Here is a 111,305-nt window from a genome sequence, read left to right on the forward strand (position 1 = left end):
GCCGCGGCGGCACGCCGGCTCGCACGGCCGGTCGCAGGTCCGCCCGAGGATTCCGGGGAACACGTTGGATTTCCAATTGACCATGTAGGCGTCGGTGTACCGCCCGTGTGCGATAAGCCGGATGTATTCCGGTACCGGGGTATGGGCCGGGCAGGCCCACTGGCAGTCCACGACTTTGTGGAAATAACTCGAGTCGGCGATATCCGTGGCCTTCAAGGCCCAATCCTCCCCACCGTCGGTGGCGCAACGGCCCGTCCGGGGGCGGGCCTTCGCGTGAGGAGTAGGAACCCAGCCGACAAGCCGCGTCAAGACGTTGTCGGACAACTATCGCATCGTTAATACTGGCACGGATTCATTCCACCATGGAACGCGACGGCTCGACGCACCCGGCGCCGCGCCCCCTTGGCTCCAGGGCTTCGAGCGACCATGGTCTAACCATGCCGTCCGAACCGACCTATAGTCCCCGGACAGGCGCCCGAACACGGGCGGGATCCGACCCTGACGACAGGAAGCAGAGCGATGATTCGCAAGACGGACTTCTACATCGACGGCGCCTGGGTGGCGCCGCTCGCCGAGAACGATTTCGAGGTCATCAACCCGGCCGACGAGACCGCCTTCGCGACCATCTCCCTGGGCGCGGGCGGCGACGTGGACCGGGCGGTGGCGGCGGCCCGCGCGGCGTTCCCGGCCTGGAGCCTGACGAGTCGCGAGGAACGGCTGGCGAAGCTGGAGAGGCTGGCCGAGGTCTACAAGGCGCGCTCCGACGAGATGGCCAAGACCATCAGCCAGGAGATGGGCGCCCCGATCACGCTGGCGACCCGGGCCCAGGCGGCTGCCGGCTACGGCCACATCAAGGCGTTCATCCGGGTCCTCAAGGAGTTCGAGTTCGAGCACCCGCTGCGCGACGACGCCCGCAACGAGCACATCGTGTACGAGCCCATCGGGGTGTGCGGCCTGATCACGCCGTGGAACTGGCCGATGAACCAGGTGACCCTGAAGGTGGTGCCGGCGCTGGCGGCCGGCTGCACGGTGATCCTGAAGCCCTCGGAGATCGCGCCGCTGTCGTCCATGCTGTTCGCCGAGATCATGCACGAGGCCGGGTTCCCGAAGGGCGTCTTCAACCTGGTCAACGGCGACGGCCCGACGGTCGGCGAGGCGATGTCCCGGCACCCGGGCATCGACATGATGTCGTTCACCGGCTCGACCCGGGCCGGCATCGCCGTCACCAAGGCCGCTGCCGACACCGTCAAGCGGGTGTCCCTGGAGCTCGGCGGCAAGTCGCCGAACATCGTGTTCGCGGACGCCGACCTGCCGAAGCAGGTGGCGGCCGGTGCCGCGCACTGCTTCAACAACACCGGCCAGTCGTGCAACGCCCCGACCCGCATGCTGGCCGAGCGCTCGGTGTACGACGAGGTGGTGAAGATCGCCGCCGCGACCGCCGAGGCGACCAAGGTCGGCGACCCGGCGCAGGAAGGCCCGCACATCGGCCCGCTGGTGTCGGAGACCCAGTTCAACAAGGTCCAGGGCCTGATCGAGAAGGCGATCGCCGAGGGCGCGCGCCTGGTGGCCGGCGGCCCGGGTCGGCCGGAAGGCTTCAACCGCGGCTACTTCGTGCGGCCGACGGTGTTCGCCGACGTCACCAACGACATGACCATCGCCCGCGAGGAGGTGTTCGGCCCGGTGCTGTCGATCATCCCGTTCGAGGGCGAGGAGGAGGCGATCCGGATCGCCAACGACACCGCCTACGGTCTGTCCTCCTATGTCCAGACCGGCGACCCCGAGCGGGCCAGGCGGGTGGCCCGCCGGCTGCGCTCCGGCATGGTCCAGCTGAACGGCTCGGGCCGCGCGTCCGGCAGCCCGTTCGGCGGCTACAAGCAGTCCGGAAACGGCCGCGAGGGCGGCAAGTGGGGCCTGGAGGACTTCCTCGAGGTCAAGGCGGTCAGCGGCTGGCCGCTGAGCGACTGAGGGTGCAATAGCCGCTGGGTCCCGGCTCTGCGTGGCTTCGCCACGCCGGCCGGGATGAGGGCGTCGGGTTGCTCGCTCACCCCTCATCCCGGCCGCAGCGAAGCGGAGAGCCGGGACCCACGATGCGGCGGACCTGTCAGTAGTCGGTGCGGCTGGCGCTGACTGGGGCCAGCCCGAGCGCGGTCGCGGCCAGGTAGCAGAACTCCAGCACCACGGTCGCGGCCAGCCAGGCGGTCATGCCCTGCACGTCGTAGGTCGGGGTGGTGGTGTTGACGTCGAAGCCGACGATGTTGAGCCCCTCCAGGCCGCGAATCAGTCGCAGCCCCTCGCGCGCCGAGAGCCCGCCCCAGGCCGGGGTGAACACCCCCGGCGCGACCGACGGGTCGAACACGTCCATGTCGAAGCACACGAACACCGGGCGATCGCCGATGATCGCCCGGAACCGCTCGAGGATCGCCACCGGCCCCTGGTCTTCGAGATCCTCGATCGGCATGACGTGGTAGCCGAGGCCGCGGGTGTAGTCGAAGACGCCGGGCACGTAGGCGGTGCCGCGCAGGCCGAAATGCACCGAGACGCTCGGGTCGACATAGCCCTTCTCGGCGGCGAAAGAGAACGTGGTCGCCGGGTTGAGGTCGATGGCGTTGCCGCCCTCGGGATAGGCGTCAGTGTGGGAGTCGAAGTGCAGCACCGCGAGGCCGGGATGGGCGCGGCCGAGCGCCTGCATCATCGGTACGCTGACCACCCCGTCGCCGCCGAGGCCGATCGGCATCGCCCCTGCCGCGACCACTGCCGACAGGGCCGCCTCCATGCGTTCGACCGACTCCTCGATCACGCCCGAGGTCACCGCAACGTCGCCGAGGTCGACCAGCCGCAGTCCGCGGATCGGGTCGAAGTCTGCTGCGGCGCCCGGCCGGTAGTGGCGGACCATGTCGGTCGACATCATGCGGATCGCCGCCGGGCCGAGCCGGGCGCCGACCCGTTTGGGGTGCCGGCCGGAGTCGAACGGTAGTCCGACGATCGCGGCCCGCGCTCCGGCAGCCGCCGGATCCAGGGTCTGCGGCACCCCGAGATAGCTGCCGACGGGGCGGAACAGGCCGGTCGCGGCTGGGGTCACGCCCGTCCCCCGAACGCGTCGAGCCCGCGCGCGTAGGTCGGCTGGGTCTGGTCCGGGTTGCGGTTCACCAGCGGCCGGGCGAACAGCGGGTGGGTCAGGCTGCGCACCTCGTGCTCGACGGTGAACAGGGTCTGGCCGCTCTTCAGGTCGACGATGTCCTCGAAGCGCCACTCGTACCGGTTGGTCTCGATCGTGACCAGGTTGCGCTCCACCAGCTTGCGGTAGGGCGACGAGAAGTCGCTGATGTAGATCGCCACGTGGTGGCCGTCGTAGTCGGGCTGCGGCGTCTCGGTTTCGCGGAACCGCAGGGTCTGGTGGGCGCCGGCGTGCACCAGGGCGCACGGCACCCCGTCCGGCTCCTCGACCCGCGAGGGGGCGCCCAGGATCGCCTCGTAGAACGCCGCGATGCGGTCGGCGGTGCCGACCGGCACGTCGAACTCGACATACGGCATGCCCAGGTCGACCGGGCCGAACGCCGGGTCGGGGGCGTGGCAGCGGAACCGGTTGCCCCACGGGCAGGTGGCTTCCAGGACGCCGTGGTTGCGCAGGAACCTGAACGCGGTGCCCTTGAGAGCGTCGCGCACGCCGGCCAGCGAGGCCTCGGCGCGGTCGAGGTCGGGCAGAACCAGGCCGATCGTGCCGCGCACCCGCTGGGTCGGCTGACGCGACGGCAGGTGCATCTGGCTGCGGCCGATGTTCACCCACATGTTGTTGGTGCCCACCATCAGGTACGGATCGCGGGTCAGGCCGAGGCCGACGACATAGAACAACGTCGCCAGGCTCTGGTCGGGGATCAGGACGTTGACGTGCTCGAGGTGAACGATGTTGCCGACATCCTCGCGGGCGCGGTCGTACGGGGCGTCCATGGCAGGTCCTCCCGGGTTTTCCGCGCAGTCTAGTCCGCCGCCGGAGCCGGCGCACGGGCTCGTGCACGCAGGCTATCGGGCGCGGGCGGAAACGATCGCCAGCACGAAGCAGACGGCACCGAAACCGACCAGCGACAGCACCGTCAGCCGCACCAGGTCGTAGCCGCCGACCGTCCAGATCGCCGCCGCCAGGGTCGGTGCGGCGGCGGTCGCGCCCATGAACGGCAGGGCCAGCGCCCCGGAGATCGCGCCGAAGCCGGTGCGCCCCAGCAGGTTGGCGGTGACCACCGGCCGGGTGATGCTGGTGACCCCGTAGCCGGAGCCCTGCAGCAGCACGAAGGCGAACAGCAGCAGCGGGATCGCGCCGGCGCCGATCAGCGCGGTCGAGGCCGCCAGCATGAACGCGAAGGACAGGCCGCAGATCGCGTTCATCGAGACCCGCTTCTCGACCGCCATCATCGCCAGCCGCCCGGCCACCTGCATCGGCCCGATGCCTGACGCGACCGCCACCGCGACCGTGGTCGACACGCCGCGCTCGTCCAGCATCGGCAGCAGGTGGGTGATCAGGATGCCTTGGGTCAGCGCGATCATCGCGAACGCCACGGCCAGCAGCCAGAACGTCGGCCGCCGCAGCGCCGCCTGCAGGCCGGCGCCGTCCTTGCCGCCGCTGCCGGCGATCGCCGCCGGCTCGGCCTCCGGCACCGGCCGGGTGCCGTAGACGAACAACGGGACGCAGATCAGCAGGATGGCGGCCGCGAACCCGCCGGTCGCCGCCCGCCAGCCGTACAGCTCGGCCAGCAGGTTGGCGACCGGGAACGAGACCGTGCCGGCCAGCCCGGCGATCAGGGTGATTCGGGTGATCGCCTTGCGGGCGTCGCTGCCGCGGGTACGGGTCAGGAACGCGAAGCACGGTTCGTACAGGCAGGTCGCCATGCAGGCGCCGAGCGCGACCCACAGGGCGTAGAACTGCCAGGCTTCGCGCACCAGGCTGACCGCGCCGATCAGCAGGCCGGCACAGATCGAGCCGCCGATCAGCAGCCGCCGGCCGTGCCCGGCGTCGATCAGGCGGCCGGTCAGGGGCGCGCACAGGGCGGAAGTGACCAGGGCGGCGGTGAAGGCGCCCGACAGGGTGGTCTTCTCCCAGCCGAGGTCGCCCTCCCAGTGCGCCAGCAGGGCCGGGAAGATGTAGAACACCCCTGCCCACACGATGGTCTCGGCGAAGGCCAGGGCGAGGACGGTACGACCCGGCGACGCAAATGTGGTCGATGCGGGCGGGGCAGGGGGCTGAGCGGCGGTCAAGGAGGCGGACTCCGGAAGGCGGACGAGGCATCCTTCCACGGCGCCGGCCCCGACGTCCATTCGAGCCGGCGTCCATTCGAGGATCGTCCGGGCGTTAGATCATATTCCGAAATTCTTGGGAATACCGTTGATCGATTCCCGGCGGCGCCCTATATTGCCGCCATGGACATCAAGACCACAGCGACGCGCCTGGAGGCGCTGGGTAACGAGACCCGTCTGCAGGTGTTCCGGATCCTGGTCCGGGCCGGCCGCGGCGGGCTGCCGGTCGGCGAGCTGCAACGCCGCACCGAAACCGCGCGTTCGACCCTGTCGCACCACCTGCACAAACTGATCGCCGTGGGCCTGGTGTACCAGGAGCGGGACGGCACCACCCTGTTCTGCCACGCCAACTACGCGGCGATGGACGAGACCCTCGGGTTCCTGGCCCGCGAATGCTGCGCCGACGCCGGGGCGGAGCGCTGTGGCGCGGCGGGGGCGGCGGCGTGATCCTCAATTCGTCCTCATCCTGGCTCTCCGCGACTTCGTCGCTGCGGCCGGGATGAGGGAATGGGGAAACGTTTCCCTTTTTTTGCCCAACTATGTCGAATATTCTGGGAATAGCGGAGAAACCAAGATGACCGAGATTGCCCTCGCCACCAGACGGCTCGCCGGCCGGATCGATCCGGCGGTTCTGGTCGCTCTGCTGGCCCTCGCCTTGCTGACCGTGCTGGCGCCGGCCCAGGCCGCGACGAGCCTGCGGTTCACCGGCGACGCCCTGGTCGGCGTGCTGCCGTTCCTGGCGCTGTCGATCGGCGTCGCGGCCTATGCCAAGGCCAGCGGCGCCGACGCCCTGATCGCCCGGGCGTTTACCGGCAACCTGCCGACCATGATCGTGGCGGCCGCCCTGATGGGCGCGCTGTCGCCGTTCTGCTCCTGCGGGGTGATCCCGCTGATCGCCGCGCTGCTGGCGATGGGCGTGCCGCTGGCGCCGGTCATGGCGTTCTGGCTGGCCTCGCCGCTGATGGACCCGTCGATGTTCCTGCTGACCGCCGGTACCCTGGGGACCACGTTCGCGGTCTACAAGACCGTCGCGGCGGTGGCGATCGGCCTGCTCGGCGGCTTCGGCACGGCGGCGATCGGCCGGGCCGGCCTGTTCGCCGAGCCGCTGCGCGAGGGTGTGGGCAACGGTGGCTGCGGCGGCTCGACCATCCGCAACCCGAAGCAGGTGGTCTGGCGGTTCTGGGGCGAGCAGCCGCGCCGCGAACGGTTCGCCAGGAACGCCCTCGACAACACCCTGTTCCTCGGCAAGTGGCTGGCCATTGCGTTCTTCCTGGAGAGCCTGATGCTGGCCTACGTCCCGGCCGAGCTGATCAGCAGCTCGATCGGCGGCGACGGCTGGCTGACCGTGCTCGGCGCCACCGCCGTCGGGGTGCCGGCCTACCTGAACGGCTATGCGGCGCTGCCGCTGATCGGCGGGCTGATCGAGCAGGGCATGGCGCCCGGCGCCGGCATGGCCTTCATGCTGGCCGGCGGCGTGTCCTCGATCCCGGCGGCGATCGCGGTCTGGGCGCTGGCCCGGCCGCCGGTGTTCGCCGCCTATCTCGGCTTCGCCTTCGCCGGCGCGTTCGCCATGGGCGGGCTGTACGGCCTGGTGGTGTGAGGCCGGTCGAGCCCGTCGCTCTCTGGGTTCCGGCTCGGGTCGCCCCGCTTGCGCAGGTCGCCCCGTCCGGAATGACGACAGAGGGGGACGGGCCGTGCCTTCCTCTTCTTGACGTCATTCCGGACGGACGCGCCGCCTTCGGCGGGGCCGAGCCGGAACCCACCAGGCGACGGGCCGGTCCTTCGGGCCGGCTCAGCGCACCACTGGAAGCGCCCGCTGCACCACGTTCATGAACCAGCGGATCCCGACCGGCACGACCGCGTCGTTGAACACGTAGCGGTCGCCGTGCAGGCCCTGGCCGGGCCCGACCTCGCCGGCGCCGATCCAGGCGTAGGCGCCACGGCCGACGGCGTTCAGCATGAACGCGAAGTCCTCGCAACCCATGCTCGGCGGAAACTCGGTCAGCACCCGCTCGCTTCCGACCGCGTCGAGGCCGGCCGCGACCGCGACGTCGGCCCCGTCCGCCGGGTTGACCACCGGCGGATAGCCGCGCTTGTAGGTGAGCGCCGCCGCCAGCCCGTGCACCGCCGCCACGCCCTCGGCGATCCGGCGGATCTCGGCCTCGCAGTGGTCCGACAGGCCGGCATCGTAGAACCGGCAGGTGCCCTCGACCGTCACCTCGGTCGGCACGAAGTTGTTGAACCGGCCGCCGTGGATCTGGGTGACCGACAGCACCGCCGGCTTCAGCGGGTCGATGCTGCGGCTGACCACGCGCTGCGCCGCCGCGACGAAGTCGGCGGCCGCCAGGATCGGGTCGTCGCCGAGATGCGGCATGGCAGCGTGGCAGCCCCTGCCGCTGAAACGCAGCTCGAAGTCGTCGACCGCCGCCATCTGCGGGCCGGTGCGCACCGCGATGTGGCCCTCGGGCACGCCCGGCCAGTTGTGCAGGGCGAACACCGCGTCGACCGGGAACCGCTCGAACACCCCGTCGCCGACCATCCGGCGGCCGCCACCGACGACTTCCTCGGCCGGCTGGAACACGAACACCACGGTGCCGTCGAAGCCGCCGCCCTCGGCCAGCAGCTTCGCCGCCCCCAGCAGGATCGCGCTGTGCCCGTCATGGCCGCAGGCGTGCATGACGCCCGGGGTGCGCGAGGCGTAGGGGACGCCGGCCGCCTCCTGGATCGGCAGGGCGTCGAGCTCGGCCCGCAGGGCGACGCTGCGGCCCCCGGTGCCGCGCCGCAGGAGTCCGACCACGGCGGTGGCGCTCACGTCGGTGTGGACCTCCAGGCCGAAGCCGCGCAGCCGCCCGGCGACGAACGCCGCGGTGCGGTGCTCCTGGAACCCGAGCTCGGGGTCGGCGTGAATCCGGTGGCGCCAGCCGATGACCTCGTCGGTGATGCCGGCCACCCTGTCGTTCGCGGTCATATCGTGCTCCGGTCGCTCGTTCACCGGCGTTACCCTGCCGCGGGCCGGCGCGGCAGTCTTGAACCGGATTGACCGCCGGGCGGATAGTGGGGCGATGGAAGTTGCTGCGGCATTGCGGGAAACCGCGCGACTGACCGTGCACCCGGCGCTCGACGGTCTCGAGATGCTCGCCGCCACCTATCGCGACCATGCCTACGCCCTGCACACCCATCCGACCTACGTGTTCGGCGTCGTGACCGAGGGCGTCGAGCGCTTCCGGGTCGGCCGCACCGGCAATCTCGCGATGCCGGGCTCGATCCTGGTGGTCAACCCGGAGGAGCCGCACGACGGCGAGAAGGGCTGCGACGCCGGCTGGTCGTACCGGACCTGCTATCCGCCGGTGGCGCTGATGCGCGAGATCGCCGACGACCTCGGCCTGCCGGATGTGCCGCTGTTCCGGTCCGCGGTGCTGCCGGCTCCCGACCTGGCGGCGGCGTTTGCGGCGGCGCACGCGACGGCGGCCCATGGAGACGGCGGGCCCGATGACGCCGAAAGCGCGATGCTGACGGTGCTCGCCGCGATCGTCCGGCGCTTCGGCGACCGGCCGGCGGGCCGGCCTGCGGATCGATCCGGCGCCAGTCGCCGGCTGGCGCTGTACGACGCCGCGATCGCCGACGATCTCGCCGCGTCGTTCCCGTTGTCGCGGTTGGCCGATGTCGGCGGGGTGAACAGGTTTCAGGTGATCCGCGACTTCAAACGCATGGCCGGCATGACTCCCGGCCAGTATGTCCGCGACCGGCGGATCCGGCGGGCGTGCGACCTGATCGGTACCGGGCTGCCGCTGGCGGCGATCGCGTCTGAGGCCGGCTTCGCCGATCAGAGCCATCTGACAAGGGCGTTCAAGACGGTCAAGGGAGTGACACCGGCCGCCTACCGCCGGGCGATCGTCGGGTGAGGCCGAGGGTCACTTCAGCCGGTAGTCCTTGACCTGCGCGTTGAACGCGACAGAGATGCGCTCGCCGCTGCCGCGGAACGGCAGGACGTAGTGCTGCAGCCAACTCGGGAACAGGACGAACTCGCCGGGCGACGGGGTCACCGCGAGCGCGGATGCCGTCCGATAGCCGGGGATCGGCATGTTGATGGACGGGCGGGGATCGAGGAATTCGATCGCGCCGTTCAGTTCGGAGCCCGGGTCCGGGCGGCCGGTATCGACATAGTAGACGCCGGACCAGTGGCTGCCGGCATGGTCGTGGACACGGTTGAAGTCGCCGTCCCGGTTGACATTGGCCCAGCCCGTCAAACCGATCTGGCCCTCTATGCGCGACAGGTCGCCGCCGACGGGCGACGCCATGACGGAGCGGATCAGCGATATCAGATGGCCCCGCAGCGCCACGACGCAGGGCTGTGTGCCGTCCAGGAAGTCGGCCCGTGACTGCCAGCCGCCGACATTGCTGACTCGGGCCTCGTCGCCGCGTGCCTCGCGCGCCAGGATCACCGCCCGCAGGTCGTTGTTCAGCGCATCCGCTTCGGGAAGGCGCCAGCGCATCATCGGCACTGCGAATCCCCACTCGAGCACCGGCTCACAAACGTCCGGCACCGATTGCTGTGACGTGGACATCGGTTCCGCTCGCTCAACGAGGTCGAGAACCAGCACCATAGCCATGACGTCTATCGGTTCGGCTCGACCCGTGCGCAGATTGTACGGCCTACCTTTCAGTTCGGTCGATATCGGATTCGCGGCACGGCGTGCCTTGCCTTCAACCTTGCCGTTCGTCGGGTTGACCGGCGCGGCGCCCGGGTCGATCGTTATTTCGAGGTGCTTCCTGACGCACCGCGTTCGGTCCGGAGTTTCCAGATGAGCATCGCCGTTGCCGCCCCCGGTACAGCCCGGAATGGTCTCTCGACCACCGAGGTACTCACCACCTTCGCAGTCGAGGCGCCGGTCGACGACCGCGCCGTTTCCGCGGCGGTGCCGGTCGTCCTCGACACGCTGGCCGTGACCATGGCCGGCGGCGTCGAACCGCCGGTGCAGGCGCTGGCCGGCACGCTCGAGCCGCAGGCCGGCGGCGTCCCGTCGTTCTGGTCAGACCAGGCCTACCGCCAGGACGACGCCGCACTGCTGATCGGCATGGCCAGCCACGTGCTCGACTACGACGACGTCAGCGTCATCGCCATGTGCCACCCGAGCGTCCCGGTGCTGTCGGCGCTGCTGGCCACCGCCGACCGGCGGAACACCTCGGGGCGCGAGCTGCTCGAGGCGTTCGCGGTCGGCACCGAGGTGCTGATCCGGCTCGGCCAGGCCATGGGGTTCCGGCACTACGGCCTCGGCTTCCACGCGACCGCCACCCTCGGCACCGTCGGGGCGGCGGCGGCGTGCGCCCGGCTGCTGAAGCTCGACCGCCGGCAGACCGGCCACGCGCTGGCGATCGCCGCCAGCATGGCGTCCGGGCTGCGGGCCAATTTCGGCTCGATGGTGAAGTCGCTGCATGTCGGGATCGCCGCCGCCAACGGCCAGAAGGCGGCCCGGCTGGCGGCCGGCGGCATCGAGGGCGCCGCCGACGCGTTCGACGGCGAGGGCTTCCTGAACGCCTTCAGCGGCGGGACGGTCACGTCCTGGCCGGAGGAGGTCGGGCTCGGTACGCCGTTCGCGATCCTGCAGCCGGGCTTCGAACAGAAGCGCTACCCGTGCTGCTACATGCTGCACAAGATCATCGAGGCGACCCTGGCGCTGAAGCGCGAGACCGGACTCGGGCTGGACGACGTCGCCTCGGCGACGGTCGACATGCCGAACGGCGCCACCAAGCCGCTGATCCACCCGTATCCGCGGTCCGGCATGAACGCGCTGTTCAGCGCGCCGCACGCGGTGGTCGCCGGGCTGTCCGACGGCCGCATCGACCTGCGCAGCTTCACCGACGACGCGGTCGCGCGACCGGGGATCCAGGGGCGGCTGAACGACGTCGCCGTGGTCGAGGACACCGCCGCGGCGAAGCAGGGGGCCGAGGTCGGGGCGGCGCCGGTGACGGTCACGCTGCGGCCGAGATCGGGGGCGGCGGTGTCGCGCACCGTGACGGCGCTGCCGGGCTCGCCGCAGGACCCGATCACGCCGGAGCAGGCGCTGGCGAAATGGACCGACTGCCTGCTGCGCGCCAACCCGGATGCCGACCCGCAGGCGGTGGGCCGGCTGTTCGACGAGGGCAGGGACCTGGCGGGGGCACCGGAGATCGCCGGTTGGCTGGGCCGGATGGCGGAGGTCGCCCGGCGCGACTGACCGTGCCTACCTGGCCCGCTGCCCGCGCACCAGCTTGCCCGGCAGCGCACCGGTCGCCTCGCCGTTCCGGTAGGTGACGGTACCCGACACCACGGTCGCGTCGTAGCCCTCGGCCTTCTGCAGCAGGCGCCGGCCGCCGGCCGGCAGGTCGAAGGTCACGTAGGGCCGGCCGAAGCTGACCTTGTCGTAGTCGATCACGTTCAGGTCGGCCTTCTTGCCGACCGCGATCGTCCCGCGGTCGCCGAGGCCGGCGGCGCTCGCCGGATCAGAGGTCAGGCGGCGAACGATCTCCGGAAGCTCCCAGCGCTGCCGCTCGCGGCCCCAGTAGGTCAGCATCCAGGTCGGGAAGCCGGCGTCCAGGATGAAGCCGACATGGGCGCCGCCGTCGCCGAGCCCCATGATGCTGTTGCGGTCCGCCAGCATCGCCTCGGGCGTCGACATGTCGTAGCTGACGTAGTTGACCAGCGGCGTGTAGATGAAGCTGCGGCCCTCGTCCTCGAGCAGGATGTCGTAGGCCACCTCGGGCGCCGTCCGGCCCTCGCGCGCGGCGATCGACTCGATCGAGTCCTCGCGCTTCGGCGAGTAGCAGGGCGGATTGCCGAACCGGAACATGTGCTTGTAGCCGATGCGGTGGATCAGCGGGAACGTGCTGCCGGCCACCGGGTCCTCCGACAGCAGCTGCCGGCGGAACGCCGGGTCGCGCATGATCGCGACGCGTTCGGCCAGCTTCTTGTCCGCGATGCGCTTGTAGGACGGGGTGCCGGAGAACGGATTCTGGCTGCCCTCCAGGCCCAGCAGGATGCCGATCGGCCGCGGCGCCACCACCGGGCGGATCGAGAGGCCGTCGCGGGCGGCACTGCCGGACAGCGCCAGCAGCTCCTTCCAGAACTCGGTGCGGTCGTGGCGCTGGGTCAGCGAGAACACCGCGGTCCGGCCGCTGGCCTCGACCACCCGGCGGACCATGGCGAACTCGGTCGCCGGATCGGGGGTGTTCCAGTCCGAGACGATCTCCAGGAATACGGAGCCGCCGTCCTTCATGCCCATGGCGATGCCCGCCAGTTCGTCCTCGTGGGCCTTCAGGGTCGGGGTGTAGTCGCCCTTCAGGCTCTTGTGGCTGATGGTCCGCGAGGTCGAGAAGCCGAAGGCGCCGGTGCGCACCGCGTCGGCGGTGATCGCCCGCATCTTCGCGATGTCGTCGGCGGTCGCCGCCTCGTGGCGGATCGCCCGCTCGCCCATCACGTAGACCCGGACCGCGGCGTGCGGCAGCAGCGCACCGATGTCGATGTCGCGCGGGTTGCGCTCGAGCGCGTCGAGATATTCGCCGAAGCTCTCCCACTGCCACTTCAGGCCTTCGTGCATGACCGGGGCGGGGATGTCCTCGACGCCCTCCATCAGCTCGACCAGCTTCTCCCGGTCGGCCGGCTTGCACGGCGCGAAGCCGACCCCGCAGTTGCCCATGATGGCGGTGGTGACGCCGTGCCACGCCGACGGGGCCAGGTGCGAGTCCCAGACCGCCTGGCCGTCGTAATGGGTGTGGATGTCGACGAAGCCGGGCGTGACCAGCTTGCCGCGGGCGTCGATCTCCTCGGCGCCGCTGCCGGCGACTTTGCCGATCTCGACGATCCGGCCGCCTGAGACCGCCACGTCGGCTTCGCATGTGGCGGCGCCGGTGCCGTCGACCACCGTGCCGTTGCGGATGACGAGGCTGTGTTCGGCAGCCATGGTGCGACCCTCCCGAGATCGTTGCTTAGGCAAACATTAGACCCGGCGCTGGACGTGGTCAAAGGCGCCGGTCGCACCGTGGGTTCCGGCTCGGTCCCGCCGAGGACGGCGCGACCGTCCGGAATGACGATTGAGAGGGTACCTGATCACGCCATCCCCTTCTTCCGTCATTCCGGACCGGATCGCTAGCGGCGAACCGGAGCCGGACCCGACGGTCAGACGGGCACCACCCCGATTGCATTCGCCGGCGCGGCCGGGTAGCGAGGGAGCGGATGCGAGCGCTGCGGGAGCCGATGCCATGGATACGGGACTGGTCGGGACGAGGGTCGAGCGGGTCGAGGATCGCCGGTTCCTGACCGGGCAGGGCCGGTTCGGCGACGACCTGCGGCTGCCGGGGCAGGCGTTCGCCGTGGTGCTGCGGTCGCCGTACCCGCACGCCCGGATTGCCGGAATCGACGCCGGGGAAGCGCGGCAGGCGCCGGGCGTGCTGCTGGTGCTGACGGCGGCCGAGCTGGCGGAGGACGGGGTCGGCACGATCCCTTCGCTGTCGAACCTTCCGCCTTACGACCTCGGCAAGCTCGACGGCGGTCCCGCCGCCGACGGTTCGCAGCCGGTGCTGGCGACCGACAGGGTCCGCTATCTCGGCGAGCCGGTCGCCTTCGTGGTCGCCGAGACCATCGACCAGGCCAAGGACGCCGCCGCCCTGATCGAGGTCGACTACGAGCCGCTGACCCCGGTCATGACCTACGCCGACGCGGTCCGGCCGGACGCCCCGACCCTGTGGGACGACATGGCGTCGAACCGGTCGTTCGAGTGGGAGGGCGGCGATGCTGCGGCGGTCGAGCGGGCGTTCGCCGAGGCCGCCCACGTCACCCGCCTGGACCTCGTGAACAACCGCGTGGTCGGGGCGTTCATGGAGCCGCGCGGGGCGCTGGCGGAGATCGAGGACGGCAGCGGCCGGCTGGTGCTGCACGTCGGCTGCCAGAGCGCCCACGGCATGCGGGCCGGGCTGTGCGGCATCCTCGGCCTGCCGGGCGACGGCCTGCGGGTGGTGGTGCCCGACATGGGCGGCGGCTTCGGCCCGCGGGCGCCGGTCTATCCGGAGTTCGCGCTGCTGCTGGTGGCCGTGCGCCGGTTGGGCCGGCCGGTCGGCTGGACGGCCGAGCGTAGCGAGAGCTTCCTGACCGACGCCCAGGCCCGCGACCACCTGCTGCGGGGTGAGCTGGCGCTCGACGCCGAGGGCCGCTTCACCGGCCTGCGGCTGGTCGCCGAGTGGCGGCACGGCGCCTATCTGACCGGCCGCAACATCTACGTGATGATCCGGTTCCTGCCGCCGTCGCTCGGCGGCGCCTACCGGGTGCCGTGTGCCCACACCCGGATCCTCGGCGCGTTCTCCAACACCACCCCGCTGGCGTCGTTCCGCGGGGTCGGGCGGGTCGAGACCAACTACCTGATGGAGAGCCTGGTCGACGCCGCGGCGCGCGAGCTCGGCATCGACCCGGTCGAGCTGCGCCGGCGCAACCTGGTGACCGCCGCCGACTTGCCGTGGACCGCCGCCGGCGGCAACCGGATCACCTCCGGCAATTTCGAAAGCCACCTGGACCGCGCCCTCGAACTGCTCGATTGCCGGGGCTTTGCGGACCGGCGGCAGGCGTCCGCGGCGCACGGCCTGCTGCGCGGCTTCGGGGTCGGGGTCTATGTCGAGAACGACGGCGGCGTGCCGAACGAGTTCGCCGGCGTCAGCGTCGAGGGCGCGGGCAGGGATGACGACGGCACCGTCACGGTGCGGGTCGGCACCCAGGATTTCGGCATGGGGCATTCGACCATGTACGCCCAGGTGGCGGCCGACGAGCTCGGCGTGCCGTTCGACCGGGTCCGGGTGGTGTTCGGCGACACCGACCAGGTTGCGCGCGGCGCCGGTTCGCATGGCTCGCGCTCGGCCCGGATCGGCGGCGGTGCGGTGGTGACCGGCGCCCGCGACGTGGTCAAGCGGGCCCGCCAGCTGGCGTCCGAGCTGATGGAGGCGGCCGAGGCCGACATCGAGTTCCGGGCCGGCCGGTTCCGGATCGGCGGCACCGACCGCTCGGTCTCGCTGTTCGAGGTGGCGCGGTTCGCCGAGGAGCGCGGCGAAGCGCTGGCGGCCGACGCCGACTTCGTGACCAGGGACGAGGCCCATCCGAGCGGCTGCCACGTCTGCGAGGTCACGGTCGATCCGGACACCGGGCGGGTGACCATCGAGGGCTACGGGGTGGTGGCCGACGTCGGGCGGATCGTGAACCCGCTGATCGTCGAGGGCCAGATGCACGGCGGAGCGGTCCAGGGCATCGGCCAGGCCCTGCTGGAGCGCGTCGTCTACGACCCGGAGAGCGGCCAGACCCTGACCGGCAGCTTCATGGACTACACGCTGCCGCGGGCCGACGACCTGCCGTCGATCGCCCTGGCGTTCGACGAGGTGGCGGAGCCCGACAACCCGCTCGGGGTGAAGGGGGCGGGCGAGTCCGCGACCTCGGGTGCGCCGGCGGCGGTGATGAACGCGATCCGCGACGCCCTGGCGAGTGCCGGGAGCACCGCGCACATCGACATGCCGGCCACGCCGGAGCAGATCTGGCGGGCCTTGCGGGAAGTGAACTAGGGGTAGGCGGCGGGTGGGTCCCGGATCGCACTTCGTGCGTCCGGGATGAGGTTGAAACGCTAAGCTGCTTGTTCCTCATCCCGGCCGAAGGGGCGGAGCCCCGGAGAGCCGGGACCCACGATGCGACGGGCGTTCGCCGGCGTTACCCCTTCCGGGTGAACGATACGCCCGACCAGTCCTCCCAGAGCTGGGCCAGGGCGGCGTAGTCCAGGTCGCCCATGCCCTTGGCCTCGGCGATCTCGTACGGGGTGTGCGAGGCCAGGGTGGCGAACAGCGGCACCCCGAGCTGCTGCGAGGTCTCGAGCGCCAGCACCGAGTCCTTGCGGGCGTTGCTGACCGACATGCCGGCCTTGTAGTCGCCCTGCTGCATGCGCTCCTGCACCCGGTGGACCAGCGGGCGCAGCAGGCCTTCCTCGCGGTTCAGCACGTCGACCATGGTCTGCACCGGCACGCCGAGCTTGGTCGACATGGCGAAGGCCTCGATCAGCACCACCATGACGGCGTGCATGACGCCGTTGTTGACCACCTTCACCCCCATGCCGGCACCGACCGGGCCGAGGTCGAAGATCCGGTCGGCGAGCAGGTCGAGCACCGGCCGGGCCCTCGCCACGTCCTCCGGCGAGCCGCCGAGGAAGAAGGTGATCTTGGCGGCCGCCATGCTGGCGACGCCGCCGGCGATCGCCGCGTCCACGAAGCCGACGCCGTGCGGCGCGCAGCGGGCATGGCAGTCGATCGCGGTCTTCGGCGTGACGGTGCTGGTCTCGATTACGATCTCCGGGCGGTGGCCGGCCGCCAGGATCTCGTCGACCACGGCCAGCGAGGCCTCCGGCTTCGGCAGCGACAGGATGATCCGCTTGGCCTTGGCGGCGACCTCGGCAGCCGAGCCGACGCAGGTCATCTCGAGGTCGGCGACGGCGTCGCGGCGGGCGGCGCTCAGGTCGAAGCCGACCAGCGGAATCCGGCCGGAAAGCGCCTTGCAGATCGACGAGCCGGCGTTGCCGAGCCCGATGACGCCCACGGTGTCCGACATTCATTCCTCCTTTGGTCTGAGTTGCTTGGCCGGCGCGGCGCCCGACGGTCGACGGGCGATCCGGGCGGAACCGGTGGCCGCGCCGGGATGTTGTTCGGACAGGACCGACGGACGGTGAAAGGAAACCATGATGCTCGGCTGGGCCCTGTTGTTCTTCGTTCTCGCGATGGTGGCCGGGGTATTGGGGTTCGGCGGCGTCGCCACGGCGTCGGCCAATATCGCGCAGATCCTGTTCCTGGTGTTCCTGGTGCTGCTGGTGCTCAGCGCCCTGATCGGCGTCCTGCGCGGGCGCAGTCCACTGTGACCGCGCCCCGACCGCGGCGGACGACGCCCATGGCGCGATGGACGATCGTACCGCGGCGATCGAGCCGGTCGCCCGCGATCCCGGCTTGCCGGATCACCGCGTCGCGGCCACCGCGGCCCCGTCCCGGCGGGCGTCGGCGGCACCGGCGAACGCGCCGGTCTCCGGATCGCGCGAGACCGCGTGCATGCCACCGGCGGACCACGACACCGGCCCGACCACCTCGACGCCGTGGCCGCGCGCCCGCAGCTTCTCGACGACGTCCGCCGGCACCCGGTTCTCCAGCATCACGCGGGTGCCGTCCCACAGCCGGCCGCGCGGCGCGTCGATCGCCGCCTGCAGGTCGAGCCCGTAGCCGAGGAGGTGCACCATCGCCTGGCTCTGGGTCTGCGGGATGCCGTAGCTGCCGGGGGTGCCGAGGCACAGCACCGGCTTGCCGTCGACGGTCGAGACCGACGGCGCCAGGCACATGGCGAAGCGCTCGCCGGGTTTCAGGAAGTTCGGCGATTCCGGGCTGAGATCACCCCAGTTCATGAAGTTGTTCAGGCACAGCCCGGTGCCCGGGATCACCGTGCCGGACCCGAACGGCGAGCCGAGGCTCTGGGTGATGCAGACCGCGTTGCCGTCGGTGTCCATGGCGGAGAACGAGGTGGTGTGCTCCTTCAGGCTCGGGCCGGTGGCGAGCGGGCCGTCGCCGTGCTGCTCGGTGCGGCCCCAGACCGGCGAGCCGTCGGTCAGCCGGGCGCGCAGCGGGGCCAGCGTCGCCTCCGACAGCAGCGCCTCGATGTCCGCGACCGGCGCCTTGTTGCGACGGATGCGCAGCTCGGCGGCGATCCTGATCGCCCGGAACACCCGGTCGAGGTGCTCCTCGCCGAGATGCGGCAGCCCGGAAAAGTCGGTTTCGGCCAGCAGCCGCAGGGTGGTCAGGAACTGGAACGACTCGGCCGGCGGCGGCGGGACGTGCACGCTCAGGCCCCGGAACTCGGCGACGATCGGGTCCTCCCACACCGGCTCGACGGCTTCCAGGTCGTCCATGCCGATGCAGCCGCCCATCTTGGCCAGCTCGTCGACCACGCGCTTGCCGAGCGCGCCACCATACAGCGCGCCCGGGCCGTCGGCGGCGATGGTCGCCAGCGTGTCGGCCAGCTCCGGCTGACGAAGGATCATCCCGACCTTGGGGGCACCGTCGAACGCGAAGATCGGCGCCCAGCCGTCCGACATCTTGCGGTTGGCGCAGACCGCGATGATGTCCAGGTAGAACGGCGAGATCGGGAACCCGTCGCGCGCCAGGGTGATCGCCGGGGCGAAGCACTCGGCCAGCGACTTGCGCCCGTAGGTCTTGTTCAGGGTCGCCCAGCCGGCGAGGTTGCCCGGCGTTCCGCCGGCCAGCGGGCCGTCGACCGTGGCCTCCTTGGCGATGCTGTCGGTCGGGAACCGCCGCGGCACCGGCGGGTGGAAATCGAGAGCCCGGACGCGCCCTTCGGACGCCGGATAGAAGGTCGCGAGGCCCAGGCCGAGCATGCCCGACATGAACGGCTCGGTGACGTTGAGCGCGGCGGCGGTCGCCACGATCGCGTCGAAGGCATTGCCGCCGGAGTCGAGCATGGCGGCGCCGGCGGCGGCGGCCAGCGGGTGGGCGGCGGCGACCATGCCCTTGACCGAACGGACGGACGGGCGGCTCTGGTGAGCGGGCATCTCTGGATCCTCGATTGGTAGGACGGGCGGGCCGAAGCAGGCGGGATGACAGAATGACGCGGACCGGCCGCGCTCGTCACGCCCGTTCTTGCAGCCTGATCCGCGCCACCAGTGTCGCCCCGACCAGCAGCAGGGCGAGGGCGATCGCCGACGGCACGACGGCGGCGTCGATCAGCTCGCGGAACGCGACCCGCCAGGGAATCCCGACCGCCACGCGGTATTGCGGCGTGTACAGGCGCCGCGGCCGGACCTCGTAGATCGCGTCGAAATAGCCCCTGGGCCGCTGCCAGCGTCGCAGTCCGGGCGTTAGCCCGGTCGCCGCGGCGATCCGGTTGCCTTCCAGCAGCGCGACGTAGCCGATGATGCGGTTGGAGGCGCGGTACTCCTGGACCACGTCGTCGAGCCCGGACAGGTCCTCGGGCGAGATGCCGACCGCGACCGCCTCGCCGAGTCGGGCGCCCAGCGACGAGGCGTATGCGCCCGCCGTCTCGGCCGCCTTCTCGGCGGCAAGGCCCGCCAGGGTGGAGGCGGTCAGCGCGAGACCGAGGGCTGCGACCGTCGCGTAGGCGCCCAGCAGGTCGCGGCGCGACGCGAAGAACTCCGGATTGGCGATGGCGAGGCCGTGGACGATCAGGCCGATCGTCAGCAGGGTGGTCGCCGCCAGCCCGGCCAGCGCGGCGTTGCGCGTCAGGTCGCCGACCGGGTCGCGCGCGAAGACCAGTTCCACGGTGCCGACCGGCCCGAACCGGTTGACGACCGGCAGGGCGACCCTGGACAGCTCGCCGATCCGGTCGACCACGACGTCGTCGGCGGAGATCGTGGCGCCGAACGCGGGCGCGGACCCGGCGACGCCGGCGTCGATCGTCGAAAGCACCGGACGGCCACCGAGGTCGCGCACGACGATCGCCCGGACGCCGGGATTGGCATGGAAGACCCGGGCAGAGACCGCCGGAAACCCGATGAAGTCCTTGAGCGGCAGGCCCATCGCCAGCATGCCGGACATGGCGTTGCGCACGGTCTCGGCCTCGGTCCGGATTCGGGCGGTGTCGAACCGGGCGGCGACCTGCAGCCAGATTGCCGCGCCCAGCACCAGGATGGCCAGCAGGGTCAGCGCGAATGCCAGCACGGTCCGCAGCCGAGCAGCGGCGAGGGCCGCGCTGTCGAGACCGCCTTCAAGCTCCGTGGTCGCCAGATCGCTTGCCACGATCGTCCCTTCAGCTATCGGTGGCCGACAGAATAGGCGGTGACCCGTCGGTTGCAATGGCGTGGGACGCCGGGGCCGCGCACCACCGGCCGTTGCCGCGACTCCCGGGACTGTGAAAGAGTGCCCCGCGCGCCACGGACCGCGGCGCAGGATTCCGGCGGGGCAGGGGGAAGGATGCAAGAGGCGAACGCCAGCAGGGCCTCGGCGGCAGCGGAGCGCATGGCGCTGACCCGGCGCTACGGCCTGATCCTGGGGTTGGCCTACGCCGTCCTGGTGGCGGCCGCGGTCGGGTTCTTCCTCTACCAGACCGACGAGCGGGAGAAGGCCGAGTGGCGGGCGGTCGCCGGCCGGGTGAAGGAGCACGCCCTGATCCTGGATGCGCTGGCCGGGGCGGTCGCGGACCGCGTCAGGGAACTGCAGGAGGACGCGCGGACCGGTGCCGCCGGGGTCGTACGGCACGGCCCGGCGGTCGACGATACGGTGGTCGTCGGCGCGCAGGGGCGGCTCGAGTTCCAGGTAGGCGGGGCCGGCAACGTGCCGCCGACCGCGGCGATCGCCGGCCGGATCGGGGGCGAGGCCTTCCGGGACATCCGCGACGAACTCGGGATGGCACTCGGGCTGCTCGAGGAGTTCCGCTATCTCGTGACCCTGCTGCCGATCGTCGACCGGGCCTACTATGTGTCCCGGCGCGAGTTCGCCGTGGCGTTGCCGGCCACAGCGTCGGAAGCGGAGGCGGTGCTGGACGGCCCCCTCGGCCCGGCCCTGCTGCGCGCGGTGTCGCCGGAGGTGGACCGCACGCGCAGCCCGGTCTGGCTGGACGGCAGCGACCTGCCGGGAGGCGGCGACCGGATCGTCCATCTGGCTCCGGTCTATCGCGAGGACCGGTTTCTCGGGGCGGTCGTGCTGGAGGTCTCGACCGCCTACCTCAACCGCGTGAACGGGGACTTCGACTACCCGGTCGGCACGACCATGCTGATCGGGTCGCAGGGGGCGCTGCTGGCCTATCCGCGTTCCAGCCACCTGGCCGTGACCCTGGGCGCCCCGTTCCGGACGCTGCCGGAGGGCGTCGCGGCGGCGGTCGAGAGCGCCCTGACCCTGGCGGACCGGGAGTTCGCCGGCGAGGGCGCGTCGCTGCGCTATGCCGAGCGCCTGGAGGCGGCCCCCTGGACGCTGGTCTATGTCGGCGACCGCTGGGCGGTCCTGCAGGGGCTGGTGCTGGACTACGGGCCGCAGACCCTGGCCCTGGTGGCGGTGCTGACGGTGATGCTGCTGATCGCCGGCGGGCTGACCCGGCGCGAATTCGTCGACCCGGCGAGCCGGCTGGTCGAGCACATCCGGGCGGCCGGCGAGGTCGGGCCGGAGGGGCCGCCGCGGGTGCCGATCGCCTGGCGCCCGTGGTTCCGGACGGTAACCGCGGTGTTCCGCGAGAACGCGGACCTGGTGCGGTTGCGCCAGGAACTGCAGATCGCCCGCGACATGCAGGCCTCGGTGCTGCCGCGGCAGCCGCTGCGTCACCGCGAGCTCAGCATCGTCGGCCGGATGCAGCCGGCGCTCGAGGTCGGCGGCGATTTCTACGACTACTTCCGGATCGACGACGACCGGGTCGGGGTGGTGATCGCCGACGTCTCCGGCAAGGGCGTGCCGGCCAGTCTGTTCATGATGATCACCCGGACCCTTCTGAAGGCGGCCGGCCTGTCCGGCGACGGCCCGGGCGCCTGCCTGGAGCGGGTCAACGACCTGCTGGAGGCGGAGAACGACCAGGCGATGTTCGTCACCGTGTTCTACGGCGTCATCGACCTCTCGAAACGGACCCTGGTGTACGCCAACGGCGGCCACAACCCGCCGATGCTGCTGCAGGCCGACGGCACCGTCCGGTCGGTCGAGCCCCTGGGCGACCCGATCCTGGCGGTGGTTCCGGGTGCCGGCTTCCGCGAGGCGCGCCTCGACCTGCAGCCGGGCGACGCGCTGCTGCTGTACACCGACGGACTGACCGAGGCGTTCAGCGCCGCCGGCGAGGAGTTCGGCGAGCCGCGGCTGACGGCCGCCCTGGCCGGGGCGAAGGGCGGCGAGGCGGCGGCCGTTGCCGATCACTGCATTGCCGCGGTCGAGGCGTTCTCCGTCGGGGCCGCCCAGTCCGACGACATGACCTGCCTGGTCGCCCGCATCTCGCCGGCGGCCTGATCCGTCGCTCGACCGTCCGGAAAGCCCGAGCCGGTCGCCTCGGTCACGACCCGGCGCGAGATCGGACTGACGCTTCGATTGTTTTCCATGTATGGAAACGATGGCGGCCGTACCGGCGCCGATGTCATCCCGGGATCCACATGCCCGTCGAAGCCCTGATGCTGACGCTGGTCGCAGCGGTCATGCACGCGAGTTGGAACGCCATCGTGAAGGTCGTCATGGACCGGGCGGTGGTCCTCGGCCTGATCGCGCTCTCCCACACCGCGGTCGGCGCCGTCATGATCGCGATCGCCGGGATCCCGAACCCGGCGAGCTGGCCGTTCATCCTGGCCTCGACCCTGCTGCACTACGGCTACTACGTCTGCCTGCATCACGCCTATCGGGTCGGCGACCTCAGCCAGGTGTACCCGCTGGCCCGCGGCCTGGCGCCGCTGCTGGTGGCGCTCGGCGCCTGGGCGTTCGCCGGCGAGACGATGTCGCCGGCGGCCTGGGGGGCGGTCCTGCTGGCCTCGGCGGGCATCTCGGCGCTGGCGTTCTCGCGCCGCGGCGGCATGTGGGACCATCCGCCGACGCTGTTCTACACGGTGGCGACCGGGCTGATCATCGCGTCCTACAGCGTGGTCGACGGCATGGGGGTGCGGCTGGCCGGCCAGCCGCTGGCCTACATGGGCTGGCTGTTCGTGTGGGAGTTCCCGGTGTTCGTGACGGTGCTGCTGCGCCGCCGTCGGACCCTGCATGCGATCCCGCTTGCCGGCGTGGTCAAGGGGATCGGCGGCGGCCTGCTGTCGGTCGCGGCCTATTCGCTGGTTATCTACGCCGCCACCCTGGCGCCGCTGGCGGCGATCTCGGCGGTCCGGGAGTCGAGCGTCATCATCGCCGCGCTGATCGGCACGCTGCTGCTCGGCGAGAGCCACTGGCGCCAGCGCTGCGGCGCGGCCGCCGTCGTCGCGGTCGGCATCGCGTTCCTGGCGACCCTGAAGTAGCCCCGATCCCGACCGTTCAGCGGAACAGCGCCACCGGGATCATGCACGAACGGATCATCTCGGTGGTGGTCGAGCCGATGATCAGGCTGCGGATCCGCGAGTGGCCGTAGGCCCCCATTACCAGCAGGTCGATCGCGTCGGTCTCGACCCGTCGGGCGATCGCCGCTTCGGGCTGGCCCGGCTCGATGTCGGCGGTCACGTCGTAGCTGGCGGCGCGCAGCAGGGTGGCGGCGTCGTCCAGGCGCTTGCGGGCCTCCGGGGTGTCGGCCCCGACCGTCAGCAGCCGGCACTCCAGCCCGGCGAACAGGGGGCTGCGGGCGACGTGGTCGACCGCCTTCATGGCGCTGGTGCCGCCGTCGAACGCGATCAGGAACCGCTTGACCGGCCGGAACGCCCGCGACGCCACCAGCACTGGGCGGTGGGTCGAGCGCACCACGCGCTCCAGGTTGGAGCCCAGGTGCAGTTTGGCGAAGTCGGCGGCCTCGCCGCGCTTGCCGACCACGATCAGGTCGGCGGCGGCCCCGAACTCCATGACCGTGTCGACCAGGTCGCCGTGCCGCAGCCGGGTGGTCACGGTCTCGACGCCGTCCTCGTGCAGCCGGGCCTTGGCCTCGTCGAGGATGACCCGGCCGCGCTTCTGGGCCAGCTTGGCGCGCCGAGCGTCCAGTTCGGTCAGTTCCTCGAGCAGGGCGGTGCGGGCGCCGAGCCCGATGCTGCCGCTGAGGTTGACCGGCTCGCTGGCGACGTCCCGCCGCCCGAGGACATGCAGGACTTCGACCGCGGCGCCGGTCCGGCCAGCGGCCCAGGCGGCGTGGTCGCATACGCTCTGCGAATAGATCGACCCGTCGATCAGCGCGATCAGCCCGCTCATCGCGGTTCCTCCTTCAGTGCGCCATCAGGCGATCGAGGGCGCCCGGCTTGTCGTGGATGGCCAGCCGGTCGACGATGGTCTCGCTGGCCTCGTTCATGCCGACCAACTCGACGTCGGCACCCTCGCGCCGGAACTTCAGCACGACGGCGTCGAGCGCGGCCACGCTGGAGATGTCCCAGATGTGCGCGCGGCTGACGTCGATCGTGACGTTCGCGAGCACTTCCTTGAAGTCGAAGGCGGCGGTGAAATCCTCGGCCGAGGCGAAGAACAGCTGGCCCTCGACCACGTAGGTGCGGGCCATCGCGTCGTCCGACAGGGTCGAGGTCACGCGGAACACCTGGGCGATCTTCCAGGCGAAGAGGATGCCCGACAGCAGCACGCCGACCAGCACGCCGATCGCCAGGTTGTGGGTGGCGACGACCGCCACGACGGTGGCCAGCATGACCGCGCTGGAGCTGCGCGGGTGGGTCGCCAGGTTCCTGATCGACGACCAGCTGAACGTCCCGACCGACACCATGATCATGATCGCGACCAGCGCCGCCATCGGGATCCGGCTGACCAGGTCGCCCAGCACCACGATCAGGAACAGCAGGAACACGCCGGCGCAGAAGCAGGACAGCCGGCCGCGGCCGCCCGACTTCACGTTGATCATCGACTGGCCGATCATCGCGCAGCCGGCCATGCCGCCGATGAAGCCGGTGGCGATGTTGGCGAAGCCCTGGCCGACGCATTCCCGGTTGCGGTCACTCGGCGTGTCGGTCAGGTCGTCGACGATCTGCGCGGTCATCAGGGATTCCAGCAGCCCAACCGCGGCGACCCCGGCCGAGTAGGGCAGGATGATCGCCAGGGTTTCCAGGGTCAGCGGCACGTCCGGCAGCAGGAACACCGGCAGGGTCGACGGCAACTCGCCCATGTCGCCGACGGTCCGCACGTCGAAGCCGAAGCCGATCGACACGCCGGTCAGCACGATGATGCAGATCAGCGGCGACGGCACCGCGGTGGTGATCCGGGGGAACAGGTAGATGATCGCCAGCCCGGCCGCGACCATGGCGTAGGTCAGCCACGGCACGCCGATCAGTTCGGGCAGCTGCGCCAGGAAGATCAGGATCGCCAGCGCGTTGACGAAGCCGGTCATGACCGAGCGCGACACGAACCGCATGACGTAGCCGAGGCGCAGGGCGCCGGCGCCGATCTGCAGGACGCCGGCGAGCACCGTGGCCGCCAGCAGGTACTGCAGCCCGTGCTCCTTCACCAGGGTCACCATCAGCACCGCGGTGGCGGCGGTGGCGGCCGAGATCATGCCCGGCCGGCCGCCCATGATCGCGGTGACGACGGCGATCGAGAACGAGGCGTACAGACCGATCTTCGGGTCGACCCCGGCGATGATCGAGAACGCGATCGCCTCGGGAATCAGCGCCAGCGCCACCACCAGGCCGGACAGCAGGTCGCCGCGGACGTTGCCGAGCCACTCGGAACGGAGTCGGTACAGGATATCGGCAGTCAAAGCATCCTCCGCGCAGCGCCTGGGATGGCTGCCGCGTCACATCGGCTCGGGAAGGTCGGGGGGACCGGATCGAACAGTTATGCTGCATCGCAGCATCAATTGTTGATAACCGCTTGGGGCCGTTTCTGCAACCCTTGTACCGCGTTGCGGGAAAGCCTGTGGGTTGAAAGCATCCGGTGGTTCGGGCAGCTTGCGGCCGGCCCGGACGACGGGCACCGAGGTGTTCGGGGGATTCCGGTTGCGCGTACTCTCGATGCTGGCAGGCGCCCCGAGCGGCGGGGCCGAGACCTTCTTCGTGTCGCTGGTCACCGCCTTCGCGGCGGCCGGCGTGGAGCAGCGCGCGGTGATCCGGCGCAACCCGACGCGCGCCGCCCTGCTGCGCGATTCCGGCGTGCCGGTGCGCGAGGTCGCCTACGCCAAATGGCTCGACCTCGGGACCCGGCTGGCGCTGCGCCAGGAGGTGCGGCGCTTCGACCCGGACGTCGCCATCGCGTTCATGAACCGCGCCGCCGACCGAATGCCGGACGGCCGGCACCTGAAGCTCGCCCGGCTCGGCGGGTTCTACGACATCAAGTACTACCGGCGCTGCGATCACCTGATCTGCATCACCCACGGCATCCGACGGCACATGATCGCCCAGGGCTGGCCGGAGGAGCGTGCCCACTACCTCGGGAACTTCGCCGAGGCTGCCGACGTGCCGGCGGCCGACCGAGCGGCCTACGATACGCCGGCCGACGCGCCGCTGCTGTTCACGCCGTGCCGGCTGCACCGGGCCAAGGCGATCGACGTGCTGCTGAAGGCGCTCGCCAGGCTGGACGGCGTGTACCTGTGGATCGCCGGCGACGGGCCGGACCGGGCGGCACTGACCGCGCTGGCCGACGAGCTGGGCGTGTCCTCGCGGGTCCGGTTCCTGGGCTGGCAGGTCGCCACCGGGCCGTTCTTCCGGGCCGCCGACGTGGTCGCCTTCCCGTCGCGCCACGAGCCGTTCGGCACCGTCAGCCTGGAGGCCTGGGCCTACGGCAAGCCGCTGGTGACCACCGACGTCGACGGACCGGCCGAGCTGGTGCGGCCGGAGCAGGACGCGGTGATGGTGCCGCGCGACGACGTCGACGCGCTGGCCGAAGGGGTGCGCCGGGTGGTCGAGGACAAGGCGTTCGCGGCGCGTCTGGTCGAGGCCGGGCGGGCCCGGCATGCGGCCGAGTTCACGCGCGAGATCTGCGTGCGGAACTATCTGGCGCTGTTCGACCGGCTCCGGTGATGCTAGGGGAGGGCACCGCGCCGTTGCCCGCGCCGCTCCGAACACACGACGAGGCCGCCGCACATGACCGACGCCGGTGACATTTCGTCCCGTCCGCCGCTGTCCGTGGTGATCCCGGTGTGCGACGAGGCCGACAGCATCCCGGAGGTGCTGCGCGAGCTGCTGGACAAGGCCGGCGGCGCCTACGACCTGGACGTGGTGGTGGTCGACGACGGCAGCCGCGACCGTTCGGCCGACGTGGTCGAGGCGTTCGCGGCGGGCGAGCCGCGGATCCGGCTGATCCGCCACAAGCGGCGCTGCGGCAAGAGCTCGGCGCTGCGGACCGGCGTCGTGGCGGCGCGCAACCGCTGGGTCGGCATGATCGACGGCGACGGCGAGAATGACCCGGACGACCTCGTGGCGATGGCCAGGCGCATCGACCCGGCGCGGATCGGCGCGGTCGGCCTGGTCGCCGGCAACCGCCGCCGCCGGACCGCCGGGCCGTGGCGGCTGATCGCCTCGCGGATCGCCAACGGCATCCGCCGGCGTGCCCTGCAGGACGACTGCCCGGACACCGCCTGCGGCCTCAAGGTGATCCCGCGGGAGCTGTTCCTGGCGCTGCCGTACTTCGACAGCCTGCACCGCTACATGCCGGCGCTGGTCCGCAAGTACGGCTTCGAGGTGGTGAACATGGCCGTGGACGACCGGCCGCGGATCTCCGGGCAGTCGAAGTACACCAACCTGCGGCGCGCCCTGGTCGGCATCGTCGACCTGCTCGGCGTGTACTGGCTGCTGCGGCGCACCAGCGTCGGCGCGCTGCCGTTCGAACGCGGCGGGGACGGCAAGTGAGCTCGACGGCGTGGATGGCCGGCGGCGGGCCGGCGGGCCTGTCCTGGCGGGCCTGGGTCATGGTGCTGGTTCTGGCGGTCGCGGCCCTGCTGCCCGGGATATCAGCGATCCCGGTGATGGACCGCGACGAGGGCCGCTACGCCCAGGCCACCAAGCAGATGATGGAGACCGGCGACTACGTCGACATCCGCCTGCAGGACGCCACCCGCTACGGCTACCCGATCGGCACCTACTGGGCGAAGGTGGCGAGCGCGCAGCTGTTCGGCGGCGCCGAGGCGCCGATCTGGGCGTACCGGCTGCCGTCGTTCCTGGCCGGGGTGATCGCGGTGCTGGGGACAGCCTGGCTGGCCGCAAGGATCGGCGGGCCGGCGGCCGGGGTCGGGGCCGGGCTGCTGCTGGCGGTCTCAGTGGTGGTGGCGGTGGAGTCCCGGGTCGCGCGGAGCGACGCCCTGCTGCTGGCCTGCGTGGTGGTGGCGCAGGCGGCGCTGTGGCGGCTGTCCCGGTCGAGCGAGGAACGCCCGCGCTTCCGGGGCGCGCCGCTGGTGTTCTGGGCGGCGCATGCGGTCGGCGTGCTGATCAAGGGGCCGATCATCACCCTGGTGGTGGGGCTCACGATCGCCGCCTGGTGCCTGTGGCACCGCGACCGGTCGCTGCTGCGCCGGCTGCACATCCTCAAGGGGCTCGGCGTCACCGCGCTGGTGGTGCTGCCCTGGCTGGCGGCGATCACCCTCGAGACCGGCAACGCCTACCTGGAGGAAGCGATCGGCCGCTCGATGATGGGCAAGGTGGCCAAAGGCGACCGCGCCCACGGCGCGCCGCCGGGCTATCACCTGGTGGCGCTGTTCATCGCGTTCTGGCCGGGCGCGCTGCTGGCCGGGGCCGCGGCGGGGCTGGCCTGGGCGCGCCGGCACGAGCCCGACATCCGGTTCCTGGTCTGCTGGTCCGTGCCGACCTTCCTGGTGTTCGAGGCGGTGGCGACCAAGCTGCCGCACTACACCATGCCGACCTACCCGGCGCTGGCGATCCTGACGGCGCTGGTGCTGGCGACCGGGTTCTCGCCAGAAGGCAGGTGGCGGTGGGTGCACCGCGTGGTGGCCGGGGTGTTCTGCGTGGTGACGGTGGCACTTGCCCTGGTGCCGGTCGCCGGGCCGCTGTTCTTCGAGACCCGGTTCGAGCATCTGTACCAGAGGACCACCCACGAGACTGATTGGGGCTTCCCGGCTGTCGTCGTCGGCCTCGCAATTCTGGGGGCGGGCGTCTGGGTCCTGCGTCGCCGGACGGTCGGGCGCGTGGTCACCCTGTCGGTGCTCGTCGCGGGCTTCTACGCCCTGATGTTCCAGGGCGTGTTTCCGAGGCTTGATCTGCTTTGGCCGTCGCGGACCCTCGCGGAGCGAGTAGCCACGCTGGCCGGCTGCGACCGGCGACAGATCGAGATCACCGGCTATGCCGAGCCGAGCGCGGTGTTCTACCTCGGAACCGACACCGGCCTGGGCGACCCGGACGATGCGGCCGCGTTGCTGAAGCGGAATCCCGGGTGCGGGATCGCGGTGGCCACGGATCGTGACCGGGAAGCCTTCCTGGCGGCGGCATCGGCTCTCTACGTGACAGTCCGGGAGTTCGACAGTTTCGCGGGCTTCAACTACACCCGCGGCAAGCCCGTCACGATGACGATCTATCTCGCCGAGGGCACCGAGCTGCGGCGCCGGTGACCGTTCAGCGCCGTTCCGGTCGTGCGTTTGCGAACAATTTGACAGGTTTCGAACGGAGCGGAATGATCTCCGTATAGAGGCAGGAAGGATGGCGCGGCTGCGGCCGATTGCGGCAGTCACGAGACTGTCACGAAACCGTAGCGAAACCGACTCGGGTGCCGTCGACACTGCCCGCCGCGGCCGGGAGTGCGACCGGGGACGCCGCCGATGGGGCGGCAGTCGCGGTTGCATACGGCTATCACAGGGAAAGGGACACGGACATGAATCTGCGGGGGCTTAAATCCACCGTCGCCGCGAGCGCACTGGCGCTGGCGGCCCTGACGGTGAGCGCGCATGCCGAGACCACGCTGACGGTCTACACCGCGGTCGAGGCCGAGGATCTCAAGCGCTACGCCGAGACCTTCAATGCCGACCATCCGGACATCAAGATCAACTGGGTGCGCGATTCGACCGGCGTGGTCACCGCCAAGCTGCTGGCCGAGAAGAACAACCCGCAGGCCGACGTGGTCTGGGGGCTGGCCGCCACCTCGCTGCTGCTGCTGAAGTCCGAGGGCATGCTGGAGCCGTACGCGCCGAAGGGCGTGGAGAAGCTCGACAAGAAGTTCGTCGACAAGTCCAACCCGCCGACCTGGACCGGCATGGACGCCTGGGTCGCGGCGGTCTGCTTCAACACCGTCGAGGCCGGCAAGCTCGGCCTGCCGGCGCCGACCTCGTGGAAGGACCTGACCAAGCCCGTCTACAAGGGCCACGTGATCATGCCGAACCCGAACTCCTCGGGCACCGGCTTCCTCGATGTGTCGAGCTGGCTGCAGCTGTTCGGCGAGGCCGAGGGCTGGAAGTACATGGACGCGCTGCACGAGAACATCGCGCGCTACACCCACTCCGGCTCCAAGCCGTGCAAGCTGGCCGGCGCCGGCGAGATCCCGATCGGCATCTCCTTCGCCTTCCGCGGCGCCAAGGAGAAGGCCAACGGCGCGCCGATCGAGGTGATCGTGCCGTCCGAGGGCATCGGCTGGGACATGGAGGCGACCGCGATCATCGCCGGCACCTCGAAGCTCGACGCCGCCAAGACCCTGGTCGACTGGACGATCAGCAAGAAGGCCAACGAGATGTACAACACCGGCTATGCCGTGGTGGCGTACCCGGGCGTGGCCAAGCCGGTTCCGAACTTCCCGGACAACATCATCGAGAAGATGATCGACAACGACTTCGAGTTCGCCGCCAACAACCGCAAGGCGATCCTCGAGGAGTGGCAGAAGCGCTACGACTCCAAGTCCGAAGCGAAGTAACGCCAGGTTGAGGATACCGGGGGTGGCGGGCGCCGGCACGACCGGCGGCCCGCCACCGCCTTTTCGATCGGACGGACCGGCATGACCAGCACCAGCACACCGGGCGGCGAGGCGGCGAGGCCGTTTCTGCGCGTCTGCAATCTCGTCAAGGCCTTCGGGCCGTTCCTGGCCCTGAAGGACATCTCGCTCGACGTGATGGAGGGCGAGTTCGTCTGTTTCCTGGGGCCGTCCGGCTGCGGCAAGACCACGCTGCTGCGGGCGATCGCCGGCCTCGACCTGCAGACCTCCGGCGGTATCGAGCAGGCCGGCCGCGACATCTCGCTGCTGCCGCCGTCGCAGCGCGACTTCGGCATCGTGTTCCAGTCCTACGCCCTGTTTCCGAACCTGACAGTCGCGCGCAACGTGGCCTACGGACTCGAGAGCCTCGGGCTGAAGCGCGCCGAGATCGACCGCCGGGTCGCCGACCTGCTGGAGCTGGTCGGCCTGCCGGACCAGGGGGCCAAGTATCCGTCGCAGCTGTCCGGCGGCCAGCAGCAGCGCATCGCGCTGGCCCGGGCCATCGCCATGTCGCCCGGCCTGCTGCTGCTCGACGAGCCGCTGTCGGCGCTGGACGCCAAGGTCCGGGTCCATTTGCGCCACGAGATCAAGTCCCTGCAGCGCCGCATCGGGGTGACCACCATCATGGTCACCCACGACCAGGAGGAGGCGCTGTCGATGGCCGACCGCATCGTGGTGATGAACCACGGGGTGATCGAGCAGGTCGGCACGCCGGCGGAGATCTACCGCGAGCCGGCCACCCTGTTCGTCGCCGACTTCATCGGTGCCATGAACAAGCTGCCGGTGCGGGTCGAGGATGCCGAGCATGCCCGGCTCGGCGAGACGCGCCTGCAGTGCCGGCCGCATGCCCTGGATCCCGGGGCCGAGGCGACCCTGGCGATCCGTCCCGAGGACGTGGTGCCGGTCGAAGGCAACGGCACCGGCTCCGCCAACCGGTTCGCGGTGACGATTTCCGAGATGGAATTCCTGGGCTCGTTCTGGCGGGCCTGGCTGGCTGGCCCGGCGTTCGGCGCGGCCGGTCTCGAAGCCGATTTCTCGGTCAACGCGATCCGGCGCCTCGGGCTCGAGGAGGGCAAGCAGTTGACCGTCGAGCTGCCGGCCGACCGCCTGCACGTGTTCGCCGGCGCCGGGGTCGACGAGGATGGCTAGTCTCGGCCTCGGCTCCAGGGCGGCCAAGCCGAAGCTGGATCGCGACGCCTGGGCGGTCCGCGCGTTCATGCTGGTGATCGCCCTGTACCTGGTGGTGGCGCTCGCCCTGCCGCTCACCGTCATGCTGTCGAAGTCGCTGTCGACCTACCGGTTCGACCTGACGGCCTTCGAGCTGCAGATCGACAAGGGCGAGGGCTGGAGCGTGCCGGTCACGCTGGCTTCGCTGGCCGACGCCTTGCCGGCCGACAAGCGGCCGGAGCTGGCCACCAACCACGACGGCCGGTTCGGCGTCGTCGACCTGCTGCCGGACTTCAGCTTCCGAGCCAAGACCCGCTACCGGCTGCGCAACGCGGCGGACGGGGCGGTGTACCTGTACGGCTCCGAGCGGATCGCCGACCGCGAGTGGCACGAGTACAGCTCGAACGAGTTCCGGCGGGTGGTCGTGCGCCCAGCCGCCAGCCGCGGGCTGGACAACTACCGCACCTACTTCTCGACGCCGTCGCTGGTGCAGTCGATCGAGAACTCGGCGTGGATCGCCAGCGTCAGCACGGTGCTGACGGTCACGCTGGCGTTCGCCTTCGCCTACGCGCTGGCCCGCACCTGCATGCCGCTGAAGGGGCTGTTCCGGCTGGTCGCGCTGATCCCGATCCTGGTGCCGTCGCTGCTGCCGGGCATCGCGCTGGTCTACCTGTTCGGCAACCAGGGCTTCCTGAAGGAGCTGCTGCTCGGCGAGTCGATCTACGGGCCGATCGGCATCGTCATCGGCTCGGTGTTCTTCACCTTCCCGCACGCCTTCATCATCATCGCGACGGCACTGGCGATTTCCGATTCCCGCCTGCACGAGGCGGCGGTGTCGCTGAAGGCCGGCGCCTGGCGGCGGTTCTGGACGGTGACCGTGCCCGGCGCGCGCTACGGCCTGATCTCGGCGGCGTTCGTGGTGTTCACCCTGGTCATCACCGATTTCGGTCTGCCGAAGGTGATTGGCGGCCAGTACGACGTGCTGGCGGTCGACATCTACAAGCAGGTGATCGGCCAGCAGAACTTCGAGATGGGGGCGGTGGTCTCGGTGGTGCTGCTGGTGCCGGCGGTGATCGCGTTCGCGGTCGACCGGGCGATCCAGCGCCGGCAGGTGGCGGCACTGTCGGCCCGTGCCGTGCCGCTCGAGCCGAAGCCGGATCCGGCGGCCGACTGGTCGGGGTTCGCGCTCTGCCTGGTGGTCGCGGTGTTCATCGTCGGCATCCTGGCGGTCTGCCAATTCGCCGCCCTGGTCAAGCTGTGGCCCTACGACCTCAGCCCGAGCCTGCGGAACTACGAGTTCGACCGCATGGACGGCGGCGGCTGGGAGGCCTACGGCAACTCCATCCGCATGGCGCTGTACGCGGCGGCTATCGGTACCGCCGTGGTCTTCGTCGGGGCCTATCTGGTGGAGAAGACCCAGGGCTTCCGCACCGGCCGGACCCTGTTCCAGTTCCTGGCGATGATGCCGATGGCGATCCCCGGCATGGTGCTGGGGCTGGCCTACATCTTCTTCTTCAACGACCCGGCCAACCCGCTGAACTTCCTGTACGGCACCATGGCGATCCTGGTGCTGAGCACGGTGACCCACTTCTACACGGTGTCGCACCTGACGGCGGTGACCGCGCTCAAGCAGATGGACCACGAGTTCGAGAGCGTGTCGGCCTCGCTGAAGCAGCCGGTCTGGCGGCTGTTCGCGCGGGTGACCGTGCCGGTCTGCCTGCCGGCGATCCTCGACATCTCGATCTATCTGTTCGTCAACGCCATGACCACGGTGTCGGCGGTGGTGTTCCTGTATGCCCCGACCACCAAGCTGGCCTCGGTGGCGGTGCTGAACATGGACGACGCCGGCGACATCGCGCCGGCCGCCGCGATGGGCATGATGATCTTCTACACCAACGTCGCGGCGCGCCTGGTGCACCTGGCGCTGACCCGCGGCCTGCTGGCGCGGACCCAGGCCTGGCGTCGGCGGTAGTCCGGCCTCAGCCGTCGCCGTGACCCGGGGCGGGACGCCTGCGGCGCTGGCGGAACCACCACAGCAGCAGGCCCGCCCAGACCGAGGCGGCAGCGGTGCCCAGCGCGATCGACGGCGCCAGGCGTTCGATGAGCGGCGCGTCGGGGGCCGGCTCGGCGCCGGCCGGCGCGGCTCTCGCCGGGTTGCCGAGGAGCCGCTCGAACCCGGTCCGCGCGCCGGTCGTTTCCGGCTCGGCGCTCGTCGCATCCCCGCCCTCGATGGTCGCCACGACGGCGGGTGGGGCGGCCTCGGCGCGGCCGCTGCCCGGCGGCGGAAGCGGGGTGGCGGAAACCTGCGGCACGGGCACGGCGCGCGGCGCCGGGAACGGCACGGCATCCTTGACGGTACGGACCGTCGCCGCCAGCGCCATCCGGGTCTGCCAGTCGAGCTCGCCGGTGACCGGCAGGTCGCGCTTTCTCTGGAATTCGCGGAGCGCGTCGCGGGTGCGGGCGCCCATCACACCGTCGATCGGGCCGGGGTCGAGGCCGAGGGCGTCCAGCCGTTCCTGGGCCTGCTGGACCGGCGCGGACCACGCGGCCGCGTCGGCCGGCCAGCCCGCGAGCCAGAGGACGCACGCCACCGCCGACAGAGTTCTGAGAAAGCCCGCCATCACGGCCATGGAGATGCGGCCGGCGGCCGGTTTCGTCAATCCCGGTGGTGTCGCGGCTGCCCGGCGTCCGGTGCCGCGCCGGCGGCCTGCTTCAGCGCTTCCAGGGATCGCCGCCGGTCTCCGCCAGCACGAACGGCCCGCCCTGGTAGACCTGCGCCGGATCGTCCGGGTCGGGCGGCGAGGCGTCGATCCGGTCGGCGTGATCCATGGCGTCGTCCTGCGGCGCGTAGCCGAGCCGGTAGGCGGTGCTGTTCACCCAGCACGAGCCGGTGTTGCGGGACATGCCGAACACCACCTGGTAGCCGAGCGCGGGGGTCTCGATCCCAATGCGCACCAACTGGGCGAGGTCGCGCGGGCTCAGCCAGGACGTCAGGCGGCGGCGGTCGACCGGGCGCTCGGCCACGTTGCCGATGCGGATCGCCAGCACGTCGAAGCCGTACTTGTCGGCATACAGGGCACCGAGCGCCTCGCCGAACACCTTGCTGACCCCGTAGCGGGAGTCCGGCTTGAAGTAGGCGTCCGCCTCGATGGTCTCGTCGAGCCGGTAGAAGCCGACGGCGTGGCAGGAACTGGCGAACACCACCCGGCTCACGCCCTCCTGGCGGGCCGACTCGAACAGGTTGTAGGCGCCGACGATGTTGCGATCGAGCACGGCGTTCCAGGAACCTTCGACGGACTGCCCGCCGAGATGCACGACGGCGTCGACGCCCGGCAGCAGGGCGCGCAGGGCATCCATGTCGGTCAGGTCGGCGGCGCGGAAGGTCTCGTGCGCTCGAAGCGCGTCCACCGGCCGGACGTCCGACAACACCAGGCGGTAGGCGGTTCCTAGCTCGCGTCGCAGGTACCCGGCGACGCCACCGGCGGCGCCGGTGATGAGGATGGTCTTGGGCACGCGAGTCTCCAATATTGCGCCGGGCGAACTAGTACGGTTATATGATGAATCTGGAGATCGGCGCAACGCACGTCGGTCCGTCCCCGGCCGGCCGCAAGGGCGGGCCGGGGGGAGGTGAACGAACGAAAGGGAGGACAACACCGTGACGATGCTTCCGTTCCGCGGCATGCGCCGCAGCCTTGCCGCGACCCTGGTCGCGGGCGCAGTCCTCGCGGCGCCGGCCGCGCACGCGCTGGAGATCAAGTCCAGCGACGTGCACCCGATGGGCTATCCGACGACCGATGCCATCCAGTACATGGGCGAGCTGCTGAACAGCTGGACCAGCGGCCGCATGGACATCAAGATCTTCCACTCGATGCAGCTCGGCGGCGAGAAGGAGGCGCTCGAGCAGGTCCAGCTCGGCGCGCTCGAGATGACCCGGGTCAGCGTCGGCGTGGTCGGGCCGATCGTCGAGGAGTTCAACGCGTTCAACCTGCCGTACTTCTTCCGCAGCGTCGAGCACATGCACAAGGTGGTCGACGGCGAGATCGGCACCGAGCTGCTGAACAAGCTGGAGAAGGGCGGGCTGATCGGCCTCGGCTACATGGATGCCGGCTCGCGGTCGTTCTACAACAACACGCGGCCGATCACGTCGATCGAGGATCTCAAGGGCCTGAAGATCCGGGTCATGCAGAACCCGATCTTCATCGAGATGGTCAACTCGATGGGCGGCAACGGCCTGCCGATCTCGTTCAGCGAGCTGTATACCTCGCTGCAGACCGGGGTGGTCGACGGCGCCGAGAACAACCCGCCGTCCTACGAGTCCGGCAAGCACTACGAGGTCGCCAAGTACTACACCCTGACCGAGCACCTGATGGTGCCGGAGATCTTCGTGTTTTCGAAGAAGGTGTGGGACAAGCTGTCGCCGCTGGACCAGCAGCTGATCCGCAAGGCGTCGGTGCTGGCGGTCGAGAAGGAGCGCGAGCTGTGGGCGGCGCGCGAGCGCAAGTCGCTCGAGGCCGTGAAGGCGATGGGCTACCAGGTCGTCACCGACATCGACAAGGAGCCGTTCATCAAGGCGACCGAGCCGGTGCGCATGAAGTTCGGCGAGAAGTTCGCCGACCTGATCAAGCGGGCCGCCGCCGTCAAGTAACCGGCACCACGAGAACGGGCGGGGCGGCCGGGAGGCCGCCCCGTTGCTCCGGTTCGATCGACGGGGACGGAACATGCGAGACCGCTACGTCGCGGCCATGGACAAGCTCTACCTGGTCTGCGTCTTCATCTGCTGTGCGTCGGTCGTCGTCATGACGGCCCTGATCGCGATCGGGGTGTTCTCCCGCTACGTGCTGCAGGTCGGCGCCTTCTACTCGGAGCCGATCTCCATCTTCCTGGCCATCCAGCTCACCTTCTACGGCGCGGCGGTGTGCTATCGCGCCGACACCCATCTCAGGCTGGAGATCGTCGACAACGCGCTGCCGCCGTTGCCGGGCCGTCTGCTGCGGGCGCTGATCGACCTGCTGATGGCCGGGATCTCGGTGTTCATGATCGTGTTCGGGGCGAATCTCGTCGATACGACGATGTTCCAGTCTTATCCGGAGTTCGAGTACGTCCGGGTCGGCGTCGTCTACACGGCGATCCCGCTCGGCGGCCTCGTCACGCTGCTGTTCGTCGTCGAGAAGACGCTGTTCGCCCGGCGCTCGCGCGCCGCCGGGCCCGCGGTCGAGGGCGACGTGACGGGGAGGGCGGCCTGATGGGCGGCGACGTCGGACCGATCCTGCTGATCGGCAGCCTGCTGGGCCTGATCGTCATCGGCACCCCGGTGGCGTACGCGCTCGGGATCTCGTCGCTGATCACCGCCATCTACATCGGGCTGCCGCTCGAGGCCGTGCTGCTGAAGGTCTCGGACGGGGTCGACAACTTCGCGCTGCTGGCGATCCCGTTCTTCATCCTGGCCGGCGCGCTGATGGCCGAGGGCGGCATGGCGTGGCGGCTGGTCAACCTCGCCAATGTCTGCGTCGGCTTCATGCGCGGCGGGCTGGCGATGGTGAACATCCTGGCCTCGATGTTCTTCGGCGGCATCTCAGGGTCGTCGGTCGCCGATACCTCGTCGATCGGGTCGATCCTGATCCCGATGATGAAGAAGCACGGCTACGACGACACCTTCGCGGTGAACGTCACCATCACCTCGTCGACCCAGGGCGTGGTGATCCCGCCGAGCCACAATGCGATCATCTACGCGCTGGCCGCCGGCGGCACGGTGTCGATCGCTCAGCTGTTCCTGGCCGGCATCATTCCCGGGATCATGATCGGCGTCGCGCTGATGATCCTGTCCTACGTGATCTCGGTGCGCCGCGGCTATCCGAAGGGCGAGCTGGTGCCGCTGCGCGAGGCGCTGAAGACCGCCTGGGAGGCGGTCGCCGGGCTGCTGACGATCGGGATTATCGTCGGCGGCGTGGTCGGCGGCATCTTCACGCCGACCGAGTCGGCCGCGGTGGCGGTGGTCTGGGCGTTCGTGGTCACCATGTTCGTCTACCGCGACTACACCTGGCGACAGCTTCCGGCCCTGCTGCACAGCGTCATCAGGACGGTCGCGATGGTGATGATCGTGATCGGTTTCGCCGCCGGCTTCGCCTACCTGATGACGCTGATGCAGATCCCGTTGAAGGCCACGCTGTTCCTGCAGTCGCTGACCGACGACAAGGTGACGCTGCTGGTCATGATCAACCTGATGCTGCTGGTTCTCGGCACCTTCATGGACATGGCGCCGTTGATCCTGATCTGCACGCCGATCCTGCTCCCCCTGGTGAAGTCCATGGGAATGAGCGAGGTGCAGTTCGGCATCGTCATGATGCTGAATCTGTCGATCGGCCTCCTGACCCCGCCGGTCGGGACCACGTTGTTCGTCGGCTGCGCCATCGGCAAGGTCTCGATCGAGAAGGTATCGAAGACTCTCTGGCCCTTCTGGCTCGCGATGCTGGTAGTGTTGATGCTGGTGACGTATATCCCGGCCCTTACCTTGTGGATTCCGAGCCTGCAGTACCCGGGGATCCGCTTCTGAACTCTTGAGTGGAAGGTCGATGACACGACGATGACCATGCCGAAGTTTTCTCCCCTGCCGCCGGCCCGGAACCTGACCGAGGAACTGACGGCGACCCTTGCGGAGCGGATACGCAGCGGTGAACTGGCGGCCTCCGAGAAGCTCCCGACCGAGCAGGAGATGATCGCCGCCTTCGGGGTCAGCCGGACGGTCGTGCGCGAGGCGATCGCGGCGCTGCGGGCCGAAGGGCTCGTGGAGTCCCGGCAAGGGGCCGGCGTGTTCGTGGTCGGCGACAAGCGCCGCCGGCCGTTCCGGATCGAATCCGACGGTGCCGAGACCGTCGAGGGCGTGCTGGCGATCATGGAGCTTCGCCGAAGCGTCGAGATCGAGGCGGCCGGGCTCGCCGCCGAGCGCCGGACCGAGGCCGACCTGAAGGCGATCCACGACGCGGTCGAGGCGTTCGACGCGGCGATCCACAACGGCGACGCGGTGGCTGCCGACTTCCAGTTCCACAAGGCGATCTGCGAGGCGACGGCCAATCCGTACTTCGCGTCGTTCCTGGAATTCCTCGGCTACCACATCATTCCCCGGCAAACCGTGCGGGTGCAGGTGTCCTCGTCCGAGGAGATGACGCGGTACCTGCAGAAGGTCGCGCGCGAGCACCATCAGATCGTCACGGCGATCGAGGCGCGCGACGGGGCCGCCGCCCGGCGTGCCATGGGCCGGCACCTGACGCGCGGCCGCGACCGCTACGCCAGCCTGGTCTCTTCGGTCGAGAGCTGAGGGTCGCAGGAACCGGTCGCCCCTCGACGTGCACGCCAAGACATCATATGACATGATGAGATGATTTCGAGATCATGGAGATGAGTCGATGGCGTCGACCCCCGAGGAACTGAAGCGACAGGTCGGATCCGGACTGCTGTCGTTCCCGGTCACCGACTTCGCCCCGGACCTGTCGTTCGACCGCGACGGTTACGCGGCCCGGTTGGACTGGCTCGGCGGATACGGGGCGGCCGCGCTGTTCGCGGCCGGCGGCACCGGCGAGATGTTCTCGATCACGCCGGGCGAGTACCCGGCGATCGTCGAGACCGCGGTGTCGGTCTGCCGCGGCCGGACCCCGATCATCGCCGGCGTCGGTTACGGTACCCGGCTGGCGGTGGAGATGGCCCAGGCCGCCGAGCGCGCCGGCGCCGACGGCCTGCTGGTGCTGCCGCAGTATCTGATCGCCGCCGAGCAGGAGGGCCTGTTCCGGCACATCAAGGCGATCTGCGACGCCGTCGCGATCGGCGTGATCGTCTACAACCGCGACAATTGCCTGTTCGCCGCCGAGACGGTGGCACGGCTGGCCGAGGCCTGCCCGAACCTGATCGGCTACAAGGACGGCGCCGGCGACATCGAGCGGATGGTGCGCGTCCGCCAGCGGCTCGGCGACCGGCTGGTCTATGTCGGCGGGCTGCCGACCGCGGAGGTCTACGCCGAGGCCTACGACGCCATGGGCGTGACGACCTACTCGTCGGCGGTGTTCAACTTCATCCCGGAGACCGCGCTGGCGTTCTACGGCGCGCTGCGCGGGGGCGACACCGCGACCGTCCGCCGGCTGCTCGACGACTTCTTCCTGCCGTACATCGCGATCCGCGACGAGGCGCGCGGCTATGCGGTCAGCATCGTCAAGGCGGGCGCGAAGCTCGTCGGGCGCGATGCCGGTCCGGTTCGACCGCCGCTGATCGACCTGAACGACGACCAGATGCGGCGGCTGGGCGATCTGATCCGGTCGCTGGCGGCCTGAGCGGTCGACGCCGGATCCGGGCAACGGGGAGGAGAGGGACCGTGAACATCTGCATGGTCGGCTACGGTATGATGGGCGTGTGGCACAGCGACGCGCTGATCGGCCGGGATGCCCGCTTCCACACCCTGGTCGGTCGTCGTCCCGAGGCGGCCCGGGAGTTCGCCGAGCGCTACGGCTACGCCCGATGGACGGTCGATCTCGACGAGGCGCTGGCCGATCCCGAAGTCGACGCCGTCATCATCGCCTCGCCGAGCGAGACCCATCCCGAGTTCGCTCTCAAGGCGATCGCCGCCGGCAAGCCCACGCTGCTGGAGATCCCGCTGGCGATGACCCTGGAGGAGTCGGAAGCGGTGGTGGCTGCCGCCGACGCCCGGGGCGTGCCGTTCGGGCTGTGCCATCCGATGCGCCTGCAGCCCGAATACGGCCCGATCCGCGAGGCGGCCCTGTCGGGAGCCGACCCGATCCGGCAGATCGCCGGGCGGTTCTACATCCACCGGCTGTCGAACGTCGGGGCGACCGGCTACCACCGGAGCTGGACCGACAACATCCTGTGGCACCACTTCGCGCACTTCGTCGACCTCGGGCTCTGGCTGCTCGATTTCGAGGGCGAGCTGGCCTACAGCTTCCTCGGCCCGCTGCACCCGCAGACCGGCATCCCGATGGAGTGCATCCTGTCGGTCGAGACCCCGCGGAACCAGACCCTGCTGGTCTCGGGTTCCTACTGCTCGCGCGAGCGGATCTACGACTCGCTCATCGTGACCGACCGGCAGTCCTACCGCCTGGACATCCTGCGCAACCGGCTGGTCACCGGCGACGGGCCGGTCGAGGTGGCGCCGGAGAAGGACAACCTCGCCCTGGTCACGCAGGATTTCGTCGCGGCGGTCCGGGAGGGAAGGCAGCCTGCCGTGCCCGGCCGCTCGGTGCTGCCGGCGATGCGGGTGCTGCACGCGGCGCAGATGCGCTGGGATGCGATACACGGCCGGCAGTCGCTGCCGGGGCGCCGGCTCTCCGACTAGCCGACGGCGGGGTTCCGCAGCCAGCGCGCCACCGTCTCAAGCCGGAACGGCTTGCTGAGCACCGCGTCGAAGCCGGCGGCGAAGCAGGCCGGTTCGACCCGGTCGAGCCGGTGGCCGGTAACGCAGAGCAACGGGGCCGCCCACAGGCCGGCCTGGGCCGAGCGGATCTGGCGGGCCGAACTCAGCCCGTCGCCGTCCGCCATGTCGAAGTCGAGCAGCGTCAGGTCGTAGACCCGGCGGTGCGCGGCGATCGCGCGGCGGACCGCTTCGGCAGCGGCGTTGCCGGACCCGACGGCCGTCACCGCCAGCCCGATCGACCGCAGCAGGTCGGCATGGACCTCGCGGGTCAGCGCGCAGTCGTCAGCGACCAGAGCAGTGCGTGGACCCATGGCGTCACCGGGCTAGGAATGAGGCACCATCGCCCTTGCCGGCGCTCTCCGGCTATTGGGGACTTCCACAAATCGGAACGTGTCAGCCCGGGAATTGAATTCTATAGTTCGAATGCCAGAGACAGAGCGGGACAGTCGCGTGATCGCCGAAGCGAACGGAACCGGAGCAGACCTCCCGAAGGACGGGCCCTGTGCCTATGTGGTCGACGACATCGAGCTGAACCGCGAGATGCTGGTCGGGCTACTGACGACGGAGGGCCTGCAGGCCCGCAGCTACGCTTCGGCCCGCCAGTTCCTCGAAGGCTTCGTTCCGGACCGGCCCGGCTGCATCCTGCTGGATTTCCGGATGCCCGGTATGAACGGGCTCGAGCTGCAGGCGGAACTGAACCAGCGTGGCGTGGTGCTGCCGGTGGTGATGATCACCGCGCATGCCGACGTGCCGATCGCCATCCAGGCGATGCGCGAAGGCGCCTACGAGTTCATCGAGAAGCCGGTCGACAACCAGCATCTGCTGGGCGTCGTGCGGCGCGCCTTCGAGGTCAGTGCCGAGCGCCTGCAGGAGCGGGCCGAGCGCGACAGCGTGCGGGCCCGCTACGACACGCTCAGCGCCCGCGAACTGCAGGTTCTCGACGCGATGATCGCCGGCCGCCTGAACAAGCAGATCGCCTTCGACCTCGGCATCAGCCAGCGGACCGTCGAAGTCCACCGGGCCAACGTGATGGAGAAGATGCAGGCCCGCTCGCTCGCCGAGTTGGTCCGCATGACCATCCGGCTCGGCGAAGTGGTCGGTGGTGGCGGCGGGGGCGAGGATCGCCCCGCCTGAGCGGCCAGCGGCCCGACCGCCCAGCGGGGCGGCCTCAGTGTATGGCGCCGGCCGCCGCCAGGGCGCGGTCGATCAGCGCGTCGTTGGATCCCATATAGCAGGCCGGATCGCGCAGCCGGTCCCAGTCGACCGGTGCACTCGAACGCGCCTGCAGCGCCTCGACGAGGTGACCGCCGCCGGCGATGACCGCGCGGGCCGCTTCCTTGACCAGCGCCTGGGCGTCCGGCCGCGGCATGTGCTCGGCCAGCGCGAAGGTTGCGGCCTCGGCCAGGATCAGGCCGTTCTCCGGCCCGAGATTGCCGCGCATGCGGCCGGCCGACACCGCTAGCCGGTCGAGCAGGGCGGTGGTCTTGGCCAGCGCGGCCCCGGCGGTGACGACCATGGTCGGCAGGGTCGCCCATTCCATCTGCCAGCCGACGCCGCCGCGCTCGTGCTCCTGGATCTGCGCCTGGTGCAGGGTGCCGAGCAGGCCGGCGTTCAGCCGGGCCGCCGCGACCAGGGCCTCGCCGGTCACCGGGTTGGCCTTCTGCGGCATGGTGCTCGAGCCGCCGCGGCCGCCGCCGGCGCTCTCGTCGATCTCGCCGACCTCGGTCTGGGCCAGCAGCACGGCGTCCTGACCGAGCTTGCCGAGGGCGCCGGTGACCAGCGACAGCCACGAGCCGAACTCGGCGACGCTGTCGCGCTGGGCGTGCCAGGGCAGGGGCGGGCAGGTCAGGTCGAGCTCGGCGGCCAGCGCCTCCATCACCGCCACGCCCCGGGTGTCGAGGGCGGCCAGGGTGCCGGCGGCCCCGCCGAACTGGACGGTCAACAGCCGGTTCCGCATGTCCGGCAGCCGCTCGCGGCAACGGACCAGCGGCAGCAGCCAGCCGGCACATTTCAGGCCGAACGAGGTCGGCAGCGCCTGCTGGTAGCGGGTGCGCGCCGCCATCACGGTGCCGCGGTGGGCGTCCGCCAGCCGGGCGAGGCCGGCGATCACCGCGTTCAGCCGGTCGCCGATCAGCGCCAGCCCGCCGCGCAGCTGCAGGACCAGCGCGGTGTCGACGATGTCCTGGCTGGTGGCGCCCCAATGCACCCATTGGGCGGCGTCGCCACCGACATGGGCGCGGAACTGCCGGACGAACTCGATGACCGGGACGCCGGCCTGCTCGGAGCCGGTTCCGAGCGCGTCCAGGTCCGCCGAGAAGTCCTCGACCGCCGCGGCGATCCGGTCGGCGGCATGCATCGGCACGAGGTCGAGCTCGGCCTCGGCGATCGCCAGCGCGGCCTCGACCCGGGCCATCGCGCGGACGCTCGCGGCATCGTCGAACAGGGCGGCGATCTCAGGGTCGCCGAACAGCGGGCCGAGGATCCGGGAGTCGTGGACGCCGACCATAGCGGTCAGGCCGCCGCCGGCAGCGACAGCAGGGACCGGGCCTCGGCGACGGTGGCCGGCCGACGGTCGTATTCCGGGCACAGCTCGACCACCCGGCGGACCAGGGCGGCGTTCGACGGCGCCAGGGTGCTGCGGTCGAGCCGGACGTTGTCCTCGAGCCCGGTACGGCAGTGCCCGCCGAGCTCCAGCGACCAGCGGTTCAGGGTGATCTGGTCCTTGCCGATACCCGCACCGGTCCAGGTGGCGTCGGGCGCCAGCCGCTTCAGGGTCGCGACGTAGAACTCGAAGGTCGGCCGGTCGACCGGCATGGCGTTCTTCACGCCCATCACGAACTGCACGTGCAGGGGGCCTTTGATGCGACCCGCTTCGGCCATCTTTGCGGCCTGAAAAATCATTGATAGATCAAAAGCTTCTATTTCCGGCTTGATGTCGTGCTTGAGCATCTCGTCGGCCAGCCAGTCGACCAGGTCCGGGGCGTTCTCGTAGACCCGGGTCGGGAAGTTGACGGAGCCGGTCGACAGCGACGCCATGTCCGGGCGAAGCGGCAGCATGCCGCCGCGCTCGCGGCCGGCCCCCGAGCGTCCGCCGGTGGAGAGCTGGATGATCATGCCGGGGCAGTGCCTGCGCAGCCCCTCCACCAGCCGCCCGAAGCGCTCGGGGTCGGCGGTCGGGGTGCCGTCGTCGTTGCGGACGTGGCAGTGCGCCAGGGTGGCGCCGGCCTCGAACGCCTCCTGGGTCGACTCGACCTGCTCGGCGACCGTGATCGGCACCGCCGGGTTGTCGGCCTTGGTCGGCAGCGAGCCGGTGATGGCGACGGTGATGATGCAGGGGCTGGCCATGGCGTGGGTCCTTAGCCGGAGTGGTGACGGTCCTGTCGCCGCGAGCGGCGGGTGGGTTCCGGCTCGGCCGCGCCGAGGGCGGCGCGTCCGTCCGGAATGACGAGAGGTGAAGAAGCGTGACGCGCGAGCGCTCACTCTTCCTTGCCGTCATTCCGGACCGACCCGCCTCAGGCGGGGCGGATCCGGAACCTACGGAGCGACGGGCATAGCCTGTCGCGCATCCTCCGCGGTGTCACGCGTCGAAGAACACCGTCTCCGCGTCGCCCTGCATGTGGATGTCGAACCGGTACACCACACCGCCCGGGCCTTCCTGACGCTGGGCGATCAGGGTGTCGCGGCGGTCGGCCGGGACCGACGACAGCACGGGATCCTCGGCGTTGGCCGCGGCCTCGTCGGAGAAGTACAGCCGGGTGAAGGCGTGAACCAGCATGCCGCGCATGAACACGGTGACGTTGATGTGCGGCGCCTGGCCGTCGCCGGACGCGCCCGGCTTCACCGTGTCGAAGATGAAGCGGTTGTCCGGGTCGGTGCCGGTGCCGAACCGCCCGAAGCCGCGGAAGTCGGCGTTCGATCCGCGCGGGTCGGCCGGGTGGGCGTAGCGGCCCTTGGCGTCGGCCTGCCAGATCTCGATCATGGCGTCGGAGATGGCGGCGCCGGCGCCGTCGTAGACCTTGCCCTCGATCCGGATGCGCTGGCCCTCGGCGTCCTCGCTGGCCAGCCGGCCGCTGGCGATCTCCTTCAGCGGATAGCCGTACTGCTCGGGCGTCAGGCCGTAGGCGAAGTACGGGCCGACGGTCTGGGACGGGGTCTGTCCAAAGTTCTCGGCCATCGGTCAGCTCTCCATCGGGGTGGCGGTGGCGCCGCGCAGGACGATGTCGAAGACGTAGCCGAGCGCGAACTCCGGCTCGGTGACATCGATCGAGAACTTCGAGATCAGCCGGTCGCGGGCCTTCTCCGGGGTGCCCAGGAAGATCGGGTCGAGCGCCAGCAGCGGATCGCCCGGGAAGTACATCTGGGTCACCAGCCGGGTCAGGTAGCTCGGCCCGAACAGCGAGAAGTGGATGTGGTTCGGCCGCCAGGCGTTCGGGTGGTTGCCCCACGGATAGGCACCCGGCTTCACGGTGTAGAACCGGTACCGACCCTCGGAGTCGGTGACGCAGCGGCCGCCGCCGAAGAAGTTCGGATCGAGCGGGGCGTCGTGCTGGTCGACCTTGTGGATGTAGCGGCCGGCGGCGTTGGCCTGCCAGACCTCGACCAGGGTGTTCGGCACCGGCCGGCCGCGCTCGTCCATCACCCGGCCGGTGACGATGATGCGCTCGCCCAGCGGCTCGCCGTTCTTGGCGCCGTTCTTGGTCAGGTCGGCGTCGAGCTTGCCGATGGTCTCGTGGCCGTAGACCGGGCCGGTCAGCTCGCTCAGCGTCGCCTTGAGCGGGACCAGCGGCCTGGTCGGGCCGCGCAGTGGCGTCGACTTGTAGTCGGCGTAGATGTACGGGGGATGGCTGCCCCAGTCGCGCGGCGTGTAGCCCGTCGGGTCGGTCATTGCTCGGTTCCTCCCTCTGCGTCCAGTTCCTGATAGACGCCCTTTGCCAGTCCGTAGGCGCGGTTGGCGGCCGGCACGCCGGCATAGACCGCGACGTGGAACAGCGCCTCCTTGATCTCGTCGCGGGTCGCCCCGGTGTTGCGGGCGGCGCGGATGTGCATGACGAACTCCTCCCAGTGCCCGAGGCTCGCCAGGATCACCAGGGTGAGCAGGCTGCGGGTCGGCCGCGACAGGCCGGGCCGGGTCCAAACCGATCCCCACGCGCCCTCGGTGATGAAGCGCTGGAAGTCGGCGTCGAACTCGGTTTTGCGGGCCTCGGCGCGATCGACATGGGCGTCGCCGAGCACCGCGCGCCGGACCTTCATGCCGGCCTTATATCGGTCCTCAGACAAGGCCGTTCTCCCGGAAGAAGCCGAGCATGTGCCCGACCAGCGCGTCCGGCTGCTCGACGCAGGGCAGGTGGCCGGCGTCCGGGATCTCGCGGTAGATCGCGCCCGGGATGCCGGCCGCCAGGGCCCTGACCGTCTCCGGGGTGGTGGCGCCGTCGTCGGCCCCGCACACCGCCAGGGTCGGAACCGCGATGCGGGCGGCGTCGGCGGTCAGGTCGGCGTCGCGGATCGCCGCGCAGGCCCAGGCGTAGCCCTCGGCCGGGGTGCGCACCAGCATGTTGCGCCACAGCGCCAGCTCGTCGGGACGGGTCGCGCGGAACACCGGCGCGAACCAGCGCTCCATCACGGCGTCGGCGAGGCCCTCGAGCCCGCCCTTCGCGATCGCGTCGATACGCGCCTGCCACATCTCCGGCGTCCCGATCTTCGCCGCAGTGTCGCACAGCACCAGGGCGCGGACCCGTGACGGGTTGTCGCGCACCAGCTGCTGGGCGATCAGCCCGCCGATCGACAGGCCGCAGACCAGCGCGGACTCGATCCCGAGATGGTCGAGCAGGGCCTCCAGGTCGGCGCCGAGGCGGGCCATGTCGAACGGCGCCGTGCCGAGGTCGCTGAGACCGTGGCCGCGCTTGTCGTAGCGCACGGTGCGGAACCGCCCGCCGAGCTGTGCCAGCACCCGGTCCCAGATCCGGAAATCGGTGCCGAGCGAGTTCGCGAACACCAGCACGGGCGCGCCTTCCGGCCCGTCCACCGCGTAGTGCATCGGCGTTCCGTCGATGGTCACTGCCTGCATGCCGCCTCGCTCCCTCGCGTGATTTTATCGGTTGGCGGCCATGCTGTGCCGGCCCATAAGTTATGTAAAATGAGATTTCAGCCGCGTTGTTATAACCATTTGTCGCAGACGAACCCTGCGGCGAGCCGATGGAGCTGGACGTGTCAGACCGGCCGGTGAAGTTCCGCCATTTCCGCTGCTTCGCCGAGGTCGCGCGCCTCGGCAGCGTCAACCGGGCGGCGGAGAGCCTGGCGATCACCCAGCCGGCGGCCTCGAAGACCCTGCGCGAGCTCGAGGAGATCCTCGAGGTGCCGCTGTTCGAGCGCACCCGGCGCGGCGTCAAGCTGACCGAGCAGGGCATGGTGTTCCGGCGCCACGCCGACGCCGTGCTGAACGCGCTGCGACGCGGCATGGAGAGCGTCGACGCCCTGCGCGCCGCCGGCGGCGGCTTCGTGACCGTCGGCGTGCTGCCGACCGTGGCGGCGCGGCTGATGCCGGACTCGGTCCGCCGCTTCATTGAGGTGCAGCCGGCCCAGACCGTGCGGGTGATCTCCGGCACCAACCCGGTGCTGATCGAGCGCCTGCGCCAGGGCGAGCTCGACATGGTGGTCGGGCGGCTCAGCAACCCGGAGCTGATGGCCGGGTTGAACTTCGAGTACCTTTACTCCGAGCGCCTGAGCTTCGTGGTCCGGCCCGGTCACCCGTTGCTGGCCAGGCAACGCGCAGGCGGGCCGGATTTCGCCATGGCCGCCCTGCGCGACCACGTGGTGATCCTGCCGACCCCGGAGATGATCATCCGCCCGGCGGTCGAGCGGCTGCTGGCCCAGCACGGGCTGGAGACCCTGCCGCGCTCGGTGGAGAGCGTGTCGAACGCCTTCGGCCGGACCTTCACGCGCTCGACCGACGCGATCTGGATCATCTCGCACGGCGTGGTCGCCACCGACGTGGAGGAAGGCGCGCTCGCCGAACTCGCGGTCGACACCGGCGAGAGCCGCGGCCCGGTCGGGCTGACCACGCGGATCGACACCGTGCCGACCTCGGCCGCGACGATGTTCATGGACACCGTGCGCGCGGTCGCCGAGCGGGTGCGGGGGTAGGGGAGCAGGCGGGCGGCGCGACTACCCGCCCCGTCCGGTCAGCAGTCGCGGCGCGTGATCGACCGCTCGATGGCGATCTTCTCGCCCTTGTAGCGGGCCACGTCGCCCTCGGCATCGCCGGTCAGCGCGCTCACCGGGATCAGCACCAGGAAGACCCCGACGGCATCGGCGGTCTGTGCGCTGTTCTGGCGCGAGGTGGCGTCCGCCAGCTTCAGATCGACCTCCCGCTGCTCGCGCTGCAGTTCCTTGCACGTCAGGTGGTCGTATTCGTTGCTGCTCACGCTCGCCGGTGCGATCGACGATGGCGACTTCGCGCAACCGGCGAGCGTCGCCAACGCGGCCGTCGCCACCAGCGCAGTCATGACCCCGCGCACACGAACATATCCGTGGCGCCGGCGGCGCAGTCCGTCTCGATTCATGATGTACCCCCCCCCCCACGATTGTACCTAGCCGGACAAGCACCCTCGCCGGCAGCACGGTACCCCAATGCCATCATCCTCACGGGCATCGGAGCGTCGACAATTCAATGTCAGACTGTTTGCAACCGCAACGATCAAAGTTGGTTAATCACTGATTCTTTGGGACAATCCAGGAATGCTGGTCGTGCGTGCCAAGGCGTGCGCACGATCCGACTCCGAGCGTCTTGCCATGGAGGGGCGGGTGATGCCCGCCGCCACCTGGTGATCCTGCCGACCTCGGCGGCGACGACGATCATGGACACGGTGGGGGCGGTGGCGGAAGGGTGCGGGGTCGGGGCGTCACGGTCCAGACCCGCCCCCTCGTCACAACTCCCTTTCCACCACACCGCACTTGGCGCCGCCGCCGCCCGCACCCAAAATCCCCGGCAACGAACGACACCCCAGGGAGGGCGACATGGATCTGCAGTTGACCGGCAAGCACGTGGTGGTGACCGGAGGCTCCAAGGGCATCGGGCTGGCGGTGGCCGAGGCGTTCCTGGCCGAGGGCGCGACCGTCACCCTGGCGTCGCGCGACGCCGGGCGGCTGGAGGCGGCGGCCCGCGGCCTGAAGGGGCAGGTCAGCACCCTCGCCGTGGACCTCTCGAAGCGCGCCGACCGCGAGAAGCTGGCGGCCGCGCACGGCGACGCCGACGTGCTGGTCAACAACGCCGGCGCCATCCCCGGCGGCGGGCTGTTCGACATCGACATGGACCGCTGGGAGGAGGCCTGGGCGCTCAAGGTCATGGGCTACATCCACATGACCCAGCTCTACCTCGCGAAGATGAAGGAGCGGGGCGACGGCGTCATCGTCAACATCATCGGCATGGCCGGCCGGCAGCCGCGCTGGGACTACATCTGCGGCGGCGCCGGGAACGCCGCGCTGAACGCCTTCACCAACGCGGTCGGCGGCAAGGCGCCGGAGTGGGGGGTACGGGTGTTCGGCATCCACCCGGCTGCCACCCGGACCGACCGCATCATCTCGCTGTCCAAGACCCGGGCGAAGACCACGCTCGGCGACGAATCCCGCTGGGAGGAGATGCTGGCCGGCCTGCCGTTCGGCCGCCCGGCCGAGCCGGAGGAGATCGCGGCGATGGCGGTGATGCTGACCTCCGAGAAGGTGGCGTACCTGTCGGGAACGGTCATCGACGTCGACGGCGGCGCCCAGTTCCGCTGACGGGGTGGCCATGTCGACCGGACTCGACGTCGCCGGCGTCGCCCGCAGCAGCCGCAGCACCGTCGCCGGCCTGCTGGCGCAGCAGCTCAAGCTGAACCCGCAGGCCGTCGCGGTCGACGACGGTGCGCGCCGGCTGACCTATGTGCAGTTCGGCGGCCGGGTGCGACGACTGGCCGGGCTGCTCGCCGGCCGCGGCGTCGGGCGCGGCGACCGGGTGGCGATCCTGTCCGAGAACCGGCTGGAGTACCTGGAGGCGTACTTCGCCGCCGCCTGGCTCGGCGCCATCCTGGCCTGCCAGAACTGGCGGCTGTCGGTCGGCGAGCTTCGGCACTGCCTCGACCTGGTCGAGCCGACGGCGGTGCTGGTCTCGCCACGGCACCGCCCGAAGCTGGACGAGTTGGGGCGGGCCGGCGCGGCGATCGAGTTCGGCGACCGCTACGAGGCCGCGCTGGCGGCTGCCGAGCCGGCCGGTTTCGACCGGCTGGAAGCGGTCGACGCCGAGGACCCGCTGCTGATCCTGTACACCAGCGGCACCACCGGCCTGCCGAAAGGCGCGGTGATCGGCCACCGTGCCGAGATCGTCCGCAACCTGGTGATCCGCGCCGAGTTCGGGGTGGCGCCGGACGACACCTTCGCCGCATGGTCGCCGCTGTACCACATGGGGGCGGCCGAGTGCTCGATCGGCACCCTGATGACCGGCGGCAAGGTGATCCCGGTCGACGGCTTCGACCAGGCGCGGCTGGCCGAGGTGATCGCCACCGAGCCGCTGGGCTGGCTGCTGCTGATGCCGGGCATGGTCGGCGCCTTCGCCGACGAGCTGGAGCGTCGCGGCATCGCGGCCCGCTCGGTGAAGGTCTGCGGGGTGATGGCCGATCTCGTGCCGCCGGCCGACATCGCCCGGATCACCAAGCTGCTGGGCGCGCCCTACGCCAACACCTTCGGGGCGACCGAGACCGGTTGCCCGCCGTGCTCCTCCAGCCTGCTGCCGGTCGGTGAGGCGCCGGTGCGGCTGTCGAAGCGGCAGAGCCCGTTCTGCGAGGTCCGGCTGGTCGATCCTGACGACAACGAGGTCCCGGACGGCGCGCCCGGCGAGCTGGCGATGCGCGGGCCGACCCTGTTCAGCGGCTACTGGCGCAATCCGGAGGCCAACGCGCACGACTTCCGCGGCGGCTGGTTCCACATGGGCGACGTGTTCGTGCGCAATCCGGACGGCACCCTCGATTTCGTCGACCGGGTGAAGTACCTGATAAAGTCCGGCGGCGAGAACATCTACCCGGCCGAGATCGAGCGGGTGCTGCTGGCCGACCCGCGGGTCGCCGACGCCGCGGTGGTGCGCAGGCCGGACCCGAAATGGGGCGAGGTGCCGGTGGCGTTCGTCGCGCGCCGGGACGACGTGGTGACCGAGGACGAGCTGTATGCCCGCTGCCGGGCCGAGCTGGCCGGCTACAAGCAGCCGAAGGGCATCGTGTTCATCGGCGCCGACGAGTTCCCGCGCAGCGCCTCCGGCAAGATCCAGCGCCACGAGCTGGAGAAGCGGCTGGCGACCGGGGAAGGGGCATGATCGGAGAGGCCGAGGTGCGGATCTGCGTGTTCGGGGCCGGGGCGATCGGCTGCTATTTCGGCGGGCTGCTGGCGCGCGCCGGGCACGACGTGACGTTCATCGGCCGGCCGGCCCATGTCGAGGCGATCAACGCCCGCGGGCTGATCCTCGAGACCGCCGCCGGCACCGAGACCGTGGCGGCGCGCGCCGCCGTCGATGCCGAGGGGATCGACCGGCCGGACCTGGTGCTGGTCTGCGTCAAGTCGGCCGATACCGAGACCGTGGCCGACGCCCTGGCCGGCCGGCTCGGGCCGCAGACTGCGATCCTCAGCCTGCAGAACGGCGTCGACAACGCCGAGCGCCTCGGCGCGCGGCTCGGCCGCGAAGTGGTCTCCGCGATCGTCTACGCCGGCACCGGGATGGCCGGGCCCGGCCATGTGAAGCACCACGGTGGCGGCGACCTGGTGATCGGCGCGTCGCCCGCCAGCACCGACCTCGCCGGGCTGCTCACGAAGGCCGGGATTTCGACCACGGTGTCGGACGACATCGACGGCGCGCTCTGGACTAAGCTGATCACCAACTGCGCCTACAATGCGCTGTCGGCCGTCGGCCCGGCCTCGTACGCGGCGATGCTCGAGACCGACGGCGCCCGCGAGGTGATGCTGAACGTCGTCCGCGAGTGCGAGGCGGTCGCCGCGGCCTGCGGGGTGACGCTGCCGCCGGACATCGTCGATCGGGTCATGGCGGTCGCCGGGCGCATGCCCGCCCAGATGTCGTCGACCGCCCAGGACCTGTTGCGCGGCAAGCCGACCGAGATCGACTTCCTCAACGGCCATGTCGTGCGCAAGGGTGCCGAGCACGGCATCCCGACGCCGACCAACCTGGCGCTCACGGTCGCGGTCAGGCTGGCCGAGCAGGGCGGTCCGTCGACGCGCGCCGGCTGAGGCCGCCGGCTCAGACCCTGGCGATGGAGACGGCGAAGTTGCGGGCGGCTTCGCGGATCTCGCCGGCCAGCGAACCGTCGTCGACCGTCCGCGAGAGCACCATCCCGCCGACGCACAGGGCCGACAGAGCGAGCGCCGTGTTGCGCCGGTCGGCGGTGCCGTCCGGCAGGTTGTGCTCGAACAGCCAGGTCATGGCGCGGAGCAGCCTGCCGTAGGCGTCGCGCGCCTGGGGCGTGGCGCGGGCGACGTCGGAAGGCAGCGCGATCATCGGGCACTGCCCGTCCAGGTCGCCGAGGTGTTCGCTCGACAGGTAGCTGTCGATCATCGCGCGGACGGTCTCCGGGCCGCCGTTCTCGGGATCGACGCCGGCGTCGTCGCGCCAGGTCTTGCCGCGTCCGTCGAGGAAGCCGGCGACCGCCTCGGCGTACAGCTCGTCCTTGTTGCGGAAGTGGTTGTAGAAGCCGCCGCGGGTCAGCCCCGCCTCGGCCATGACCTGGTCGATCGAGGTCTCGACGAAGCCCTGACGGTTGAACAGGACGCGGGCGCATTCGACGATCCGTGCCCGGACTTCGGCTTTGTGCTCGGGGCTGTAGGACATGTTCGGGGCCTCGCTGGGACGGGTCGGGAGTGGCAGGCCTCATAATATGTTCTTGAACATATTTTGTGGGCCCGGATCCTCGCGGTCGGTTGCAGGGAATGCCTGCGCAACGGCCCGGGGGAGGGCGCGTGGTGAGCTACGACGCCGAGCTTGCAGAGCGGTTCCAGCGGTTGCTCGCGGGCGTGGAGAACGTGACCAGCAAACGCATGATGGGCGGCGTCTGCTTCTTCCTGAACGGCAACATGGTCGGCGGCGCCGACCGCTCCAAGGCCGGCGAGCGGCGCTTCATGTTCCGCGTCGGCAAGGAGAACGAGGCGCACGCGACGGCGCTGACGGGCGGCGAGCCGGTGGTGCACGGCGGCCGGCGCCTGGGCGGCTTCTATTTCGTAGACGCCGACCGGAACAGCGGGGAGACCGTAGAGGACTGGGCGGCGCTGGCGGTCAGCCACGCACGCGGCCTGCCGCCGAAATGAACTGGTTCGGTGCCGATACCCTGGCGTTCCTGGCGGACTTGGCGGCGCACAACGACCGCCAATGGTTCGCGGCCAATCGCGAGACCTACATGGCGGCGGTCCGGGATCCGGCGCGCAACTTCGCCGACGCGCTGGCCCGGGGGATGGCGGTTGCGCCGGGCGTCCCGCACACCGGCAAGATCTATCGGATCAACCGGGACCTGCGGTTCAGCAAGGACCGGACCCCTTACAACACCCACGTCCACATCGCGGTCTGGTCGCGGGACACGGGCGCGCAGGGGCCGACGTGGATGGTCGGCCTGGAGCCCGGCAGGCTGACCCTCGGCGCCGGCATCATGGGGTTTTCGCCGACGCAGCTGCGGGCATGGCGGACCGCCGTCGCGGGCCGGGACGGCGGCGAGTTGCACGGCATCCTGCGCGGCCTCGTCGACCGCGGGGTTCGGTTGTCGCAGCCGGAGCTGAAGCGCGTGCCCGCGCCCTACGAGGACGGGCATGTGCTGGCCGATCTGCTGTGCCGCAAGAGTGTGACGGTCTGGCGGGACGTCGAGCCGCCGTCGACCTGCTTCGGAGAGGCTGGGCCGGGGAACTGCGCCGATGGGCTCGCGGCGTTCTCGTCGGTCGTCGAGTGGCTGCGCCGGCATGTCGCCGGCTGCTGAAATCCGGGAACCGGCTCCGACGGCAGCCGGACCGCTACGCCGGACCGGCGGCGGTATCCGGTCGCAGGAAGGGGAGGAAAGCGTGGCGAAGTTTGCGTTCATCTATCGCGGCGGGCAGCCGTTCCGGACACCGGAAGACGGCAGGGCACACATGGAGCGTTGGCATGCCTGGCGGGACGGTCTCGGCGAGGCCTACGTCTGTCCGGGGATGCCGTTCTCCGCTGCCGTGACTGTCACCGCATCCGGGACGCGCGAAGGCAGCGGCGAGGTTCCGCTGTCCGGTGTCAGCATCGTCGAGGCCGCCAGCCTGGAAGCCGCCCAGGAGATGGCGAGAGCATGCCCGCATCTGGGCATCGGCGGCGACATCATCGTTGCGCAAGGGATGGACATGGAAATGTGACGTCGTTGCCGTGACCGGCGGACGCAAGCGGGTCGGCGGAAATCAAGGAGCACCGTTCTGCCTGTTCTGATCGGTGCTTTCCTTGAAATCAATTGGTTATAGAGAGTCGCTCAGAGTTTGGATTGTCTTAGTCCAAGCGGTCAGGCGGCCCGGATCCGCTCGATGAACGTCTCGACCTGGCTGCGCAGCGCGACGAACTCGTTGTCGAGCCGTGCCGCCGCCTGCGACACGTCCCCGACCGACCGGCCGGTCTCGGTCGAGCGCTGGCTGACCTTCTGGATGGTCTCCGCGGTCTGCTCCACGGTGCGGGCCGCCTGCTGGGCGCTGTGCGAGATCTCCTGGGTGGCGGCCCCCTGCTGCTCGACCGAGGCGGCGACTGCCGCCGTGATGCCGTCGATCTGCTCGGTGGTCTCGGTGATCCGGGCGATGGCCGTCACCGCCGCGCCGGTCGCCGACTGGATCGCGGCGATCTGCCCGGCGATGTCCTCGGTGGCCTTGGCGGTCTGCGTCGCCAGGCTCTTCACCTCTGAGGCGACCACCGAGAAGCCCTTGCCGGCATCGCCGGCGCGGGCCGCCTCGATGGTGGCGTTCAGGGCCAGCAGGTTGGTCTGCTCGGCAATGCTCTGGATCAGCGCGACGACGTCGCCGATCCTCTCGGCGGCCTCGGCCAGGCCGCGGACCTGCTCGTTGGTGCTGCGGGCGGTGTCCGAGGCCTCGCGGGTGATCTGCGCCGACTCCGAGACCCGGCGGTTGATCTCCGCGATCGAGCTGCTGAGCTCCTCGGCGGCGGTCGCCACGGCCTGGACCGCGGCGTTGGTCTCCCGGGAATTGACGGCCACCTCTTCGGCCTCGTGAACCGCCTCCTGGGTGGCGATCATGGCCCGTTCCGACGTGCCGCTCATCTCCTGCGCGGTGGCGGAGACGGCGTCGACCACCGACTTCACCGAACTCTCGAACTCGGCCGACAGCGCCAGCATGGCGGCGCGGCGCTCCTCGGCCGCGGCCCGCTCCTGGTTCTCGCGCTCGGTCCGCAGGCGTTCGATCTCGCCGGCGTTCTCCTTGAACACCTGGACGGTGCCGGCCATCGTGCCGAGCTCGTCCCGGTTGGCGGTGAACGGAACCTCGACGGCGAGGTCGCCCTGCGCCAACCGGATCATGGTCGCCGTCAGCCCGGACAGGCCGCGGAGGATCCCGCGGGTCACGAACACCACCAGCGGCAGCAGGATCGCCGCGGCGACGAGGGACGCCAGAATGGCGGCCAGGAGCGACCGGTCGACCGAGGTTTCGGCCGCCGACAGCTGCTCTTCCATCAGGGCATTCGCCCGGGTCTCGATGACTGCCAGCGATTCCGAGAAGCGCTCGCCGGCGCCGTCGATCACGTCGTCGATCTTCGCGAACGCGGCTTCGCCGGCGTTGCTCTCGATGGCCTGCCTGAGGTCGACCTGGATCGAGGAGGCCAGCGCTTCGAAGTCGGACTCCAGGGCGCCTGCGACCGTGTCGGCCTGCACCTGCGAACCCAGCTCGACGATGTGGTCGAGGTTGTCCCGGATGTAGCCGACCGCCTCCTGGATGACCTGCTGGCGCTCCGGGTTGATCGAGCCTTCCGCCTTGTCGATGATCGAATCCATCGCCGCCAGCAGCAGTTCGATGTTCTTCCGCCGGGCCTCGGAAACAACGGTCACCGCCTCCTTCAGTTCGGTGGCGCGGCCGGTCTTGGACTTGACGGCTTCCGTGGCCACGAACTGAATACCGCCGAGCGCCGCGATCGCCAGCAGCGCCGCCGACGCGACCAGGATCATCCGGTTGCGGATGGTCCAGAAACCGTTCGATTCACGCATGATTATGCCTCCGATCCCCCGTGTTCGGGCGGCATTTGAACGAACCGTTCAATAACAAACGGTTAAAATCCCGCCAAACGGACCGGCCGAGGGCCGTCGGATTCTCTCAGGTGCCCGGGCGCCACAGATGCCAGCGCCCGTGGTAGTCGGCGCGACCGAGCAGGCGGGGTTCGCCGCCGGGCCAGATCGTCAGGCGGACGCCCGCCGAACCCTTGACGCCGTCCGGCTCGACCCGCAGCCAGGCCACCGGCGCGTCGGCGGTGGCGGCGGCACCGGCGGTCCGTATCGCCGCGTCGATCCGGGCCTGGGTCGCGGCCGGCAGGTACTGCCAGACGATGGTGTGCACCAGCACCCGCACGCGGCCGGCGGTACCCGGCCCGGCGAACCGGTCCGCGACCCAGTCGGCGGCGTCGGCTCTCTCGACGTGCCAGCCGGCTTCGGCGGTGGCGTGCAGGGCGGCCTGGATGCGCGCCAGCCGCGCGGCCTGATCCGGCCAGATGTAGGACAGCAGGCGCTCCCGGTCGGCCGGCGAGGCCGGGTCGAGCGGGTTGCGGTCGCAGCCCTCGCGGCGGACCACCGACAGCGGCGCGTCGAGCGGGACCTCGCCGTCCCAGCGCGAGACGATGTGGACGGGAGATCCGGCCGGCCCCCAGACACGGCCGCCGAGATCGTAGTGCCAGCGGTCGAACCCGAGATTCAGACCGGTGCTGGAGCCGATCTCGTACAGTTCGAGCGGCAGGCCGGTGGCGGCGGCCAGTGTCAGGCAGCCTCCCAGGATCGAGGCCGAGCGCGAGACCTCGTTGGTCTGCGGCGGGCCGTCCAGGTAGCCGGCCAGGAAGCCGTCATGGCCGGCGATCGCCGTCTCGACGGCGTGCCAGAGCGCGTCCCCGTCGGTCGCGGCAGGCGGGTAGGCGGCGGTCAGGGCCGGGCTGCGCCCCGACCGGCTCAGCGCATGCAGGCTGCCGCAGGCCCGCAGCGCCAGGGCGTCGTCGACCGGCTGCCCAGGCCACCCGTGGATCCGGCGTCCGAACGCGCTCGACGGCGACAGGCGCCCGGCCAGCAGGTCGCAGACCAGGGCGTTGAACGGCGAGCCGAGGTTGCGGCAGGCCTCAGACTGGATGCGGAACGCGTCGAGGATGGGGGCGGGCAGCGGCACGGGGGACGACCTCGGGTTCGGGACTTGCTGGGCGCAGACTACTGCCGACTGACGGGACGACATGGTTGATTGCAGCAATCAAGTCGTTGCTTCGACTGGCCGATCGTCCGAGGCTCGGCGCCGGAGATGCACCAGGCCCGGACTACGCAGCAGGAGAGCCCCGATGAGCTTCATGCCGGACAAGCAGACCACCAGCATCGCGACCCACACCAACGAGGACATCTACATCCGCGACCGGAGTCTGTGCCGCGAGCTGATCGGCAAGCTGAGCTTCACCGAGATGATCTACTTCCAGATCCTCGGCCGGATGCCGACGCCGGCGCAGACCGCGGTGGTCGACGCCTGCCTGGTGACGCTGATGGAGCACGGGCTGACGCCGAGCGCGCTCGCCACCCGGCTGATCTACTCGAGCGCGCCGGAGGCGATGCAGGCCGGCGTGGCGGCCGGGCTGATGGGGGTCGGCAGCGTGTTCGTCGGCACCATGGAAGGCTGCGCCACCCTGCTGGCGGAGATCCTGGCGGCGCCTGAGGGCGTGCCGGCGGCGGCCCGGCGCGTCGCCGAAGAGCACCGCGCCGCCCGCAGGCCGCTGCCGGGCTTCGGCCACCACCTGCACCGGCCTGACGATCCGCGCTCGATCCGGCTGTTCCAGGTGGCGCGCGACCAGGGCGTCGCCGACCGGCACGTCGAGGCGGTGTTGGCGCTGTCCGCCGCGGTCGACGAGGTCTACGGCAAGCACATCACCATCAACGCCACCGGCGCGATCGCCGCCTGCCTGGGCGACTGCGGCGTGCCGGCCGAGATCCTGCGCGGCTTCGCGCTGATCACCCGCTGCGCCGGGCTGGTCGGCCACGTGCACGAGGAGCAGCACAAGCCGGCGATGCGGGCGATCTGGGAGGCGGCGGACGAGGCGGTCGCGTATGACGGGACGATCCCGACGGGCGAGGGCTGACCGTCCGTCGCTTCGCGGGTTCCGGATCCGTCTCGCCTCCGGCGGGCCGGTCCGGAATGACGAAGAGAGAAGAGGCACTACTCCCAACACTGCCGTCATTCCGGACGCCCGCGCCGCACCGGTGCGGGCGATCCGGAACCCACCAGCCGCAAAGATGTCCGGAACCTGCTATCCGGCCGGCCGCGCTGCCAGCGCTTCCGAGATCGCCCGGGCGGTCGCCGTCACCAGCTCCGCCAGGGTCGCGATCCGGCCTTCGGGGAACCGGTCGGCCGGGCCGGTCGCGCTGATCGAGCCGACGACTGCGCCGCCGGGGTCGCGGATCGGCGCGCCGACGCAGCGGATGCCGTACTGGCGCTCCTCCAGGTCGAGGGCGTAACCCCGCTCCCGGACCACGGCCAGCTCGGCCCGCAGTGCGTCGGGGTCGGTGAGGGTGTTGGCGGTGAAGCGTTCCAGCCCGCCGGCGATCACCCTCTCGACCACGGCCGCCGGCAGAAACGCCAGGATCGCCTTGCCGGTGCCGGTGCAGTGCGGCGGCTCGCGCTCGATCGTCACCTGCTCGTTGCGGGCCGGCTGCATCTCGCGGCGGTCGATCGACACCACGTTGCTGCCGTCGAACGCGCACAGATGGGCGGCCTCGCCGCTCTGGTTGGCGAGCCGCTCGGCATACGGGCGGGCGACGTGGAACAGCGCCAGGTCGGACAGCGCCACGCTGCCGAGCGCGACCAGCCGCAGGCCGAGGCGGTAGCGGTCCCTGTTCCCGTCCTGCACCACCAGCCCGGCCTCGCGCAGGGCCGCCAGCAGGCGGTGGGCGGTCGGCTTCGGCAGGCCCAGCCGATCGGCGATCGTCCCCAGGGACAGGGACGGCTCCGCCCGGCTGAAGCAGTCCAGGACCGCGATCGCCTTGTGCAGTGACTTCATCGAGGGTTGGGTCATTTGATTTTCACAATATGGAACAGCCGGCCAGAGCGATGTGGAAGCGGTAGCGCCGTTGACTCATAAAAATATCATGGCCGATATTGCTCGGGTTCGCCTCTGGACGTCAAACAATTCCATATTGCGGAAGATGGAGTAGACGATGACCGACCTGACCGGTGTGATCCCGCCCGCCACGACGCCGTTCGACGCAGCCGGCGACATCGACTTCCCGGCTGCCGGCAGGCAGGTCGACTGGCTGATCGGGGAGGGTGCCCACGGAGTCGCAGTCGGCGGCTCGACCGGCGAGGGCCAGACGCTGGAGGCCGAGGAGTTCCGGGACCTGATCCAGATGTCGAGCGAAGCCGCGGCCGGCCGGGCCCCGGTGATCGCCGGCATAATCACAGACAGCACCCGCGAGGCGGTGCGGCGCGGCAGGCTGGTCCGCGACCTGAAGGTGGCCGCGCTGCAGGTGACGCCGGTGCACTACCTGTTCCGGCCCGGCGACGATGCCATGGTCGAGCACTTCCGCGCGCTGGCGGGCGAGACCGGGCAGAAGATCATCATCTACAACGTGGTGCCGTGGACCTACCTGTCGCCGGCGCTGCTGCTGCGGATCATGGACGAGGTGCCCGAGGTGATCGGGGTCAAGCAGTCGGCTGGCGATCTCAAGCTGTTCGCCGACCTGATGGCCGACGTGAAGCCGGGGAAGCGGATCTTCAGCGCGGTCGACGCGCTCATGTACCCGTCCTACGCGCTCGGCGCGCACGGCTCGATTGCCGCCATCCTGTCGGCCGCTCCGCGCCCGTCGGTCGAGCTCTGGGACGCGGTCAAGGCCGGCGACCACGCCAGGGCGCTGGACCTGCACCTGAAGCTGCTGCGGCTGTGGAACGCGCTGATGCCGCACGACAACCTGCCGGCCTCGACCAAGTACGCGCAGAGCGTCCAGGGCTGCCCGTCGGGCATGGCGCGGCAGCCGATGGCGATGCCGGACGCCGCCCATCAGGGCCGAATCCGGGCCGCCCTGCAGGGCCTCGGTCTCAGCGGATAGCGGCCGTCGGCAACGCGGGGCCCGCTCGCGGTTCCGCTCGCCACGGCCGCGCAAATCGGCTAATAGCCGATCTGCCGGCTCCGGGCCGGCTCGCGAGAGGCAATGAGGTGGAACCGGAACGGTGCCGGGGCGCAGCGGGGTTTTCGCAGCAATCCTTCTGATCCTGGTCGGTGTCCTCACGGGCGCCGGCGCCGCGCATGCCACCTCGGCCGTCGCCGGCTATCCGGGCGGCCGGGCGCTGGCGTCGGCGATGGCGCAGGCCCACGAGGCGCTCGCGCAGAGCGACATCGAGGTTCCCGACGGCATCTCCGAGCGTGACGTCCTGCTGCTGGCCCTCAACGTCTACTACGAGGCACGGGGCGAAGGCCTCGCCGGCAAGGCGGCGGTGGCGAACGTCACCCTCAACCGCCTGGGCGACCGGCGCTGGCCGTCCACGCTGGCCGAGGTGATCCTGCAGCCGGGACAGTTCTCCTGGACCCGCAAGCCTCCCAGGATCGAGGACCGGGAGGCGCTGCGGGCGTCGGTGATGGTGGCTGCCAAGGCCCTGAGCGGGGTTCTGCGCGACCGTACCGGCGGCGCCCTGTACTTCCACGCCGCGCGCCTCGGCGAGCCCGACTGGACCCGCGGCCTGACGCGCATCGCCCGGATCGGCGCCCACACCTTCTACGCCGACTGACCTCAGGCCTTGCGGAGGTTGCCGCGGCCGTCGAACTTGAATGCGGCGCCGGCGCGGCGGTAGCCGAGGGCAACCGCTTCGAGGAAGCCGCGCTTGTCCATCAACCCGGCCCGGAAGCCCCGCAGGGCGTACATCACGTCGGCCCCGAGCGCGGTCTCCGAGATCGTGCCCTTCAGCAGGGCCCGTGCGGCGTGGATCACGTCTTCGGCTGTCGTCATGGCGGTCTCTCCTCCCTCGGCGGCCGACGGAATAGCGGTCCGAGGTTTCAGACGCGCGGCGTCGCCGGCCGCGCCGGGTTTCAATTGTTTCAATGCCGGGTCTCCGGGCACGCCAGCGCCGCGCCTCCCATCGAAGCACCACCCATCGAAGCACCACCCCTCGAAGCGCTACCCCTCGAAGCGCCACCTTGGGCCTGGATGCGGAGCAGCAGCTCCAGCATGCCGAGCGGCCGGTCGCGCAGGTCGAGGCGGCCGAGCTCGGTCAGCCAGTTGCGGAACAGGCCGCGGCCGGTCGGCTCCCACGAGCGTGCGGCGGTGCGCGCCGGGTCGGGACGGGCCACCCGGATGCCGCGCGCCCGGTCGCGGGCGTACTCGCGGTCCAGGGTGTCGGCGTCGTACTCCGGGTGGTTCAGCAGGTAGATCGCCCGACGCTCCGGGTCCTCCGCCAGCCCCAGGCCGGACACCGGGGCCAGGGCCAGGGGCCGGACCGAGCCGTCGATCGGCAGGTCGGACAGCCTGACCTCGGCCCAGCGGGACACCGGCATGTCGAGCGGCAGCGGCACGCCGCGCAGGACCGGCGAACGGAAGTTGAGCGGCACGTGCGGGTATACCCCGAAGCGCTTCTCGCCGAGGTCCTGCTTCGGGACCCCGTGATCGTGCCAGAGCGCGGCCATCGCCGCCCAGCACACGTGCATCGCCGGGAGCCGCGCCTCGGACACCCAGTTGAAGATCGCCGACATGCCGGTCCAGTAGCGGACGGCGGAGAACGCCAGGTGCTCGACCGGCGCGCCGGTGATCACGATACCGTCCAGCTCGTACCGGTCGATCTCCGACCAGCGGCGGTAGAAGCGCTCGACGTGGCGCGGGTCTGCGGTCTGCGGGACGTAGCCGTCGGGCAGCACCAGTACCACCCGGACCGGCCGGTCGGCGCCGGCCAGCAGCCGGCCGAACTGGACCTCGGTGGTCGGCTTGTCCGGCATGATGTTGACCAGCGCGATGGTCAGCGGTTGCACCCCCTCGGCGAACGGCACGGGGGACTCGCCTTCGACGACCGCAATGCCTTCGCGCCGAAGCATCGCTATGGCGGGCAGGCCGGTCGGCAGGATCAGGGCAGCCATGATCGCAGTCTCCTCGGAAGCGGTGGCGCAGCAGGACGGCGGGAAACGGCGGGGCGGTGGGGGCCGCCCCGCCGTGCGGTCAGGCGGCCTTCGACACGCGGCCGAGACCGTCGAGCGCCTGCATCAGGTCGGCTTCGATGTCCTCGATGTGCTCGAGCCCGATCGACAGCCGGACGTAGCCCGGGGTGACGCCGGCGGCCCGCTGGCGCTCCTCGGTGAGCTGCTGGTGGGTGGTCGACGCCGGGTGGATGGCCAGCGACCGCGCATCGCCGATGTTGGCGACGTGGTGCAGCATCTGCAGCTTGTCGATGAACGCCATGCCGGCCTCGACGCCGCCGACCAGTTCGAACCCGACCAGGCCGCCGTTGCCGCCCGCCAGGTACTTCTGGGCGCGCGCCTTGGCCTCGCCGGTGAACTGGCTCGGATGGATCACCCGGGTGACCGCCGGGTGGTCGGCCAGGGTCCGGGCGACCGCCTCGGCGTTGCGGCAGTGCTCGCGCATCCTGAGCGGCAGCGTCTCCAGCCCCTGCAGGAACGTGAAGGCGTTGAACGGGCTCATGGCGGCGCCGGTGTCGCGCAGCACGCAGCAGCGGGCCTTCATGATGTAGGCGACCGGCCCGAGCGGCTTGACCGCCTCGGTCCAAACGACCCCGTGGTAGCTCGGGTCCGGCTGGTTCAGGGCCGGGAACCGATCGGCGTGCTTCTCCCAGTCGAACCGGCCGGCGTCGACCAGCAGGCCGCCGATCGAGGTACCGTGCCCGCCGATGTACTTGGTGGTGGAGTACACCACCACATGGGCACCGTGCTCGATCGGCCGGCAGATCAGCGGGGCGGCGGTGTTGTCGACGATCAGCGGGATGCCGAGCGCCTCGCCGATCAGCGCCACCTCCTCGATCGGGAACGGCACCAGTTTCGGGTTCGGCAGGGTCTCGCCGAAGAACGCCCGGGTCCTGTCGTCGGCCGCCCGGCGGAAGGCGTCGGGATCGCTCGGGTCCACGAACCGGACCTCGATGCCCATCTGCTTGAAGGTATGGGCGAACAGGTTCCAGGTGCCGCCGTACAGGTCGGTCCCGGACACGATGTTGTCGCCGGCCTGGGCGATCGTGGTGATGGCGGCGGTGATCGCCGCCTGGCCGGAGGCCAGGGCCAGCGCCGCCGCACCGCCCTCGACCGCCGCCATGCGCTGCTCCAGCACGTCGGTGGTCGGGTTCATGATGCGGGTGTAGACGTTGCCGATCTTCTGAAGGCTGAACAGCTCGACCGCGTTCTGCGTGGTACCGAGATCGAACGACGTCGTCTGGTAGATCGGTACCGCGACCGCGCCGGTCGTCGGATCGGCCCGGAAGCCGGCGTGCAGTACCTGGGTCTCTGGATGCTTCGAGGTGGTCATGGTGGGCTCCTTTCGTGGGGGGATGGTCGGAAGGCGGGGTCGGAACGGGGCCGGTCAGGCGGCGCAGCGCTCCAGGAAGTGGACGACCGCGTCCTCGCGGCCGGTCACGTGGTCGCCGACCGCATAGGCGACCGGGCTCGGGTGAGTGAGCGGCAGCATGTGCCCCGCCCCCTCGATCTCGCGCAGCGTGGCGTTCGGCAGCGTCCACATCAGACGCTCGACCACCCGGCGGGCGATCGGCTTGGTACGGGTGCCGGTCAGCAGCAGGGTCGGCAGCTTCAGCCGGGCCGCCGCCTCCAGCGGCGTGGTCTCACCGGTCGTGCTGGCGAAGTTCAAGGCGATGGCGGCGATCCGGCGGCACAGCATGTCGTGGGCCTGGGGGGCCATCGACTGCCAGGTGCCGCGGCCGCTCCAGTAGTCGACGAAGTGCTCCAGCGCCGGCCGGTAGTCGCCGCTGACGAGTCCCTTGGCGATCCGTTCGCCGACCGCGGCGATCTCCACGAACAGCGCGTGGTCGGAGGCGGAGCCGCCGCGCAGCAGGAAGAACGCCGCCGGTTCGATCAGGGTGAGGCTGGACAGCGCTTCCGGCGCCTGCAGGGCGGCCGCCAGCGCGACCGCGCCGCCGTAGGAGTGGCCGACCAGATGCAGCGGCTCGCCGACCCGGTCGGCCAGCGCGCGCACGATCGCCGCGTCGTCGGCCAGCCGCATCGGGCCGCGCCCGCTCCAGGCCTCGGATTCGCCGTAGCCGCGCAGGTCGGGCATGATCAGCCGATAGCCGCGACCGTTCGAGCCGCCGGCCAGCGGGCCGGCGAGCATGGCATCGGCCATCGCGCGCCACTGGTTCCCGCTGCTGCCGGTGCAGTGCAGAAGCACGACCGGCGTGCCGTCCCCGGTCTCCCGGACCGCCACCGCGGTGCCGTCGATCTGCATGGTCTTCATGGCCGGTCTCCCTGCTGGTCGGCCGCTCCGGTGGGATCCGGTCGGCCGTGTTCGGTGCAGGGAGGTTTAGGGGGCCGGTGTTTCCCGTCTGTGTCGCGCGACGGGAAAAGCGTTTCAAATGTGTTTCAGTTTCGAAAATTTCTTCGGATACGTCGGCGAGTCGGACAAATCGGGTTCGATTCCGAAATCGCTTCCTGGGCCCGTCCTACGATCCGTCGGCGGCGCCGGAGAACAGGTAGCCGGCCCCGCGCACGGTCTTGATCACCGCGGGTTTCGCGGGATCGGGCTCGATCTTGCGCCGGATCCGCGCAATCCGGATGTCGATCGAGCGATCGAAGGGTTCGAAGTCGCGGTTATGTGCGAAATCGAGCAGCTGGTCCCGGGTCAGGACCCGGTTCGGCCGCTCGGCGAACGCCCGCAGCAGGTCGAACTCCATCGCGGTCAACGGGATCTCGCGGTCGTCCGGGCCGAACAGCTTGTGGGAGTCGAGGTCGAGCCGGCAGCGTCCGAAGCGGACCTCGCGGCGGGCCGCACCGGTGGCGGCGCCGGCTTCCGCCGTTGCCCGGCCAACCCGGCGCAGGACCGCCTTCACGCGGGCCAGCAGCTCGCGCAGGTCGAACGGCTTGGTGACGTAGTCGTCGGCGCCCATCTCGATCCCGACGACGCGGTCGACGACGGCGTCGCGGGCGGTCAGCATGATGATCCCGGCACCGCTGCGGTCGCGCAGCCAGCGGGCCAGCGACAGCCCGTCCTCCCCGGGCATGGTGACGTCCAGCACCGCCAGGTCGACCCGGTCCTGTTCGACGACCTTCCGCAGGGCCGGGCCGCCGTCGGCCTTCGAGACCTTGTAGCCGTTCATCTCCAGGTACTCGGCGACGGTCTCGCGGATGTCGCGCTCGTCGTCGACCACCACGATGTGAATGCGATCGCTCATACGTCCCCCTCCCGATCGGCGCCGCGACCTCCGAGCTGGGCGACAAGCCTGCGCAGGTCGGCCGGGACCACCGGCTTCTCCAGATACGGTCGGCCGCACCGGTCCAGGAACCGCCGGATGGCCGGGCTCATCGTGTCGCCGGTGATGAAGGCCACCCGGTCGCGCAGTTCCGGATAGCGGTCCTCCAGCAGGTCGTACAGGGCCGGGCCGTCCAGGTCCGGCATCCGCACGTCGCTGAGCACGACGTCGTAGCGGCGGTAGACCAGCTTCTCCATGGCGGCTCGTCCGGAGGTCGCGACCGCGACCCGGTGGCCGGCTTCGGTGAGGACGTCGGAGACGATCTCGGCGACCTCCGGCTCGTCGTCGACCACCAGCACCGACAGCGCCGGACCGAACGCCGTCGCCGCGCCGTCGGTCCGGCGCCGGGCCGGCATGCTGTGGGCGGGGAACTGCAGGACGAAGGTCGCGCCGCCGCCGGGGGTCTCCTCCAGCGCGATGTTGCCGCCGTGCGCCTCGACGATCCGGTGGGTGATCGCCAGGCCGAGGCCGGTCCCGTGCCCGACTTCCTTGGTGGTGAAGAACGGCTCGAAGATCCGCGACGCCACCGCCTCGGGCACGCCGTTGCCGTTGTCCGAGACCTTCAGGATCACCCGGTCGGTGCGCCGGTCGTGGCTGGTCATCAGCCGCAGCCGGTGCGGACGGGCGGCGCCGGCCAGCGCGTGCTGGGCGTTGACGATCAGATTGGTCACGACCTGGTTGATCTGGTCGGGATCGGCCAGGATCGGCGGAACCAGTGGGGTCAGCTCCAGGCTGATGTCGATGTCGGCGGTCCGCAGCATGTAGCCAGTGACCTCGAGCGCGGCCTCGATGGTCGCGTTGACGTCGACCGGCCGGGTCTCGGTCGGCTGCTGGCGGGCCATCGCCAGGAAGGTGCGCACGATGCGGGCACAACGATCGGCGGCCTCGCCGATCTTGCGGGCCCGCTCCGCGGTCTTGGCGTCGGTCGCGGTCTCGCGCATCAGCAGGGCCTGGCCGACGACGACCGACAGCGGATTGTTCAGCTCGTGGCTGACCCCGGCCAGCAGCTCGCCGAGTGCGCTCAGCTTCTCGCTCTGGTGCAGGGCCTCGCGCTGGCGGGCCATCTCGGCCTCGACCCGGCGCCGCTCGGTCAGGTCGAACACGCTCGACACCACGACCTTTTCGCCCTGGTAGTCGATCAGCCGCGCCGACACGGCGGCGCTGAACTGGGAACCGTCGGTCCGCCGGAAGGTCGCCTCGAAGGCGTCGACGCCGCCCTCGCGATACAGCGTCTCGACATAGCGCTCGCGTTCCCCGGGGTCGACGAAGAAGCTGCGGGCCGACAGGTCGCCGACGATCGGGTCGCGCAGGAACAGCCGGCGCGAGGCCGGGCTCTCGTACAGGATCAGGCCGTCCTCGGCCCGGGTCATGCCGACGGTGACCGGGGCGGCCTCGAGGATCCGCCGGATCATCGCCTCGCTGTCGCGCAGCGCCAGCTCGGCGCGCTTGCGGTCGGTGATGTCGGCGCGCAACGTGACCGAGCCGCCGTCCGAGGTCCGGTGCCGGCTGATCTCGCGCCAGCTGCCGTCGATCAGCTCCAGTTCGATCGGCTTGCCGCCGACCTCGCGCAGGCGCTGCGCCACCCACGGGACCAGGGTGCGGTCGCCTTCGACGAGACGGCCGTCGAAGCGTCGCAGGTGCCTGAAGAAGGCCGGCGCGACGTCGTCCGGCGTCAGCCCGACCATGGCGTGCGGCGGGCGGTCGTAGGGCCGGGCGAAGGCGGAGTTGCAGAACAGGATGCGGTCTTCGGAATCGCTTACCACGAAGCCGTCCGGCAGGCTCTCGATGGCGTCGGTCATGAGCTGGATCAGCCGCCGGCGCTCGTTCAGCGCGGCCATGCGCTCGGAGATGTCGCGGACCTCGCCGATGACCAGCTGCGACGGGCCGGCATCGGTGGCGGAGATCGTCAGCTCGGCCGGGAAGGTGGAGCCGTCGGCGCGCATCGCCTCGACCTCCATGCGCCGGTTGCCAAGGATGAGCTCGCCGGACTCGCGGAACCGCCGCATCCCGGCAGCGTGCCGCTCGCGGTATTCCGGCGGAATGATCAGGTCGGCCAGCGGGCGGCCGAGCGCCGCGGCGCGGGGGTAGCCGAACATCCGCTCGGCGGCCGGGTTGAACTCGACGACGAGGCCGTCGCCGTCGGTCGCCAGGATCGCGTCCATGGCGCTGTTCAGCAGCGCCCGGGTGACGGCTTCGGCGGTATCGACGCGGGCGACGGCCTCGCGTTCGGCGGTGACGTCGAGCATGCAGCCGACGACGGCCATGGCGCCGCTGCCGTCGGTGTCGACGACGCGCAGGGTGTCGCGGATCCAGGCCCAGGCGCCGTCCTTGCGCCGGAACCGGTACTCGATCGTCAGCTCGCCGGCCTCGTGCACCCGGTTGATCGCCTCGAAGTAGGCGGGACGGTCGTCCGGGTGCAGCAGCGCGGTGCCGTAGCCGGGCTGGTCGGTGAACGCCGACGCCGGGTGGCCGGTCAGCCATTCGACGTTGTCGCTGATGAACCGGGTGCGCCGGCCGGTGCCGATGTCGGCGATATAGAAGACGGTCGACGTCTGGCTGACGGCGAAGTCCAGCAACGCTCGCCGGTGCGGTTCATCCATCCTGGTCGGGTCGGTCGTGGGGTGCGGCGTGGACGGCATGGCGAACGCACGTCGAGGACGCCGCGACCCGGCGCCGGGGCGGTCATGGTAGGCGGAACGCGACCCCGGCGCCATCGTTCGGCGCCTCACCTCGCGAGGCGGCGCGGGTCGACCTGCGGCCAGTCGACGACATGGGAAGCCGTCGACAGGATCTGGGTTCGGCGCAGGCCGATGTCGGCCAGCGTGCGGTCGTCGAGCTCGGCGAGCTGGCAGACCGTGCGGCGGACCCGGACGGAGCGGGCGATCGCGGCGAACGGGGAGGCGAGCAGAACGGCCAGCCGCCGCAGGGTGGCGGCGGCCTGGGCGCCGAACGACGCTTCGGTGAGAGCGGAATTGTAGACGGACATGGCGGGTCTCCTAGGGGGCGGGATCGGAGCGGTTCCGATCGTCTCGGATGCCCTATCTAGGGGGTGCCGGTTTCCATCTGATCACGGGGTTCGGCAAATCGTGTTTCAATTGTTTCAGCCGGATGCGTCGCCGACCACGCCGGCTTCCCGCAGCGCGGCGATGTCGGCCGCGGAGAGACCGAGTTCGCCCAGCACCGCGTCGCCATCCTGCCCCAGCACCGGCGGCGGGCCGGCGGCGGCCGGGCCGTCGACGTCGGCGACGAACGGCGCCCCGGTCAGGCGCATCGGCTCGTCGAAGCCCTGCGGCGGCGGCACGTCGAGCAGGATGCCCCGGTACGCGAGCTGCGGGTCGGCGACCGCCTCGGCCATGGTGTTGACCTTGGCGATCGGCACGCCGCGCTTGCCGAGGCGGGCCGCCCAGTTGGCGGCGGTGTCCTTGGCGAACGCCTCGACGATGGTGTCGCGGACCAGGGCGGCGTTGGCGCGCCGGGCGGCGGTGTCGGCGAAGCGCGGGTCCTGCATCAGGTGGCCCAGCCCCGCCTCCTCGAATATCGCCTGCGCATGGTGCTGCATGGTCGCCGACATCAGCACGAGGCCGTCGCCGGTCGGAAAGCAGTCGGCGGTCGGCAGATGGGTGGCCGAGGAGTTGCCGATCAGCCGGCCGAGCGTGCCGTCGACGGTGTACTGGCAGACCGACGGGGCCTGGATCGCCAGGGCCGAATCGAGCATCGCGAGGTCGAGGTACTGGCCTTCGCCCGTGCGCTCGCGCCGGAACAGCGCGGCGGCGACCGCGAAGGCGCCGGCCTGGCCGGTGAACAGGTCGACCGGGAAGTACCCGGTGCGGGTCGGCCCGGTGGATTCGTGGCCGTTGCTCATCATCATGCCGGAGGCCGCCTGCACCGCTCCGTCATAGGCCGCCTCGGCAGCCTTCGGCCCGGTCGAGCCGTAGCCGGTCAGTGCGCAGTACACGACCTTCGGGTTGACCGCCCGCACGGTCTCCCAGCCGAGATCGAGCCGGTCGATCACGCCGCCGCGGAAGTTGTGCACCACCACGTCGGCGGTCTTGATGAGGTCGAGCGCGATCCGCCGGCCGCGCGGGTCCTTCAGGTCGAGCGCCAAGCTGCGCTTGGAGTGGTTGAGCGCCAGGAAGGCCGAGGCCATGCCGCGATCGGCGAGCGGGCTCGGCAGCATGCGGTCGCGCATCTGGTCGCCGCCCTGCGGCGGCTCGACCTTGATCACCTCGGCGCCGAGCAGGGCCAGTTGCAGGGTCAGATAGGGCCCCGACAGGACCTGGGTGAAGTCGATCACCCGAATGCCGTCGAACGCTCGGCTCATGCGGTTGTCCTCCCTGTACGCCGCGCGGTTGATGCGCTTGGATGCAACCTAGCAAAGGAAACGCCGTTTCAAGGAGGCTGAAATGCCCGACTCCCTCGATCCGATCCCGCCGCGCCAGCCGATGCCGACGCCGACCGCGGCGGAGATCAAGGACACCGCCGAGGCGCTGACCGAGATGCTGCGGCTGCGCACCCTGCCGTTCGGCATGAAGCTGTTCGAGGACGCGGCCGAGATGGACAAGGTGCCGGGCCTGCGCAAGCCGGGGCAGGGACTTCACTTCACCACCTGCCAGCTGGTCACCCAGGTCCGCACCGCCGGCTTCACCCTCGGCGTGGTGCGCGACAACCTGCGGCCGAATGCCAGCTGCGGCGCCAATATCGGGCTGGAGCCGGTGCCGGAGGGGCTGGCCTCGGGCGAGCACATGACCGGGGTGTGGTTCGAGAACCGGGAAGCCGCCGCCGCCCATCAGGCACAGATGCCGCGGGTGCCGGCCGGGCGCTATTCCGGGCTGTGCGCCTCGCCGTTGCGCAGCGGCCGGCTGGACCCGCCGGACATCTGCCTGTTCTACGCCACGCCCGGGCAGATGATCCTGTTCGTCAACGGCCTGCAGTACCGCTCCTACAAGCGCTACGACTTCACGATCACCGGCGAGAGCGCCTGCGCCGACAGCTGGGGCAGGGCGCTCAGCACCCGCGAGACCAGCCTGTCGATCCCGTGCTATGCCGAGCGCCGCTACGGCGGGGTCGCCGACGACGAGCTGCTGATGGCCTGCCCGCCGGACGAGTTCGTGCGCGGGGTCGACGGGCTGAAGGCGCTGGCGAAGAACGGCCTGCGCTATCCGTATCCGCCCTATGGCGCGTTCGCCGATCCGGCGGCCGGCATGTCGAAGAGCTACGGGTGAAGGAAGGAATGAGACTGCGGACTGTCAAGGCGCTGCACGCCGCCCTGCGCGACGACATCGGCGATCTCGTCACCCGGCGGCCGCTGCCGGGGCCGGGCGTCGAGCAGGTCGACCCGTTCCTGTTCCTGAACCACCACGGCCCGCAGACCTATCCGCCCGGCAGCAGCGGCCTGCCGTTCGGCCCGCACCCGCACCGCGGCTTCGAGACCGTGACCTTCATCCTGGAGGGCAGCCTGGCGCACTACGACAGCGGTGGCCACGAGAGCGTCATCGAGGCCGGCGGCGTGCAGTGGATGACTGCCGGCAGCGGGCTGGTGCACGCCGAGGTCTCGCCGGAAGCATTCAAGCGGGCCGGCGGGCCGATGGAGATCCTGCAGCTCTGGGTCAACCTGCCGGCGCGCCTGAAGATGACGGCGCCGGCCTATACCGGGCTGCAGCGCGCCGACATCCCGACGCTGAGCCGCGACGACGGCCGGGTGACGGTCAACCTGATCGCCGGCGAGCTTGAGGGCGAGGCCGGGGCGATGCGCTCGCTGACCGGCGTGTTCATGAGCACCGTCGAACTGCAGGCCGGCGGCCGGATCGCGATGCCGGCGCCGGCCCGGCGCAGCGTGTTCCTGTACGTGGTGCGCGGCGAGCTGCGGGTCGGCGGCACTGCTGTCGAGGGTTTCCGGCTGGTCGAGCTGAACGACGACGGCGATGCGGTCGGGATCGAGGCGACGAGCGACGCCGTCGTCCTGTTCGGCCACGCCGACCCGATCGGGGAGCCGGTGGTGGCGCACGGCCCGTTCGTCATGACGACGCGCGAGGAGATCGTCCAGGCGATCCGAGACTATCAGGCCGGCAAGTTCGGGTAGCGAGGCTGTCGTCGTGCCCGTCGGGGTCCCGGCTCTCCACCCGGAGCAAGTCCGGGCTACGGCCGGGATGAGGGTTGTGGGAATCTCCTCATCCCGGCCGGACCCCGGCCTTGAGCCGGGGGTAGAGCCGGGACCCACGCCCGGACCTCAGGCGCTTGCGTTCAACAGCCCCCGTACCGCCTCGTGCAGCCCGGCGCTGGCCGAGGCGACGATGGCGCCTTCGCTGTGCAGAGTGAGGGCGCTGCCGTCCCAGGCCGAGATCTCGCCGCCGGCGCCCTGGATCACCGGCACCAGGGCGCAGATGTCGAACGGGTCGAGGTTCGGACCGTTGATGGTGACGTCGATGGCGCCGCGCGCCAGCGAGGCGTAGCCGAGGCAGCCGGTGTCCCAGACGTTCCAGCGGGTCGCGGTGCGCAGGCGCTGCATGCCCGGGTCGTGCGACGGGCCGAACGAGTCCGGGTTGCAGATGCCGGCGATGCACTCGGCGATTTCGGTCCTGCCGCTGGTGCGGATCGCCCGGCCGTTCAGCCAGCAGCCGTCTCCCGAGATGCCCAGGGTCCGCTCGCCGGTCAGTGGCTGCTCGATGATGCCGAGCTCGGGCTTCTGGTTGCGGCACAGCGCGATCAGCACCCCGAACCCCGGCAGGCCGGCGGCGAACTGCTTGGTGCCGTCGATCGGGTCGAGCACCCAGACGAACTCGTGCTCGAGGCCCACGGACGGGAACTCCTCGCCCATGATGCCGTGGTCCGGCGCCTCGCGGGCCAGGATCTCGCGCAGGGCCTTCTCGACCGCCTTGTCGATGGCGGTCACGGGGCTGCCGTCGGCCTTGATGTCCATGGCCAGCCGGTCGCGGCCGTCGCGGACGATACCGCGGGCGGTGTCGGCCAGATGCTCGGCGAGCTGCCGGAAGTCGCTTGTCGCGGTCATGCCCGGGCGTCCTCCAGGATCATGTCGGAACCCTTCTCGCCGATCATGATGGCGGCGGCGTTGGTGTTGCCGGAGACCAGGGTCGGCATGATCGAGGCGTCGACCACCCGCAGCCCGGGCACGCCGTGCACCCGCAGCCGGTCGTCGACCACCGCCATGGGGTCGGTCGGCGGCCCCATCTTGGCGGTGCCGACGATATGGTACAGGGTCTGGCCGGTCTGCCGGGCATAGGCTTCGAAATCGGCGTCGGTCCGGCAGTCCGGGCCCGGCGTCATCTCGAAGGCGCGGTACGGGTCGAGCGGGGCGGCCTCGGCGATGCGGCGACCGATCTTCATGCCTTCGACGATGGCGGCCACGTCGATCGGGTCGGCCATGAAGTTGCCGCGGATCGCCGGCGGGGTCGCCGGGTCGGCCGACTTGATGTGGATGCTGCCCTTGGATTCCGAGCGCAGCGGGCAGACCGCCAGGGTCATGCCCGGTTCCTTCTCGAGCTTGCGGGTGGCGGCATCGGCATAGCTGGCGTGCGCCAGGTGGAACTGCACGTCGGGCGTCTCCAGCTCCGGCCGGGTCTTCACGAAGCCGAAGATCGCCCCGGCGCCGTAGCTGAGGATGCCCTGGCCGGTGATGAACCAGCGGATCGCCTCCTTCACCATGTTCGGGCCGCGGGTCAGCTCGTTCAGGGTGATCGGCTTGGTGATGCGCCAGCGCATCCGGGTGCCGTAGTGGTCGCGGTAGTTCTCGCCGACCCCGGGCAGGGCGTGGCGGACCTCGATGCCGTGGCGCTGCAGGACGGCGGGGTCGCCGATGCCGGACAGCTCCAGCAGCTGCGGCGATTGCACGGCGCCGGCCGCCAGGATCACCTCGCGCCCGGCCCGGGCCTCGCGGCGCTCGCCGCGCACGGTGTAGGCGACGCCGGCGGCGCGCCTGCCGTCGAACAGCAGCCCGGTGGCGAACGCCTCGGTCTCGACCCGCAGGTTGGCGCGGCCCATGGCCGGGTGCAGGAACGCCTTGGCGGTGCTGACCCGGCGGCCGTTGCGGGCGGTCATCTGGTAGTAGCCGAAGCCCTCCTGGTCGCCGTTGTTGTAGTCGGCGTTGCGCGGGAAACCCTCGGCCTCGGCGGCATCGACGAAGGCGTCCAGCAGCTCGTGGTGCTCGGTGGTCTCGGTGACGCCCAGCGGCCCGTCGGTGCCGCGGCTGTCGTCGCCGCCGTTGGTGTAGGTCTCCGACCGCTTGAAGTAGGGCAGGACCTGCTCGTACGACCAGCCGCGGTTGCCGAGCTGGCTCCAGGTGTCGTAGTCGAGCGGCTGGCCGCGCACGTAAAGCACGCCGTTGATCGCGCTCGACCCGCCGAGCGTCTTGCCGCGCGGGGTGGCGATCGCCCGGTTGCCGGTACCTTCCTCCGGCTCGGTGACGAAGCCCCAGTTGTAGGTCTTGCTGGTCAGCAGCTTGTAGAAGCCGACCGGCATCGGGATCCAGAAGCTGCTGTCGCGCGGCCCGGCCTCCAGCAGCAGCACCTTGTGCCGCCCGTCAGCGCTCAGCCGGTTCGCCAGCACGCAGCCGGCCGACCCGGCGCCGACGATGATGTAGTCCCACTCGGCAGCCATCGATGCGCCTTTCTCGTTCCCGTCTCGTGGTCATTGCACGGGGTAGGCCCCCATGCCTCATCCCAGACAAGCGAAGTGCGATCCGGGACCCATCGACGCGCACGTCGTGGTCCCGGATCGATCCCACCGGTCCGGCGCGTTCGTCCGGGATGAGGGCAATGGACGGTCGTCCTTGCCTGGCGGGAGTTTAGCGGATGTGGGCGGGCGGGGAAGCCGGATCGGCCGGCGCCCCGGCGCGCTGCCGGCTCTGCCAGTCCGGCGCGATCCACACCGGCAGGTTTGCGGGGGCGAGCGGCTGCCGGCCGAGGATGTGGTCGGAGGCCTTCTCGCCGACCATGATGGTCGGCGCGTTCAGGTTGCCGTTGGTGATGGTCGGGAAGATCGAGCTGTCGACCACCCGCAGCCCTTCCACGCCGATCACCCGCAGTTGCGGGTCGACCACCGCCTGCGGGTCGTCGTCGGCGCCCATGCGGCAGGTGCCGCTCGGGTGGTAGGCGCTCTCGACGTTGGCCCGCACCCAGGCGTCGACCTCGGCGTCCTCGGCGATCGCGGCACCCGGCTGGATCTCATCGCCGCGATACGGGCCCATGGCCGGCTGGGCCATGATCTCGCGGGTGATGGCGATCACCCGGCGCCAGTCCTCGATGTCGCGCCGGTCGGTCAGGTAGTTGAACAGGATCGACGGCGTGTCGGTCGGGGCCGGCCCGCCGATCTGCACCCGGCCGCGGCTGCGCGGCTTGTTCGGGCCGACATGGACCTGGAAGCCGTGGCCGGCGAACGCCGCATTGCCGTCGTAGCGCATGGCGCCCGGCAGGAAGTGGTACTGGATGTCCGGCCACTCGACCCCGGCCTGCGAACGCACGAAGGCGCAGGACTCGAAGTGGTTGGTGGCGCCGAGGCCGTCCTTGAACAGGAGCCAGCGGGCGCCGATCAGGGCCTTGCGCCACAGGCTGAGCTCGGCGTTCAGGGTGATCGGCCGGGTGCATCGGAACTGGAAGTAGACCTCCAGGTGGTCCATCAGGTTGCCGCCGACCCCGGGCCGGTCGGACACCACCTCGATGCCGTGGTCCCGCAGCAGGGCAGCCGGGCCGATGCCGGAGCGCTGCAGGATGGTCGGCGACCCGATCGGGCCGGCCGACACGATCACCTCACGCCGCGCCGTCGCCCGCCGGATCTGGCCGCCGACCTCGTACTCGACCCCGGTCACGCGCCGGCCTTCGGCGGTCAGCCGGCGGGTGAGGGCGTGGGTCTCAAGGTGCAGGTTCGGGCGCTTGAGCGCCGGCTTCAGGTAGGCGTTGGCGGTCGACCAGCGCACGCCGTTCTTCACGGTCATGTGCATGGCGCCGAAGCCTTCCTGGCGCTCGCCGTTGTAGTCGACGGTGGCGCCGTAGCCGGCCTGCACGCCGGCCTCGACGAACGCCTGGTACAGCGGGTTGCGCATGCCGTTGCCGTTGTTGGTGGCGAGCGGCCCGTCGCCGCCGCGGTAGGCGTCGCCGCCGCCGATCCAGGTCTCGGCGCGCTTGAAGTAGGGCAGGACGTGGCGGCCGCCCCAGCCGGTGGCGCCGGCGGCCTCCCACTCGTCGAAGTCGCGGGCGTGGCCGCGCACGTAGACCATGCCGTTTATCGAGGACGACCCGCCGATCACCTTGCCGCGCGGGCAGTGCATGCGGCGGCCGTCGAGCCCCGGCTCCGGCTCGCTCTCGAAGAACCAGTTGAACCGCTTCATGTTCATCGGGATCGACAGCGCGGTCGGCATCTGGATGAAGATCGAGCGGTCGCTGCCGCCGGCCTCCAGGACCAGGACGCTGTTGCGGCCGTCGGCGCTCAATCGGTCCGCCAGCACGCAGCCGGCCGAGCCGGCGCCCACGATCACGTAGTCGAACTCGCGCTTTTCCATGGGCCGGGGATGCCACGGCAACGGGACCGAGGCAAGGGCGGGCGGCCGGCAGAGGCGGCCGCGTCACCCCGTCGTGTCGAACTCCAGCCCGGAGACCAGATGGCTCACGGTCTCGCCGTCGTCCGACAGCGGCAGGATCACCCGCTCGATCCGGTAGGTGATCTCGCGGTCGGTCCAGAAGCTGTGTTCGGACACGTAGGGCTGCCTGGTCTCCAGGCAGGTCGTGTAGTCGTGCAGGACGGCGGCCCGCCGGTCGCCGAACTCGATCTCGTCGAGATACCGGCCGGTGTAGTCGCTGCCGTACATCTCGACCACCGTGGTGCCGGCGACCCGGACCTTGAGCCGGCCGGTACCGGGCTCGACGTCCATCAGGATCAGGTTCGGCAGCAGGCGGGGGATGTCGATCGGGTCGAAGTCGGCGCGCGATGGCATCCGCCGGCCGCCGCGCTGTTTGTTCCAATAGGCGTACAGGGCCTGCAGTCGCGGGCTCGCGATGGTCGGGCGGGCGCGCGGGCTGCAGGTCATGTCTGGGCGCCTCCGTTCGACGCGATCATCTGGCCGTTGATGAAGCCGCCGGAATCCGAGCACAGGAACGCGGTCAGGGCGGCGATGTCCTCGGGCGTGCCGAGCCGGCCGACCGGGATGCGGTCCTTCTGCGACCGGATATGCGCGGTCATCGCGGCGTCGGCGTGCGCGGTGTCGATCGGGCCCGGCGAGATCGCGTTGGTGGTCACGCCCTTGGGGCCGAGTTCCTTGGCCAGCGATTTGGTCAGCCCCCACAGCCCGTGCTTCGCCACCGACACCGGCGCGCGGCCGCTGTAGCCGTGCATCGCGTTCATACCGGTCAGGTTGACGATCCGGCCCCAGCCGGCTTCCACCATCCCGGGGCCGAAGGCGCGGACCGTGTAGAACGCGCTGTGCAGGTCGGTGTCGATCACCCGGTGCCAGTCCTCGTCAGACATCTCCAGGGTCGGCTTCTCGGGGCGGATCGCGGCGTTGTTGACGACGATCTGGACCCGGTCGAAGGCATCGAGTGCCGCTCGGGCCATCCCGGCGACCGCGTCGGAGCGGCCGACGTCGCCCATGACCACCAGGGCGCGCTGGCCGAGGCCCTCGATCTCCCGCGCGACCTCCTCGCAGGCGGCGGTGTCGGCCCGTCCGTTCACCACCACGTCGCAGCCGTTCCGCGCCAGGGCGAGCGCGATGGCGCGGCCGATGTTGCGGCCGGCTCCGGAGACGAAGGCTGTGCGCGATGCGGTCATGGATTCCACCCCGGTTTCAGACTTTCGACACAAGTTAGAGCGATCCGCTCCGCTGTCCAAGTCACCGGCTGTTGATACAGGTCAAGGGCAATCCCGGCACGGAGAGGTATCCGGGACACCTGATCTGGGAGGATTGCATGTATCTGGAGCGCTACGCTCTCGCCAACCTGCCGCGCTACACGAGCTATCCGCCGGCCAACCGGTTCGATACGGGGGTGGACGCCGGCTCCTACCGCGGTTGGCTGCGGGGGCTCGATCCTGCGGCGTCGCTGTCGCTGTACGTGCACGTCCCGTTCTGCCGGACCCTGTGCTGGTACTGCGGCTGCCACACGACGGTGCCGAACGCCGACGATCGGATCGACCGCTACGTGTCGCTGCTGCGGGCCGAGGTCGACCTGATTGCAGCCGAGATCGGCGAAGGGCGGCCGGTGGTCAACGTGCATTTCGGTGGCGGCACCCCGACGATCCTCGACCCGGACAGCTTCCTCGCCCTGGTCGGGCGGCTGCGCGACCGCTTCGAATTCCAGCCCGGTGCGGAGATCGCCGTCGAGGTCGACCCGCGCGGCCTCGACGAGGCGCGGATCGCCGGGCTGGCCGAGGCCGGGGTCACCCGGGTCAGCCTCGGGGTTCAGGACCTCGATCCCGAGGTGCAGCGGGCCATCAACCGGATCCAGCCGTTCGGCACCGTCGCCCGGGCGGTGACCGGATTGAAAAAGGCCGGGATCACCGCGATCAACGCCGACCTGATGTACGGTCTGCCCAAGCAGACCGAGGAGCATGTCGCGGCCTCGGCGCGGGCGGTCGCGATGCTGGGCGTCGACCGGGTCGCGGTGTTCGGCTATGCCCACGTGCCCTGGTTCAAGGCCAACCAGCGCGCGATCGACGAGTCGGTTCTGCCGGGGCCGGAGGCGCGCTTCGGGCAGGCCGAGGCGGCCGCCCAGGTTCTCGACGAGAAGGGCTACGACGCCATCGGCTTCGACCATTTCGCCCGCCCGGACGACCCGCTGGCGGTGGCGGCGGCGACCGGCCGCCTGCGCCGCAACTTCCAGGGCTACGTGGTCGAGCCGGCCGACGCCATCGTCGGGTTCGGCGCGTCTTCGATCGGCTCGCTGCCGCAGGGTTATGTCCAGAACGAGCCGCACCTGAAGCGCTGGGGCGAGCGGGTGACGGCCGGTGAGTTGCCGATCGCCCGCGGCATCGCGCTGGACGACGAGGACCGGCTGCGCCGCGAGGTCATCGAGCGGGTGCTGTGCGACGGGGCGGTGGACCTGGCCCGCGTCGCGGACGCCGCCGGGCAGCCCGTGGAAGTCCTGGCCGGAGCCCTCGACCGGCTGGGCGAACTGCAGGCGGACGGTCTGGTCGCCCTCCACGAGTGGACCATCCGGTGCACCGGGCTCGGGCGGCGCTACATGCGCAACGTCGCGGCCTGCTTCGACCCGGCCCTGGACACCATGCAGGGGCGACACAGCCGGGCGGTCTGAGCTTCCGGTCACGGCGTGTGCTATAGGCGTCGGCGGAGGTGCCGATGCGGCTGCTGGTGGCGCGTATAGCGATCGCAAGCGTGGCGGCAGCGATCGTCGTGGCTGGCCTGTTCGTTCGCTGGCAGACCGGCAATGCGGTCGACCGGCACCGCGAGCGGGTGCTCGACCAGTGCAGCCTGGCACTCGCCGCGCTGAAGCCGGATGTGGCGCCCGCAGCGCTGGCCCGCGATCTGTCCGAAAACTGGGAGTGGGGCAGCTACGACTTCCCGTCGCGGCTGGTCGCCGATCGGCTGAACCACGATACCGAGCGGTTTCCGGCGATTCGGATCAGCCGGCACGAGCGTCTGCCCGGCGGGGAACCGCGTTGTCGACTGACGTGGTGCGTTTACTCGATCCCGCTCGACCGGTCGGCGGTCACTGCGACCGAGGGAAGGTGCGGCGGTGGCGGGGCGACCGAGATGGTCACCCCGACACTCAAGCCGGACATCATGAAGCTTCGGTGACCGTCACTTCTTGGCGTTCGGGTAGAACAGCTGCTGGCCGTTGATCTTGTAGGCGGCGATGGCCTGCTGTCCTTCGGCCGACAGCAGCCAGTCGATGAAGGCCTGGCCCTCGGCGGCCTTCACGTGCGGGTGCTTCTTCGGGTTCACCAGGATCACGCCGTACTGGTTGAACAGGATCGGGTCGCCCTCGACGACGACCGCGTAGTCGCCCTTGTTCTTGAACGAGATCCAGGTCGCCCGGTCGGACATGGTGTAGGCGCCCATGCCGACGGCGGCGTTGAGGGTCGCGCCCATGCCGGAGCCGGTCTCGCGGTACCAACCGCCGCTGGCCTTGCCCTGGTCGATGCCGGCGGCCTTCCAGAGCGCCTTTTCCTTCTTGTGGGTGCCGCTGTCGTCGCCGCGCGAGGCGAACGGGGCGCCGGAAGCGGCCAGGGTCTGCAGCGCCTTCACGGCGTCCTTGCCGCCGGCGATCCTGGCCGGATCGGCCTTCGGGCCGACGAACACGAAGTCGTTGTACATCACGTCGAAACGCTCGACGCCGCCGCCCGAGGCGACGAACTTCTCCTCCGCCGGCTTGGCGTGCACGAACAGCACGTCGCCGTCGCCGTTGGCGGCGTTCTTGATCGCCTGGCCGGTGCCCACGGCGACCACCCGGACCTCGATGCCGGTCTTCCCGGTGAAGACGGGCAGTATATGGTCGAACAGGCCGGAGTTCTGGGTCGAGGTGGTCGATTGCACGGTGATGAACTTTTCGGCCGCGCCGGCGCCGGCGAGCGGCGCCAGCAGGGCAGCGGCGGCGACAAGCAGTAGTCCCAGACGTCTCATGGTATCAGTCTCCCTTCGATGAACGCTGTGGCCGCTTCGCTCGACGGCGCTGAGAAGAAGCGATGGGCCGGCGTCCGTTCGGCGACGCGGCCGTGGTGCACGAACGCCACGTCGTCGGCCAGCCGCCGGGCCTGGCCGAGGTCATGGGTGACGAACACCACCGTGGTTCCGGCCCGGTGGGCCGCCTGGACCTGGGTCTCGATGGCCAGGGTGGCGGCCGGGTCGAGGTTCGCCGTCGGCTCGTCGAGCAGCAGCACCTCGGGGCCGGTCGCCAAGGCCCGGGCGATCGCCAGCCGTTGCTGTTCGCCGCCCGACAGGACTCGGGCCGGCGAGCCGGCGAGCCGCTCGAGGCCGGCCGCCGCCAGCGCCTCGGCCGCACGGCGGTCGCGCTCGCCGCGCGGCACCCCGGCAGCCTTGAGGGCATAGCGGACATTGTCGATGGCCGAGCGGCGCAGCATGACCGGCTTCTGGAACACGAAGCCGAGCTGCGGCGCCCGTCCCCGGTCGGGCATCGTGCCGCCCCAGGTCACGACTCCGGCGTCCGGGCGGACCAGAGTGGCCAGCACCCGCAACAGCAGGCTCTTGCCGGCGCCGTTCGGTCCCATGATCACGGTCAGCGGGCCCGGCTCGATGCCGATGTCGATTCCGTCGAGCAGCGCCCGGCCGCCACGCCGGATGGTCACGCCGGTGGCCCGTACCGGCAGCACGTGGCCGCCGGTTCCCGCCGGTCGCGCGGGGCGGTCAGGCGAAAGCTGCATGGCCCGCCGTCCGCCGCAGCAGCATGACCGCCGCGTTCACCGTGATCGCCAGTCCGAGCAGGATGAGGCCGAGGCCGAGCGCCAGCGCCAGGTCGCCCTTGGAGGTCTCCAGCGCGATGGCGGTGGTCATCACCCGGGTCACGTGGTTGATGTTGCCGCCGACGATGATGACCGCGCCGACTTCCGCGATCGCCCGCCCGAAGCCGGCGAGCAGGGCGGTCAGCAGGCTGAACCGGGCATCCCACAGCAGGGTCGCGACCATGCCGGACGGGCCGACGCCGAGTACGCGGAGCTGCTCCTCGTACTCTTCCTTCATGTCCTCGATGGTCTGGCGGCTGACCGCGGCAATGATCGGCACCACCAGGATCATCTGGGCGATCATCATCGCGGCCGGGGTGTACAGCAGCCCGAGCGGTCCGAGCGGGCCGGCGCGCGACAGCGCCAGGTAGACCAGCAGCCCGACCACGACCGGCGGCAGACCCATCAGCGAGTTCAGCGCCACCAGGGCGACGCCGCGGCCCGGGAACCGGGCGACCGCCAGGGCGGCCCCGATCGGCAGGCCGATTGCGGCTGCTGCCAGCACCGCCCCCAGGCTGACGCGCAGGGACAGGGCGACGATCTCGACCAGATCCGGGTCGAGCGACACCAGCAAGCGGAACGCTTCCCCGAACGCCGCGCCGAAATCCTGCACCGTTGCCCGTCCTCCCTTTGGCGGCGGACTCTAGGCTCCTGTTGCAGCGTGTACAGCTTGAGGGCGTTTCTCGTAGAAAGAACATAAATTCACGTATCAATGCATGATGGATGCAGCCTCTCGAGTGCGATTGCCGCACCCGGGTCAGGTCCCTACATTGCGCGAAACAGCGACGAGGGAGGACGGCCGATGGCCGACGATTTCGAGATGTCCGTGCGGAAGTTCCTGAAGCAGGTCGGCGTGACCGCGCAGCAGGAACTGCAGCGCGCGGCGGGATCCATCGGCCCCGACGGGCCGCGGACCCGCACCGCCCGCGCGGTCATCACCCTGGACGGCAGCGACCTGCACCACGTGGTGGAAGCCGAGATCGTCCTGCCGGATTCGAATGGCTGAGGTCACCGAAGCCGCGGTCCTGGACGCACTGCGGACGGTGGTCGATCCGTCGCGCGGCGTCGACCTGGTCTCGGCCGGCATGGTCGAGAGCGTGACGATCCGCGGCAGCAACGTCGGATTTGCGCTGCAGGTGGACGCCCATCGCGGGGCCGCTCTCGAGCCGCTGCGCCAGCGCGCCGAGCGGGCGGTGCAAGCACTGCCGGGCGTGACCAGCGCCACCGGCATCCTGACCGCCCATGGCGGGGCCGGCAGCGGGCGGCGCGCCGGCATGGCGTTCGAGGCGCCCGCCGCGGAGCCGGCAGCGCTGGCGGAGATCAGGCATGTGGTCGCGGTCGCCAGCGGCAAGGGCGGGGTCGGCAAGTCGACGACGGCCGCCAACCTGGCGGTCTCGCTGGCGCTCGAGGGCAAGGCGGTCGGGCTGCTGGACGCCGACGTCTACGGGCCGTCGCAGCCGCGCATGCTGGGGGTCACCGGGCGGCCGAAGCCGCTCGGCCGGGACACCGTGGCGCCGCTCGAGAACTACGGCGTCAAGCTGATCTCCATGGGTCTGCTGGCGGCCGAGGACACGCCGATCGCCTGGCGCGGCCCGATGGTGCAGTCGGCGCTCACCCAGATGCTGACCAAGGTGGCCTGGGGCCGGCTCGACTACCTGGTGATCGACCTGCCGCCCGGCACCGGCGACGTGCCGATCACCATGATCCAGCAGACCCCGGTCGACGGCGTGCTGGTGGTTTGCACGCCGCAGGACGTGGCCCTGCTGGACGCCCGCAAGGCGATCGCCATGCTGCAGCGCGCCCAGGTGCCGATCGTCGGTATCATCGAGAACATGAGCTTCTACCAGTGCCCGGATTGCGGCCGGGTCGACCACATCTTCGGCGAGGGCGGGGCCGCCCGCGAGGCCGAGCGCCACGGCGTGCCGCTGCTCGGCGCCATCCCGCTGGACGTGGTGGTGCGCGAGAGCGGCGACGCCGGCACCCCGATCGTGGTGGCCCGGCCCGACGGGCCGCACGCCCGCGCCTTCCGCGACGCCGCCCGCGCCCTGATCCGGACGGTCGAGGCGGCCGATGCCGGTCGGGTCGGCGAGGGGGGAGCGGCGTGACCGTCGACGACGGCTACGAGGCGGTCTGGCCGCCGTTGCTGCCGCCGCTGCTGAGTGGGTGCGAGGTGGCGGCCGACGCCGACCCGATGGCCGCCGCCGTGCGGCTGGCGGCGGGTGGCGGGGATCCGGGCGCGTTCGTGTTCGGGCCGGCCGGCGACCGGCTGCGCTTCGCCATCACCCTGGCGCCCGAGGTTCCGCTGGAGCGCGCGCTGCAGATGGCGCACACCCTGATGGTGGCGGCCGGCGACTCGATCGGCGCGCTGACGCCGCCGGAGGTCGCGGTCGAGTATCGGTGGCCGACCACCGTCCTGGTGAACGGCGCCGAGGCCGGGCGGGTCCGGCTCGCGACGTCGGGCTCCGATCCGGCGGCGGTTCCGGACTGGCTGGTGGTCGGGCTCGACCTGCAACTGTTCGCCGATGGTTCGTTCGAACCGGGCGACCGGCCCGGCCAGACTTCGCTGTACGAGGAGGGCAGCGGGCCGATCCCGCCGTCCCGGCTCCTGGAGTCGATGTCGCGCCACTTCCTGACCTGGCTGCGGCGTTGGGAGGAGGACGGGTTCCGGCCGGTGCACGACGCCTGGCGGGCGCGCGCAGAGCCTACGATGACCGTCGGCGCGGCCGGGTTCATCGGCCTCGACGAGGACGGGAGGGCGCTGCTGAAGGGGCCCGCGGGGACCCGTGCGGACTCGCTGACCGCCCATCTCGAGGAACCCGGCGGATGAAGCTGCTGCGCGTGGTCCGGTTCGACGATTCCGACACCCGGGTGTTCGAACGGGCGGCAGAGGACGGCGAGTGGGCGGTGCCCGGCGGTTTCGAGTTCGCCCGGGACACCGCCGACACCCTGGTCGGCAAGCGCCGCCAGGCGTTCGCCAACGGCTTCCTCGGGCTCGCCGGCTTCGGACGCTCGACCTTCGTGGCGGTCGCCAGCGCCGACGAGACGACGCGCCGCCGGCTGACCGAGGCCCTGGCCGACCATTTCGTCGACCGCTACGGCGCGCCGGACCGGGCGGCGGCGCTGCCGGTGGCCGAGGAGGAGATCGCCTTCGCGGCCGAATTGTGCGCGGAGTACGAGCCGGGGACGACGCTGGCGGTTATCCGCGAGCTCGGCCCGGAGGGCGTCCGGGAAGGCTTCAGGCGGGTGGCCGCCGCGGAGCCGGGGGCGGTGCAGTCGATCTGGTCGATGTTCGACGAGGATGGGAAATTCCGATGACGGCGGCAGGCGATTTCTGGCTGAGTTCCGGCTTCCGGCTGCTGGACCGCGACGGCGCGGGCGACGAGGCGGGGCGGCTGCGGCTGACCCCGGCCTTCGTGGCCGCGTACTGGCGGCGTCCCGAGGTGGCGCCGGTCGAGGAATCCTGCGATCGCGAGCGCGCCCTGCACGAGGCCCTGCTGGCCGACCCGATGCGCCGGGTGACCGACGCCGAGCTGCGGGCGCTCGCCGACCCGGACGCTGCCGACAACTACCGGGCGGTGCTGCGGTTCCGTGATTTCCTGGCGCGGTTCCCGACGATCGAGGCGGCCTACCTGCATGTCGCGCGGAACGGCGGGATCGATTTCCCGCCGATGTTCGTCGACCACATGGCGCACGTCGTCCTGCGCGCCGCCCTGGACGGCACCGCCGACCCGTTCCGGGTGCGGGCCGGCGAGCTGTTCTTCCGGCCGCAGCGCGTCACCCTGGGCGACGACCGGATCATGGTGGCCGATCAGGCTGTGGTCGACCTGCAGGCCCAGGCCGGGCGGGCGCTGGAGGCCGGCGGCCAGGGGCCGATGGTCGAGATCGACGTGCTCGGCGAAGAGAACCGCGACGAGTACTGGGAGCGGTCCGACGGTTTCGACACCGCCGTCGACATCGCCTTTCCGCAGCCCGGCCTGGACGGGTTGGCGCGGGCGCTGGAGGCGTGGGTCGCGCATCTCGCCGGCGTCGTCTGCCGGATCGCGCCGCTGCGCCGGATCGACGACGAGCGCTGGGTCTGGCACATCGGCCTGGACCGCGACGCCAACGCCATCCTGAACGCGCTGTACGAGGGCCGGACGCTCGGGGACGAGCAGCTTCGCCAGATCCTGGCGCTGTTCCGCATGGAGATCGACGACACCGCCGCGGTGCGCGACACTGTGGCCGGCCGGCCGATCTATCTCGGCCTGGCCATGGGAAGCGACGGCGTGATTCGCATGAAGCCACAAAACATCATTGCAAATCTGCCGCTTAAGCCGACGAGTTGATGCAATGCATGAAAATGCGCGCCCGCACCTCCTCGACCGTCCGGCCGCCCGCGTGGTCGCGGCCGGGGTCGCGTTGTCGGCGCTGGCGGTGCTGGCGGTCATTCACCGCGACGACCTGATGCCGCTGATGGCCGGCGGGACGGCGGTCCCGGACGACCCGCTGTCGCGGTGCATCGCCGGGCACCACGCGACCATCGACAAGGGGATTGCCGACGGCGTCTTCGGACCGGAGCAGGCGATCCTGTTCAAGCAGCGCGCCGAGGCGCTCTGCCGCTCGACGGTGCCGCAGTAGCCGGCCGCGGCTGCATCCTGCCGGACCACCGAGGCGGCGCGGACGGCTTCATTCGTCGTCCAGTTCCCGGCCTTCCTCGCGGGCCCGCTCGTAGTCGGCGGTGGTGCGCGGCACCCGGCGCGGCGGGCCGGCCATCGGGTTGTCGGTGCTCTGGAACTGCACCTGCACCCGGCAGTCCTCGCACATCCGGATCAGGTTGGCGCGGTCGCCGGTCGCGAACATCCAGTGCTTGCCGGACAGCCGGCTGACGATCGCCTCGATCGACCGCTTGGTGCCGAACTCCTTGCCGCAGGAGATGCAGGCGTAGGGCTCGTCCTCGAAAAGCAGCTGCGCCGACAGGGCGGAGTCGGCGAGCGCGTAGCGCGGCTCCAGGGTGATCACCTTCTCGGGGCAGGTGGTCGCGCACAGGCCGCACTGCACGCAGGCGTCCTCCTGGAACAGCAGCTGCGGGCGGTCCGGGTTGTCCTGCAGGGCGCCGGCCGGGCAGGCGCTGACGCAGGCCAGGCAGAGCGTGCAGCCGCCGGTGTCGACCGCCACCCGGCCGTAGGGCGCGCCCTCCGGCAGCGGCACCGCCTCGACCGACGCCCCGAGCGCCGCCGCGAGACCCTTGGCCGCCAGCCGCGTGATCGCCTTCTTGCGACCGAGCGGCACGAAGGTCGCCGTCGGCAGAATCGTCGCGGGGCGGGACCCGAACAGCGACTCGCTCAACGCCTCGGGGTCCCCGGTGTCGAGCACGCGGACCCGGCCGCCGGCGTCGCCGAGGCCGGTCAGGATCGCCTCGGTGACGGCGATCTGGGCCGCCAGCCCGGCATAGTCGTCCGGCCGCTGCGGGTCGGTCAGCAGCACCACCTCCTGGAAGCCCTGGGCGAGAGCGCCGAGCAGGATGTCGTGGCCGACCTGCCCGACCTCGTTGACCGCCATCGGGATGGCGTCGGCCGGCAGGCCGCGGCCATAGCGGGCGGCGGCCTCGATCAGCCGGGTGCCGGCCTTGTCGTCGTGGACCAGCAGGCGCGGCGCCCTGCCGCCGGCGTCGCGATAGGCGGCGGCCAGGGTCATGATCCGCTGGTGCACCGACTGCACGTCCGGGTAGGCGTAGGTGATCGCGCTGGTCGGGCAGGCGCCGGCGCACAGGCCGCAGCCGCCGCACAGCGCCGGGTCGACCGCCACCGCGTCGCCGTCCGGGGCGATCGCGCCGGCCGGACACAGGTCGAGGCAGCGGGTGCAGCCGGTCTTGCGGTTGCGGGAATGCGCGCACAGCCCCTGGTCGACGTTGACGTAGATCGGTTTCTCGAACTCGCCGACCAGGGTCGACGCCTCGAGCAGCACGGTCAGCACGGATGCCGGGTCGCGCGGGTCGGCGCGCAGGTAGCCGTCGCGCTTCTCCGGCGCCGGGAACAGCGTCGGCTCGCCCGACAGGTCGACGATCACGTCGCATTCCGACCGGGCGCCGTCGACCGGCCGCTCGAACCCGAAGCCGTTCCGGACGAACGGGGTGCGCTCGGCGAACCGGTCGACCGTCACCTCGAACGCGCCGAACCGCCCGGTGGCCTGCCGGATCCGGCCGGTGACGATCGGGAAGTCGACCGAGGTCGGGGGCAGGGCGTCGTCGGCGTCGAGCATCATGCAGGTGACGGACAGCGCGTCGGACAGCCGGCGGGCGGCGTCGAGCACGGTCTGGCCGCTTCCGTACACCAGACAGGTGCCCTCGGAGGTCAGGGTCAGGGCCCGCGACGCCGGGACCGGCAGCGCCGCCTCGGCGATCAGCGCCGCCATCTTCGGCAGCGCGCCAGCCCCTTCGTCCGACCAGCCGGCGGTTTCGCGGATGTTGAAGAAGCCGACACGGCCTCCGGCGTCGTGGTCCTCGGCGACTTCGGCGAACACGGGCGATTCCTGTATACAGCCGACATCCAGCGGGCCGTCGCCGCCGAGCGCGTCGACGAACCGGCCGATCTCCCGTCGACACAATGCCGTGAACACCTCGTCGCCGGTCCCGCCACAGGCTTTCGCCAGCTTGCGGCCGTCGATGTCCATGGTGCCGCCGCAGTCGCAAATCAGGACGGTGCGATCGCCTCGCCGCATGCCGAATCGTCTCCTCGCCGACGGGTTCCCGGGAGTCGCCGCTCCCTTGCGGCTGAACCTAAAGTGTGTCGGACTCGTTGCCTAGTGCAGCCGCGCCGAGACGCGGCGCATGCGGAGGAGAGGGGCACAGGCCCGGGCACCAACGACGGATGGCAATGGAGAGGCATGAGGCGATGCCGGTCGGCATCATCGTCCAGAAGCGGCGCATCAATCACCCATGGCAGGAGTGGACGTGGGAGCCCGTCGGTGTGCTGCCATGGGCGGAAGAGGGGGTGCGCTGGCGGCTGCTGACCGAGGAACCGGACCGGATCCGCTACCACGCGGCGACCATGACGGTGCACCTGTACCGGTCCGATACCGAAGCCTATGTCGCCAACCTGGATACCGGCGCGCCGGCGATCTACGTCGGCATCAGCGAGGGCGACCCGGCGGCGGGCGAATGGGAGTTCGAGCCGAGCTTCGTCTCGCTGTCGCCCTACGAGGCCCAGGACCGGACCGACAGTGCCGAGGAACTGATCGAGCGGCTGGAAGTGCCGCCGGCGATGCTCGAGTGGCTGGAGGCCTTCGTGGCGAAGCACCACGAGGAAGAGGCGTTCGTGAAGCGTCGGCGCGATCGCATCGATGTCGAGCAGGTCGAGGACGGCAAGGGCGACCCGCGGATCCGCCAGACCTCCGACGTCTACCGGGCGCCGACCGGCCGGGGGCGGCGATGAGGGGGCGGCGATGAGCCGGCCCACCGAAGGCGGCTTCCTGTCGCGCTGGTCGAGGCGCAAGCAGCAGGCCCGGGGCGGCCGGCCGGAGCTCCCGGACGAGCCGCGGCCGACGCCGGTCCCGGCCGCCGCGACCACCGCCGGTGGCGCCGGACCGGACGCGGTCGACGAGGAGTCGCTCAGCGACGAGGAACTGCTGGCGCGCTACGAACTGCCCGACCCGACCACGCTTACAGCCTCGGACGACGTCGCCGCGTTCATGCGGTCCGGCGTCCCGAAGCGCCTGCGCAACATGGCGCTGCGCCGGGTCTGGCGGCTCGACCCGGTGCTCGCGAACCTCGACGGGCTGAACGACTACGACGAGGACTACACCGATGCGGCGATGCTGGTCGGGGCGGCCGTGAAGACCGTCTATCAGGTCGGCAAGGGCGGTGCCGCGCACCTGCAGGAGGCCGCCGAGAGGCTGGCGGCCGACGAGCCCGTGGGGGCCGGGCCCGGAAGCGCGGGGCCGGAGAGTGCGGGGCCGGAGAGCCCGGAAGACCCGGCCGAAGCCGGCGGCGCGGACGGCACCGCAAGGCCGGGCGAGGCGGAGCCGGCCGGCGCGGAATCGGGCCCGGCCGGTCCGGTCGCCGGGGGCGCTTCCCGCGAAGCCGCCGCGTCCGACGGATCCCGGTCGTCGGCCCAACGTCGGCGGCGCATGGTGTTCGCGACGCCGGAGGCCGGCGAAATCCCCGCCGGGGCGCGGGATTCGGACAATTAGGTCTGGCAACCGGACCGGATTGCCCTAGAATTGTACACAACTGCGGTACGGCTCGAACGCGACCGCGGATCGAACAGGCGGGAGGACGGCGTGTCGGCGAATGCCGGTGGGCTGAAACACGAGGACGCGACCGTGGCCGAAGAGGACATGCTGCGGGCCGGCGTCTACGACGTCCTGGCGGCCGTCTTCCGGCGCGAGCCCGATGCCGCCCTGCTCGCGGAGCTGCGGACGCTGCAGGGCGACGAGACGCCGCTCGGGCAGGCGTTCGCGGCGCTGGCGGAGCGGGCCCGCACGATCGATCCGACGGCGGCGCGCCACGAGTACACGGACCTCTTCATCGGCCTCGGGCGCGGCGAGCTCGTCCCGTTCGCGTCGTACTACCTGACCGGCTTCCTGCACGAGAAGCCGCTGGCGGTGCTGCGCGACGACATGGCCCGGCTCGGTATCGAGCGCGAGGAAGGGGTCGCCGAGCCGGAGGATCACATCGCGTCGCTGTGCGAGATGATGGCCGGCCTGATCCGCGGGCGCTTCCTGGAAGCGGCGCCGGTCCGGCTGCAGCGGGCGTTCTTCGAACGGCATCTCGCCCCCTGGGCGGGTCATTTCTTCTCCGATGTCGAAGCCGCGAAGTCGGCGGATCTCTATCGGCCGGCCGGCACCATCGGCCGACTGTTCATGGAGATCGAGGCCGCGGCCTTCGCCATGGAGGAGTGAGAGTGCCGGTGCCGGCTGAGGTCGGCGGCGGCTTGGTAGAGGAGCACGACATGAAGGATCGGAAGGACGACCAGACGGTCTCCGCACGCCGGGACTTCCTGAAGCTGTCCACGCTCGGCGTGGCGGCGGCAGGGGCCGCGGCGGCCATCGCGCCGGCGAAGCCGGTGGAGGCGGCGGAGCCGGAGGGTTCGGGCTATCGCGAGACCGCGCACGTCCGGACGTACTACGAAACCGCCCGGTTCTGATCCGCACGCCGCGGGTAGTTCGGGCTTAGTCACATCCCGTCGGGCGGGCGCGAGGCCTGGTCGCCGGGATGGTGCAGGGAGGGATTGGTTATGTTGAGGAAGAAGGCTAACGAGGTTGCGTCACGCCCTCGTCTGTCGACTTTCGCCGCCAAGACCGCCGAGAAGACAGTAGACCGCCGGAGTTTCCTCCGGAACTCAGGTCTCGCCGTGGGCGGCCTCGCCGCCGCGACGGCATTCTCGGGTGGGTCGGTCCGCAAGGCCGAGGCGGCTGCGGCAGGCAAGGGCGCGGTCGAGATCATCAAGTCGGTCTGCACGCACTGCTCGGTCGGCTGCACCGTGCTGGCGGAAGTCCAGAACGGGGTGTGGATCGGGCAGGAGCCCGGCTGGGACAGCCCGTTCAACCTCGGCGCCCACTGCGCGAAGGGCGCGTCGGTGCGCGAGCACGCGCACGGCGAGCGCCGCCTGAAGTACCCGATGAAGATGGTCGGCGGTAAGTGGGAGCGCGTCTCCTGGGAGACCGCGATCAACGAGATCGGCGACAAGATGCTGCAGATCCGCGAGAAGTCGGGACCGGACTCGGTCTACTGGCTCGGATCCGCCAAGCACAACAACGAGCAGGCCTATCTGGTCCGCAAGTTCGCCGCCTACTGGGGTACGAACAACGTCGATCACCAGGCGCGTATCTGCCACTCGACGACGGTCGCCGGCGTAGCCAACACCTGGGGCTACGGCGCGATGACCAATTCGTACAACGACATGCACAACAGCAAGGCGATCTTCATCATCGGCGGCAACCCCGCCGAGGCGCACCCGGTGTCGCTGCTGCACGTGCTCAAGGCGAAGGAGCAGAACAACGCGCCGTTGATCGTCTGCGACCCGCGGTTCACCCGGACCGCTGCCCACGCCGACGAGTACGTGCGGTTCCGGCCCGGCACCGACGTGGCGCTGATCTTCGGCATCCTCTGGCACATCTTCGAGAACGGCTGGGAGGACAAGGAGTACATCCGCCAGCGCGTCTGGGGCATGGATCAGATCAAGGCCGAGGTCGCCAAGTGGAACCCGGAGGAGACCGAGCGCGTCACCGGCGTGCCGGGCTCCCAGCTCAAGCGGGTCGCGCGGCTGATGGTCAACAACCGGCCCGGCACCGTGGTCTGGTGCATGGGCGGCACCCAGCACACCAACGGCAACAACAACACCCGTGCCTACTGCATCCTGCAGCTGGCGCTCGGCAACATGGGCAAGGAAGGCGGCGGGACCAACATCTTCCGCGGCCATGACAACGTCCAGGGTGCCACCGATCTCGGCGTGCTGCAGAACACCCTGCCGGGCTACTACGGCCTGGCCGACGGATCCTGGAAGCACTGGGCCCGGGTCTGGGGCGAGGACTACGACTGGCTGGCCGGCCGGTTCGCCGACAAGAAGCTGATGAACGCCGACGGCATCCCGGTGTCGCGGTGGTTCGACGGCGTGCTCGAGGCCAAGGAGAACATGGATCAGCCCGACAATATCCGGGCGATGGTGTTCTGGGGCCACGCGCCGAACTCGCAGACCCGCCTGAAGGACATGAAGGCCGCGATGGAGAAACTCGATCTCCTGGTGGTCATCGATCCTTATCCGACGGTGTCGGCGGTGCTGCACGACCGGACCGACGGCGTCTACCTGCTGCCGGCCGCGACCCAGTTCGAGACCTACGGCTCGGTGACGGCGTCGAACCGTTCCCTGCAGTGGCGCGAGACGGTCGTGAAGCCGCTGTTCGAGTCGAAGCCCGACCACGTCATCGCCTTCCTGCTGGCCAAGAAGTTCGGCTTCGAGGACCGGCTGTTCCGCAACATCAAGGTGAACGGCGAGGAGCCGCTCATCGAGGACCTGACCCGCGAGTTCAACCGCGGCATGTGGACCATCGGCTACACCGGCCAGTCGCCGGAGCGGCTGCGGCTGCACATGGCCAACCAGGCCACCTTCGACCGCACCACGCTGCGCGCGAACGGCGGCCCGGCGGACGGCGAGTTCTACGGCCTGCCGTGGCCGTGCTGGGGCACGGCGGAGATGGGCCATCCCGGCTCGGCGGTGCTGTACAACGTCGACCTGCCGGTCGCCGAGGGCGGCATGGGCTTCCGGGCCCGGTTCGGTGTCGAGCGCAACGGCGACAACCTGCTGGCGGAAGGCAGCTGGCCGGTCGGCTCCGAGATCGAGGACGGCTATCCCGAGTTCACGATGGCCATGCTCAAGAAGCTCGGTTGGGACTCCGACCTGACCGACGACGAGCGCAAGGCGATCGAGGCCGCCGGCGGCGACAAGTGCAACTGGAAGATCGACCTGTCGGGCGGCATCCAGCGGGTCGCGATCAAGCACGGTTGCGCGCCCTACGGCAACGCCAAGGCCCGCACGGTGGTGTGGACCTTCCCGGATCCGATTCCGGCCCACCGGGAGCCGCTGTACACCCCGCGGCGTGACCTGGTGGCCGACTACCCGACCTACGACGACCGCAAGTTCATGCGCTTGCCGACGTTGTACAAGTCGATCCAGGAGAAGGACTTCGCGAAGGACTTCCCGACCATCCTCACCTCCGGCCGCCTGGTCGAGTACGAGGGCGGCGGCGACGAGACCAGGTCGAACCCGTGGCTCGCCGAGCTCCAGCAGGAGATGTTCGTCGAGGTCAACCCGAGGGACGCCAACAACCTCGGTCTCCGCGACGGCGAGATGGTGTGGGTGCACAGCCCGGAAGGGGCGAAGGTGAAGGTCGCCGCCATGGTGACCGAGCGTGTCGCTCCGGGCGTGGCGTTCATGCCGTTCCACTTCGGCGGGCACTTCGAGGGCAAGGACCTGCGGGGCAAGTACCCGCACGGCGCCGACCCCTATGTGCTCGGCGAGTCCTCCAACACCGCGCAGACCTACGGCTACGACTCCGTCACGCAGATGCAGGAGACGAAAGCCACCCTGTGCCGGATCGAACGAGCGTAAGGGAGACGCACAATGGCACGCATGCGATTCCTGTGTGATGCCGAGCGTTGCATCGAGTGCAACGCCTGCGTCACCGCCTGCAAGAACGAGCACGAGGTCCCCTGGGGGATCAACCGGCGTCGGGTCGTCACGATCAACGACGGCAAGCCCGGCGAGCGGTCGATCTCGGTCGCCTGCATGCACTGCTCCGATGCGCCGTGCATGGCGGTCTGCCCGGTGGACTGCTTCTACCAGACCGACGAAGGCGTGGTCCTGCATTCCAAGGACCTGTGCATCGGCTGCGGCTACTGCTTCTACGCGTGCCCGTTCGGGGCGCCGCAGTACCCGCAGGCCGGCAACTTCGGTTCGCGCGGCAAGATGGACAAGTGCACCTTCTGTGCCGGGGGCCCGGAGACGGACAACTCCGCCGCCGAGTTCCAGAAGTACGGCCGCAACCGTCTGGCCGAGGGCAAGCTCCCGCTGTGCGCGGAGATGTGCTCGACCAAGGCGCTGCTGGCCGGCGACGGCGACACGGTGTCGTCGATCTTCCGCGAGCGTGTGGTGGCCCGTGGCTTCGGCTCGGGCGCCTGGGGATGGGGCACGGCCTACGGGCTGAAGGGCTCCTGACCGGCAGGGGAGCGCGCCGGCGCTGCTGTGTCGGCGCGCTCCGCTATCCACACTGAGGCACGATGGGCGGCGCCGCGGTCGCAGCCGGTTGGCTGTGGCGTGGCGCCGGTCCTCGCGTCGGACCGGGACGGTGATGATGAATTCTGGACATCGAAGGTTTGTGGTCGTCGTCGGCCTGTTGGCGGTGGCGGCACTCGCCGGTTGCCGCGAGCAGGAGCAGGGTCGGCCCCTGACCTACGAGAAGGGCGTCTATCAAGGACAGCCGGACGACGCGCTGGCCGACGACACCCTCGAGACGCTGCGCCAGCGCGCTCAGCGACAGAGCTACAACTGACAATGACGGTCGCCGCGGGCGCGGGCGGCGCCGGGCGCGACGGAGGCGGTATGGCCATGATCGCTCGACGCATTGCGACTCTTCTGGCGGTGCTGACTGTTCTGACCGTGGGCTCGCTGGCCCTGGCACCGAGCCCGGCGCAGGCGCAGACCGGCGGCCAGGTACCCGGCGACAGCCTCGGCGCCACGTCGGACTCGCAGTTCTGGCGGGAGATCCGCCAGGGCATGCCCGGCCAGGTTTCGATCCCGAACGCCCGGGCCGGCGTGCTGATCCAGTCGGAAGGCGACAACTGGCGGGCCGTCCGCAACGGGCCGCTGTCGGTCTACGGCGCCTGGGCGCTGCTCGGCGCGGTCGTCGTGCTGGCGGCGTTCTTCGCGATCCGCGGCCGGATCCGGATCGCGCACGGCCCGGCCGGCGTGACGATCGAGCGGTTCAAGGCGGTCGAACGGTTCGCGCACTGGCTCATGGCCGGGTCGTTCATCGTTCTCGGCATCACCGGGCTGAACATCCTGTACGGGCGCTACGTGCTGATACCGGTCATCGGGCCGGACGCGTTCGCCGCGATCACCCAGTTCGGGAAGTTCGCGCACAACTATCTGTCGTTCGCGTTCATGGCCGGGCTGGCCCTGGCCTTCGTCCTGTGGGTCGGGCACAACCTGCCGCACCGCACCGACCTGATGTGGATGCTGAAGGGCGGCGGCATTCTCGGATCGGCGCATCCGCCGGCCCGCAAGTTCAACGCCGGCCAGAAGATCCTGTTCTGGCTTGTGATGCTGGGCGGTCTGTCGGTCAGCCTGTCCGGGATCGCCCTGATGTTCCCGTTCGAGACCGCCTATTTCGGCAAGACCTTCGCGTTGCTCAACGTGTTCGGCCTGCAGCTGCCGACCGATCTCACGGCCATGCAGGAGATGCAACTCAACCAGGTGTGGCACACCGCCGTCGCGGTCTTCCTGATTGCCGTGATCATCGCCCACATCTACATCGGCTCGCTCGGCATGGAGGGCGCGTTCGACGCCATGGGCTCGGGCCAGGTCGACCTGAACTGGGCGCGCGAGCACCATTCGCTCTGGGTCGAGGAGGTCGAAGCCCGGGAAGCGGGCGGAGGGGCGCGCCGGCACAGCCCGGCCGAATAGGGACACCGGGCCGGGTAGCCGACGCATGCGTCTCGAGGCCTTCGGAGTCCTGGTGGCGGTGATGCTCGCGGCATTGCCGGGGGTGGCCCGGGCGGCCGGGCTGCCCGAGCAGCTGACCGGCCACGGCGGTCCCGTGAAGGGCATCACCGTGGCGCCGGACGGCGATCGGGTCGCGACCGCCAGCTTCGACTACAGCGTCATCCTGAGGGCGTGGCCGAGCGGGTCGGAGCAGGCGATCCTGTACGGCCACGACGCCGCCGCCAACGCGGTCGCGTTCACCCCGGACGGCCGGCGCATGGTGACCGTCGGCGACGACGGGCTGGTGCTGGTCTGGGACACCGAGGGGCCGGCCGAGCGGCGCGAGCCGGTGGCAAGGCTCACCGGCCACCAGGGCAAGATCCTGCAGGTGGCGGTCTCCGGGGACGGCCGGCTGGCGGCGACCGCGAGCTGGGACGGCCGGGTCGGCCTGTGGGCGCTCGACCCGCCGGGCCCGATCGGCATGCTCGAGGGGCACAAGGGGCCGGTGAACGCGGTCGTGCTGTCCGGCGACGGCGGGCGGCTGTACTCGGCCGGCTACGACGGCACCGTCCGGCTGTGGGACGTCGCGGCGCGGCGCGAGATCCGGACGCTGGTACGGCACGGCTTCGGGATCAACGTCATCGCTGTCGACGAGCAGGCGGGCCGCCTGGCCTACGGGGCGATCGACGGCGGCATGCGGCTGGTCGACCTGTCGAGTGGCGAGGTCCGGACCGCGTTCGAGCACGACCGGACCCCGATCCTCGCGCTGGCCGTGAGCCACGACCGCCGGCGGCTGGCGTTCGGCGACGGGCACGGCGTTGTGACGGTGGTTGACGCCGGGCTCGGCCAGGTCAGTCAGGACTTTCCGGCGGCCCGCGGACCGATCTGGGCGCTGGCTTTCGGCCCGCGCGACCAGAGCCTGCTGGTCGGCGGGCTGGGGGCGAACGTCGCGGTCTGGCCGCTCGACCCGCTGCGCCGGCCGGCCGGGACCGCCGGCCGGGAACGGGCCGCGCCGGTCGCCTCGAACGGCGAGCGGCAGTTCGAGCGGAAATGCCGGATCTGCCATACCCTGACGCCGGACACCGCACGCCGGGCGGGGCCGACGCTGTACCGCCTGTTCGGGCGCCCGATGGGCTCGGTGGAGGGCTATCCGTACTCCGAGGCGTTATCGGCTGGCGGCCTGGTCTGGACCGCGGAGACCGTCGACCAGCTGTTCGCCCAGGGCCCGGAGCACTTCCTGCCGGGCACCAAGATGCCGTTGCAGAAGATGACGAACGCCCGTGACCGTGCCGACCTGATCGAGTATCTCAAGCAGGCGACCCGCTAGCTGCCGGGCCGTCGAGGGAGGAAACGATGAAAGCTTTCGTCTCCGCGTGCGTCGCGATGGTCGTCATCGCCGTCGCTGCCTGGGCGGTGCTCCACTACGCGGTCGACGGCTCGTCGCAGACCGCCAACACCGCCGACCGCGGCTCGGTCCGCCTCAACTGAGCGCGCCGGTCTCGCGGCGGGGCAGGGGACCGTTACCGTGGAGCAGGGCCGCCGACCGCCGGAGTTGATGACCACCCGCGACGTGGCGGCGTATCTGCGGATCAAGGAACGCAAGGTCTACGACCTGGTGGCGAGCGGCGACATCCCGGTCAGCCGGGCCACCGGCAAGCTGCTGTTCCCGCGCGACCTGATCGAGGCCTGGGTCCGCCGCCGGGTCGACTATCGCGGCGACGCCACGCCGCTGCTGCCGCGGCCGACGGTGTTCGCGGGAAGCCACGATCCGCTGCTGGACTGGGCGCTCCGCGAGTCCGGGTCGGAGATCGCCACCTTCTTCGACGGCAGCCTCGACGGCCTGCGGCGCCTGGCTGCCGGCCGCGTCATCGGCGCCGGCGTCCACCTGTTCGAACCCGAGGGCGGCGACTGGAACCTCGGCCATGTGGAGCGGATGCTGCCGGGCCAGCCGGTGGTCCTGATGGAGTGGGCGCGCCGCCGTCAGGGGCTGGTGGTGCCGGCCGGCAATCCGCGCGGAATTGCGGGTGTCGGCGGGCTGGCGGGCTGCCGGGTAGCCGCCCGTCAGCCGGGGGCCGGCAGCCGGGTCCTGCTCGACCATCTGCTGGCCGGGGCGGGGCTCGCCCCCGGGGCGGTCACCCTGCTGGACCCGCCGGCCCGCAGCGAGTCCGACGTGGCCCTTGCGGTCGGCGAGGGGCGGGCGGACGCGGGCCTGGCGATCGAGAGCGTGGCCCGCCAGCACCGCCTCGACTTCGTGCCGGTCGCCGAGGAGCGGTACGATCTGGCCCTGTGGCGCCGGGAGATCTTCGAGCCGCCGATCCAGCGGCTGCTGGCACTCGCCCGGTCCGCCGCGTTCGCGGCGCGTGCCGGCGACCTCGGCGGGTACGACGTCTCCGGATTCGGGACGATCCATCGCAACGGCCCCTGACCGGCAGCCCGGCACGCGGCCGCATTAACGTTTGTTCATCTCGGCGCAAGGCGCCGGACGGGTTGGCACGCCATCTTCGGTCGCGTGCGGCGGGGTGTTCCGCCGCCAACCGATCGAAGGAGGTAGTCGATGACTGTCGTGACCGAACGCCGCCGCCTGCCGGCGTCCGGCGCCCGCGGGACGGGATCCGGAATCCTGCGTCGCGGCGCCGTCGCCCTGGCCGGCGCCGGCATCATCGTGTGGTCGGGCGTCGCGTCCGCGGCGACCGGTGGATACGCCGACCTGGTGGACAAGGTGGCGCCGTCGGTGGTGGCCGTCTTCACCACCCAGGCCCGGCCTGCGACCGAGGCCGGCCCGTCGCCGTTCGGGCCGGGCAGACCGTTCGAGGACTTCGCCCGTCGCTTCGGCATCCCGGTTCCGCAGCTCGGGCCGCAGAACCAGGGACCGGCACACGCCCTCGGGTCCGGGTTCGTGATCGATCCGAGCGGCTACGTGGTCACCAACAACCACGTCGTCGACGGCGCCACCGAGGTGAAGATCAAGCTGGCCGACGCCGAGGAGTACCCGGCGACCGTAATCGGCACCGATCCGGAGACCGATCTGGCGCTCCTGAAGGTGTCGGCGCCCAAGCCGCTGCCGGCCGCGACGTTCGGCAGCTCGGCGTCGCTGCGGGTGGGCGACGAGGTGATCGCCGTGGGCAATCCGTTCGGTCTGGGCGGCACCGTGACGGCCGGTATCGTGTCGGCCCGCGGCCGCGCCATCGACAACGGCCCGTATGTCGACTTCATCCAGACCGACGCCGCGATCAACCGCGGCAACTCGGGCGGGCCGCTGTTCGACACCGACGGCCAGGTCGTCGGCGTCAACTCCGCGATCCTGTCGCCGAACGGGGGCTCCGTCGGAGTCGGGTTCGCGATCCCGTCCGACACGGTGAAGGCGGTGATCGCGCAGCTGAAGGACAGCGGCCAGGTCGAGCGCGGCTGGCTCGGCGTCTCGGTGCAGCCGGTGACGCCGGAGATCGCCGCCGCCATCGGCCTGGAGGACCGGAACGGCGCCCTGGTGGCGCAGGTGGTTCCCGGCGGGCCGTCCGACGGGCATCTGCGGCCCGGCGACGTGATCCGGTCGGTCGGTGGCAAGACGGTCGAATCGGTCCGCGAGCTGCCGAAGCTGATCGCGGCGTCGCAGATCGGCCAGACCGCCGAAATCGGCCTGATCCGCGACGGCCGACCGCTGGACGTCGCGGTCGAGATCGGGCGGCGCGAGCCGAAGACCGCCGGCCTGACGCCGGGCGGCGGCAAGTCCGAGCGCACGGCGGCGCTGGGCCGGCTGGGCGTCACGGTGGCCCCGGTGACCGACGAGGTCCGCTCGTCGCTCGGCCTTGACGAATCGGCGCAGGGCGCGGTCGTCACCAGCCTGAAGCCCGACGGTGCGGCGGCCAAGGCCGGCCTGGTGACGGGCGACGTGATCGAGCGGATCAACGGCCGGGTGGTGCGGGCGCCGCGCGATCTGGAGGCGGCGGTGCACGACGCCGGCAACCCGAGCGTCCTGGTCCTGATCAACCGGCGCGGCAGTACGCTGTTCGTCGGGATCAGGCTGGCGGACGCGTGACCGGACGACGGACGGCCCCCCTCCGTTGATCCGGCGCCGAGCCCGGCCGCAGCCCCCGCGGCCGGGCTCTCGTGCGCGCGACCGGTCCGACGATGTAGACTGCGGCATCAACCGAACCAGCGAGGCCTGAGGTGACCCGCAAGATCCTGATCGTCGAGGACGACGACGAGACCGCCGGCTATGTCGAGCGCGGCTTCGTCGAGCAGGGCTACGGCGTCGACCGGTGCGCCGACGGTCGCGAGGGCCTGTTCCTGGCGACCGACCGCGCCTACGACGCGATCGTGCTCGACCGCATGCTGCCCGGCCTGGACGGGCTTTCGGTCCTCAAGGCCCTGCGGGCGGCCGGGGTGCGCACGCCGGTGGTGATCCTGTCCGCCATGGGCGCGCTCGACGAGCGGGTCCGCGGGCTGCGCGAGGGCAGCGACGACTACATCGTCAAGCCGTTCGCCTTCGCCGAGTTGCATGCCCGGGTCGACGCGCAGATCCGGCGGGGAAGCGCGAGCGACGAGGCCCCGACCTCGCGCCTGGCGGTCGGCGATCTCGAGCTCGACCTGCTGTCGCGCAAGGTGACGCGGTCCGGTCGGCCGATCCCGCTGCAGCCTCGGGAATTCCTGATGCTGGAGTTCCTGATGCGGAACGCCGGCCGGGTGGTGACCCGGACGATGCTGCTCGAGGGGGTGTGGAACTACCACTTCGACCCGCAGACCAACGTCATCGACGTGCACATCAGCCGGCTGCGCCAGAAGGTCGACAAGGACTTCGACACCCCGATGATCCACACGGTGCGCGGCAGCGGCTACATGCTGTCGCCGGAGGCCTGAGGGTGGCGCCAGCCCACGTCGTGCGGGTGCGCTGGTGGCGGTCGGTGACGGTCCGCCTGGTGCTGGCGTCGACCGTCGCGTCGACCCTGATGATCGGCGCGGTCTTCGGCTTCCTGTACTGGCGGGCGATCGGGGTGGTCGAGCAGCAGGCGTCCGACACGGTCGCCTCCGAGCTGCGCGGGCTTGTCGAGCACTACGGCAGCGTCGGCCTGCTGGAGCTGATGCGCACGGTGCAGCAACGGTCGGCGGTGCCGACCGAGGCCGAGCCGGTCTATCTGGTGGTCGACGGCCTGGGCAATCGGCTGGCCGGCAATCTTCTGGCCTGGCCGCCGACGGTGCCGCCGGACGGCCAGTGGCGGAAGGTCGAGCTGTACCGGCGCGGCGAGGCGAACCCGATCCTGATCGGAGCCCGCGGCTACGAGCTCGCCGGCGGGGTGCGGCTGCTGGTCGGCCGCGCGCTCGACGGCCGGGTGAAGATCCAGGATGCGATCGGCGAGTCGCTGCTGTGGGCTCTGGCCGCGCTTTGGACCATGGCGGTCGGCGGCGGCATCCTGCTGTCGCGTACCATTCTCCGGCGGGTCGGGGAGGTTGCGGCGATCAACCGCGAGGTCATGGTCGGCGAGCTGGGGCGGCGGGTTCCGGTGCGCGGCTCGGGCGACGAGTTCGACCGGCTCGCCGACTCCATGAACGACATGCTGGCCCGGATCGAGGAACTGATGGTCGGCATGCGGACGGTCACCGACAGCGTCGGCCACGACATCCGCAGCCCGCTGACCCGCCTGCGCAACCGGCTGGAGCGGGCTCGCGCACCGGGAGCCTCGGCGGGCGAGCGCGACGCGGCGCTGGACGACGCGGTGGCGGACGTCGACCTGACCCTCGACCTGCTCGGCCGCCTGCTGGACATCGCGCGCGCGGAGTCGGGGCTGCAGCGCGGCGAGATGTCGGAGGTCGACCTGGCGGCAGTGGCGCGCGACGTGGTCGACCTCTACGAACCGATCGCCGAGGACCGGGGGCTGACGATCGAGGCCTCGGCGGAGCGGATCGTCCCGGTGTCGGGGCACGCCGAGCTGCTGGCCCAGGCGGTCTCGAACCTGGTGGACAATGCGACCAAGTACGCCCGCTCGCGGATCCGCGTCGAGGCCACGCTCGGGTCCGGCGGCGCCCGGGTCACGGTGACCGACGACGGCCCCGGCATCCCGCCGGAGGATCGCGAGCGCGCCACCCAGCGGTTCGTCCGTCTCGATCCCAGCCGGTCCGGCAAGGGGGCCGGCCTCGGCCTGAGCCTGGTGGCGGCGGTCGCCCGGCTGCACGGCGGCGAACTCGTGCTGTCGGATGCCGGCCCGGGCCTGAAGGTCGAGCTGGCGCTGCCTTCGCTGGTCGCGCTCGACGATGAGACAATTGGTCCCGGCCGGCCGGCCTCGCTCGACGCGCCGGTCTCGGGATATCAAGACGTCGTGGCCGGCTGACCCGGCCGCACGATGCATTCGATCGGGTACCGGCGATGTCTGTCCTGCACGTTCTCGAAGTGGAAGCCCTGGTCGGCCTCAGCGTCTTCGGGGTGGCCTATGGCGCGATCACCCTGGTGCTGTGGAAGCTCGGCAGGGATTCCGAGCGGCGCCGGCGCGAACGCCTGCTGCGCGAGCCCGCCGGCAGGGACTGAGGTCCTCCCGACTGCCCTCCGACCCTCCCGTCGCATGACGTACCCGGCCGTCGGGCTTGGCGCGTACAGGCGCGGTGTGCAGACTGTGCCGGTCCGGGGCCGGGGGTGTGGGGCTTGGCAGGCAGGAAATTTTAAACTTAAAATATCCGCCTGAAGGATAGGGAGTTGCCGGGAGACGGTCGCCAGAAGCCGTTGCCCGGGTGTCGGACGAGGCTGTGGTACTAGGGAGACGGACATGCGCAAGGTTCTGACGGCGGCCCTCGTGGCGGCCGGCGTGGGGATGGGTTTCGCCGCGAACGCGGCCGAGCCCATGAAGATCGGTATGATGCTGACGCTGTCGGGACCGCCGGCGGTGCTCGGCAAGCACATCAGGGACGGGTTCCAGCTGTTCGTGGACCAGCAGGGCGGCAAGCTCGGCGGCCGCGACGTCGAGATCGTCGTCGCCGACGACGAGTTGAAGCCGGACGTGGCCCTGACCAAGGTCAAGGGCCTGTTGGAGCGCGACAAGGTCGACTTCGTCGCGGGCGTGGTGTTCTCGAACATCCTGCAGGCGATCTATCGCCCGGTGACCGAGAGCGAGACCTTCCTGATCGGGGCGAACGCCGGCACCTCGACCTTCGCCGGCAAGGGCTGCAGCCCGTACTTCTTCTCGACCTCCTGGCAGAACGACCAGATTCACGAGGTCATGGGCAAGTACGCCCAGGACAAGGGCTTCAAGAGCGCGTTCCTGCTGACGCCGAACTATCAGGCGGGCAAGGATTCGGTCGCCGGGTTCAAGCGCCACTTCAAGGGCGAGGTCGTCGACGAGGTCTATACCAAGCTCGGCAACCTGGACTTCTCCGCGGAACTGGCGAAGATCGCCGCTGCCAAGCCGGAAGTGGTGTTCACCTTCATGCCGGGCGGCATGGGCGTGAACCTGGTGAAGCAGTTCAAGCAGGCCGGGCTCGACAAGAGCGTGACCTTCCTGTCGGCGTTCACCGTCGACGAGACCACGCTGCCGGCGACCAAGGACGACGCGGTCGGCCTGTTCTCCTCGTCGCAGTGGACGCCGGACCTGGACAACGCCGCCAACAAGGCGTTCGTCGAGGCCTTCGAGGCGAAGTACGGCTACGTGCCGTCGCTGTATGCCAGCCAGGGCTTCGATGCGGCCCAGCTGATCGACTCCGCGGTCAGGGCGGTGAAGGGCGACCTGTCGGACAAGAAGGCGGTCGGGGCCGCGCTCAAGAAGGCCGACTTCGCCTCGGTCCGCGGCGATTTCAAGTACAACACCAACCACTTCCCGATCCAGGACTACTACCTGGTCAAGGCGGTGAAGCGGGCCGACGGCATGTATGCCACCTCGGTCGTCGAGAAGGTGTTCGACGACTACGGCGACGTCTACGCCTCCGAGTGCAAGATGAAGTGAGGCGGGGCCGGCGAATCCACCTCCGGCGTCTTCGGGCGACGGGTGGGTCCCGGCTCTCCGCGGCTTTGCCGCTCCGACCGGGATGAGGGCAGGGGGAAAACCCCACGATCCCTCATCCCGGACCGTCGCGCCATGGGCGTGACGGAGCCGGGACCCACACGGCGACGCGCGCTTACACGCACTCGGAGGATGCGATGACGGCGACCCTGGTCGCGGTCCAGGTGCTGAACGGACTGCAGCTCGGTGTGCTGCTGTTCCTGGTGGCCGCCGGGCTGACGCTGGTGTTCGGGGTGATGGACTTCATCAACCTGGCGCACGGCGTGCAGTACATGCTCGGCGCCTACCTGGCGGTCTCCTTCTACGGGTTGACCGGCAACTTCTTCGCGGCGCTGGTGCTGGCGCTGCTGGCGGCGCTCGCCTTCGGTCTGCTGCTGGAGTTCCTGGTGTTCCGGCACCTCTACGACCGCGACCACCTGGACCAGGTGCTGGCGACCTTCGGGGTCATCCTGTTCCTGAACGAGGGCGTCCGGATCGTCTGGGGGGCGGCACCGCTGTCCTATCCGATCCCGGCGCTGCTCGGCGGGACGATCCCGCTGATGGAGGGCTTCGGCTACCCGATCTACCGGGTGGCGATGATCCTGGCGGGGCTGGCGACCGCGGTCCTGCTGTGGGTGGTGGTGACCCGCACCCGGGTCGGCATGCTGGTGCGGGCCGGGGCCACCAACCCGCGCATGGTCTCGGCCCTCGGCGTCAACATCCGCCGGCTGTTCATGATCGTGTTCGGGTTCGGCGCCATGCTCGCCGGCTTCGCCGGGGTGATGGCCGGTCCGATCCTGTCGGTCGAGCCGGGCATGGGCGACGGGGTGCTGATCCTGGCCTTCGTGGTGATCGTGATCGGCGGCATCGGCTCGATCCGCGGCGCCTTCGTCGCGGCCCTGCTGATCGGTCTGGTCGACACCCTCGGACGCTCGTTCATGACCGACATCTTCAAGGCCTTCCTGGCGCCGGCCGCCGCCAACCAGGTCGGCCCGGCGATCGCCTCGATGCTGATCTACCTGCTGATGGCCGGCGTGCTGTTCTTCCGGCCGTCCGGCCTGTTCCCGGCGGCCGGGCGATGAGCGCGCCGACGGCCGAACCGGCCGGCTCGACCGGTGTCCGCTGGAGCGTGCCGCTGGTCCTGCTGGTGCTGCTCGCGGCGGTTCCGGCGGTGGCCAATGCCGCCGATATGGGCTTCGTGACCTCGTTGGCGACCCGCATCATGATCTACGCGATCGCCGCGGTCAGCCTGGACCTGATCCTCGGCTACGGCGCCATGGTCAGCTTCGGGCACGCGGCATTCGTCGGGATCGGCGCCTACGCGGTCGGGATCGCGTCGGCGCACGACCAGTGGAACGCGGCCGTCACCTTTCCGGTCGCGATCGTCGCCGCCGGGGCGTTCGCGCTGCTGACCGGCGCGATTTCGCTGCGGACCCGCGGCGTCTACTTCATCATGATCACGCTGGCCTTCGGGCAGATGGCGTACTTCACCGCCAGCAGCCTGTCCGACTACGGCGGCGACGACGGCCTGACCATGTGGGGGCGCAGCGAGTTGTTCGGCACCACGCCGTTCGAGGACGACACCGCGTTCTACTACGTGGTGCTGGGCTGCCTCGCCGGCTGCTTCCTGTTCGCGCGGGCGGTCGTCGGCTCGCGGTTCGGGCGGGTGATCGCCGGCGTGCGCGAGAACCGGCTGCGGATGCAGGCGGTCGGCTTCAATCCCTATGTCTATCAGCTGGTCGCCTACGCCATCGCCGGGATGATGGCCGGGCTGGCGGGCGCGCTGCTGGCCAACCACGCCGAGTTCGTCAGCCCGTCCTACATGGCGTGGCAGCGCTCCGGCGAGCTGATCATCATGGTGGTGCTCGGCGGCATGGGCACGCTGCACGGCGCGATCCTCGGGGCGATCGCCTACCTGACCCTCGAGGAGGTGCTGTCGCACTGGACCGAGCACTGGCGGGTGATCTTCGGCCCGCTGCTGATCCTGGTGGTGCTGTATGCCCGCGGCGGGCTCGGGCGGCTGATCGGGCGGAGCGGCGGCGATGGCTGAGCCGATCCTGGTCCTGGAGGGCCTGTGCAAGGCGTACGGCGCGCTGACGGTCACCGACAACCTGTCGATGGCGGTGCAGGCGGGCTCTATCCACGCGCTGATCGGTCCGAACGGGGCCGGCAAGACCACCCTGATCGGCCAGGTGTCGGGGCAGATCGCGCCGGATGCCGGGCGCATCCGGTTCGCCGGCCGCGACGTCACCGACCTGCCGATGCACGCGCGCTGCCGGCGCGGCCTCGCGCGGTCGTTCCAGATCACCACGATCCTGCCGCGCTTCACGGCGCTGGAGAACGTGGCGGTCGCCGCCCAGGCGCATGACGGCCACAGCTTCCGGTTCCTGCGTCCGGCAGCCGCCGAGGCGCGGCTGAACGACGCCGCGATGCAGGCCCTCGAAACCGTGGGCCTCGGCGACCGTGCGGCGATACGGGCCGGCGCGCTCAGCCACGGCGAGAAGCGCCAGCTCGAGATCGCCATCGCCCTGGTCATGAAGCCGACGCTGCTGCTGCTGGACGAGCCGATGGCCGGCACCGGCCACGAGGAGAGCGAGCGGCTGGTCGCCACCCTGGAGGCGCTGCGCGGGAGCCTGACGATCCTCCTGGTCGAGCACGACATGGACGCGGTGTTCGCGCTCGCCGACCGGATCTCGGTGCTGGTCTACGGCCGGGTGATCGCCGAGGGCGCGCCGGACGAGATCCGGGCCGACCCGGAGGTGCGGAGCGCGTATCTGGGCGAGGAGGGCGCGCCATGAGCGCACCCATGCTCAGCGTCGAGGACCTGACCTCCGGCTATGGCGACAGCCAGGTGCTGTTCGGCATGAGCTTCGCGGTGGCGGCCGGCGAGGTGGTCACCCTGATGGGCCGCAACGGCATGGGCAAGACCACCACGGTCGCGACGGTCATGGGGCTGCTGCGGCCGACCGGTGGTGCCGTCCGGGTCGAGGGCGAGGCGGTCCAGGGCCAGCCGCCATACCGCATCGCCCAGCGCGGCCTGGGGCTGGTGCCGGAAGGGCGGCAGGTTTTCCCGACCCTGACGGTCGAGGAGAACCTGGTGGCGACCGCCGCCAACCGCCGGCCGGGGGCGGCGCGCTGGACGGTCGACAGCGTGGTCGAGCTGTTCCCGCGGCTCGGCGAGCGCCGGCGGCACCTCGGCGGCCAGTTGTCGGGCGGCGAGCAGCAGATGCTGGCGATCGGCCGGGCGCTGATGACCAACCCGAAGCTGCTGATCCTGGACGAGGCGACCGAGGGCCTGGCGCCGATCATCCGCGAGGAGATCTGGGGCTGCCTCGGCCGGCTGAAGGACGAGGGCGAGGCGATCCTGGTGATCGACAAGAACGTCTCGGCGCTGCTCGGCCTGGCCGACCGGCACTACGTGGTCGAGAAGGGCAGGGTGGTCTGGCAGGGCGACACCGCGTCGTTCCGGGCCGACGCCGGCGTCATCGAGCGGTACCTGCATGTGTGACGCGCACGTTTCCGTCGACAGGCGGGTCCCGGCTCTCCGCGGCTTCGCCGCTTCGGCCGGGATGAGGGGGCGTGGAAGACTCCGATTCCACCTCATCCCGGCCGAAGCGAAGCGGAGAGCCGGGCCCCAAGTGCGGTGCCGTGCCGGACGCGTCGCCTGGCTGAAGGCCTCAATCCGGGTCGACGTCGTCGCCGGCGCCCAGCGCGCGCTGCATGATCACCACGTCGACCCAGCGCCCGAGCTTGAAGCCGACCGCCTTCAGGTGCCCGGCCTCGTGGAAGCCGAGGGCGGCGTGCAGCGCGATCGAGGCGGTGTTGCCGCGGTCGCCGATGACCGCGATCATCTGCCGCCACGGACCGGCCTCGCAGATCTCGATCAGGGCGGTCAGCAGGGCCCGGCCGACGCCGTGGCGGACCGCCTCGGGCGCCACGTACACCGAGTTCTCGACCGTGTAGCGATAGGCCGGGCGGGGCCGGTAGGGGCCGGCATAGGCATAGCCCAGGACTCGCCCGTCGGCCTCGGCGACCAGGTGCGGCAGGCCGCGCTCGACGATCGCCAGCCGGCGCGCCGCCATCTCCTGGACGTCCGGCGGGACTTCCTCGAACGACCCGAAGCCGTGGGTGACGTGGTGGGCGTAGATCGCCTGGATCGCCGGCAGGTCGTCCGGGGTGGACGGTCGGACAAGGATGCTCGGGTCGGACATGTCGGTTCCTCTGGCCCTGGTCCCCGATACGGTGGCGGGACGCGCCGCCGCGCGCAAGTCGCAGCGACGGCGGGGCTGCCGGGGCCGTGTTTCACTCTTTCCGCAAGCGCCACGAGGAGGTGAGCGATGACCATCATGACCGCAGGGATCACGCAGGCCGGGAAGGGCCAGGACGGCGTGGTCTGGAACATCCTGGGGCAGACCTACTACCCCAAGCAGGAGAGCGACAGCTCGTTCACCTTTGAGACGTTCTTTCCTGACGGCACCTTCGTGCCGCCGCACATCCATCCGACCCAGGACGAGTTCATTTACATGCTGGACGGCACCTTCGACCTGGTGCTCGACGGGCAGGGCCTGCAGGCCAGCACCGGCGACCTGATCCGCATGCCGATGGGCCTGCCGCACGGCATCTTCAACAAATCAGGTAAGCCGGTGAAGGCGCTGTTCTGGGTGACCCCGTCGCGCAGCCTGCGCACCCTGTTCGAGCGCATCCACAACCTGACCGACCCGGCCGAGGTGGTGCGGATCGCGGCCGAGCACGAGGTCGAGTTCCTGCCGCCGCCGGACGCCTGACCGGGGCGACGCCGGACCGTGAGGCTGGCTCAGGCGGTTTCGAGCTCCGAGCGGAGCCGCTTGACCCAGTCCCGGTTGGTCGCGTCGGCGAGCTTCCTGACGCCCAGTTCGACCCCGTTCGCGATTTCGGGATCGAGCCCGAGGCGGTCCAGCACCCGGCGCAGGGTTCCGACCGGGTCGTCGGAGAGCGCGTCGTAGGACAGGCGAAGCGGCTCGATACCCTGCTGTTTGAACCAGGCCTCCCATTGGTGGTCGTAGGCCGTCATGGTCTCGAAGCAGGCCCTGAGCCGGGCGCTGTCATAGACCGGTTCCCGGGGCGCGGAGAGCCGTTCCAACTCGGTGCCGTCGGGCGCTACGTGCCACAGCCCGGTCTGCTGCGCCTTCACGTACGAGACCGCCTGGTCGACCTTGTCGGGCCGGGTCAGGTGGATGAACAGGGTCCGGCCGAAGGCGGCCTCGAAGCGCTGAACGTCGTTCGATCGCCCCGGATACAGGACCGCGAGCTTGCCGGTGAAGTAGTCGAAGCTGTGGCGCTGCAGCCGCAGGCCGAAGATCGAGGTCCCGCCGCGGCCTTCCGCGATCGCGGCCCTGAAGATCGCGCCCAGGATCTCGGGTTCCGAGGCGCCGGCGGCGGGAGCGAGCCGGTACTCGGCGATCCAGTCGTCGATCGACGGCTGATGGAAATGCGAGTCTGGCTTCCCGGCGACGCCGGTCGCGGCCAGCAGGCTGCACAGCAGGGTGCTGCCGCTGCGCGGCGACGTGCAGATCACATACGCGTCGTAGTTCGCCATTGTCGCGTCGATGCCGTCGGTTCTGGAGCGTCTGCGGCTTCATAGCCGTTCGTCGACTGCGACACCAACGGTCGGTCGGCGAGGGCCCGCCACCCCTCGGTCGGGAGCGGCGGGCCCGATGCCGTCCGGCTAGAACAGCAGGCGTACCCCGGCGACTACGCGGGCCGCGTCGGTATCCTCGCCTTCGCTGCGGGCGATGCCGGCGGATTCGCCGAGCTTCTTCTCCCAGTGCACGCCGACATACGGCGCCACCGTGCGGTCGACGACCTCGTAGCGCAGCCTGAGGCCGAGCTCGACGTCGGTGACGCCCTGGCCCTGGCCGATCTCGCGGTCGTCGGAGGCGGCCAGGTTGATCTCGCCGAGCGGCTGCAGGATCAGCCGGTTGGTGATCAGGATGTCGTACTCGGCGACGAACCGGGCGGAGAGATCGCCCTTCTCGCTGAGGAACAGGTCGCCGTCGACCTCGAACCACTGCGGGGCCAGCCCCTCGAATCCGAGCACGCCGTAGACCCGGTCCGGTCCGGCCGGGGTGTCGACCCGGATGCCGGCTTTGGCGTCGAAGAAATCCGACACCATCCGCCGGACCACCAGCTGGTTCTCGAGATTCTCGAAGCGGTCGGGGCGCAGGGCGTACTCGCCCTCCGACTCCAGGGCCAGCTTCCAGACGTCGCCGCCGGCCCAGGCCTCCAGGTCCCAGGCCGCCAGGTTGGTGTCCTCGCCGGCCCGGTATTCGAGCTGGTCGAACCGGACCGATGTGAACATGGCATTGTCCATGACGTCGGCCCGCGCAGGCAGGCCCAGCATGGGCAGATTGAGCGCGACGGTGACCGCCGCAACCGCGACGGCCAGTCCGAATGAGCGTTGCATGGCGTCCTCCGCTCAGTTCGGCAGCGCGGCGGATTGCGGCCCGCCTTCCACGATGACCTTGCGGAACATGCCGGTCGCCATGTGGTACATGAGGTGGCAGTGGAACGCCCACTGGCCGGGCGCATCGACCTCGGTCTCGGTGTAGACGGTCATTCCCGGCGCAACGCTGACGACGTGCTTGACCGGGTCCCACTTGCCCTTGCCGGTGTCGAGGATCGACCACATCCCATGCAGGTGCATCGGGTGGGTCATCATGGTCTCGTTGACGAACTTGAAGCGCACCCGCTCGCCGTATCTCAGCCGGATCGGCTCGGCGTCGGAGTACTTCACGCCGTTGATCGACCAGATGTAGCGCTCCATGTTGCCGGTCAGCCGCAGCTCGATCTCGCGGGTCGCCTCGCGGTCGGGATAGAGCGGCTTCTGGGCCCGCAGGTCGGCGTAGGACAGGAACTTTCCGCCGTCCGCCGGCTTCGGCGTCAGGCCGCTCCCCGGCGCGTAGAACGGGTCCGGCTTGTCGCCCATGGCCATCTTCGAATGATCCATGCCGGCCATCTTGGAGTGATCCATCCCCGCCATGTTCGAATGGTCCATGCCGGCCATCGATCCGTGGCCCATGCTGGCGTGGTCCATGCCTTCATGGGCCATGCCCATGTCGGCCATGGTGAGACGGTCGGGCGCGCGCAGGGTGGGTACCTCCGCTTGCATGCCGTCCTGTGGGGCTAGCGTGGCGCGGGCGTAGCCGGCCCGCGACATGGTCTCGGCGAAGATCGTGTAGGCGCGGTCCTCGGTCGGCCGGACGATCACGTCGTAGGTCTCGGCGACCGCGATCCGGAACTCGTCGACCTTCACAGGCTGCACGTTGTTGCCGTCGGCCTGCACCACCAGCAGGTCGAGGCCCGGGATCCGGACGTCGAAGTAGGTCATGGCCGAGGCGTTGATGAAGCGCAGCCGCACCCGCTCACCCGGCGTGAACAGCCCGGTCCAGTTCTGCTCGGGGTTCTTGCCGTTGACCAGGAGGGTGTAGCCCTGCACGTCGGCGACGTCGGTCGCCATCATCCGCATCTCGCCCCAGTCCAGCCGGTCCTGGACCGTCGCCGACAGGCCCTTCTCCTCGACGTCGCGCAGGAAGTCGCCGACCGTGCGCTGCTGGCGGTTGTAGTAGTCGGACATCTTCTTGAGGTTGGACAGGATCCGGTGGCCGCTGTGGTCGTGCGAGTCGGACAGCACCACCACGTGTTCGCGGTCGAACTTGAACGGCTCGCGGTCTTTCGGCTCGATGACGATCGAGCCGTAGGCGCCGTCCTGCTCCTGCATGCCGGAGTGGCTGTGGAACCAGTAGG

Annotated in this window: 110 protein-coding genes (2 of these 110 only partly in view); 63 read left to right on the forward strand and 47 right to left on the reverse strand. The window is 70.6% G+C overall.

Translation table 11 applies throughout. From position 1 onward, the window contains the following. A protein-coding gene (locus IE246_RS06590) for an FAD-dependent oxidoreductase (protein WP_229836779.1) crosses the window boundary here: on the reverse strand, positions 1-171 show its 5' end (the start). The gene continues 1,596 nt to the left of window position 1, outside the view; 171 of the gene's 1,767 nt are visible here — the first part of the coding sequence; the start codon lies at positions 169-171; the stop codon falls past the left edge of the window. A gap of 348 nt (positions 172-519) precedes the next feature. Between IE246_RS06590 and IE246_RS06595 the strand changes: the two genes are divergently transcribed. Beyond that, positions 520-1,965, forward strand: a complete 1,446-nt coding sequence (locus IE246_RS06595; RefSeq protein ID WP_189988176.1) for an aldehyde dehydrogenase family protein — start codon at positions 520-522, stop codon at positions 1,963-1,965. A 136-nt stretch (positions 1,966-2,101) separates the two neighbouring features. Here IE246_RS06595 and IE246_RS06600 read toward each other — a convergent pair whose 3' ends face one another. From IE246_RS06600 to IE246_RS06610, 3 genes are all read right to left on the reverse strand, one after another. Beyond that, complete coding sequence (locus IE246_RS06600; RefSeq protein ID WP_189988177.1) at positions 2,102-3,079, reverse strand: arginase family protein; 978 nt, start codon at positions 3,077-3,079, stop codon at positions 2,102-2,104. Next, a complete protein-coding gene (locus IE246_RS06605) occupies positions 3,076-3,945 on the reverse strand; it encodes a VOC family protein (RefSeq protein WP_189988178.1) in 870 nt (289 codons plus the stop codon). The genes IE246_RS06600 and IE246_RS06605 overlap by 4 nt, the downstream gene beginning before the upstream one ends. A 72-nt stretch (positions 3,946-4,017) precedes the next feature. Further along, positions 4,018-5,244 carry an MFS transporter gene (locus IE246_RS06610; protein ID WP_229836562.1) on the reverse strand — a complete coding sequence of 409 codons (1,227 nt, stop codon included), beginning with the start codon at positions 5,242-5,244 and terminating at the stop codon, positions 4,018-4,020. Positions 5,245-5,406: 162 nt separating this feature from the next. On the opposite strand from IE246_RS06610, the gene IE246_RS06615 reads away from it, so the two are divergent. Both IE246_RS06615 and IE246_RS06620 read left to right on the forward strand, forming a co-directional pair. After that, a complete protein-coding gene (locus tag IE246_RS06615) occupies positions 5,407-5,730 on the forward strand; it encodes an ArsR/SmtB family transcription factor (protein WP_189988180.1) in 324 nt (107 codons plus the stop codon). A gap of 127 nt (positions 5,731-5,857) precedes the next feature. Then, positions 5,858-6,883 (forward strand): permease, encoded by a 1,026-nt coding sequence (locus IE246_RS06620; protein ID WP_189988181.1) that lies wholly within the window; start codon positions 5,858-5,860, stop codon positions 6,881-6,883. Positions 6,884-7,075: 192 nt separating this feature from the next. Here the strand turns inward: IE246_RS06620 and IE246_RS06625 are convergent, their stop codons facing one another. Then, positions 7,076-8,251 carry an amidohydrolase gene (locus IE246_RS06625; RefSeq protein ID WP_189988182.1) on the reverse strand — a complete coding sequence of 392 codons (1,176 nt, stop codon included), beginning with the start codon at positions 8,249-8,251 and terminating at the stop codon, positions 7,076-7,078. A gap of 94 nt (positions 8,252-8,345) precedes the next feature. Here IE246_RS06625 and IE246_RS06630 point away from each other — a divergent pair, with 94 nt between their 5' ends. Beyond that, positions 8,346-9,185 (forward strand): AraC family transcriptional regulator, encoded by an 840-nt coding sequence (locus IE246_RS06630; RefSeq protein WP_189988183.1) that lies wholly within the window; start codon positions 8,346-8,348, stop codon positions 9,183-9,185. Between the two features lie 9 nt (positions 9,186-9,194). Here IE246_RS06630 and IE246_RS06635 read toward each other — a convergent pair whose 3' ends face one another. Further along, positions 9,195-9,893: a 2OG-Fe(II) oxygenase family protein gene (locus IE246_RS06635; protein WP_189988184.1), complete on the reverse strand. Its 699-nt coding sequence runs from the start codon at positions 9,891-9,893 to the stop codon at positions 9,195-9,197. A 192-nt stretch (positions 9,894-10,085) separates the two neighbouring features. Between IE246_RS06635 and IE246_RS06640 the strand changes: the two genes are divergently transcribed. After that, a complete protein-coding gene (locus IE246_RS06640; protein WP_189988185.1) occupies positions 10,086-11,498 on the forward strand; it encodes an MmgE/PrpD family protein in 1,413 nt (470 codons plus the stop codon). A gap of 6 nt (positions 11,499-11,504) precedes the next feature. Here IE246_RS06640 and IE246_RS06645 read toward each other — a convergent pair whose 3' ends face one another. Continuing rightward, positions 11,505-13,220 carry an N-acyl-D-amino-acid deacylase family protein gene (locus tag IE246_RS06645; protein ID WP_189988186.1) on the reverse strand — a complete coding sequence of 572 codons (1,716 nt, stop codon included), beginning with the start codon at positions 13,218-13,220 and terminating at the stop codon, positions 11,505-11,507. Positions 13,221-13,518: 298 nt separating this feature from the next. On the opposite strand from IE246_RS06645, the gene IE246_RS06650 reads away from it, so the two are divergent. Beyond that, positions 13,519-15,852 (forward strand): xanthine dehydrogenase family protein molybdopterin-binding subunit, encoded by a 2,334-nt coding sequence (locus IE246_RS06650; RefSeq protein WP_189988187.1) that lies wholly within the window; start codon positions 13,519-13,521, stop codon positions 15,850-15,852. Between the two features lie 142 nt (positions 15,853-15,994). On the opposite strand, the gene IE246_RS06655 is transcribed toward IE246_RS06650, so the two are convergent. Beyond that, positions 15,995-16,882, reverse strand: a complete 888-nt coding sequence (locus IE246_RS06655; RefSeq protein WP_189988188.1) for an NAD(P)-dependent oxidoreductase — start codon at positions 16,880-16,882, stop codon at positions 15,995-15,997. 130 nt (positions 16,883-17,012) lie between these two features. Between IE246_RS06655 and IE246_RS06660 the strand changes: the two genes are divergently transcribed. After that, on the forward strand, positions 17,013-17,186 hold the full coding sequence (locus IE246_RS06660; RefSeq protein ID WP_189988670.1) for a DUF1328 domain-containing protein: 174 nt from the start codon (positions 17,013-17,015) through the stop codon (positions 17,184-17,186). Positions 17,187-17,279: 93 nt separating this feature from the next. Here IE246_RS06660 and IE246_RS06665 read toward each other — a convergent pair whose 3' ends face one another. Next, a complete protein-coding gene (locus tag IE246_RS06665; protein WP_189988189.1) occupies positions 17,280-18,878 on the reverse strand; it encodes a gamma-glutamyltransferase family protein in 1,599 nt (532 codons plus the stop codon). Between the two features lie 76 nt (positions 18,879-18,954). Continuing rightward, positions 18,955-20,082, reverse strand: a complete 1,128-nt coding sequence (locus IE246_RS06670) for a hypothetical protein (protein ID WP_189988190.1) — start codon at positions 20,080-20,082, stop codon at positions 18,955-18,957. A gap of 174 nt (positions 20,083-20,256) precedes the next feature. Between IE246_RS06670 and IE246_RS06675 the strand changes: the two genes are divergently transcribed. Beyond that, the gene (locus IE246_RS06675; RefSeq protein WP_189988191.1) at positions 20,257-22,263 is read left to right on the forward strand and encodes a PP2C family protein-serine/threonine phosphatase; all 2,007 of its coding nucleotides are present in this window, start codon (positions 20,257-20,259) and stop codon (positions 22,261-22,263) included. 140 nt (positions 22,264-22,403) lie between these two features. Beyond that, entirely contained in the window at positions 22,404-23,246 is an 843-nt protein-coding gene (locus tag IE246_RS06680; protein ID WP_189988192.1) for an EamA family transporter, read from the forward strand. A 16-nt stretch (positions 23,247-23,262) separates the two neighbouring features. Here the strand turns inward: IE246_RS06680 and IE246_RS06685 are convergent, their stop codons facing one another. Further along, positions 23,263-24,117, reverse strand: a complete 855-nt coding sequence (locus IE246_RS06685; protein WP_189988193.1) for a universal stress protein — start codon at positions 24,115-24,117, stop codon at positions 23,263-23,265. Between the two features lie 13 nt (positions 24,118-24,130). Further along, positions 24,131-25,621, reverse strand: coding sequence for a SulP family inorganic anion transporter (locus IE246_RS06690; protein ID WP_189988194.1), 1,491 nt, complete (start codon positions 25,619-25,621; stop codon positions 24,131-24,133). Positions 25,622-25,859: 238 nt separating this feature from the next. On the opposite strand from IE246_RS06690, the gene IE246_RS06695 reads away from it, so the two are divergent. The 6 genes from IE246_RS06695 to IE246_RS06720 all read left to right on the forward strand — a co-directional run bounded on the left by IE246_RS06695 (position 25,860) and on the right by IE246_RS06720 (position 33,901). Then, the gene (locus IE246_RS06695; RefSeq protein WP_189988195.1) at positions 25,860-26,879 is read left to right on the forward strand and encodes a glycosyltransferase; all 1,020 of its coding nucleotides are present in this window, start codon (positions 25,860-25,862) and stop codon (positions 26,877-26,879) included. A 63-nt stretch (positions 26,880-26,942) separates the two neighbouring features. Further along, positions 26,943-27,707, forward strand: coding sequence for a glycosyltransferase family 2 protein (locus IE246_RS06700; RefSeq protein ID WP_189988196.1), 765 nt, complete (start codon positions 26,943-26,945; stop codon positions 27,705-27,707). After that, positions 27,704-29,416, forward strand: a complete 1,713-nt coding sequence (locus IE246_RS06705; RefSeq protein ID WP_189988197.1) for an ArnT family glycosyltransferase — start codon at positions 27,704-27,706, stop codon at positions 29,414-29,416. The genes IE246_RS06700 and IE246_RS06705 overlap by 4 nt, the downstream gene beginning before the upstream one ends. A 260-nt stretch (positions 29,417-29,676) precedes the next feature. Then, entirely contained in the window at positions 29,677-30,705 is a 1,029-nt protein-coding gene (locus tag IE246_RS06710) for a putative 2-aminoethylphosphonate ABC transporter substrate-binding protein (protein ID WP_189988198.1), read from the forward strand. An 81-nt stretch (positions 30,706-30,786) separates the two neighbouring features. Then, on the forward strand, positions 30,787-31,911 hold the full coding sequence (locus IE246_RS06715; RefSeq protein ID WP_189988199.1) for a putative 2-aminoethylphosphonate ABC transporter ATP-binding protein: 1,125 nt from the start codon (positions 30,787-30,789) through the stop codon (positions 31,909-31,911). Further along, positions 31,904-33,901, forward strand: a complete 1,998-nt coding sequence (locus tag IE246_RS06720; protein ID WP_189988200.1) for a putative 2-aminoethylphosphonate ABC transporter permease subunit — start codon at positions 31,904-31,906, stop codon at positions 33,899-33,901. The genes IE246_RS06715 and IE246_RS06720 overlap by 8 nt, the downstream gene beginning before the upstream one ends. A 7-nt stretch (positions 33,902-33,908) precedes the next feature. On the opposite strand, the gene IE246_RS06725 is transcribed toward IE246_RS06720, so the two are convergent. Next, the gene (locus IE246_RS06725) at positions 33,909-34,559 is read right to left on the reverse strand and encodes a peptidoglycan-binding domain-containing protein (protein WP_189988201.1); all 651 of its coding nucleotides are present in this window, start codon (positions 34,557-34,559) and stop codon (positions 33,909-33,911) included. A gap of 82 nt (positions 34,560-34,641) precedes the next feature. Continuing rightward, positions 34,642-35,442 (reverse strand): NAD-dependent epimerase/dehydratase family protein, encoded by an 801-nt coding sequence (locus tag IE246_RS06730; RefSeq protein ID WP_189988202.1) that lies wholly within the window; start codon positions 35,440-35,442, stop codon positions 34,642-34,644. Positions 35,443-35,590: 148 nt separating this feature from the next. Here IE246_RS06730 and IE246_RS06735 point away from each other — a divergent pair, with 148 nt between their 5' ends. From IE246_RS06735 to IE246_RS06760, 6 genes are all read left to right on the forward strand, one after another. After that, complete coding sequence (locus IE246_RS06735; protein WP_229836782.1) at positions 35,591-36,574, forward strand: TRAP transporter substrate-binding protein; 984 nt, start codon at positions 35,591-35,593, stop codon at positions 36,572-36,574. A 73-nt stretch (positions 36,575-36,647) separates the two neighbouring features. Continuing rightward, positions 36,648-37,172, forward strand: coding sequence for a TRAP transporter small permease (locus IE246_RS06740; RefSeq protein WP_189988203.1), 525 nt, complete (start codon positions 36,648-36,650; stop codon positions 37,170-37,172). Continuing rightward, a complete protein-coding gene (locus IE246_RS06745; RefSeq protein WP_189988204.1) occupies positions 37,172-38,479 on the forward strand; it encodes a TRAP transporter large permease in 1,308 nt (435 codons plus the stop codon). Before IE246_RS06740 ends, IE246_RS06745 begins: the two co-directional genes overlap by 1 nt. A gap of 30 nt (positions 38,480-38,509) precedes the next feature. Then, entirely contained in the window at positions 38,510-39,241 is a 732-nt protein-coding gene (locus tag IE246_RS06750) for a FadR/GntR family transcriptional regulator (protein ID WP_189988205.1), read from the forward strand. Positions 39,242-39,329: 88 nt separating this feature from the next. Next, positions 39,330-40,244, forward strand: a complete 915-nt coding sequence (kdgD, locus tag IE246_RS06755; RefSeq protein WP_189988206.1) for a 5-dehydro-4-deoxyglucarate dehydratase — start codon at positions 39,330-39,332, stop codon at positions 40,242-40,244. Positions 40,245-40,285: 41 nt separating this feature from the next. Next, positions 40,286-41,260 carry a Gfo/Idh/MocA family protein gene (locus tag IE246_RS06760; RefSeq protein ID WP_189988207.1) on the forward strand — a complete coding sequence of 325 codons (975 nt, stop codon included), beginning with the start codon at positions 40,286-40,288 and terminating at the stop codon, positions 41,258-41,260. Here the strand turns inward: IE246_RS06760 and IE246_RS06765 are convergent. Next, positions 41,257-41,649 (reverse strand): response regulator, encoded by a 393-nt coding sequence (locus tag IE246_RS06765; RefSeq protein ID WP_189988208.1) that lies wholly within the window; start codon positions 41,647-41,649, stop codon positions 41,257-41,259. The two genes, IE246_RS06760 and IE246_RS06765, sit on opposite strands and share 4 nt — an antisense overlap. A gap of 139 nt (positions 41,650-41,788) precedes the next feature. On the opposite strand from IE246_RS06765, the gene IE246_RS06770 reads away from it, so the two are divergent. Beyond that, a complete protein-coding gene (locus IE246_RS06770) occupies positions 41,789-42,472 on the forward strand; it encodes a response regulator transcription factor (protein ID WP_229836565.1) in 684 nt (227 codons plus the stop codon). A 34-nt stretch (positions 42,473-42,506) separates the two neighbouring features. On the opposite strand, the gene pcaB is transcribed toward IE246_RS06770, so the two are convergent. From pcaB to pcaD, 6 genes are all read right to left on the reverse strand, one after another. Continuing rightward, positions 42,507-43,844 carry a 3-carboxy-cis,cis-muconate cycloisomerase gene (gene pcaB, locus IE246_RS06775; RefSeq protein WP_189988210.1) on the reverse strand — a complete coding sequence of 446 codons (1,338 nt, stop codon included), beginning with the start codon at positions 43,842-43,844 and terminating at the stop codon, positions 42,507-42,509. Between the two features lie 5 nt (positions 43,845-43,849). Continuing rightward, the gene (locus IE246_RS06780; protein ID WP_189988211.1) at positions 43,850-44,683 is read right to left on the reverse strand and encodes a 3-oxoadipate:acetyl-CoA acetyltransferase; all 834 of its coding nucleotides are present in this window, start codon (positions 44,681-44,683) and stop codon (positions 43,850-43,852) included. A 232-nt stretch (positions 44,684-44,915) separates the two neighbouring features. Next, positions 44,916-45,512: a protocatechuate 3,4-dioxygenase subunit alpha gene (gene pcaG, locus IE246_RS06785; protein ID WP_189988212.1), complete on the reverse strand. Its 597-nt coding sequence runs from the start codon at positions 45,510-45,512 to the stop codon at positions 44,916-44,918. Positions 45,513-45,515: 3 nt separating this feature from the next. After that, on the reverse strand, positions 45,516-46,223 hold the full coding sequence (gene pcaH, locus IE246_RS06790) for a protocatechuate 3,4-dioxygenase subunit beta (RefSeq protein ID WP_189988213.1): 708 nt from the start codon (positions 46,221-46,223) through the stop codon (positions 45,516-45,518). Next, the gene (gene pcaC / locus IE246_RS06795) at positions 46,220-46,615 is read right to left on the reverse strand and encodes a 4-carboxymuconolactone decarboxylase (RefSeq protein ID WP_268245268.1); all 396 of its coding nucleotides are present in this window, start codon (positions 46,613-46,615) and stop codon (positions 46,220-46,222) included. Before pcaC ends, pcaH begins: the two co-directional genes overlap by 4 nt. Then, positions 46,608-47,402, reverse strand: a complete 795-nt coding sequence (gene pcaD / locus IE246_RS06800; RefSeq protein WP_189988214.1) for a 3-oxoadipate enol-lactonase — start codon at positions 47,400-47,402, stop codon at positions 46,608-46,610. The genes pcaC and pcaD overlap by 8 nt, the downstream gene beginning before the upstream one ends. Positions 47,403-47,542: 140 nt before the next feature. Here pcaD and pcaQ point away from each other — a divergent pair, with 140 nt between their 5' ends. Further along, positions 47,543-48,478: a pca operon transcription factor PcaQ gene (gene pcaQ / locus IE246_RS06805; RefSeq protein ID WP_189988215.1), complete on the forward strand. Its 936-nt coding sequence runs from the start codon at positions 47,543-47,545 to the stop codon at positions 48,476-48,478. A gap of 38 nt (positions 48,479-48,516) precedes the next feature. Here the strand turns inward: pcaQ and IE246_RS06810 are convergent, their stop codons facing one another. Further along, entirely contained in the window at positions 48,517-48,840 is a 324-nt protein-coding gene (locus IE246_RS06810; RefSeq protein WP_189988216.1) for a hypothetical protein, read from the reverse strand. A 511-nt stretch (positions 48,841-49,351) separates the two neighbouring features. On the opposite strand from IE246_RS06810, the gene IE246_RS06815 reads away from it, so the two are divergent. From IE246_RS06815 to IE246_RS06825, 3 genes are read left to right on the forward strand one after another with little or no spacing between them, the layout of a single operon-like run. Continuing rightward, positions 49,352-50,110, forward strand: a complete 759-nt coding sequence (locus IE246_RS06815; RefSeq protein ID WP_189988217.1) for a short-chain dehydrogenase/reductase — start codon at positions 49,352-49,354, stop codon at positions 50,108-50,110. A 10-nt stretch (positions 50,111-50,120) separates the two neighbouring features. After that, positions 50,121-51,671 (forward strand): class I adenylate-forming enzyme family protein, encoded by a 1,551-nt coding sequence (locus IE246_RS06820; protein WP_189988218.1) that lies wholly within the window; start codon positions 50,121-50,123, stop codon positions 51,669-51,671. Next, entirely contained in the window at positions 51,668-52,594 is a 927-nt protein-coding gene (locus IE246_RS06825) for a ketopantoate reductase family protein (protein ID WP_229836579.1), read from the forward strand. The genes IE246_RS06820 and IE246_RS06825 overlap by 4 nt, the downstream gene beginning before the upstream one ends. A 10-nt stretch (positions 52,595-52,604) precedes the next feature. On the opposite strand, the gene IE246_RS06830 is transcribed toward IE246_RS06825, so the two are convergent. Continuing rightward, on the reverse strand, positions 52,605-53,192 hold the full coding sequence (locus tag IE246_RS06830) for a TetR/AcrR family transcriptional regulator (protein ID WP_189988219.1): 588 nt from the start codon (positions 53,190-53,192) through the stop codon (positions 52,605-52,607). Positions 53,193-53,323: 131 nt separating this feature from the next. On the opposite strand from IE246_RS06830, the gene IE246_RS06835 reads away from it, so the two are divergent. From IE246_RS06835 to IE246_RS06845, 3 genes are all read left to right on the forward strand, one after another. After that, on the forward strand, positions 53,324-53,665 hold the full coding sequence (locus IE246_RS06835; RefSeq protein WP_189988220.1) for a TfoX/Sxy family protein: 342 nt from the start codon (positions 53,324-53,326) through the stop codon (positions 53,663-53,665). Beyond that, positions 53,662-54,321, forward strand: a complete 660-nt coding sequence (locus IE246_RS06840) for a TIGR02453 family protein (protein WP_189988221.1) — start codon at positions 53,662-53,664, stop codon at positions 54,319-54,321. Before IE246_RS06835 ends, IE246_RS06840 begins: the two co-directional genes overlap by 4 nt. An 82-nt stretch (positions 54,322-54,403) precedes the next feature. Beyond that, positions 54,404-54,721 (forward strand): YciI family protein, encoded by a 318-nt coding sequence (locus tag IE246_RS06845; RefSeq protein WP_189988222.1) that lies wholly within the window; start codon positions 54,404-54,406, stop codon positions 54,719-54,721. A 140-nt stretch (positions 54,722-54,861) separates the two neighbouring features. Here IE246_RS06845 and IE246_RS06850 read toward each other — a convergent pair whose 3' ends face one another. Both IE246_RS06850 and IE246_RS06855 read right to left on the reverse strand, forming a co-directional pair. Then, entirely contained in the window at positions 54,862-56,559 is a 1,698-nt protein-coding gene (locus IE246_RS06850; protein WP_189988223.1) for a methyl-accepting chemotaxis protein, read from the reverse strand. Between the two features lie 106 nt (positions 56,560-56,665). After that, positions 56,666-57,715, reverse strand: coding sequence for a DUF2332 domain-containing protein (locus IE246_RS06855; RefSeq protein ID WP_229836582.1), 1,050 nt, complete (start codon positions 57,713-57,715; stop codon positions 56,666-56,668). A 163-nt stretch (positions 57,716-57,878) separates the two neighbouring features. On the opposite strand from IE246_RS06855, the gene IE246_RS06860 reads away from it, so the two are divergent. Continuing rightward, positions 57,879-58,664 (forward strand): citryl-CoA lyase, encoded by a 786-nt coding sequence (locus IE246_RS06860; RefSeq protein WP_189988225.1) that lies wholly within the window; start codon positions 57,879-57,881, stop codon positions 58,662-58,664. 168 nt (positions 58,665-58,832) lie between these two features. On the opposite strand, the gene IE246_RS06865 is transcribed toward IE246_RS06860, so the two are convergent. Next, a complete protein-coding gene (locus IE246_RS06865; RefSeq protein WP_189988226.1) occupies positions 58,833-59,597 on the reverse strand; it encodes an IclR family transcriptional regulator in 765 nt (254 codons plus the stop codon). Between the two features lie 142 nt (positions 59,598-59,739). Between IE246_RS06865 and IE246_RS06870 the strand changes: the two genes are divergently transcribed. Further along, entirely contained in the window at positions 59,740-60,627 is an 888-nt protein-coding gene (locus IE246_RS06870; protein ID WP_189988227.1) for a dihydrodipicolinate synthase family protein, read from the forward strand. 121 nt (positions 60,628-60,748) lie between these two features. Beyond that, positions 60,749-61,303 carry a cell wall hydrolase gene (locus IE246_RS06875; RefSeq protein ID WP_189988228.1) on the forward strand — a complete coding sequence of 185 codons (555 nt, stop codon included), beginning with the start codon at positions 60,749-60,751 and terminating at the stop codon, positions 61,301-61,303. A gap of 2 nt (positions 61,304-61,305) precedes the next feature. Here the strand turns inward: IE246_RS06875 and IE246_RS06880 are convergent, their stop codons facing one another. The 8 genes from IE246_RS06880 to IE246_RS06915 all read right to left on the reverse strand — a co-directional run bounded on the left by IE246_RS06880 (position 61,306) and on the right by IE246_RS06915 (position 70,301). Further along, positions 61,306-61,521, reverse strand: coding sequence for a hypothetical protein (locus IE246_RS06880; RefSeq protein WP_189988229.1), 216 nt, complete (start codon positions 61,519-61,521; stop codon positions 61,306-61,308). A gap of 89 nt (positions 61,522-61,610) precedes the next feature. Then, positions 61,611-62,639 (reverse strand): homoserine O-acetyltransferase/O-succinyltransferase family protein, encoded by a 1,029-nt coding sequence (locus IE246_RS06885; protein WP_189988230.1) that lies wholly within the window; start codon positions 62,637-62,639, stop codon positions 61,611-61,613. 79 nt (positions 62,640-62,718) lie between these two features. Then, positions 62,719-64,029, reverse strand: a complete 1,311-nt coding sequence (locus IE246_RS06890) for an O-acetylhomoserine aminocarboxypropyltransferase/cysteine synthase family protein (protein ID WP_189988231.1) — start codon at positions 64,027-64,029, stop codon at positions 62,719-62,721. Between the two features lie 54 nt (positions 64,030-64,083). After that, the gene (locus IE246_RS06895) at positions 64,084-64,968 is read right to left on the reverse strand and encodes an alpha/beta fold hydrolase (protein WP_189988232.1); all 885 of its coding nucleotides are present in this window, start codon (positions 64,966-64,968) and stop codon (positions 64,084-64,086) included. Between the two features lie 205 nt (positions 64,969-65,173). Continuing rightward, the gene (locus IE246_RS06900; RefSeq protein WP_189988233.1) at positions 65,174-65,902 is read right to left on the reverse strand and encodes a response regulator; all 729 of its coding nucleotides are present in this window, start codon (positions 65,900-65,902) and stop codon (positions 65,174-65,176) included. Further along, positions 65,899-68,580: a PAS domain S-box protein gene (locus IE246_RS06905; RefSeq protein ID WP_189988234.1), complete on the reverse strand. Its 2,682-nt coding sequence runs from the start codon at positions 68,578-68,580 to the stop codon at positions 65,899-65,901. Before IE246_RS06905 ends, IE246_RS06900 begins: the two co-directional genes overlap by 4 nt. A gap of 125 nt (positions 68,581-68,705) precedes the next feature. Next, positions 68,706-68,966 (reverse strand): DUF1127 domain-containing protein, encoded by a 261-nt coding sequence (locus tag IE246_RS06910; RefSeq protein WP_189988235.1) that lies wholly within the window; start codon positions 68,964-68,966, stop codon positions 68,706-68,708. A gap of 114 nt (positions 68,967-69,080) precedes the next feature. Then, entirely contained in the window at positions 69,081-70,301 is a 1,221-nt protein-coding gene (locus IE246_RS06915) for a CaiB/BaiF CoA transferase family protein (protein ID WP_189988236.1), read from the reverse strand. A gap of 82 nt (positions 70,302-70,383) precedes the next feature. On the opposite strand from IE246_RS06915, the gene IE246_RS06920 reads away from it, so the two are divergent. Next, on the forward strand, positions 70,384-71,202 hold the full coding sequence (locus IE246_RS06920) for a DUF169 domain-containing protein (protein ID WP_189988237.1): 819 nt from the start codon (positions 70,384-70,386) through the stop codon (positions 71,200-71,202). Between the two features lie 8 nt (positions 71,203-71,210). Further along, the gene (locus IE246_RS06925; protein ID WP_189988238.1) at positions 71,211-72,059 is read left to right on the forward strand and encodes a pirin family protein; all 849 of its coding nucleotides are present in this window, start codon (positions 71,211-71,213) and stop codon (positions 72,057-72,059) included. Between the two features lie 147 nt (positions 72,060-72,206). On the opposite strand, the gene IE246_RS06930 is transcribed toward IE246_RS06925, so the two are convergent. From IE246_RS06930 to IE246_RS06950, 5 genes are all read right to left on the reverse strand, one after another. After that, positions 72,207-72,986, reverse strand: coding sequence for an inositol monophosphatase family protein (locus IE246_RS06930; RefSeq protein WP_189988239.1), 780 nt, complete (start codon positions 72,984-72,986; stop codon positions 72,207-72,209). After that, the gene (locus IE246_RS06935; RefSeq protein ID WP_189988240.1) at positions 72,983-74,590 is read right to left on the reverse strand and encodes a GMC family oxidoreductase; all 1,608 of its coding nucleotides are present in this window, start codon (positions 74,588-74,590) and stop codon (positions 72,983-72,985) included. Before IE246_RS06935 ends, IE246_RS06930 begins: the two co-directional genes overlap by 4 nt. Before the next feature lie 187 nt (positions 74,591-74,777). Next, a complete protein-coding gene (gene betA, locus IE246_RS06940) occupies positions 74,778-76,487 on the reverse strand; it encodes a choline dehydrogenase (protein WP_189988241.1) in 1,710 nt (569 codons plus the stop codon). A 63-nt stretch (positions 76,488-76,550) separates the two neighbouring features. Next, positions 76,551-77,012: a PAS domain-containing protein gene (locus IE246_RS06945; protein WP_189988242.1), complete on the reverse strand. Its 462-nt coding sequence runs from the start codon at positions 77,010-77,012 to the stop codon at positions 76,551-76,553. Then, positions 77,009-77,749, reverse strand: coding sequence for an SDR family NAD(P)-dependent oxidoreductase (locus IE246_RS06950; protein ID WP_189988243.1), 741 nt, complete (start codon positions 77,747-77,749; stop codon positions 77,009-77,011). Before IE246_RS06950 ends, IE246_RS06945 begins: the two co-directional genes overlap by 4 nt. Positions 77,750-77,886: 137 nt before the next feature. On the opposite strand from IE246_RS06950, the gene hemN reads away from it, so the two are divergent. Together hemN and IE246_RS06960 are read left to right on the forward strand one after the other, a co-directional pair. Next, entirely contained in the window at positions 77,887-79,230 is a 1,344-nt protein-coding gene (hemN, locus tag IE246_RS06955; RefSeq protein ID WP_189988244.1) for an oxygen-independent coproporphyrinogen III oxidase, read from the forward strand. 44 nt (positions 79,231-79,274) lie between these two features. Beyond that, complete coding sequence (locus IE246_RS06960; protein ID WP_189988245.1) at positions 79,275-79,733, forward strand: hypothetical protein; 459 nt, start codon at positions 79,275-79,277, stop codon at positions 79,731-79,733. A 3-nt stretch (positions 79,734-79,736) separates the two neighbouring features. On the opposite strand, the gene IE246_RS06965 is transcribed toward IE246_RS06960, so the two are convergent. Genes IE246_RS06965 through IE246_RS06975 form a run of 3 tightly spaced genes read right to left on the reverse strand, consistent with a single transcriptional unit; the run spans position 79,737 to position 82,007 of the window. After that, positions 79,737-80,558, reverse strand: coding sequence for an ABC transporter substrate-binding protein (locus IE246_RS06965; protein ID WP_189988246.1), 822 nt, complete (start codon positions 80,556-80,558; stop codon positions 79,737-79,739). Next, positions 80,555-81,316 carry an ATP-binding cassette domain-containing protein gene (locus IE246_RS06970; protein ID WP_189988247.1) on the reverse strand — a complete coding sequence of 254 codons (762 nt, stop codon included), beginning with the start codon at positions 81,314-81,316 and terminating at the stop codon, positions 80,555-80,557. Before IE246_RS06970 ends, IE246_RS06965 begins: the two co-directional genes overlap by 4 nt. Then, the gene (locus IE246_RS06975; RefSeq protein ID WP_189988248.1) at positions 81,300-82,007 is read right to left on the reverse strand and encodes an ABC transporter permease; all 708 of its coding nucleotides are present in this window, start codon (positions 82,005-82,007) and stop codon (positions 81,300-81,302) included. The genes IE246_RS06970 and IE246_RS06975 overlap by 17 nt, the downstream gene beginning before the upstream one ends. A gap of 189 nt (positions 82,008-82,196) precedes the next feature. Between IE246_RS06975 and IE246_RS06980 the strand changes: the two genes are divergently transcribed. Genes IE246_RS06980 through IE246_RS07005 form a run of 6 tightly spaced genes read left to right on the forward strand, consistent with a single transcriptional unit; the run spans position 82,197 to position 86,011 of the window. After that, positions 82,197-82,400 (forward strand): DUF6494 family protein, encoded by a 204-nt coding sequence (locus IE246_RS06980; RefSeq protein WP_189988249.1) that lies wholly within the window; start codon positions 82,197-82,199, stop codon positions 82,398-82,400. Further along, positions 82,393-83,499 carry an Mrp/NBP35 family ATP-binding protein gene (locus tag IE246_RS06985; protein ID WP_189988250.1) on the forward strand — a complete coding sequence of 369 codons (1,107 nt, stop codon included), beginning with the start codon at positions 82,393-82,395 and terminating at the stop codon, positions 83,497-83,499. Before IE246_RS06980 ends, IE246_RS06985 begins: the two co-directional genes overlap by 8 nt. Next, on the forward strand, positions 83,496-84,221 hold the full coding sequence (locus IE246_RS06990) for a biotin/lipoate--protein ligase family protein (protein WP_189988251.1): 726 nt from the start codon (positions 83,496-83,498) through the stop codon (positions 84,219-84,221). Before IE246_RS06985 ends, IE246_RS06990 begins: the two co-directional genes overlap by 4 nt. Continuing rightward, positions 84,218-84,709, forward strand: coding sequence for a DUF6505 family protein (locus tag IE246_RS06995; RefSeq protein ID WP_189988252.1), 492 nt, complete (start codon positions 84,218-84,220; stop codon positions 84,707-84,709). The genes IE246_RS06990 and IE246_RS06995 overlap by 4 nt, the downstream gene beginning before the upstream one ends. After that, entirely contained in the window at positions 84,706-85,719 is a 1,014-nt protein-coding gene (locus IE246_RS07000) for a DUF6352 family protein (protein WP_189988253.1), read from the forward strand. Before IE246_RS06995 ends, IE246_RS07000 begins: the two co-directional genes overlap by 4 nt. 4 nt (positions 85,720-85,723) lie before the next feature. Then, entirely contained in the window at positions 85,724-86,011 is a 288-nt protein-coding gene (locus tag IE246_RS07005; RefSeq protein WP_189988254.1) for a hypothetical protein, read from the forward strand. 48 nt (positions 86,012-86,059) lie between these two features. On the opposite strand, the gene IE246_RS07010 is transcribed toward IE246_RS07005, so the two are convergent. Further along, positions 86,060-88,090, reverse strand: a complete 2,031-nt coding sequence (locus IE246_RS07010; RefSeq protein WP_189988255.1) for a 4Fe-4S binding protein — start codon at positions 88,088-88,090, stop codon at positions 86,060-86,062. 173 nt (positions 88,091-88,263) lie between these two features. On the opposite strand from IE246_RS07010, the gene IE246_RS07015 reads away from it, so the two are divergent. The 20 genes from IE246_RS07015 to IE246_RS07105 all read left to right on the forward strand — a co-directional run bounded on the left by IE246_RS07015 (position 88,264) and on the right by IE246_RS07105 (position 107,031). Continuing rightward, positions 88,264-88,803 (forward strand): DUF3305 domain-containing protein, encoded by a 540-nt coding sequence (locus IE246_RS07015; RefSeq protein WP_189988256.1) that lies wholly within the window; start codon positions 88,264-88,266, stop codon positions 88,801-88,803. A 10-nt stretch (positions 88,804-88,813) separates the two neighbouring features. Continuing rightward, positions 88,814-89,560 carry a DUF3306 domain-containing protein gene (locus tag IE246_RS07020; protein ID WP_189988257.1) on the forward strand — a complete coding sequence of 249 codons (747 nt, stop codon included), beginning with the start codon at positions 88,814-88,816 and terminating at the stop codon, positions 89,558-89,560. A 132-nt stretch (positions 89,561-89,692) separates the two neighbouring features. Then, positions 89,693-90,271: a TorD/DmsD family molecular chaperone gene (locus tag IE246_RS07025; protein WP_229836584.1), complete on the forward strand. Its 579-nt coding sequence runs from the start codon at positions 89,693-89,695 to the stop codon at positions 90,269-90,271. 50 nt (positions 90,272-90,321) lie between these two features. Further along, a complete protein-coding gene (locus IE246_RS07030) occupies positions 90,322-90,516 on the forward strand; it encodes a ubiquinol-cytochrome c reductase iron-sulfur subunit N-terminal domain-containing protein (RefSeq protein WP_189988258.1) in 195 nt (64 codons plus the stop codon). Positions 90,517-90,606: 90 nt separating this feature from the next. Then, positions 90,607-93,477, forward strand: coding sequence for a formate dehydrogenase subunit alpha (locus tag IE246_RS07035; RefSeq protein WP_189988259.1), 2,871 nt, complete (start codon positions 90,607-90,609; stop codon positions 93,475-93,477). A gap of 12 nt (positions 93,478-93,489) precedes the next feature. Continuing rightward, positions 93,490-94,083: a formate dehydrogenase FDH3 subunit beta gene (fdh3B, locus tag IE246_RS07040; RefSeq protein WP_189988260.1), complete on the forward strand. Its 594-nt coding sequence runs from the start codon at positions 93,490-93,492 to the stop codon at positions 94,081-94,083. A gap of 136 nt (positions 94,084-94,219) precedes the next feature. Then, the gene (locus tag IE246_RS07045) at positions 94,220-94,417 is read left to right on the forward strand and encodes a hypothetical protein (RefSeq protein WP_189988261.1); all 198 of its coding nucleotides are present in this window, start codon (positions 94,220-94,222) and stop codon (positions 94,415-94,417) included. A gap of 56 nt (positions 94,418-94,473) precedes the next feature. Then, positions 94,474-95,550, forward strand: coding sequence for a formate dehydrogenase subunit gamma (locus IE246_RS07050; RefSeq protein ID WP_229836585.1), 1,077 nt, complete (start codon positions 94,474-94,476; stop codon positions 95,548-95,550). Positions 95,551-95,575: 25 nt separating this feature from the next. Beyond that, complete coding sequence (locus tag IE246_RS07055) at positions 95,576-96,895, forward strand: c-type cytochrome (protein WP_189988263.1); 1,320 nt, start codon at positions 95,576-95,578, stop codon at positions 96,893-96,895. Positions 96,896-96,921: 26 nt separating this feature from the next. Continuing rightward, positions 96,922-97,056, forward strand: a complete 135-nt coding sequence (locus IE246_RS28115; RefSeq protein WP_268245269.1) for a hypothetical protein — start codon at positions 96,922-96,924, stop codon at positions 97,054-97,056. Positions 97,057-97,123: 67 nt separating this feature from the next. Further along, the gene (locus IE246_RS07060) at positions 97,124-97,993 is read left to right on the forward strand and encodes a substrate-binding domain-containing protein (RefSeq protein WP_229836588.1); all 870 of its coding nucleotides are present in this window, start codon (positions 97,124-97,126) and stop codon (positions 97,991-97,993) included. A 129-nt stretch (positions 97,994-98,122) separates the two neighbouring features. After that, positions 98,123-99,601 (forward strand): trypsin-like peptidase domain-containing protein, encoded by a 1,479-nt coding sequence (locus tag IE246_RS07065; RefSeq protein WP_189988265.1) that lies wholly within the window; start codon positions 98,123-98,125, stop codon positions 99,599-99,601. Between the two features lie 131 nt (positions 99,602-99,732). Next, complete coding sequence (locus IE246_RS07070) at positions 99,733-100,422, forward strand: winged helix-turn-helix domain-containing protein (RefSeq protein ID WP_189988266.1); 690 nt, start codon at positions 99,733-99,735, stop codon at positions 100,420-100,422. A 2-nt stretch (positions 100,423-100,424) separates the two neighbouring features. Next, positions 100,425-101,888, forward strand: coding sequence for a sensor histidine kinase (locus IE246_RS07075; RefSeq protein ID WP_189988267.1), 1,464 nt, complete (start codon positions 100,425-100,427; stop codon positions 101,886-101,888). Positions 101,889-101,923: 35 nt separating this feature from the next. Beyond that, complete coding sequence (locus tag IE246_RS07080; protein ID WP_189988268.1) at positions 101,924-102,082, forward strand: hypothetical protein; 159 nt, start codon at positions 101,924-101,926, stop codon at positions 102,080-102,082. Positions 102,083-102,317: 235 nt separating this feature from the next. After that, the gene (locus tag IE246_RS07085; RefSeq protein WP_189988269.1) at positions 102,318-103,487 is read left to right on the forward strand and encodes an ABC transporter substrate-binding protein; all 1,170 of its coding nucleotides are present in this window, start codon (positions 102,318-102,320) and stop codon (positions 103,485-103,487) included. A gap of 194 nt (positions 103,488-103,681) precedes the next feature. Next, positions 103,682-104,605 carry a branched-chain amino acid ABC transporter permease gene (locus tag IE246_RS07090; RefSeq protein WP_189988270.1) on the forward strand — a complete coding sequence of 308 codons (924 nt, stop codon included), beginning with the start codon at positions 103,682-103,684 and terminating at the stop codon, positions 104,603-104,605. Further along, on the forward strand, positions 104,602-105,573 hold the full coding sequence (locus tag IE246_RS07095) for a branched-chain amino acid ABC transporter permease (RefSeq protein WP_189988271.1): 972 nt from the start codon (positions 104,602-104,604) through the stop codon (positions 105,571-105,573). The genes IE246_RS07090 and IE246_RS07095 overlap by 4 nt, the downstream gene beginning before the upstream one ends. Beyond that, positions 105,566-106,321, forward strand: coding sequence for an ABC transporter ATP-binding protein (locus IE246_RS07100; protein ID WP_189988272.1), 756 nt, complete (start codon positions 105,566-105,568; stop codon positions 106,319-106,321). The genes IE246_RS07095 and IE246_RS07100 overlap by 8 nt, the downstream gene beginning before the upstream one ends. Then, entirely contained in the window at positions 106,318-107,031 is a 714-nt protein-coding gene (locus tag IE246_RS07105) for an ABC transporter ATP-binding protein (RefSeq protein WP_444545903.1), read from the forward strand. Before IE246_RS07100 ends, IE246_RS07105 begins: the two co-directional genes overlap by 4 nt. A gap of 169 nt (positions 107,032-107,200) precedes the next feature. On the opposite strand, the gene IE246_RS07110 is transcribed toward IE246_RS07105, so the two are convergent. Beyond that, positions 107,201-107,734 carry a GNAT family N-acetyltransferase gene (locus tag IE246_RS07110; protein ID WP_189988273.1) on the reverse strand — a complete coding sequence of 178 codons (534 nt, stop codon included), beginning with the start codon at positions 107,732-107,734 and terminating at the stop codon, positions 107,201-107,203. Between the two features lie 126 nt (positions 107,735-107,860). Between IE246_RS07110 and IE246_RS07115 the strand changes: the two genes are divergently transcribed. Continuing rightward, positions 107,861-108,307 carry a cupin domain-containing protein gene (locus IE246_RS07115; protein ID WP_189988274.1) on the forward strand — a complete coding sequence of 149 codons (447 nt, stop codon included), beginning with the start codon at positions 107,861-107,863 and terminating at the stop codon, positions 108,305-108,307. A 29-nt stretch (positions 108,308-108,336) separates the two neighbouring features. Here IE246_RS07115 and IE246_RS07120 read toward each other — a convergent pair whose 3' ends face one another. From IE246_RS07120 to IE246_RS07130, 3 genes are all read right to left on the reverse strand, one after another. Next, positions 108,337-109,098 carry a Stf0 family sulfotransferase gene (locus IE246_RS07120; RefSeq protein ID WP_189988275.1) on the reverse strand — a complete coding sequence of 254 codons (762 nt, stop codon included), beginning with the start codon at positions 109,096-109,098 and terminating at the stop codon, positions 108,337-108,339. 129 nt (positions 109,099-109,227) lie between these two features. Beyond that, positions 109,228-109,965: a copper resistance protein B gene (locus IE246_RS07125; protein ID WP_229836591.1), complete on the reverse strand. Its 738-nt coding sequence runs from the start codon at positions 109,963-109,965 to the stop codon at positions 109,228-109,230. 12 nt (positions 109,966-109,977) lie between these two features. Further along, a protein-coding gene (locus tag IE246_RS07130) for a copper resistance system multicopper oxidase (RefSeq protein WP_189988677.1) crosses the window boundary here: on the reverse strand, positions 109,978-111,305 show its 3' portion. The gene runs 334 nt beyond the window's last position; only the last 1,328 of its 1,662 coding nucleotides appear in the window; its start codon lies off the right edge, out of view — the gene reads right to left on this strand; it ends in the stop codon at positions 109,978-109,980.

The sequence above is a fragment of the Thalassobaculum fulvum genome (assembly GCF_014652915.1).
Classification (GTDB): Bacteria; Pseudomonadota; Alphaproteobacteria; order Thalassobaculales; family Thalassobaculaceae; genus Thalassobaculum_A; species Thalassobaculum_A fulvum.

What these genes read in the sequence shown, in the direction of transcription:
- IE246_RS06595 (WP_189988176.1), top strand. Translation starts at nt 520, where the DNA reads ATGATTCGCAAGACGGACTTCTACATCGACGGCGCCTGGGTGGCGCCG.
- IE246_RS06605 (WP_189988178.1), bottom strand. Translation starts at nt 3,945, where the DNA reads ATGGACGCCCCGTACGACCGCGCCCGCGAGGATGTCGGCAACATCGTT.
- IE246_RS06615 (WP_189988180.1), top strand. Translation starts at nt 5,407, where the DNA reads ATGGACATCAAGACCACAGCGACGCGCCTGGAGGCGCTGGGTAACGAG.
- IE246_RS06620 (WP_189988181.1), top strand. Translation starts at nt 5,858, where the DNA reads ATGACCGAGATTGCCCTCGCCACCAGACGGCTCGCCGGCCGGATCGAT.
- IE246_RS06625 (WP_189988182.1), bottom strand. Translation starts at nt 8,251, where the DNA reads ATGACCGCGAACGACAGGGTGGCCGGCATCACCGACGAGGTCATCGGC.
- IE246_RS06630 (WP_189988183.1), top strand. Translation starts at nt 8,346, where the DNA reads ATGGAAGTTGCTGCGGCATTGCGGGAAACCGCGCGACTGACCGTGCAC.
- IE246_RS06635 (WP_189988184.1), bottom strand. Translation starts at nt 9,893, where the DNA reads ATGGCTATGGTGCTGGTTCTCGACCTCGTTGAGCGAGCGGAACCGATG.
- IE246_RS06640 (WP_189988185.1), top strand. Translation starts at nt 10,086, where the DNA reads ATGAGCATCGCCGTTGCCGCCCCCGGTACAGCCCGGAATGGTCTCTCG.
- IE246_RS06645 (WP_189988186.1), bottom strand. Translation starts at nt 13,220, where the DNA reads ATGGCTGCCGAACACAGCCTCGTCATCCGCAACGGCACGGTGGTCGAC.
- IE246_RS06650 (WP_189988187.1), top strand. Translation starts at nt 13,519, where the DNA reads ATGGATACGGGACTGGTCGGGACGAGGGTCGAGCGGGTCGAGGATCGC.
- IE246_RS06655 (WP_189988188.1), bottom strand. Translation starts at nt 16,882, where the DNA reads ATGTCGGACACCGTGGGCGTCATCGGGCTCGGCAACGCCGGCTCGTCG.
- IE246_RS06660 (WP_189988670.1), top strand. Translation starts at nt 17,013, where the DNA reads ATGCTCGGCTGGGCCCTGTTGTTCTTCGTTCTCGCGATGGTGGCCGGG.
- IE246_RS06665 (WP_189988189.1), bottom strand. Translation starts at nt 18,878, where the DNA reads ATGCCCGCTCACCAGAGCCGCCCGTCCGTCCGTTCGGTCAAGGGCATG.
- IE246_RS06675 (WP_189988191.1), top strand. Translation starts at nt 20,257, where the DNA reads ATGCAAGAGGCGAACGCCAGCAGGGCCTCGGCGGCAGCGGAGCGCATG.
- IE246_RS06680 (WP_189988192.1), top strand. Translation starts at nt 22,404, where the DNA reads ATGCCCGTCGAAGCCCTGATGCTGACGCTGGTCGCAGCGGTCATGCAC.
- IE246_RS06685 (WP_189988193.1), bottom strand. Translation starts at nt 24,117, where the DNA reads ATGAGCGGGCTGATCGCGCTGATCGACGGGTCGATCTATTCGCAGAGC.
- IE246_RS06700 (WP_189988196.1), top strand. Translation starts at nt 26,943, where the DNA reads ATGACCGACGCCGGTGACATTTCGTCCCGTCCGCCGCTGTCCGTGGTG.
- IE246_RS06710 (WP_189988198.1), top strand. Translation starts at nt 29,677, where the DNA reads ATGAATCTGCGGGGGCTTAAATCCACCGTCGCCGCGAGCGCACTGGCG.
- IE246_RS06715 (WP_189988199.1), top strand. Translation starts at nt 30,787, where the DNA reads ATGACCAGCACCAGCACACCGGGCGGCGAGGCGGCGAGGCCGTTTCTG.
- IE246_RS06720 (WP_189988200.1), top strand. Translation starts at nt 31,904, where the DNA reads ATGGCTAGTCTCGGCCTCGGCTCCAGGGCGGCCAAGCCGAAGCTGGAT.
- IE246_RS06725 (WP_189988201.1), bottom strand. Translation starts at nt 34,559, where the DNA reads ATGGCCGTGATGGCGGGCTTTCTCAGAACTCTGTCGGCGGTGGCGTGC.
- IE246_RS06735 (WP_229836782.1), top strand. Translation starts at nt 35,591, where the DNA reads ATGCTTCCGTTCCGCGGCATGCGCCGCAGCCTTGCCGCGACCCTGGTC.
- IE246_RS06740 (WP_189988203.1), top strand. Translation starts at nt 36,648, where the DNA reads ATGCGAGACCGCTACGTCGCGGCCATGGACAAGCTCTACCTGGTCTGC.
- IE246_RS06745 (WP_189988204.1), top strand. Translation starts at nt 37,172, where the DNA reads ATGGGCGGCGACGTCGGACCGATCCTGCTGATCGGCAGCCTGCTGGGC.
- IE246_RS06750 (WP_189988205.1), top strand. Translation starts at nt 38,510, where the DNA reads ATGACCATGCCGAAGTTTTCTCCCCTGCCGCCGGCCCGGAACCTGACC.
- kdgD (WP_189988206.1), top strand. Translation starts at nt 39,330, where the DNA reads ATGGCGTCGACCCCCGAGGAACTGAAGCGACAGGTCGGATCCGGACTG.
- IE246_RS06765 (WP_189988208.1), bottom strand. Translation starts at nt 41,649, where the DNA reads ATGGGTCCACGCACTGCTCTGGTCGCTGACGACTGCGCGCTGACCCGC.
- pcaB (WP_189988210.1), bottom strand. Translation starts at nt 43,844, where the DNA reads ATGGTCGGCGTCCACGACTCCCGGATCCTCGGCCCGCTGTTCGGCGAC.
- IE246_RS06780 (WP_189988211.1), bottom strand. Translation starts at nt 44,683, where the DNA reads ATGGCCAGCCCCTGCATCATCACCGTCGCCATCACCGGCTCGCTGCCG.
- pcaG (WP_189988212.1), bottom strand. Translation starts at nt 45,512, where the DNA reads ATGGCCGAGAACTTTGGACAGACCCCGTCCCAGACCGTCGGCCCGTAC.
- pcaH (WP_189988213.1), bottom strand. Translation starts at nt 46,223, where the DNA reads ATGACCGACCCGACGGGCTACACGCCGCGCGACTGGGGCAGCCATCCC.
- pcaD (WP_189988214.1), bottom strand. Translation starts at nt 47,402, where the DNA reads ATGCAGGCAGTGACCATCGACGGAACGCCGATGCACTACGCGGTGGAC.
- IE246_RS06810 (WP_189988216.1), bottom strand. Translation starts at nt 48,840, where the DNA reads ATGACTGCGCTGGTGGCGACGGCCGCGTTGGCGACGCTCGCCGGTTGC.
- IE246_RS06815 (WP_189988217.1), top strand. Translation starts at nt 49,352, where the DNA reads ATGGATCTGCAGTTGACCGGCAAGCACGTGGTGGTGACCGGAGGCTCC.
- IE246_RS06820 (WP_189988218.1), top strand. Translation starts at nt 50,121, where the DNA reads ATGTCGACCGGACTCGACGTCGCCGGCGTCGCCCGCAGCAGCCGCAGC.
- IE246_RS06825 (WP_229836579.1), top strand. Translation starts at nt 51,668, where the DNA reads ATGATCGGAGAGGCCGAGGTGCGGATCTGCGTGTTCGGGGCCGGGGCG.
- IE246_RS06830 (WP_189988219.1), bottom strand. Translation starts at nt 53,192, where the DNA reads ATGTCCTACAGCCCCGAGCACAAAGCCGAAGTCCGGGCACGGATCGTC.
- IE246_RS06840 (WP_189988221.1), top strand. Translation starts at nt 53,662, where the DNA reads ATGAACTGGTTCGGTGCCGATACCCTGGCGTTCCTGGCGGACTTGGCG.
- IE246_RS06850 (WP_189988223.1), bottom strand. Translation starts at nt 56,559, where the DNA reads ATGCGTGAATCGAACGGTTTCTGGACCATCCGCAACCGGATGATCCTG.
- IE246_RS06860 (WP_189988225.1), top strand. Translation starts at nt 57,879, where the DNA reads ATGAGCTTCATGCCGGACAAGCAGACCACCAGCATCGCGACCCACACC.
- IE246_RS06865 (WP_189988226.1), bottom strand. Translation starts at nt 59,597, where the DNA reads ATGACCCAACCCTCGATGAAGTCACTGCACAAGGCGATCGCGGTCCTG.
- IE246_RS06870 (WP_189988227.1), top strand. Translation starts at nt 59,740, where the DNA reads ATGACCGACCTGACCGGTGTGATCCCGCCCGCCACGACGCCGTTCGAC.
- IE246_RS06880 (WP_189988229.1), bottom strand. Translation starts at nt 61,521, where the DNA reads ATGACGACAGCCGAAGACGTGATCCACGCCGCACGGGCCCTGCTGAAG.
- IE246_RS06885 (WP_189988230.1), bottom strand. Translation starts at nt 62,639, where the DNA reads ATGGCTGCCCTGATCCTGCCGACCGGCCTGCCCGCCATAGCGATGCTT.
- IE246_RS06890 (WP_189988231.1), bottom strand. Translation starts at nt 64,029, where the DNA reads ATGACCACCTCGAAGCATCCAGAGACCCAGGTACTGCACGCCGGCTTC.
- IE246_RS06895 (WP_189988232.1), bottom strand. Translation starts at nt 64,968, where the DNA reads ATGAAGACCATGCAGATCGACGGCACCGCGGTGGCGGTCCGGGAGACC.
- IE246_RS06900 (WP_189988233.1), bottom strand. Translation starts at nt 65,902, where the DNA reads ATGAGCGATCGCATTCACATCGTGGTGGTCGACGACGAGCGCGACATC.
- IE246_RS06905 (WP_189988234.1), bottom strand. Translation starts at nt 68,580, where the DNA reads ATGGATGAACCGCACCGGCGAGCGTTGCTGGACTTCGCCGTCAGCCAG.
- IE246_RS06910 (WP_189988235.1), bottom strand. Translation starts at nt 68,966, where the DNA reads ATGTCCGTCTACAATTCCGCTCTCACCGAAGCGTCGTTCGGCGCCCAG.
- IE246_RS06915 (WP_189988236.1), bottom strand. Translation starts at nt 70,301, where the DNA reads ATGAGCCGAGCGTTCGACGGCATTCGGGTGATCGACTTCACCCAGGTC.
- IE246_RS06920 (WP_189988237.1), top strand. Translation starts at nt 70,384, where the DNA reads ATGCCCGACTCCCTCGATCCGATCCCGCCGCGCCAGCCGATGCCGACG.
- IE246_RS06925 (WP_189988238.1), top strand. Translation starts at nt 71,211, where the DNA reads ATGAGACTGCGGACTGTCAAGGCGCTGCACGCCGCCCTGCGCGACGAC.
- IE246_RS06930 (WP_189988239.1), bottom strand. Translation starts at nt 72,986, where the DNA reads ATGACCGCGACAAGCGACTTCCGGCAGCTCGCCGAGCATCTGGCCGAC.
- IE246_RS06935 (WP_189988240.1), bottom strand. Translation starts at nt 74,590, where the DNA reads ATGGCTGCCGAGTGGGACTACATCATCGTCGGCGCCGGGTCGGCCGGC.
- betA (WP_189988241.1), bottom strand. Translation starts at nt 76,487, where the DNA reads ATGGAAAAGCGCGAGTTCGACTACGTGATCGTGGGCGCCGGCTCGGCC.
- IE246_RS06945 (WP_189988242.1), bottom strand. Translation starts at nt 77,012, where the DNA reads ATGACCTGCAGCCCGCGCGCCCGCCCGACCATCGCGAGCCCGCGACTG.
- IE246_RS06950 (WP_189988243.1), bottom strand. Translation starts at nt 77,749, where the DNA reads ATGACCGCATCGCGCACAGCCTTCGTCTCCGGAGCCGGCCGCAACATC.
- hemN (WP_189988244.1), top strand. Translation starts at nt 77,887, where the DNA reads ATGTATCTGGAGCGCTACGCTCTCGCCAACCTGCCGCGCTACACGAGC.
- IE246_RS06960 (WP_189988245.1), top strand. Translation starts at nt 79,275, where the DNA reads ATGCGGCTGCTGGTGGCGCGTATAGCGATCGCAAGCGTGGCGGCAGCG.
- IE246_RS06965 (WP_189988246.1), bottom strand. Translation starts at nt 80,558, where the DNA reads ATGAGACGTCTGGGACTACTGCTTGTCGCCGCCGCTGCCCTGCTGGCG.
- IE246_RS06970 (WP_189988247.1), bottom strand. Translation starts at nt 81,316, where the DNA reads ATGCAGCTTTCGCCTGACCGCCCCGCGCGACCGGCGGGAACCGGCGGC.
- IE246_RS06980 (WP_189988249.1), top strand. Translation starts at nt 82,197, where the DNA reads ATGGCCGACGATTTCGAGATGTCCGTGCGGAAGTTCCTGAAGCAGGTC.
- IE246_RS06985 (WP_189988250.1), top strand. Translation starts at nt 82,393, where the DNA reads ATGGCTGAGGTCACCGAAGCCGCGGTCCTGGACGCACTGCGGACGGTG.
- IE246_RS06995 (WP_189988252.1), top strand. Translation starts at nt 84,218, where the DNA reads ATGAAGCTGCTGCGCGTGGTCCGGTTCGACGATTCCGACACCCGGGTG.
- IE246_RS07000 (WP_189988253.1), top strand. Translation starts at nt 84,706, where the DNA reads ATGACGGCGGCAGGCGATTTCTGGCTGAGTTCCGGCTTCCGGCTGCTG.
- IE246_RS07005 (WP_189988254.1), top strand. Translation starts at nt 85,724, where the DNA reads ATGCATGAAAATGCGCGCCCGCACCTCCTCGACCGTCCGGCCGCCCGC.
- IE246_RS07010 (WP_189988255.1), bottom strand. Translation starts at nt 88,090, where the DNA reads ATGCGGCGAGGCGATCGCACCGTCCTGATTTGCGACTGCGGCGGCACC.
- IE246_RS07015 (WP_189988256.1), top strand. Translation starts at nt 88,264, where the DNA reads ATGCCGGTCGGCATCATCGTCCAGAAGCGGCGCATCAATCACCCATGG.
- IE246_RS07020 (WP_189988257.1), top strand. Translation starts at nt 88,814, where the DNA reads ATGAGCCGGCCCACCGAAGGCGGCTTCCTGTCGCGCTGGTCGAGGCGC.
- IE246_RS07030 (WP_189988258.1), top strand. Translation starts at nt 90,322, where the DNA reads ATGAAGGATCGGAAGGACGACCAGACGGTCTCCGCACGCCGGGACTTC.
- IE246_RS07035 (WP_189988259.1), top strand. Translation starts at nt 90,607, where the DNA reads ATGTTGAGGAAGAAGGCTAACGAGGTTGCGTCACGCCCTCGTCTGTCG.
- fdh3B (WP_189988260.1), top strand. Translation starts at nt 93,490, where the DNA reads ATGGCACGCATGCGATTCCTGTGTGATGCCGAGCGTTGCATCGAGTGC.
- IE246_RS07045 (WP_189988261.1), top strand. Translation starts at nt 94,220, where the DNA reads ATGAATTCTGGACATCGAAGGTTTGTGGTCGTCGTCGGCCTGTTGGCG.
- IE246_RS07050 (WP_229836585.1), top strand. Translation starts at nt 94,474, where the DNA reads ATGATCGCTCGACGCATTGCGACTCTTCTGGCGGTGCTGACTGTTCTG.
- IE246_RS07055 (WP_189988263.1), top strand. Translation starts at nt 95,576, where the DNA reads ATGCGTCTCGAGGCCTTCGGAGTCCTGGTGGCGGTGATGCTCGCGGCA.
- IE246_RS28115 (WP_268245269.1), top strand. Translation starts at nt 96,922, where the DNA reads ATGAAAGCTTTCGTCTCCGCGTGCGTCGCGATGGTCGTCATCGCCGTC.
- IE246_RS07060 (WP_229836588.1), top strand. Translation starts at nt 97,124, where the DNA reads ATGACCACCCGCGACGTGGCGGCGTATCTGCGGATCAAGGAACGCAAG.
- IE246_RS07065 (WP_189988265.1), top strand. Translation starts at nt 98,123, where the DNA reads ATGACTGTCGTGACCGAACGCCGCCGCCTGCCGGCGTCCGGCGCCCGC.
- IE246_RS07080 (WP_189988268.1), top strand. Translation starts at nt 101,924, where the DNA reads ATGTCTGTCCTGCACGTTCTCGAAGTGGAAGCCCTGGTCGGCCTCAGC.
- IE246_RS07085 (WP_189988269.1), top strand. Translation starts at nt 102,318, where the DNA reads ATGCGCAAGGTTCTGACGGCGGCCCTCGTGGCGGCCGGCGTGGGGATG.
- IE246_RS07090 (WP_189988270.1), top strand. Translation starts at nt 103,682, where the DNA reads ATGACGGCGACCCTGGTCGCGGTCCAGGTGCTGAACGGACTGCAGCTC.
- IE246_RS07095 (WP_189988271.1), top strand. Translation starts at nt 104,602, where the DNA reads ATGAGCGCGCCGACGGCCGAACCGGCCGGCTCGACCGGTGTCCGCTGG.
- IE246_RS07100 (WP_189988272.1), top strand. Translation starts at nt 105,566, where the DNA reads ATGGCTGAGCCGATCCTGGTCCTGGAGGGCCTGTGCAAGGCGTACGGC.
- IE246_RS07105 (WP_444545903.1), top strand. Translation starts at nt 106,318, where the DNA reads ATGAGCGCACCCATGCTCAGCGTCGAGGACCTGACCTCCGGCTATGGC.
- IE246_RS07110 (WP_189988273.1), bottom strand. Translation starts at nt 107,734, where the DNA reads ATGTCCGACCCGAGCATCCTTGTCCGACCGTCCACCCCGGACGACCTG.
- IE246_RS07115 (WP_189988274.1), top strand. Translation starts at nt 107,861, where the DNA reads ATGACCATCATGACCGCAGGGATCACGCAGGCCGGGAAGGGCCAGGAC.
- IE246_RS07120 (WP_189988275.1), bottom strand. Translation starts at nt 109,098, where the DNA reads ATGGCGAACTACGACGCGTATGTGATCTGCACGTCGCCGCGCAGCGGC.
- IE246_RS07125 (WP_229836591.1), bottom strand. Translation starts at nt 109,965, where the DNA reads ATGCAACGCTCATTCGGACTGGCCGTCGCGGTTGCGGCGGTCACCGTC.